At 72.3% G+C, this 114,732-nt stretch carries 96 protein-coding genes, 1 tRNA gene and 3 rRNA genes (2 of these 100 cut by a window edge); 35 read left to right on the top strand and 65 right to left on the bottom strand.

Translation table 11 applies throughout. The annotated features are described in order from the left end of the window. A protein-coding gene (locus tag ACUYMY_RS07505; protein WP_481702970.1) for a polyprenyl synthetase family protein crosses the window boundary here: on the top strand, positions 1-6 show its final stretch. It extends 1,098 nt beyond the left edge of the window; 6 of the gene's 1,104 nt are visible here — the last part of the coding sequence; the start codon falls outside the window, past its left edge; it ends in the stop codon at positions 4-6. A 16-nt stretch (positions 7-22) separates the two neighbouring features. Here the strand turns inward: ACUYMY_RS07505 and ACUYMY_RS07500 are convergent, their stop codons facing one another. Next, positions 23-376, bottom strand: a complete 354-nt coding sequence (locus tag ACUYMY_RS07500; protein ID WP_481702969.1) for an Rv2175c family DNA-binding protein — start codon at positions 374-376, stop codon at positions 23-25. A gap of 314 nt (positions 377-690) precedes the next feature. Between ACUYMY_RS07500 and ACUYMY_RS07495 the strand changes: the two genes are divergently transcribed. Both ACUYMY_RS07495 and ACUYMY_RS07490 read left to right on the top strand, forming a co-directional pair. Then, positions 691-2,076, top strand: a complete 1,386-nt coding sequence (locus ACUYMY_RS07495; protein WP_481702968.1) for a lytic transglycosylase — start codon at positions 691-693, stop codon at positions 2,074-2,076. A gap of 67 nt (positions 2,077-2,143) precedes the next feature. Next, a complete protein-coding gene (locus tag ACUYMY_RS07490) occupies positions 2,144-4,195 on the top strand; it encodes a Stk1 family PASTA domain-containing Ser/Thr kinase (protein ID WP_481704998.1) in 2,052 nt (683 codons plus the stop codon). Positions 4,196-4,219: 24 nt separating this feature from the next. Here ACUYMY_RS07490 and ACUYMY_RS07485 read toward each other — a convergent pair whose 3' ends face one another. Together ACUYMY_RS07485 and ACUYMY_RS07480 are read right to left on the bottom strand one after the other, a co-directional pair. Then, positions 4,220-5,617 (bottom strand): class II 3-deoxy-7-phosphoheptulonate synthase, encoded by a 1,398-nt coding sequence (locus ACUYMY_RS07485; protein WP_481702967.1) that lies wholly within the window; start codon positions 5,615-5,617, stop codon positions 4,220-4,222. Positions 5,618-5,648: 31 nt separating this feature from the next. Next, complete coding sequence (locus ACUYMY_RS07480) at positions 5,649-6,407, bottom strand: lysophospholipid acyltransferase family protein (protein ID WP_481704997.1); 759 nt, start codon at positions 6,405-6,407, stop codon at positions 5,649-5,651. 111 nt (positions 6,408-6,518) lie between these two features. Between ACUYMY_RS07480 and ACUYMY_RS07475 the strand changes: the two genes are divergently transcribed. Genes ACUYMY_RS07475 through ACUYMY_RS07465 form a run of 3 tightly spaced genes read left to right on the top strand, consistent with a single transcriptional unit; the run spans position 6,519 to position 8,628 of the window. Continuing rightward, positions 6,519-7,280, top strand: coding sequence for an alpha/beta hydrolase (locus ACUYMY_RS07475; RefSeq protein ID WP_481702966.1), 762 nt, complete (start codon positions 6,519-6,521; stop codon positions 7,278-7,280). An 8-nt stretch (positions 7,281-7,288) separates the two neighbouring features. Further along, entirely contained in the window at positions 7,289-8,041 is a 753-nt protein-coding gene (locus ACUYMY_RS07470; RefSeq protein WP_481702965.1) for an alpha/beta hydrolase, read from the top strand. Next, positions 8,038-8,628 (top strand): hypothetical protein, encoded by a 591-nt coding sequence (locus ACUYMY_RS07465; protein ID WP_481702964.1) that lies wholly within the window; start codon positions 8,038-8,040, stop codon positions 8,626-8,628. The genes ACUYMY_RS07470 and ACUYMY_RS07465 overlap by 4 nt, the downstream gene beginning before the upstream one ends. Positions 8,629-8,689: 61 nt before the next feature. On the opposite strand, the gene ACUYMY_RS07460 is transcribed toward ACUYMY_RS07465, so the two are convergent. Then, complete coding sequence (locus ACUYMY_RS07460; RefSeq protein WP_481702963.1) at positions 8,690-9,715, bottom strand: ROK family glucokinase; 1,026 nt, start codon at positions 9,713-9,715, stop codon at positions 8,690-8,692. Between the two features lie 147 nt (positions 9,716-9,862). Here ACUYMY_RS07460 and ACUYMY_RS07455 point away from each other — a divergent pair, with 147 nt between their 5' ends. After that, positions 9,863-11,701 carry an AMP-dependent synthetase/ligase gene (locus ACUYMY_RS07455; RefSeq protein WP_481702962.1) on the top strand — a complete coding sequence of 613 codons (1,839 nt, stop codon included), beginning with the start codon at positions 9,863-9,865 and terminating at the stop codon, positions 11,699-11,701. A gap of 97 nt (positions 11,702-11,798) precedes the next feature. Here the strand turns inward: ACUYMY_RS07455 and ACUYMY_RS07450 are convergent, their stop codons facing one another. Both ACUYMY_RS07450 and ACUYMY_RS07445 read right to left on the bottom strand, forming a co-directional pair. Then, complete coding sequence (locus ACUYMY_RS07450) at positions 11,799-13,349, bottom strand: MinD/ParA family ATP-binding protein (protein WP_481702961.1); 1,551 nt, start codon at positions 13,347-13,349, stop codon at positions 11,799-11,801. Between the two features lie 118 nt (positions 13,350-13,467). Next, positions 13,468-16,869, bottom strand: a complete 3,402-nt coding sequence (locus ACUYMY_RS07445) for a pyruvate carboxylase (RefSeq protein WP_481702960.1) — start codon at positions 16,867-16,869, stop codon at positions 13,468-13,470. A 218-nt stretch (positions 16,870-17,087) separates the two neighbouring features. Here ACUYMY_RS07445 and ACUYMY_RS07440 point away from each other — a divergent pair, with 218 nt between their 5' ends. Continuing rightward, positions 17,088-17,915, top strand: a complete 828-nt coding sequence (locus tag ACUYMY_RS07440) for a ParA family protein (protein WP_481702959.1) — start codon at positions 17,088-17,090, stop codon at positions 17,913-17,915. Between the two features lie 88 nt (positions 17,916-18,003). Here ACUYMY_RS07440 and ACUYMY_RS07435 read toward each other — a convergent pair whose 3' ends face one another. From ACUYMY_RS07435 to gcvH, 5 genes are all read right to left on the bottom strand, one after another. Next, positions 18,004-18,597 (bottom strand): MerR family transcriptional regulator, encoded by a 594-nt coding sequence (locus ACUYMY_RS07435; RefSeq protein ID WP_481702958.1) that lies wholly within the window; start codon positions 18,595-18,597, stop codon positions 18,004-18,006. A 236-nt stretch (positions 18,598-18,833) separates the two neighbouring features. Next, on the bottom strand, positions 18,834-19,337 hold the full coding sequence (locus ACUYMY_RS07430) for a bifunctional nuclease family protein (protein ID WP_481702957.1): 504 nt from the start codon (positions 19,335-19,337) through the stop codon (positions 18,834-18,836). Next, positions 19,337-20,062 (bottom strand): transcriptional regulator FtsR, encoded by a 726-nt coding sequence (gene ftsR / locus ACUYMY_RS07425; RefSeq protein ID WP_481702956.1) that lies wholly within the window; start codon positions 20,060-20,062, stop codon positions 19,337-19,339. The genes ACUYMY_RS07430 and ftsR overlap by 1 nt, the downstream gene beginning before the upstream one ends. A gap of 9 nt (positions 20,063-20,071) precedes the next feature. Continuing rightward, the gene (locus ACUYMY_RS07420) at positions 20,072-20,545 is read right to left on the bottom strand and encodes an FHA domain-containing protein (protein WP_481702955.1); all 474 of its coding nucleotides are present in this window, start codon (positions 20,543-20,545) and stop codon (positions 20,072-20,074) included. Between the two features lie 34 nt (positions 20,546-20,579). Beyond that, entirely contained in the window at positions 20,580-20,966 is a 387-nt protein-coding gene (gene gcvH, locus ACUYMY_RS07415) for a glycine cleavage system protein GcvH (protein ID WP_481702954.1), read from the bottom strand. 153 nt (positions 20,967-21,119) lie between these two features. Between gcvH and ACUYMY_RS07410 the strand changes: the two genes are divergently transcribed. After that, entirely contained in the window at positions 21,120-22,034 is a 915-nt protein-coding gene (locus ACUYMY_RS07410; protein ID WP_481702953.1) for an Fpg/Nei family DNA glycosylase, read from the top strand. A 57-nt stretch (positions 22,035-22,091) separates the two neighbouring features. Here ACUYMY_RS07410 and ACUYMY_RS07405 read toward each other — a convergent pair whose 3' ends face one another. Continuing rightward, entirely contained in the window at positions 22,092-23,141 is a 1,050-nt protein-coding gene (locus ACUYMY_RS07405) for an LLM class flavin-dependent oxidoreductase (protein WP_481702952.1), read from the bottom strand. 103 nt (positions 23,142-23,244) lie between these two features. On the opposite strand from ACUYMY_RS07405, the gene ACUYMY_RS07400 reads away from it, so the two are divergent. The 6 genes from ACUYMY_RS07400 to ACUYMY_RS07375 are packed head-to-tail and all read left to right on the top strand — an operon-like array spanning position 23,245 to position 31,735. Next, positions 23,245-24,564, top strand: a complete 1,320-nt coding sequence (locus ACUYMY_RS07400; RefSeq protein ID WP_481702951.1) for an SWIM zinc finger family protein — start codon at positions 23,245-23,247, stop codon at positions 24,562-24,564. Continuing rightward, the gene (locus tag ACUYMY_RS07395; protein ID WP_481702950.1) at positions 24,561-26,069 is read left to right on the top strand and encodes a DUF5691 domain-containing protein; all 1,509 of its coding nucleotides are present in this window, start codon (positions 24,561-24,563) and stop codon (positions 26,067-26,069) included. The genes ACUYMY_RS07400 and ACUYMY_RS07395 overlap by 4 nt, the downstream gene beginning before the upstream one ends. After that, on the top strand, positions 26,066-27,196 hold the full coding sequence (locus tag ACUYMY_RS07390) for an ATP-binding protein (RefSeq protein ID WP_481702949.1): 1,131 nt from the start codon (positions 26,066-26,068) through the stop codon (positions 27,194-27,196). The genes ACUYMY_RS07395 and ACUYMY_RS07390 overlap by 4 nt, the downstream gene beginning before the upstream one ends. A gap of 3 nt (positions 27,197-27,199) precedes the next feature. Continuing rightward, the gene (locus tag ACUYMY_RS07385; protein ID WP_481702948.1) at positions 27,200-29,530 is read left to right on the top strand and encodes a DUF5682 family protein; all 2,331 of its coding nucleotides are present in this window, start codon (positions 27,200-27,202) and stop codon (positions 29,528-29,530) included. After that, positions 29,527-30,750 (top strand): VWA domain-containing protein, encoded by a 1,224-nt coding sequence (locus tag ACUYMY_RS07380; RefSeq protein ID WP_481702947.1) that lies wholly within the window; start codon positions 29,527-29,529, stop codon positions 30,748-30,750. The genes ACUYMY_RS07385 and ACUYMY_RS07380 overlap by 4 nt, the downstream gene beginning before the upstream one ends. Before the next feature lie 31 nt (positions 30,751-30,781). Then, complete coding sequence (locus tag ACUYMY_RS07375; protein WP_481702946.1) at positions 30,782-31,735, top strand: NAD(P)-dependent alcohol dehydrogenase; 954 nt, start codon at positions 30,782-30,784, stop codon at positions 31,733-31,735. A 143-nt stretch (positions 31,736-31,878) separates the two neighbouring features. Here the strand turns inward: ACUYMY_RS07375 and ACUYMY_RS07370 are convergent. The 9 genes from ACUYMY_RS07370 to ACUYMY_RS07330 form a co-directional block, all read right to left on the bottom strand. After that, positions 31,879-31,952, bottom strand: a tRNA-Pro gene (locus ACUYMY_RS07370). Between the two features lie 111 nt (positions 31,953-32,063). After that, the gene (gene der / locus ACUYMY_RS07365) at positions 32,064-33,611 is read right to left on the bottom strand and encodes a ribosome biogenesis GTPase Der (protein WP_481702945.1); all 1,548 of its coding nucleotides are present in this window, start codon (positions 33,609-33,611) and stop codon (positions 32,064-32,066) included. 38 nt (positions 33,612-33,649) lie between these two features. Continuing rightward, complete coding sequence (gene cmk, locus ACUYMY_RS07360) at positions 33,650-34,360, bottom strand: (d)CMP kinase (RefSeq protein WP_481704996.1); 711 nt, start codon at positions 34,358-34,360, stop codon at positions 33,650-33,652. 65 nt (positions 34,361-34,425) lie between these two features. Further along, positions 34,426-35,526: a prephenate dehydrogenase gene (locus ACUYMY_RS07355; protein ID WP_481702944.1), complete on the bottom strand. Its 1,101-nt coding sequence runs from the start codon at positions 35,524-35,526 to the stop codon at positions 34,426-34,428. 14 nt (positions 35,527-35,540) lie between these two features. Further along, positions 35,541-36,527 carry a pseudouridine synthase gene (locus ACUYMY_RS07350; RefSeq protein ID WP_481702943.1) on the bottom strand — a complete coding sequence of 329 codons (987 nt, stop codon included), beginning with the start codon at positions 36,525-36,527 and terminating at the stop codon, positions 35,541-35,543. A gap of 103 nt (positions 36,528-36,630) precedes the next feature. Next, on the bottom strand, positions 36,631-37,197 hold the full coding sequence (scpB, locus tag ACUYMY_RS07345; protein ID WP_481702942.1) for an SMC-Scp complex subunit ScpB: 567 nt from the start codon (positions 37,195-37,197) through the stop codon (positions 36,631-36,633). Beyond that, on the bottom strand, positions 37,187-38,056 hold the full coding sequence (locus tag ACUYMY_RS07340; RefSeq protein ID WP_481702941.1) for a segregation and condensation protein A: 870 nt from the start codon (positions 38,054-38,056) through the stop codon (positions 37,187-37,189). Before ACUYMY_RS07340 ends, scpB begins: the two co-directional genes overlap by 11 nt. Next, the gene (locus ACUYMY_RS07335; RefSeq protein ID WP_481704995.1) at positions 38,043-38,921 is read right to left on the bottom strand and encodes a ParA family protein; all 879 of its coding nucleotides are present in this window, start codon (positions 38,919-38,921) and stop codon (positions 38,043-38,045) included. The genes ACUYMY_RS07340 and ACUYMY_RS07335 overlap by 14 nt, the downstream gene beginning before the upstream one ends. Before the next feature lie 278 nt (positions 38,922-39,199). Continuing rightward, the gene (locus tag ACUYMY_RS07330; RefSeq protein ID WP_481704994.1) at positions 39,200-40,591 is read right to left on the bottom strand and encodes a cation:dicarboxylate symporter family transporter; all 1,392 of its coding nucleotides are present in this window, start codon (positions 40,589-40,591) and stop codon (positions 39,200-39,202) included. A 190-nt stretch (positions 40,592-40,781) separates the two neighbouring features. On the opposite strand from ACUYMY_RS07330, the gene ACUYMY_RS07325 reads away from it, so the two are divergent. The 8 genes from ACUYMY_RS07325 (at position 40,782) to aztD (ending at position 47,718) form a co-directional block, all read left to right on the top strand. Then, positions 40,782-42,404 (top strand): sensor histidine kinase, encoded by a 1,623-nt coding sequence (locus ACUYMY_RS07325; RefSeq protein WP_481702940.1) that lies wholly within the window; start codon positions 40,782-40,784, stop codon positions 42,402-42,404. Next, on the top strand, positions 42,405-43,100 hold the full coding sequence (locus ACUYMY_RS07320) for a response regulator (RefSeq protein ID WP_481702939.1): 696 nt from the start codon (positions 42,405-42,407) through the stop codon (positions 43,098-43,100). It abuts the gene before it with no gap. A 123-nt stretch (positions 43,101-43,223) separates the two neighbouring features. Then, positions 43,224-43,361 carry a hypothetical protein gene (locus ACUYMY_RS07315; RefSeq protein ID WP_481702938.1) on the top strand — a complete coding sequence of 46 codons (138 nt, stop codon included), beginning with the start codon at positions 43,224-43,226 and terminating at the stop codon, positions 43,359-43,361. A 69-nt stretch (positions 43,362-43,430) separates the two neighbouring features. Continuing rightward, positions 43,431-43,667: a hypothetical protein gene (locus ACUYMY_RS07310; RefSeq protein ID WP_481702937.1), complete on the top strand. Its 237-nt coding sequence runs from the start codon at positions 43,431-43,433 to the stop codon at positions 43,665-43,667. 510 nt (positions 43,668-44,177) lie between these two features. Further along, a complete protein-coding gene (locus ACUYMY_RS07305; protein ID WP_481702936.1) occupies positions 44,178-45,272 on the top strand; it encodes a hypothetical protein in 1,095 nt (364 codons plus the stop codon). Between the two features lie 197 nt (positions 45,273-45,469). After that, positions 45,470-45,673 (top strand): cold-shock protein, encoded by a 204-nt coding sequence (locus tag ACUYMY_RS07300; RefSeq protein WP_481702935.1) that lies wholly within the window; start codon positions 45,470-45,472, stop codon positions 45,671-45,673. Positions 45,674-45,703: 30 nt separating this feature from the next. Continuing rightward, positions 45,704-46,384: a nucleotidyltransferase family protein gene (locus ACUYMY_RS07295; RefSeq protein WP_481702934.1), complete on the top strand. Its 681-nt coding sequence runs from the start codon at positions 45,704-45,706 to the stop codon at positions 46,382-46,384. A 35-nt stretch (positions 46,385-46,419) separates the two neighbouring features. Then, positions 46,420-47,718, top strand: a complete 1,299-nt coding sequence (gene aztD, locus ACUYMY_RS07290; RefSeq protein ID WP_481702933.1) for a zinc metallochaperone AztD — start codon at positions 46,420-46,422, stop codon at positions 47,716-47,718. Positions 47,719-47,802: 84 nt separating this feature from the next. Here aztD and ACUYMY_RS07285 read toward each other — a convergent pair whose 3' ends face one another. The 9 genes from ACUYMY_RS07285 to ACUYMY_RS07245 form a co-directional block, all read right to left on the bottom strand. Next, entirely contained in the window at positions 47,803-48,528 is a 726-nt protein-coding gene (locus ACUYMY_RS07285; RefSeq protein ID WP_481702932.1) for a maleate cis-trans isomerase family protein, read from the bottom strand. After that, on the bottom strand, positions 48,522-50,057 hold the full coding sequence (locus tag ACUYMY_RS07280; RefSeq protein ID WP_481702931.1) for an amidohydrolase family protein: 1,536 nt from the start codon (positions 50,055-50,057) through the stop codon (positions 48,522-48,524). The genes ACUYMY_RS07285 and ACUYMY_RS07280 overlap by 7 nt, the downstream gene beginning before the upstream one ends. Beyond that, positions 50,054-50,890 (bottom strand): aspartate/glutamate racemase family protein, encoded by an 837-nt coding sequence (locus ACUYMY_RS07275; RefSeq protein WP_481702930.1) that lies wholly within the window; start codon positions 50,888-50,890, stop codon positions 50,054-50,056. Before ACUYMY_RS07275 ends, ACUYMY_RS07280 begins: the two co-directional genes overlap by 4 nt. Before the next feature lie 51 nt (positions 50,891-50,941). Next, complete coding sequence (locus tag ACUYMY_RS07270) at positions 50,942-51,589, bottom strand: GntR family transcriptional regulator (protein ID WP_481702929.1); 648 nt, start codon at positions 51,587-51,589, stop codon at positions 50,942-50,944. A 107-nt stretch (positions 51,590-51,696) separates the two neighbouring features. After that, positions 51,697-53,037: an MFS transporter gene (locus ACUYMY_RS07265; protein ID WP_481702928.1), complete on the bottom strand. Its 1,341-nt coding sequence runs from the start codon at positions 53,035-53,037 to the stop codon at positions 51,697-51,699. Positions 53,038-53,319: 282 nt separating this feature from the next. Continuing rightward, positions 53,320-54,057 (bottom strand): aspartate/glutamate racemase family protein, encoded by a 738-nt coding sequence (locus tag ACUYMY_RS07260; RefSeq protein WP_481702927.1) that lies wholly within the window; start codon positions 54,055-54,057, stop codon positions 53,320-53,322. Further along, entirely contained in the window at positions 54,047-55,531 is a 1,485-nt protein-coding gene (locus ACUYMY_RS07255) for an MFS transporter (protein WP_481702926.1), read from the bottom strand. Before ACUYMY_RS07255 ends, ACUYMY_RS07260 begins: the two co-directional genes overlap by 11 nt. A gap of 139 nt (positions 55,532-55,670) precedes the next feature. Then, positions 55,671-56,516: an NAD-dependent epimerase/dehydratase family protein gene (locus tag ACUYMY_RS07250; protein ID WP_481702925.1), complete on the bottom strand. Its 846-nt coding sequence runs from the start codon at positions 56,514-56,516 to the stop codon at positions 55,671-55,673. Between the two features lie 113 nt (positions 56,517-56,629). Beyond that, positions 56,630-57,205 (bottom strand): NADPH-dependent FMN reductase, encoded by a 576-nt coding sequence (locus ACUYMY_RS07245; protein WP_481702924.1) that lies wholly within the window; start codon positions 57,203-57,205, stop codon positions 56,630-56,632. Positions 57,206-57,306: 101 nt separating this feature from the next. Here ACUYMY_RS07245 and ACUYMY_RS07240 point away from each other — a divergent pair, with 101 nt between their 5' ends. Together ACUYMY_RS07240 and ACUYMY_RS07235 are read left to right on the top strand one after the other, a co-directional pair. Further along, positions 57,307-57,840 carry a MarR family winged helix-turn-helix transcriptional regulator gene (locus ACUYMY_RS07240; RefSeq protein ID WP_481702923.1) on the top strand — a complete coding sequence of 178 codons (534 nt, stop codon included), beginning with the start codon at positions 57,307-57,309 and terminating at the stop codon, positions 57,838-57,840. Between the two features lie 93 nt (positions 57,841-57,933). Next, positions 57,934-59,343 carry a DUF1731 domain-containing protein gene (locus ACUYMY_RS07235; protein WP_481702922.1) on the top strand — a complete coding sequence of 470 codons (1,410 nt, stop codon included), beginning with the start codon at positions 57,934-57,936 and terminating at the stop codon, positions 59,341-59,343. Positions 59,344-59,387: 44 nt separating this feature from the next. Here ACUYMY_RS07235 and ACUYMY_RS07230 read toward each other — a convergent pair whose 3' ends face one another. Beyond that, entirely contained in the window at positions 59,388-59,930 is a 543-nt protein-coding gene (locus ACUYMY_RS07230; protein ID WP_481702921.1) for a thioesterase family protein, read from the bottom strand. A gap of 134 nt (positions 59,931-60,064) precedes the next feature. On the opposite strand from ACUYMY_RS07230, the gene ACUYMY_RS07225 reads away from it, so the two are divergent. From ACUYMY_RS07225 to ACUYMY_RS07210, 4 genes are all read left to right on the top strand, one after another. Next, positions 60,065-60,736, top strand: a complete 672-nt coding sequence (locus ACUYMY_RS07225) for a GntR family transcriptional regulator (protein ID WP_481702920.1) — start codon at positions 60,065-60,067, stop codon at positions 60,734-60,736. Beyond that, complete coding sequence (locus ACUYMY_RS07220) at positions 60,729-62,249, top strand: MmgE/PrpD family protein (RefSeq protein WP_481702919.1); 1,521 nt, start codon at positions 60,729-60,731, stop codon at positions 62,247-62,249. Before ACUYMY_RS07225 ends, ACUYMY_RS07220 begins: the two co-directional genes overlap by 8 nt. A gap of 3 nt (positions 62,250-62,252) precedes the next feature. After that, a complete protein-coding gene (gene prpB / locus ACUYMY_RS07215; protein ID WP_481702918.1) occupies positions 62,253-63,170 on the top strand; it encodes a methylisocitrate lyase in 918 nt (305 codons plus the stop codon). 66 nt (positions 63,171-63,236) lie between these two features. Continuing rightward, positions 63,237-64,388 carry a bifunctional 2-methylcitrate synthase/citrate synthase gene (locus ACUYMY_RS07210; protein ID WP_481702917.1) on the top strand — a complete coding sequence of 384 codons (1,152 nt, stop codon included), beginning with the start codon at positions 63,237-63,239 and terminating at the stop codon, positions 64,386-64,388. Positions 64,389-64,421: 33 nt separating this feature from the next. Here ACUYMY_RS07210 and ACUYMY_RS07205 read toward each other — a convergent pair whose 3' ends face one another. The 10 genes from ACUYMY_RS07205 to ACUYMY_RS07160 all read right to left on the bottom strand — a co-directional run bounded on the left by ACUYMY_RS07205 (position 64,422) and on the right by ACUYMY_RS07160 (position 74,270). Then, positions 64,422-64,910 carry an 8-oxo-dGTP diphosphatase gene (locus tag ACUYMY_RS07205; RefSeq protein WP_481702916.1) on the bottom strand — a complete coding sequence of 163 codons (489 nt, stop codon included), beginning with the start codon at positions 64,908-64,910 and terminating at the stop codon, positions 64,422-64,424. After that, on the bottom strand, positions 64,910-65,908 hold the full coding sequence (gene xerD / locus ACUYMY_RS07200; protein ID WP_481702915.1) for a site-specific tyrosine recombinase XerD: 999 nt from the start codon (positions 65,906-65,908) through the stop codon (positions 64,910-64,912). Before xerD ends, ACUYMY_RS07205 begins: the two co-directional genes overlap by 1 nt. Positions 65,909-65,922: 14 nt before the next feature. Then, complete coding sequence (locus tag ACUYMY_RS07195) at positions 65,923-66,588, bottom strand: NUDIX domain-containing protein (RefSeq protein ID WP_481702914.1); 666 nt, start codon at positions 66,586-66,588, stop codon at positions 65,923-65,925. 8 nt (positions 66,589-66,596) lie between these two features. Beyond that, entirely contained in the window at positions 66,597-68,408 is a 1,812-nt protein-coding gene (locus ACUYMY_RS07190) for a CTP synthase (RefSeq protein WP_481702913.1), read from the bottom strand. Between the two features lie 82 nt (positions 68,409-68,490). Beyond that, positions 68,491-70,236 (bottom strand): DNA repair protein RecN, encoded by a 1,746-nt coding sequence (gene recN / locus ACUYMY_RS07185; RefSeq protein WP_481702912.1) that lies wholly within the window; start codon positions 70,234-70,236, stop codon positions 68,491-68,493. A gap of 14 nt (positions 70,237-70,250) precedes the next feature. Next, positions 70,251-71,243, bottom strand: coding sequence for an NAD kinase (locus ACUYMY_RS07180; RefSeq protein WP_481702911.1), 993 nt, complete (start codon positions 71,241-71,243; stop codon positions 70,251-70,253). Continuing rightward, entirely contained in the window at positions 71,240-72,097 is an 858-nt protein-coding gene (locus ACUYMY_RS07175) for a TlyA family RNA methyltransferase (protein ID WP_481702910.1), read from the bottom strand. The genes ACUYMY_RS07180 and ACUYMY_RS07175 overlap by 4 nt, the downstream gene beginning before the upstream one ends. A gap of 2 nt (positions 72,098-72,099) precedes the next feature. Further along, on the bottom strand, positions 72,100-72,324 hold the full coding sequence (locus tag ACUYMY_RS07170; protein WP_481702909.1) for a hypothetical protein: 225 nt from the start codon (positions 72,322-72,324) through the stop codon (positions 72,100-72,102). Positions 72,325-72,367: 43 nt separating this feature from the next. Next, entirely contained in the window at positions 72,368-73,348 is a 981-nt protein-coding gene (locus ACUYMY_RS07165; RefSeq protein ID WP_481702908.1) for an HAD-IIA family hydrolase, read from the bottom strand. 1 nt (position 73,349) lies between these two features. Next, complete coding sequence (locus tag ACUYMY_RS07160; RefSeq protein WP_481702907.1) at positions 73,350-74,270, bottom strand: hypothetical protein; 921 nt, start codon at positions 74,268-74,270, stop codon at positions 73,350-73,352. Positions 74,271-74,336: 66 nt separating this feature from the next. On the opposite strand from ACUYMY_RS07160, the gene ACUYMY_RS07155 reads away from it, so the two are divergent. After that, complete coding sequence (locus tag ACUYMY_RS07155) at positions 74,337-75,761, top strand: hypothetical protein (protein WP_481702906.1); 1,425 nt, start codon at positions 74,337-74,339, stop codon at positions 75,759-75,761. A 30-nt stretch (positions 75,762-75,791) separates the two neighbouring features. Here the strand turns inward: ACUYMY_RS07155 and rrf are convergent. The 7 genes from rrf to ACUYMY_RS07120 form a co-directional block, all read right to left on the bottom strand. Continuing rightward, positions 75,792-75,908, bottom strand: a 5S ribosomal RNA gene (rrf, locus tag ACUYMY_RS07150). Positions 75,909-76,084: 176 nt separating this feature from the next. After that, a 23S ribosomal RNA gene (locus ACUYMY_RS07145) occupies positions 76,085-79,213 on the bottom strand. Positions 79,214-79,694: 481 nt separating this feature from the next. Next, positions 79,695-81,217 (bottom strand): 16S ribosomal RNA (locus ACUYMY_RS07140). Together the 16S, 23S and 5S rRNA genes form the textbook arrangement of a ribosomal RNA operon. A gap of 538 nt (positions 81,218-81,755) precedes the next feature. Continuing rightward, positions 81,756-83,063 carry a tyrosine--tRNA ligase gene (gene tyrS, locus ACUYMY_RS07135; RefSeq protein WP_481702905.1) on the bottom strand — a complete coding sequence of 436 codons (1,308 nt, stop codon included), beginning with the start codon at positions 83,061-83,063 and terminating at the stop codon, positions 81,756-81,758. 24 nt (positions 83,064-83,087) lie between these two features. Continuing rightward, a complete protein-coding gene (locus ACUYMY_RS07130; RefSeq protein ID WP_481702904.1) occupies positions 83,088-85,328 on the bottom strand; it encodes a HelD family protein in 2,241 nt (746 codons plus the stop codon). A gap of 98 nt (positions 85,329-85,426) precedes the next feature. Continuing rightward, positions 85,427-86,110, bottom strand: a complete 684-nt coding sequence (locus ACUYMY_RS07125) for a DNA-3-methyladenine glycosylase (protein WP_481702903.1) — start codon at positions 86,108-86,110, stop codon at positions 85,427-85,429. 8 nt (positions 86,111-86,118) lie between these two features. Beyond that, a complete protein-coding gene (locus tag ACUYMY_RS07120; RefSeq protein WP_481702902.1) occupies positions 86,119-86,859 on the bottom strand; it encodes a maleylpyruvate isomerase family mycothiol-dependent enzyme in 741 nt (246 codons plus the stop codon). A gap of 57 nt (positions 86,860-86,916) precedes the next feature. Between ACUYMY_RS07120 and ACUYMY_RS07115 the strand changes: the two genes are divergently transcribed. Then, on the top strand, positions 86,917-89,709 hold the full coding sequence (locus ACUYMY_RS07115; RefSeq protein ID WP_481702901.1) for a PEP/pyruvate-binding domain-containing protein: 2,793 nt from the start codon (positions 86,917-86,919) through the stop codon (positions 89,707-89,709). On the opposite strand, the gene ACUYMY_RS07110 is transcribed toward ACUYMY_RS07115, so the two are convergent. From ACUYMY_RS07110 to ACUYMY_RS07080, 7 genes are all read right to left on the bottom strand, one after another. Then, entirely contained in the window at positions 89,706-90,494 is a 789-nt protein-coding gene (locus tag ACUYMY_RS07110; RefSeq protein ID WP_481702900.1) for a PIG-L deacetylase family protein, read from the bottom strand. The two genes, ACUYMY_RS07115 and ACUYMY_RS07110, sit on opposite strands and share 4 nt — an antisense overlap. Before the next feature lie 23 nt (positions 90,495-90,517). Next, positions 90,518-91,954 (bottom strand): argininosuccinate lyase, encoded by a 1,437-nt coding sequence (gene argH, locus ACUYMY_RS07105; RefSeq protein ID WP_481702899.1) that lies wholly within the window; start codon positions 91,952-91,954, stop codon positions 90,518-90,520. Between the two features lie 6 nt (positions 91,955-91,960). Beyond that, complete coding sequence (locus ACUYMY_RS07100; RefSeq protein ID WP_481702898.1) at positions 91,961-93,166, bottom strand: argininosuccinate synthase; 1,206 nt, start codon at positions 93,164-93,166, stop codon at positions 91,961-91,963. A 78-nt stretch (positions 93,167-93,244) separates the two neighbouring features. Further along, positions 93,245-93,895 carry a maleylpyruvate isomerase N-terminal domain-containing protein gene (locus ACUYMY_RS07095; RefSeq protein ID WP_481702897.1) on the bottom strand — a complete coding sequence of 217 codons (651 nt, stop codon included), beginning with the start codon at positions 93,893-93,895 and terminating at the stop codon, positions 93,245-93,247. 102 nt (positions 93,896-93,997) lie between these two features. Further along, positions 93,998-94,291 (bottom strand): hypothetical protein, encoded by a 294-nt coding sequence (locus ACUYMY_RS07090; RefSeq protein WP_481702896.1) that lies wholly within the window; start codon positions 94,289-94,291, stop codon positions 93,998-94,000. Positions 94,292-94,321: 30 nt separating this feature from the next. Then, a complete protein-coding gene (locus ACUYMY_RS07085; protein WP_481702895.1) occupies positions 94,322-94,747 on the bottom strand; it encodes a RidA family protein in 426 nt (141 codons plus the stop codon). 130 nt (positions 94,748-94,877) lie between these two features. Then, entirely contained in the window at positions 94,878-95,219 is a 342-nt protein-coding gene (locus ACUYMY_RS07080; protein WP_481702894.1) for a DUF8129 domain-containing protein, read from the bottom strand. 406 nt (positions 95,220-95,625) lie between these two features. Here ACUYMY_RS07080 and ACUYMY_RS07075 point away from each other — a divergent pair, with 406 nt between their 5' ends. Continuing rightward, positions 95,626-97,080, top strand: a complete 1,455-nt coding sequence (locus ACUYMY_RS07075) for an HNH endonuclease signature motif containing protein (RefSeq protein ID WP_481702893.1) — start codon at positions 95,626-95,628, stop codon at positions 97,078-97,080. A 103-nt stretch (positions 97,081-97,183) separates the two neighbouring features. Here the strand turns inward: ACUYMY_RS07075 and ACUYMY_RS07070 are convergent, their stop codons facing one another. The 6 genes from ACUYMY_RS07070 to argC are packed head-to-tail and all read right to left on the bottom strand — an operon-like array spanning position 97,184 to position 103,180. After that, a complete protein-coding gene (locus ACUYMY_RS07070; RefSeq protein WP_481702892.1) occupies positions 97,184-97,705 on the bottom strand; it encodes an arginine repressor in 522 nt (173 codons plus the stop codon). A gap of 10 nt (positions 97,706-97,715) precedes the next feature. After that, complete coding sequence (gene argF, locus ACUYMY_RS07065; RefSeq protein ID WP_481702891.1) at positions 97,716-98,699, bottom strand: ornithine carbamoyltransferase; 984 nt, start codon at positions 98,697-98,699, stop codon at positions 97,716-97,718. Beyond that, positions 98,696-100,006 carry an acetylornithine transaminase gene (locus ACUYMY_RS07060; protein WP_481702890.1) on the bottom strand — a complete coding sequence of 437 codons (1,311 nt, stop codon included), beginning with the start codon at positions 100,004-100,006 and terminating at the stop codon, positions 98,696-98,698. The genes argF and ACUYMY_RS07060 overlap by 4 nt, the downstream gene beginning before the upstream one ends. Next, a complete protein-coding gene (argB, locus tag ACUYMY_RS07055; RefSeq protein WP_481702889.1) occupies positions 100,003-100,962 on the bottom strand; it encodes an acetylglutamate kinase in 960 nt (319 codons plus the stop codon). The genes ACUYMY_RS07060 and argB overlap by 4 nt, the downstream gene beginning before the upstream one ends. 8 nt (positions 100,963-100,970) lie before the next feature. Further along, entirely contained in the window at positions 100,971-102,137 is a 1,167-nt protein-coding gene (argJ, locus tag ACUYMY_RS07050; protein WP_481702888.1) for a bifunctional glutamate N-acetyltransferase/amino-acid acetyltransferase ArgJ, read from the bottom strand. Then, on the bottom strand, positions 102,134-103,180 hold the full coding sequence (argC, locus tag ACUYMY_RS07045) for an N-acetyl-gamma-glutamyl-phosphate reductase (RefSeq protein WP_481702887.1): 1,047 nt from the start codon (positions 103,178-103,180) through the stop codon (positions 102,134-102,136). The genes argJ and argC overlap by 4 nt, the downstream gene beginning before the upstream one ends. Before the next feature lie 114 nt (positions 103,181-103,294). Between argC and ACUYMY_RS07040 the strand changes: the two genes are divergently transcribed. From ACUYMY_RS07040 to ACUYMY_RS07030, 3 genes are all read left to right on the top strand, one after another. Then, positions 103,295-104,266, top strand: coding sequence for a quinone oxidoreductase family protein (locus ACUYMY_RS07040; RefSeq protein ID WP_481702886.1), 972 nt, complete (start codon positions 103,295-103,297; stop codon positions 104,264-104,266). Between the two features lie 62 nt (positions 104,267-104,328). Further along, the gene (locus tag ACUYMY_RS07035) at positions 104,329-108,303 is read left to right on the top strand and encodes a Pls/PosA family non-ribosomal peptide synthetase (RefSeq protein ID WP_481702885.1); all 3,975 of its coding nucleotides are present in this window, start codon (positions 104,329-104,331) and stop codon (positions 108,301-108,303) included. Then, positions 108,300-109,673: a M1 family metallopeptidase gene (locus ACUYMY_RS07030; RefSeq protein ID WP_481702884.1), complete on the top strand. Its 1,374-nt coding sequence runs from the start codon at positions 108,300-108,302 to the stop codon at positions 109,671-109,673. The genes ACUYMY_RS07035 and ACUYMY_RS07030 overlap by 4 nt, the downstream gene beginning before the upstream one ends. A gap of 114 nt (positions 109,674-109,787) precedes the next feature. Here ACUYMY_RS07030 and ACUYMY_RS07025 read toward each other — a convergent pair whose 3' ends face one another. The 4 genes in view from ACUYMY_RS07025 to pheS are tightly spaced (at most 5 nt apart) and all read right to left on the bottom strand, a layout consistent with a single transcriptional unit that may run on beyond the window. After that, on the bottom strand, positions 109,788-110,996 hold the full coding sequence (locus ACUYMY_RS07025) for an IS30 family transposase (protein ID WP_481702883.1): 1,209 nt from the start codon (positions 110,994-110,996) through the stop codon (positions 109,788-109,790). Next, entirely contained in the window at positions 110,939-111,817 is an 879-nt protein-coding gene (locus ACUYMY_RS07020) for a 4'-phosphopantetheinyl transferase family protein (RefSeq protein ID WP_481702882.1), read from the bottom strand. Before ACUYMY_RS07020 ends, ACUYMY_RS07025 begins: the two co-directional genes overlap by 58 nt. A 5-nt stretch (positions 111,818-111,822) precedes the next feature. Continuing rightward, on the bottom strand, positions 111,823-114,369 hold the full coding sequence (gene pheT, locus ACUYMY_RS07015; RefSeq protein ID WP_481702881.1) for a phenylalanine--tRNA ligase subunit beta: 2,547 nt from the start codon (positions 114,367-114,369) through the stop codon (positions 111,823-111,825). A gap of 5 nt (positions 114,370-114,374) precedes the next feature. Further along, positions 114,375-114,732, bottom strand: the final stretch of a protein-coding gene (gene pheS, locus ACUYMY_RS07010; protein ID WP_481702880.1) for a phenylalanine--tRNA ligase subunit alpha. Its footprint extends 692 nt past the window's final position; 358 of the gene's 1,050 nt are visible here — the last part of the coding sequence; the start codon falls outside the window, past its right edge; its stop codon occupies positions 114,375-114,377.

Here is a 114,732-nt window from a genome sequence, read left to right as displayed (position 1 = left end):
GCCTGAGCCCCAGGGCAGGGCCCTACCAGGCCAGGATCTGCGCGCGCCGGCGGATCTCCGTCTTGCGCCCCTCGTGCAGGGCGTCAATGGGGCGGCCTCGGAGCGAGTCGTCCGGCGTGAAGAGCCACGCCACGATCTCCTCATCGCTGAAGCCTGCGTCGCCGAGCACCGCGATGGTGCCCTTGAGGCTGTCCAGGACGTGGTCCCCGTGGAGGAAGAGGGCGGGGACGCTCCGGATCTTGCGCTCCCCGAGGCGCACCGCCACGAGGGCGCGCTCGTCGAGGAGTCCGTGCACCTTGGTGATCGGGCAGCCGAGCCGCTCCGCGACGTCCGGAAGAGGAAGCCACTCTGACACCAGGTTCTCGATATCGCTCACACGACAAGCCTGCCACGCGGACGGCGCAGCCTCCTAGTCGGCGCAGAGGGTCGAGTCCTCCATGCTGCCGCGGCAATTCGGCGTCAATGCTTTTCAGCCTCCTCGCGTGACCAGCCGCACTCGGCACGTCCCGATCCGATCCGGAGCCGCCTCGCGTCCCGTCTCCGCCTTGTGTGCTCCGCCAATCCGTGAGAGATTCACATTTGTCACTCAAGTAACAGTGATAAAACAATTTCCCGGGGGCCTCATGAATAACACTGGTCCCTTCCGTCACGGGAGTGGGAGCCACTTTCGTCATTCAAGGAGGTTGACCGATGAGCTCGTCCGGCACCACAGGGTCCGCTGCCGCCGCCAAGGCCAGCCTTCCCCTCGTCGCCGCCACCACTGCCGTGCTGCCCGCCGTCGCGCTCTCGTCGCTGGCCCTCGCAGCGCCGGCCGAGGCAGCTCCCACTGCGCCCCGGCAGGTCCCCGGGACGCTCGCGGCCGCCATCGAGCGGACGGGGCATCAGGCTGCGGTCGTGCCGGCCTCGGAGATCGCCTCGCTGGTGCCGAGCCGTCTGGCTCCGCTCGAGAGCAACGCTCCGAGCGAGTACACGATCGTCGCTGGGGACACGGTCTGGGCCATCGCCCATCGCTTCGGCCTCCGCGTCTCGGAGGTGCTCCGGCTCAACGACCTCCGGGACGACTCACTCATCTTCCCGGGCAAGAAGCTGCGCCTGACGGGCGACGGCGCCACCGCGCCTGCGCCGGCCCCAGCCTCGCCTGCGGCCCCGGCGCCGTCGTCCGGCGGGGAGTACGCGATCAAGGCCGGCGACACCCTCTACGGCATCAGCGCCAAGCTCGGTGTGCCGATCGGCGACCTGCTCTCGGCGAACGGGCTTCGCCTCGACAGCGTGATCTACGCAGGCCGCACCCTCAAGGTGCCCGGGGCCCCGGCACCCGCATCAGCCCCTGCCCCGGCGCTCGCGTCCACCTCCGCCCCGGCCCAGGCCCCCTCGAATCCGGGCGGCACCTACGCGATCAAGCCGGGCGACACGCTCTACGGCATCAGCGCCAAGCTCAACGTGCCCCTCGGCGACCTGCTCTCCGCGAATGGGCTCAGCCTCACGAGCGTCATCTATGCAGGCCGCACCCTCAAGCTCCCCGGCGCCCCGGCCCCCGCTCCGGCGCCCGCCTCGGCAGTCGCGCCCGCGACCTCTGCCCCAGTGCAGCCGCTCGTCCCGGACACGTTCCTCGGCTACACGTACCCGGAGGCGGTCGTGGCCTCGGCGAACGAGAACAAGCAGCGGCTCAACGCCTCCCCGGTGCCGAGCCGGGCGGAGATGAAGCAGATCGTCGCGGACACTGCGCGCAGCATGGGGGTCGACCCCTCGCTCGCCCTCGCGGTCGCCTACCAGGAGTCGGGCTTCAGCCAGCGTGCCGTCTCGCCCGCGAACGCGATCGGGACGATGCAGGTCATCCCCACCTCGGCGCAGTGGGCCTCGGACCTCGTGGGCCGGAAGCTCAACGTCCTGGACCCCTACGACAACGCCACGGCCGGCATCGCCATCCTCCGGGCGCTCCTGCGCACGAGCAAGGACGAGGACCACGCGATCGCCGGGTACTACCAGGGCCAGTACTCCGTGGAAAAGAACGGCATGTACGACGACACCAAGGACTACGTCGCGGCCATCAACGCCCACCGGGCCACATTCCGCTGACGGGCGGCTGGGGCTGCCCTTCCGGGGAGGCCCCAGCCTCAGCCCTTAGGATCGAGTGGTGAACAGCATGCAGGGCGACGCGCTGGTCGGCTCGCTCGTCGACGGGCGCTACCTCGTGCGGTCGCGCCTCGCGAGCGGCGGGATGGCGACCGTCTACGTCGCCACCGACACCAAGCTCGAGCGGGACGTGGCCCTCAAGGTCCTGCACCCGCATCTGAGCCTCGACCCGACCTTCACGGAGCGGTTCGAGCGGGAGGCGAAGGCCGCAGCCCGGCTCTCGCATCCGCACGTCGTCTCGGTCCTGGACCGCGGGCACGACGGCTCCTTGTTCTACCTCGTCATGGAGCACGTCCCGGGCCGCAGCCTGCGCCGCCTGCTCGAGGAGCATGGGGCGCTCGCCCCACGGCAGGCCCTCGCCCTCACGGACGCGATCGTCGACGGGCTCGCCGCCGCGCACGCGGCAGGCCTCATCCACCGGGACGTCAAGCCGGAGAACGTCCTGCTCGGCGACGCCGGGCAGATCAAGGTCGCGGACTTCGGGCTCGCCCGGGCGGTCACGGCGGCGACGAGTACCGGCGCGCTCATCGGGACGGTCGCCTACATCGCCCCCGAGCTCGTGGAGGGGCGCGGGGCCGATGCCCGCAGCGACCTCTACTCGGTGGGCATCATGCTGTACGAGCTGCTCACGGGCGTCCAGCCCTTCCGCGGGGACACCCCGATCCAGGTCGCATACAGGCACGTGACCGCCGACGTCCCCGCCCCCTCGGAGGCCGTCCCGGGCCTCTCCCCCGAGCTCGACGAGCTCGTCCAGTGGGCCTGCGCCCGGGATCCGGAGGCCCGCCCCGTGGACGCCGCGGCCTTCCTCGACGAGCTCCGGCACGTCCGCACGCACCTCACCGACGCCCAGCTCGACCACAGTCCCAGCCCCCTGCCGGCTGCCCATGAGCAGGGCGCGCCGCACGGCCAGACCCCTGCCGGGCCCGACGCCACCACGGAAGCGCTCCCTGTGCGCGGCTGGGCACTCGTCGGGCAGGCGGAGCCGGGCCCGACGCCGCCCGCTCCCACCGAGGTGATCGGCGCCGGCATGGCCCACACGTCCGTCATGCCCCGCCACGACCACGGCGTCCGGCCCCCCTCAGCCCGGGAGCTCCGCCGCCGCGAGCGGGAGGCGGCGCGTGCTGCCGCCACGGCGGCGGCGACGCCCACACGCTCGCTCACCGGCGGACGGCGGCGGCTGCGCGGCGCCGTCTGGATCGCCGTCATCGCGCTGCTCGCCCTCGTCGCGGCCGGCGCGGGCTGGTTCTTCGGCGTCGGCCCCGGGGCGGCTGCGACCGTCCCGGACGTCAAGAACCTCACGGTCGCCCAGGCCACGCCGCTCTTCGAGGAGGCCGGCCTCGCGTTCTCGACGCAGGACGTCTTCGACGACGCCGTCGCGCAGGGGCTCATCGTGGGCAGCACCCCTGCAGGGGGGACCCAGATCCGGCGCTTCCAAGGCGTCGACGTGCTCGTCTCCAAGGGCCCACAGCTCTTCCCCCTCCCGGACGTCCGGACCAAGCCGCTCGAGGCGGCGAAGTCCGAGCTCACGGGGGCGGAGATGGCCGTCGGGGCCGTCACGGAGGCGTTCCACGACGATGCCCCGGCGGGCACGGTGCTGGCCCAGGACCCTGGGCCGGGCACCCCCCTGCGCCGGGGCAGCGCGGTGGCCCTCACGGTCTCGAAGGGCCCGCAGCCGATCCCGGTTCCCTCGGTCGTGGGGCGCACCCAGTCGGAGGCCCTCTCGGCGCTGCGCGCCGCCGGCCTGAACCCCGTCGTCAGCTCGGAGGAGGTCAACGACCGCAGCGTGCCCAAGGGCTCGGTCGCGGCCCAGTCGCCCGCCCCCGGCACGGCGCTGACGAAGGGCGGAGAGGTCACGCTGACGATCTCGAAGGGCCCGCGCCTCGTCAAGGTCCCGGACTTCGTGGGCAAGCAGGCGCGCGAGGCCGAGGAGAAGCTGCGCGAGCTCGGCTTCGAGGTGCGCATCGAGAAAGTCCTCGGGGGGTTCTTCGGCACAGTGCGCGCCCAGGACCCCGTGGACAAGGAGGTCCCCGAGGGCAGCGTCGTGACCCTCACTGTGGTCTGACGCCGTCCCCCGGGGACCAGCCTGTCAGTGGTGCTTCGAGAGCGCCCCCGCGACGAGGAACGCCATCTCGAGCGACTGCATGTGGTTGAGGCGGGGGTCGCACACGGACTCGTAGCGGTCCGCGAACGCCGCCTCGTCGATCGGGTCGGAGCCTCCGAGGCACTCGGCCACGTCGTCGCCCGTCATCTCCATGTGCAGGCCGCCGGGCACCGTGCCGAGGGCGTCGTGGACCTCGAAGAAGCCGCGGACCTCGTCCACGACGTCGTCGAAGCGGCGCGTCTTGTAGCCGTTCTGGCTCGTGACCGTGTTCCCGTGCATGGGGTCAGTGACCCACAGGACCTGGGCGCCGGAGGCCGTGACCTTCTCGATGACCGGCGGGAGCTTCTCCCTGATGTTGCGAGCACCCATGCGCGTGATGAAGGTCAGGCGGCCGGGCTCGCGCTCGGGGTCGAGGCGGTCGATGAGCCGCAGCGCGTCGTCGCCCGTCGTGCTGGGGCCGAGCTTGACGCCGATGGGGTTGCGCACCCGGGCGAGGAAGTCGACGTGCGCGTGGTCGATCTCCCGCGTGCGCTCCCCGATCCAGAGGAAGTGAGCCGAGGTGTCGTACGGGAGGCCCGTGCGGGAGTCGATGCGGGTCAGGGCGCGCTCGTAGTCGAGCAGGAGCGCCTCATGGCTCGCGAAGAACTCGACGCGCTTGAGCGCCTCGAAGTCCGCCCCGCACGAGTGCATGAACTGGATCGCGCGGTCGATCTCGCGCGCGAGGGACTCGTAGCGGGCGTGGGCAGGGTTCTCGGTGAAGCCCTTGTTCCACATGTGCACGAGCCGCAGGTCGGCGAACCCGCCCTGGGTGAAGGCGCGGATGAGGTTCAGGGTCGACGCCGACGTGTGGTACGCGCGCAGCATGCGGCGCGCGTCGTGGGCGCGGGACTCGGGGGTGAAGTCGTAGCCGTTGACGATGTCCCCCCGGTAGGCCGGGAGCGTCACGCCATCGCGCGTCTCGTCGTTCGACGAGCGCGGCTTGGCGAACTGGCCTGCCATGCGCCCCATCTTGATGACCGGCAGCTGGGCGCCGTAGGTGAGCACGACGGCCATCTGGAGGATCGTGCGCACGCGGGCGCTGATGCGGTCCGCCGTGGCGGCCTCGAAGGTCTCGGCGCAGTCGCCGCCCTGGAGCAGGAACGCCTTGCCCTGGGCGGCGGCGGCGAGCCGCTCGCGCAGCAGGTCAACCTCGCCGGCGAAGACGAGCGGCGGGAGGATCGACAGCTCGGAGATCGCGCTCCGGAAGGCGTCCTGGTCAGCCCACGTGGGCTGCTGCGAGGCCGGCAGGGAGCGCCAGTTGTCGAGCCCCGGGTAGTCCGCGGCGCCGCTCTGGGCGGTGCTCGTGAAGGGGGCCGCTGGCGATACGGAGAGTTGAGTCACCATCCAAGGCTAAGCCCTGACGCGGGGCGCGCGCTCATGCGTCGCTGCGGGGCCCCTCCTCGCCGGGCGCGGGGGCATCGCTTCCCGGCCGCGCGGGCGGATTCGGCGCCACCGCTCCCGCCTGCTGCGCCTTGACGAGTGCCGCGTACGCGTCGACGTACTCCTGCCCGGAGAGCAGCTGGATCTGGCGCATGACGGCGTTGGTCACCTCGCGCTGGACATCGCGGTCCTCGGCGCGGTCGTAGTACTCCGAGAAGTCGAGCGGGCGGCCGATGATCATGCCCACGCGGCGGATTGTGGGGATGCGCTTGCCGATCGGCTGGACCTTGTCCGTGCCGATCATGGCGACGGGCAGGATCGGCACGCGCGCCTCGAGGGCCAGCCGGGCGACGCCGACCTTGCCGCGGTACAGGCGGCCGTCGGGGCTGCGCGTGCCCTCGGGGTAGATGCCGAGGAGCCCGCCGTGGTGGAGGATCTGAGTCCCGGCGCCGAGGGACGCCGCGGAGGCCTCCCCGCCCGAGCGGTCCATGGGCAGCTGGTTGGTGTAGCGGAAGAACGCGGCAGTGAGCCGGCCCTTGAGGCCCCTGCCCGTGAAGTACTCCTGCTTGGCCAGGAACACGACGGGCCTGCGGAGCATGACCGGCATGAAGATCGAGTCGGAGAAGGAGAGGTGGTTCGAGGCGAGGATTGCCGCCCCGGACTCGGGGACGTGGGCCCGGCCCTTGACCCACGGCCTGAAGAGGAGCTTGACAATGGGACCGATGAAGATCCGCTTGAGGATCCAGTAGACCACGGCAGCGCCTTCCGCTGAGCGAGCGTGCATGCACGCCCCACTCTAATGAGGGGGCGCTCCCCGCGGGCGAGTGCGCGTGCGCCCGGTGCGTCGCGGTGCCACGATAGTCGCATGGACCGGCAGGCTCCCGCGGACGGCATGCGCCTCGGCGTCGCCGTGTGCCACGGCTTCTCCGGCACACGGTCCTCGGTCCTGCCGTGGGCCGAGGGGCTCGCCGCGGCGGGCTTCGACGTCGAGGTCCCCCTCCTGCCCGGCCACGGGACCGACTGGCAGGACCTCGAGGGCCGGCGCTGGCGCGAGTGGGCCGGCGCGTACGAGGACGCGTGCCGGCGCCTCGCGGCCCGGACCGACATGCTCTTCGTGGCGGGACTGTCGATGGGAGGGGCCATCGCCCTGTGGACCGCCGCCCGCCTGCCCGTGGCGGGGGTCGCCGTCGTCAACCCCGGCCTCGGGTTCTACGACTGGCGCGTGCGGTACATCGGGGCGCTCCGGCTCGTGCAGCGCACGGCGAGCCCGATCGAGGAGGCGGGCGCCCCCGATCCGGTCGGCGACGAGGGCGACTACTCGCTGACCCCGCTCGCGGCGGTCCACGAGCTCAAGCGGCTCTTCCGCACCGTGGACAGGTCCCTGCCCCGGGTCACCGCCCCGCTGCTCGCGTTCCGCTCCGACGGCGACCCGGTGGTGCCGCCGTCGTCCCTCGAGCGGATCCTCAGGCGCGTGCAGAGCTCGGACATCGAGGTGGTCCACCTGCGCCGCAGCGCCCATGTCGCGACGCGCGGCCCCGAATGCCCCCTCATCGTCGAGCGCACCGCGGCCTTCTTCGCCCGCTGCGCTCGGGATCCGTCGGCCCGACGCAACGCCGTCGGGGCATAATGCATGCCATGGACACCCCATCGCCGGGCATCGGTGTTGTGCTCAGCCACGGATTCACGGGATCGCCGACGGCCGTGGAGCCGTGGGCCGAGGCCCTGCGCGCCGAGGGATTCACGGTCGTCACGCCCCTGCTCCCGGGCCACGGGACGAGCTGGGAGGACCTTGCGACCCGCTCGTGGCACGAGTGGTACGACGCGTACGAGGAGGCCTACCACGGGCTCGCGAGGGAGTGCAGCTCGATCGTGGCCGCGGGCCTGTCGATGGGCGGGACCCTCGCGCTGCGGCTCGCCTCCCGTCAGCCCGTGGCAGGCGTGACCGTCGTCAACCCCGCGCTCGTCGTGGACGACCCCCGGTCGCACGTCTCCGGCGTCCTCCGCCGTGCCCTGCGGACGGTGCCCGGCATCCTCAACGACATCAAGCGGCCGGGCCAGGACGAGAACGCGTACCTGCGCGTCCCGGTCGCCGCCGGGCACGAGCTCAAGCTCCTCACGCGGGACGCCTTCCTCTCGCTGCCGCGGGCCACCGCGCCCCTGCAGGTGTTCCGCTCGACGGTCGACCACGTCGTGACGAGCGGCCGGAGCCTCGCCGCGATCGTCCGGCTCTACGGCGGCACGGACATCCGCATCGTGCGGCTCCCCAACAGCTACCACGTTGCGACCCTGGACTACGACGCCGGCACGATCTTCGCAGAGTCGGCCGCCTTCATCCGCGGGCTCGGGCAGGGCGCCCCGGGACGCGCCGACGCGAGGAGCGAGGCATGAACGCCCGGCCCGACCCGGACCGCCCCGACCACGCGGCCGAGGACGACGCCTGGCGCGACCTCGTCGCACGCCTCCGCGGCGCTGCCGCGGGGCCCGGGGAGGACGGCCCCGCGCCCGCCGAGCCCTCTGCGGCAGAGCGCGCCGAGCGCGCGGCGGGAACCCCGCGCGGCCCGGCCAGGGACGACGGCGCCGCACCCGCCTCCCCCTTCGACGCCTTCGACCCGCTCGGGGTCTCGCGCCGGGAGCCCGAAGCAGATCCGGGCGATCCAGGGGACCGAGGGAACACCGCGCACTCTCGCCGGGGCCGGGAGGCTGACGGTGCCGAGGAGGCCGACGAGATGCTGCCGGGCGACTTCGTGCCCGAGGAGCCCGCGCCCGTCCTCGCGGGCGCGGACCCCGCCGTCGTGCTCGCATGGTGCGGCGCGATCGGCGGGCCCGTCGCGCTCCTGCTGTGCGCCCTCCTGTGGCGGGGCGTGCCCGGGTACGTCGTCGCGCTGCTCATCGCGGCCTTCCTGGCCGGTGTCGGGGCGCTCATCATGCGTTTGCCACGCCACAAGGACGACGGCGACGACGGCGCCCGCGTCTAAGAGGCGCGACGGCGACGACGGCGCGCGCGTCTGGCAACCTACTGAATCACTGCTGAGGGGATCAGCGCACGGCGCCGTGCGCGCGCAGGCTCACGCGCGAGAGGTCCGCGGCGCCGATGAGCCCGGCCTCGGGACCGAGGTGGGCACGCTCGATCCCGGCCAGGGGGCGGAAGCCGCGGCCCGTGAGGTTGCGCGCGAAGGCCCGGCGGGCCGGCTCGAGCAGGAGCTCGCCCGCGTCGCAGAGGCCCCCGCCGATCACGAAGGTGCCGGGGTCGAGGGCCGCGGCGAGGTTGGCGAGCCCGAGGCCGAGCCATTCGCCGACGTCCTCGAGCAGCTCGCGCGAGGCGGCGTCGCCCTCGCGCGCGAGCTCGGTCACGATGGCGCCGGTGATCGCCTCCGGGTCCCCGCCCACGGCGCGCAGGAGCTCCTGGGCGACCGGGGAGTTGGCGCGGGCCAGCTCGCGGGCCTCGCGGCCGAGGGCATTCCCTGAGGCGTACTGCTCCCAGCAGCCCCGGTTGCCGCACTCGCAGCGGTGCCCGCCGGGCACGATCACCTGATGGCCGAACTCGCCGGCGACGCCGTAGCGGCCGCGCTCGAGCCGGCCCGAGAGGACCATGGCCCCGCCGATCCCCGTGCCGAGGGTGATGCACACGAGGCGCGGCTCGCTGCGACCCGCACCGAAGCGCCATTCGGCCCATGCGGCAGCGTCGGCGTCGTTGGTGAGGTGGACGCGCCGGCGCAGGAGCCGCTCGAGGTTCTCGCGGAGGGGCTCGTTGCGCCACGCGAGGTGCGGGCTGAAGAGCACGGTGCCGCCGTCGAGGTCCATCCAGCCCGCGGCCCCGATGCCCACGGAGGAGATGCGGTGGTCCTCGCTGAGCTCGCCGACGAGCTCGGCGATGACCCGCTCGACCTCGCGGGGTTCCGTGCCCGGCGTCGCGCGGCGGGCACGCCGGAGCACGTGGCCCTCGGCGTCCACGACGCCCGCGGCCACCTTGGTGCCGCCGATGTCGATGCCGATGGCGAGCCCGCGGCGTCGCAGGCGGGGTCCGTCGGCACGGAAGGTCGGGGCGAAGCGCGGTCTCGGCACGCAGGCCAGTCTATGGCGCGAACGTGGCCCGGACTGTAAAGTTACCGGCCAGTAGATACTCGCCGTGACGTGCAGCACAGTGCGCGCGGCTGCTTGGATATGGTTAAGCCATCTCCCGCGCACCCGGGAGATTTCGAAGGAGATGCTGTGCGCGAAATCGTTGTCCCTCCCCTCGTCCCTCAGCCCGTCGCCAGGAACATCACCGACTTCGTCATCGAGCAGGCTGAGAAGCCCTCGAATCCGCCCCTCTTCGCCACCCGCGACGCCGCGGGCCAGTGGCAGGATGTCTCCGCGAAGGACTTCCTCGCCGACGTCCACGACATCGCCAAGGGCCTCATCGCCGAGGGGATCTCCCTGGGCGACCGGATCGGCATCATGGCCCGCACCTGCTACGAGTGGACCCTCGTCGACTTTGCGATCTGGTTCGCGGGCGGGGTCAGCGTCCCGATCTACGAGACCTCCTCCCCGTCGCAGATCGCGTGGAACCTCGGCGACTCGGGCGCAGTGGCCGCCTTCGGCGAGGCCGCGCACCACGAGGACGCCATCCGCCAGGCCGTCGACGCCGAGGGCCTCGACGCCGTGCGCCACGTCTGGCAGCTTACCCCCGCCGGCCTGTCGGCGCTCCGGGCCGCCGGGGCCCGCGTGACCGACGAGGAGCTCGAGGCCCGTCGCTCGGCCGCGACCCTCGAGACCCTCGCGACGATCATCTACACATCCGGCACGCTGGGCCGCCCCAAGGGCTGCGAGCTTACCCACGGGAACTTCGTGGCCCTGTCCGAGAACGCGACGGCGGCCCTCTCCGAGGTCGTCCAGCACGGTGCCAAGACCATCATGTTCCTGCCCCTGGCCCACGTCTTCGCGCGCTTCATCTCCGTCCTCGCCGTCGCCGCGGGCTGCCAGGTCGCGCACACCCCGGACGTGAAGAACCTGCTGGCCGACCTCCAGAGCTTCTCGCCGACGTTCATCCTCGCCGTCCCGCGCGTTTTCGAGAAGGTCTACAACTCGGCGCTTACCAAGGCCGAGGACTCCGGCAAGGGCAAGATCTTCCTCGCGGCCGCGGACACGGCCATCGCGTGGTCGAGGGCCCACGACGACGGCGGCTCGCCCTCGCTGGGCCTGCGCCTCAGGCACGCCCTCTTCGACCTCCTCGTGTACAAGAAGCTGCGCCACGCGATGGGCGGCCGGGTCCGCTACGCGGTCTCGGGCGGAGGCCCGCTCGGCACCCGCCTCGGGCACTTCTTCCACGGGATCGGCCTGACGGTGCTCGAGGGCTACGGCCTGACCGAGACCACGGCGCCGGTCTCGGTCAACACGCCGTCGCTCATCAAGATCGGCACCGTGGGCGCCCCGCTCCCCGGCAACGGGGTGCGGATCGCGGACGACGGCGAGATCCTCGCCAAAGGCTCGTGCGTCATGCGCGGCTACTACAACCTCCCTGAACTCCAGGCCGAGACCTTCACGGACGGCTGGTTCCACACGGGCGACATCGGCGAGCTCGACCCGGACGGCTACCTGCGCATCACCGGCCGCAAGAAGGATCTCATCGTGACGGCGAGCGGCAAGAACGTCGCCCCGGCCCAGCTCGAGGACCAGATCCGCTCGGACGCCCTCGTCTCCCAGGTCGTCGTCGTGGGCGACAACCGCCCGTTCATCGCCGCGCTCGTGACGCTCGACGAGGAGGCCCTCCCGGGCTGGCTCGAGCGGCACGGCCTCAGCCCCGCGCTCACCCCGGCGCAGGCCGCCGAAGAGCCGGCCGTGACGGCTCACGTCCAGAGCGTGATCGACCGGGCCAACACGAGCGTGTCCAAGGCCGAGTCGATCCGGGCGTTCCGGATCGTGCCGACCGACTTCACGGAGGCCTCGGGGCATCTCACCCCGTCGATGAAGGTCAAGCGCTCCCAGGTGATCGCGGACTTCGGCTCATACGTCGAGGACATCTACGCCCGGAGGCAGGACGCCGCGAAGAAGGACGCCGCGCCCGCCTGATGCACGCGCGGACCTGATCCACGCGCGCCAGCCGCCCCCGCCCGATCCGGGCGGGGGCGGCTCTGCGCTGAGGTTCGCGCTCTGCCAGCTGCCGGCGCTACTCCGCCGCGAGCTGGTCCACGACGAGGGCCGCGAGCTCGATGGCCGCCTCGCGGGTGGCGGGGCGCAGCTTCCGGAAGTCGATCTGCGAGCCCTCGGCGAGATGCCGGTCGTGCGGAATGCGGACCACGTGCTGCACGCGCGTCCGGAAGTGGTCCTCGATTGCGTCCACATCCACACGGGTCCCCCCGCCCGCGGACATATTGATGACGACGATCGCCTTCTTCACGAGGTCCCCCCGGTCGTGGGCCTCGAGCCACGAGAGCGTCTCGGAGGCGAGCCGCGCCTCGTCGACGCTCCCGCCGGAGACCAGCACCACGGCGTCGGCCTTCTCGAGGGTGCCCTGCATGACCGAGTGGACCATGCCCGTCCCCGAGTCGGTGAGCACGATCGAGTAGTAGCGGCCCAGGACGTCGGTCACCGCACGGTAGTCGGCGTCGTTGAAGGCATGCGCCACCATCGGATCGGCATCGGAGGCGAGCACGTCGAGCCGCGAGCCCTCGCGGGCCGTGTAGCTCGAGAGCTGCGCGAAGGAGGTGACGTCGAACCTGTCCTTGACCAGCTGCCGCGCGGTGTGGGTGGCGCGGCCGGGGTTGCGGTCCGAGAGGGTCCCCCGGTCCGGGTTCGCGTCCATGGCGATGACCCGGTCCTCGCGGAGGTCGGCGAGGGCCATGCCCAGGAGGGTCGTGACCGTGGTCTTCCCGACCCCGCCCTTGCGCGAGAGGACCGGCACGTACCGGGTCCGCTCGCCGAGACGCATCGCGATGCGGTGCTCGAGTGCGCGCTGGAACCGCACGGCGTCCGAGTCTCCGAGGTTCACATAGCCGAGGGTCGCGTAGTACACGAGGCGGCGCCATCCGCCGACGGGCGGGGCCGACGTCATCGCGACGAGCCGGTCAGAGGTGAGCGAGGCCGGGAGCTCCGGCCCCTCGGAACGGGAGCGCCGCTCGCTCGCGGGAGGCTGGGCGGACCCCGTGCGTTCTTCAGGTTCCGCAGGTCCCGCGGCAGGAACGTCCTGGCCGGCCGCCGACGCCGACACCGCGTCCGTCGGGTCGGGGCGCAGCGACTCGGGCCCGGACGTCACGAGCGGGTGCGAGGCGAGCCATTCCGCCGACGGCTGCGGGACGGTCTGCGGGCCGAGCTGCGGCACGGCCCCGGGTCCCGGAGGCGAGGGGGGCTGCGACGGCACGGGAGGAATCGCGGCCGGCGCGATGGGTCCCGTGGACAGTGCAGCAAGCGACTCTGCGCTCGTGTGGTCCTGGGCATCGGTGAAGCTCACGACGCCGATCGAGGCCGCCGGCGCGGCGGGCGCCCCAGTCTCGCTCGGCTCCCCTTCGGCCGCCTCCCCCTCGGGAGCCTCGGCAGCCTCGGCGTCGTCCTGGCCCTCCTCAGGCGCATCCGCCTCTGGGGCGTCTGCGTTGGCCTCCGCGGTGGCCTCGGCGTCGTCTGTCCCTTCGGCGCCGCCGGCAGCCTCGGCGTCGTCCTTCGGCTCGGCGCTGGCCGTGGGCTCCGCGTCGTCCTTCGGCTCGGGCGTCGTGTGCTGGCTCATGGGCTCCCGTCCATCGAGTGTCCAGTCGCGACCGGTGGCGGCGTCCTGAGCCGCCGCCACCGGTCCCTGGTCGGGCCCCAGTCTAGTCGCGCGCCGGGGCCCGACGGAGATCGCAGGGCTACTCGGCGCCCACGACGAGCAGGAGGTCGCCGCCCTGAACCTGCTCGACGCCGCTCACGACGATGCGCCCGACCTTGCCGGAGACAGGGCTCGTGATCGAGGCCTCCATCTTCATGGCCTCGATCGTCGCGACGGAGTCGCCGGCCTGGATGACATCGCCCTCCTTGGCCGTGACGGTGACGGCGCCCGCGAACGGCGCGGCGATGTGCCCCGGGTTCGTCGCGTCGGCCTTCTCGGCCTGCTTGACGTTGCTCTGGACCGAGCGGTCGCGCACCGCGACGGGACGGGACTGGCCGTTGAGCGTCGCGATGACCGTGCGCATGCCCTTCTCGTCCGGCTCCGAGACCGCCTCGAGCTGGGCGATGAGGCGGACGCCCTTCTCGAGCTCGATGACGTGCTCCTGGCCACGCTGGAGGCCGTAGAGGTAGTCGCGCGTGTCGAGGACGGCGAGGTTGCCGTACGTGTCGCGGCTCGTCTGGTAGTCCTTGGTCGGGCCGGGGAAGAGCAGCCGGTTGAGCGTGGCACGGCGGGTCGCGGAGTCGCCGCGCAGGGCCGCGGAGTCCTCCGCGCTCAGGGTCTCCTCGCGCACCTTGACGGTGCGGCCCTGGAGGGCCTTCGTACGGAAGGGCTCGGGCCAGCCGCCGGGCGGGTCGCCGAGCTCGCCGCCCAGGAAGCCGATGACGGAATCCGGGATGTCGTACTTCTGCGGGTTCTCCTGGAAGTCCGCGGGGTCCGCGTTGAGGCCCACGAGGTGCAGGGCCAGGTCGCCGACGACCTTGGAGGACGGCGTGACCTTGACGAGGCGCCCGAGGATCCGGTCCGCGGCGGCGTACATGTCCTCGATGGCCTCGAAGCGCTCCGCGAGGCCGAGGGCCGTGGCCTGCTGGCGCAGGTTGGACAGCTGCCCGCCCGGGATCTCGTGCAGGTAGACCCGGCCCGTCGGGCCCGGGAGCCCGGACTCGAACGGCGCGTAGACGCGGCGCACGGCCTCCCAGTAGGGCTCGAGGGCGCCGACGTTGGCGAGCGAGATGCCCGTGTCGCGTGGCGTGTGGGCGAGGGCCGCGACGAGCGCGGAGGCGCTCGGCTGGCTCGTCGTGCCGGCGAGGGCCGCCGAGGCGACGTCCACGGCGTCGACCCCGGCCTCGACCGCAGCGAGGAGCGTCGCGAGCTGGCCGCCAGCCGTATCGTGCGTGTGCAGGTGGACCGGCAGGTCGAACCGCTCGCGCAGGGCGGAGACGAGCTTGGCGGCCGCGGCCGGGCGCAGGAGCCCGGCCATGTCCTTGATCGCGAGGATGTGGGCGCCGGCGTCGACGATCTTCTGGGCGAGCTCGAGGTAGTAGTCGAGCGTGTAGAGGTCCTCGTTCGGGTCGAGGAGGTCGCCCGTGTAGCACAGGGCCACCTCGGCCACGGCGGTGCCGGTCTCGCGCACGGCGCGGATGGCCGGGGCCATCTGGTTCACGTCGTTGAGCGCGTCGAAGATGCGGAAGATGTCGATGCCCGTCGCGGCTGCCTCGCGGACGAACGCGTCGGTGACCTCCTCGGGGTACGGCGTGTAGCCGACCGTGTTCCGCCCGCGCAGGAGCATCTGGAGGCACACGTTGGGGATCGCGGCGCGCAGCGACGCGAGGCGCTGCCACGGGTCCTCGCCGAGGAAGCGCAGCGCGACGTCGTACGTCGCCCCGCCCCACGCCTCGACCGAGAGCAGCTGCGGGGTCAGGACCGAGACGGCCGGGCCCGCGGCCACGAGGTCGCGTGTGCGCACGCGGGTCGCCAGGAGGGACTGGTGCGCGTCGCGGAAGGTCGTGTCCGTCACCGCGACGGGGTTCTGCTCGCGCAGGGCCTTCGCGAAGCCCTCGGGCCCGAGCTCGAGGAGCCGCTGCCGGGAGCCGGCGGGGGCGTCCGCGAGGTCGACGGCGGGGAGCTTGGCGCGCGGGTCCGTGTGGACCCTGGGCTCGCCGTTGGGCTTGTTGACCGTGACGTCGGCAAGCCAGGTGAGCAGCTTCGTGCCGCGGTCAGCGGACGAGCGGGCCTTCAGCAGCTCGGGGCGCTCGTCGATGAACGACGTCGCGACATTGCCGGCCACGAAGTCCTCGTCGTCGAGCACGGCCTGCAGGAACGGGATGTTGGTGGAGACGCCGCGGATGCGGAACTCGGCCAGGGCGCGCCGGGCGCGCTTGACGGCCGTCCCGTAGTCGCGGCCGCGGCACGTGAGCTTGACGAGCATCGAGTCGAAGTGGGGGCTGATCTCGGCACCCTGGTAGACCGTGCCGCCGTCGAGGCGCACGCCGGCGCCGCCCGCGGAGCGGTAGCCGGTGATCTTGCCGACGTCGGGGCGGAAGCCGTTGGCCGGGTCCTCGGTCGTGATGCGGCACTGCAGGGCCGCGCCCCTGAGGCGGATCGACTCCTGCGTGAGGCCGAGGTCCGCGAGCGTCTCGCCCGAGGCAATGCGCAGCTGCGCCTGGACGAGGTCGACGTCCGTGACCTCCTCGGTCACGGTGTGCTCGACCTGGATGCGCGGGTTCATCTCGATGAAGACGTGCTGGCCGGCGCGCTCGCCCACGGTGTCGACGAGGAACTCGACCGTGCCTGCGTTGACGTAGCCGAGGGCCTTGGCGAACTTGATGGCGTCGGCGTAGAGCGCCTGCCGGATGGACTCGTCCAGCTGCGGCGCCGGCGCGATCTCGATGACCTTCTGGTGGCGGCGCTGGAGGGAGCAGTCGCGCTCGAAGAGGTGCACGACGTTGCCCTCGGCGTCGGCGAGCACCTGGACCTCGATGTGGCGCGGGCGCAGGACGGCCTGCTCGAGGAAGACGGTCGGGTCGCCGAACGCGGCGTCGGCCTCGCGCATCGCCGCGCTGAGGGCCTCGGGCAGGGCCTCCCGCGTGTCGACGCGGCGCATGCCGCGCCCGCCGCCGCCCGCGACGGCCTTGACGAAGATCGGGAAGCCGATCTCGTCGGCCTCTTTCAGGAGAGCGTCGACGTCGGCGCTCGGCGCGCTCGACTTCAGGGTGGGGATGCCCGCCTTCTTCGCGGCCGCGAGGGCGTGCACCTTGTGGCCGGCGAGTTCGAGGACCTCCGCGGGCGGGCCGACGAAGGTGATTCCGGCCGAGGCAGCGGCGCGCGCGAGCTCGGGGTTCTCCGAGAGGAAGCCGTAGCCGGGGTAGATCGCGTCGGCGCCGGCCTCCTTGGCGACGCGCACGATCTCGTCGACATCCAGGTAGGCGCGGACAGGGTGGCCCTCCTCGCCGATGAGGTAGGCCTCGTCCGCCTTCTGGCGGTGGATCGAGTTGCGATCCTCGTGAGGGAAGACGGCAACGGTCTTGGCGCCGAGCTCGTAGCCGGCGCGGAACGCGCGGATTGCGATCTCTCCGCGGTTTGCGACCAGAATCTTGGAAAACATGGGGCTCCTGTTTCACGCAACGCAGGATGACTAGGTGGTGCCTAGTGTGTATGGCAGCAAAGTATCAGGACAATCACCTGTGGTCTGAATCACGAGACATGCCGTCCACATGACGGGATATGGAGGGTCCGCGGGCTCGGTCGCGCCGCGCCCGGAGCGGGCTCCAGCTCCCACTAAGATGGTCGGAGTCGGCCAGCGGATAGGTAGTGGATTCTCCAGTGCAAACAGTCAGCATCAGCAGCCTCAAGGGCGGAGTCGGGAAGACCTCGGTGACCACGGGACTCGCCTCGGCGGCCCTCGCGGCCGGCATCCCGACCCTCGTGGTCGACCTGGACCCGCATGCTGACGCCTCGACCGCGCTCGGCGTGTCCCCCGACCGCCAGCTCGAGGTGGGACGCATGCTCAAGTCCCCGCGGCGCGCCTTCCTCGAGGACAACGTCGTGCCGAGCTCGTGGGTGCGCCGGGCGGCGGCCCTCAACGGGCACCAGAACCGCGTCCTCGACGTCGCGTACGGCGGCTCGCTCAGCAGCATCTACGACCGCCCGGACCTCGGCCGCCGCGACCTGCGCCGGCTCTCGGCCGTCCTCGACGGGATCGACGGCTATGGCCTCGTGCTCATCGACTGCCCGCCCTCGCTCAACGGCCTCACCCGCATGGCGTGGGCCGCGAGCAGCGGCGTGCTGCTCGTCGCCGAGCCGGGACTCTTCTCGGTGGCCGGCACCGAGCGCACGATGCGCGCGATCAAGCTCTTCAAGGAGGAGTACGCCCCGCGGCTCGCCCCTGCGGGCATCGTCGCCAACCGTGTGCGCCCCTCGTCGGCCGAGCACGGCTACCGGCTCGAGGAGATGCGGCAGATGTTCGGCCCGCTCCTGCTCTCCCCCCACCTGCCCGAGCTTGCCAACTGGCAGCAGATCCAGGGCGCCGCGCACGCCGTGCACCACTGGCCGGGCGAGGCCGCCCGCGGCACCGCCGCGCTCTACGACGAGCTGCTCGGCTCCGTCCTGCGCCAGGGCCGCGAGGTCCGGCCCCGCGCCGGCGTGCGCTGAGCGGCCGCGCGCCCGTCGCACACGACGACGAAGGGGAGCCTCCCGCGGGAGGCTCCCCTTCGTCGTCGTGCGCTCTGTGCGCTGCTGGTCAGCCGATCTTTCGAGCCGCGCGGCGCTTGCTCAGCTCGTCGCCCGGCATCGCCTGATCCGGGGCGTGCTCGCTCGGGAGCTCGGCGAGGCTGCCCTCGACCTCGCGCCACACGCGGCCGACGGCGATGCCGAAGACACCCTGGCCGCCCTGGACGAGGTCGATGACCTCGTCCGCCGAGGTGCACTCATAGACCGACGCGCCGTCGCTCATGAGGGTGATCTGGGCGAGGTCCTCGACGCCGCGCTCGCGCAGGTGGCCGACGGCGATGCGGATCTGCTGAAGGGAGACACCCGTGTCCAGGAGACGCTTGACGACCTTGAGGACGAGGATGTCGCGGAAGCCGTAGAGGCGCTGTGAGCCGCTGCCCGCCGCGCCGCGCACCGTGGGCTCGACGAGGCCGGTGCGCGCCCAGTAGTCGAGCTGGCGGTAGGTGATGCCGGCTGCCTTGCACGCCGTCGGGCCGCGGTAGCCCGCCTCGTCGTCGAGAGCTGGGAGGTCGTCGCTGAACAGGAGGCCCTGCGCGCCGACGGGAACCTCGGTTCCCCGGCCCGCGATGTGCCTGAGATCTCCGGAATCTCCCTTGGGACTCACAAAACCCTCCTTCGCCGCTCCCCTAGGGGGTTGCTTCACCGAGGGGGGCGATCAGAAACGCAGCACTGTAATTACACAGCCGCACACACGTCCAGTGTCGCCTGTTGCCTTCGGGGATGCAATGGGAGCTTTCTGTACTGACGTTAGGGGTGCGGCCCGCCGATTTCAAAGACCCACGCCGGGCAAGGGGATCGTGTCTGAACCGTGACCTGCGGCACGCGCCGGCCGCAGGGACGTCATTCGTCGAAGTCCTCGGGCTCGACGTCGTTCAGGAACTCGCGGAACCGGCGCAGCTCGCTCTCCTCCTCGACGCTCGGCGAGGCCTCCTCCGTGCCCTCCTCGCTGCCCTCGGCGAGCTGGACTCCGGCCTCCTCGAGCACCGCGTCGGCGCACCAGATCCGGCAGTTCACGCGCAGGGCCACCGCGAGGGCATCCGACGCGCGGGACTCGACGGTCGTGCCGTCGTCGAAGCCGAGCTGGGCGTAGAACACGCTGTCCTCGACGGCAACGATCGTCGCGGACACGACCTGCCGGCCGAGACCGTGGACCACGTTCACGAGCAGGTCGTGCGTGAGCGGGCGCGGCGGAACGACGTGCTGCTGGGCGAGGGCGATGGCACTCGCCTCCGCGGTGCCGATCCAGATCGGCAGGTGCCGCTCGCCGTGGGCCTCCTTGAGGAGCACGAGGGGCTGGTTGGACGGCAGCTCGATCCGCACACCGACGACTTCTACCTCGATCATCAGCCATCCATCCTCGAGATGAGCCCGTGGACCAGGGCCCGGTGCAGGGTCAGGAATACCTCGCTGAGCTCACGCGCCTCCTCCGCCGCGCGGGCCCGGGACGCCTCCCCGCGGCGCGAGGCCGTGGGCGCGACGACGCGCTCGATCAGGCCCACCTCCCGCTCGGCCGAGGCCTGGAACGGGCGGAGGTGCCGCGGCTCGAGGCCGTGCGCCTCGAGCTGGACGCACGCGCGGGCAACCTGCAGGGCATGCTCGTCGAACCGGCCGTCGACACGCTCGATGAGTCCGTAGCCGAGCATCGCCTCGACGAGCCGGGCACTCGCGCCGGACTCGGCGCGCAGCTGCTCGTCGCTGAGCGAGCGGGGCCGGGTCGTGGCGAGATGGGCCGAGAGCTCCTCCGAGACGGCGCGCGGAGCGATGCTTGCCCCGCCCGGCAGGCTCTCGGGACGCTCGCCGCGGTCCACCGCGTCGAGGTAGTCCTTGATGACCTTGAGCGGGAGGTACTGGTCGCGCTGGAGGGCCAGGACGAAGCGCAGCCGCTCGACGTCGCCCTCGCTGTACTGGCGGTAGCCCGCGGGCGTTCGCTGGGGGCAGATGAGGCCCTTCTCCTCGAGGAAGCGGATCTTCGAGGCCGTCATCGAGGGGAAGTCCTCGGCCAGCGTGGCCAGGACCTCTCCGATGTTCAGGACGCCGGTTCCCCTCCGCTCGGACTGCGCAGCTGCCATGAGCGGCCCCTACGAGGGCTGTCGTGCGGGGCTGAGATAGAACGTGAGCCGGAACTTGCCGATCTGGACCTCCGCGCCCGTGCGCAGAGCGACCTGGTCCACGCGGTCGTGGTTGACGTAGGTGCCGTTGAGGCTGCCAGCGTCCACGACCTCGAAGCCGGTCCCGGCCCGGCGGAACTCGGCGTGCCGGCGCGAGACCGTCACGTCGTCGAGGAAGATGTCGGCGTCCGGGTGACGGCCCGCCGTCGTGACATCGGAGTCCAGCAGGAACCGGGCGCCCGCGTTGGGGCCGCTGTGGGCGATGAGGAGGGCGGAGCCGAACGGCAGGGCCCGGACGGCCTCGCGTTCCTCAGGGCTCAGGGCAGGGGGCATCGGCGTTTCGGCGCCCACCGGGGGAAGGTGGATCGACGTCGTCTCCGATGCTGATTCCTGACGCTTCGTGACCTCCTCGGCGCCGAGATCCCGGCGCTGGTCGCTCACCATCTGTTCCTCCTCAAACGTCCCTGGCTCCAGAAAACTACCCTACCTGCTGTTCGTACTGGGCGGCACTGAGCAGGCCGTCGGTGTCGGCGCCCTCCGCGAGCTGGACCTCGATGAGCCAGCCCTCGCCGTACGGGTCGGAGTTGACGAGGGCGGGATCGGTGTCGAGGGCCTCGTTGCGCGCCACGACCTTGCCCGAGACGGGGGCGTAGATGTCGCTCACGCTCTTGGTGGACTCGACCTCGCCCACGACCGCGTCCGCCGTCACCTCCGTGCCGACCTCGGGCATCTGGACGTAGACGACGTCGCCGAGCGCGTCCTGGGCGAAGTCAGTGATCCCGATCCGCACGACGCCGTCGCCCGGCTCCGTCGAGACCCACTCGTGCTCGGCGGTGTAGGACAGATCCGCGGGGACGTTGCTCATGCTGCTCGCCTTTCGTCGAAGGAGCTGGAGTGACCGCCACGCATGAGATGAACCCCGAACGGGCCGTGGGGCCGTGTCGCTGAAAGTATAGGCACACAATTTCCCCTGTTCAGGGCCTCATTCCCTGCCCTTTCCTCTGGCACGATGGACGCTATGCCCGAACTTCCGGAGGTCACGGCGCTGACGGCGTTCCTCGACCGGCGCCTCGCCGGGTCGCGGGTCGAGAGCGTCTCCTTCGGCTCTGTGAGCGCGCTCAAGACCGCCGATCCGCCCTACACAGCGCTCGTGGGGCGCACCGTGGCGTCGGTGGGCCGGCGCGGCAAGTTCGTCGTCATCGACACAGTGCCGGGCCAGGGCGGCGGCGAGGACGACGGCGTGCCCCGGCTCGCCGTCGTCGTCCACCTCGCGCTCGGCGGCTGGGTACGTCTCCTCGACGAGCTTCCGACGCCCGCCTCCGCCCGCGGCAAGGGGTACATCGCGGCGCGCTTCGGGTTTGTGCGCGGCGACGGCGAGGAGCGTGAGGAGACGGGCCTGGACCTCACGGAATCGGGGACGTGGAAGCGGCTCTCGGTGCACGTCGTGCGCTCTCCCGAGGACGTCCCGGGCATCGCGGCCCTCGGGCCCGAGCCCCTCGCCGAGGGCTTCACGCTCGAGGACTTCCGCGCGCTCCTGCGCCCCCGGCAGCAGATCAAGGGTCTCCTGCGGGACCAGAAGACGATCGCGGGGATCGGCAACGCCTACAGCGACGAGATCCTGCACGCGGCCAAGATCTCGCCGTTCGCCATCGCGGCGACGCTCGGTGACGACGCGGTGGCCCGCCTGTACGCGGCGATGCGCGAGGTGCTCGCGGCGGCCGTCGAGCACGCGGTGGGCCTGCCGCCCGAGGAGCTCAAGGACGAGAAGCGCGCCACGATGCGCGTCCACCGGCGCACGGGAGAGCCCTGCCCGGTGTGCGGGGACACGATCCTCGAGGTCTCCTTCGCGGACAGCGCCCTGCAGTATTGCCCCACGTGCCAGACCGGCGGGAAGCCGCTCGCGGACCGCCGCACCTCGAAGTTCCTCAAGTAGCCGCGCCACCTCCTGCCCCGGCGGTGGGCCGCCGACACGCGCTCCTCACTGACTGGTTCAGGCGATCGGATCGCCCTGGACCGGGCCCTCGGTGTTGGGCTTCCAGCCCAGCTCCGGGGCGACGTGCTTCGCGAAGCTTTCGAGGATGTGCAGGTTGTACTCGACGCCGAGCTGGTTCGGGATGGTCAGCATGAGAGTGTCCGCGGCCATGACGGCCGTGTCGGCCTTGAGCTGCTCGACGAGGTCGTCGGGCTCGGCCGCGTAGGTCTTGCCGAAGGTGGACTGGAAGCCGTCGATGACGCCGATCTGGTCCGCGTCCGTGCGCATCCCGAAGTACATGGCGTCCCGGCTCGTGGTGATCGGGAAGATGCTGCGGCTCACCGACACGCGCGGCGGCCTGGTGTGGCCCGCGGCCCGGTAGGCCTCGCGGTAGAGGTCGATCTGCTCGCGCTGGAGCTCGTGGAACGGCACGCCCGTCGCCTCGGTGAGGAGCGTCGAGCTCATCATGTTCAGGCCCATCCGGCCAGTCCATTCGGCCGTGGGGCGCGAGCCGCTCCCCCACCAGATCCGCTCGCGCAGGCCGGGCGAGTGCGGCTCGACGCGCAGGAGCGTCCCGGCGGGCGCCTGCCGGGGGTCGGCGGGCGCGATGCCCTCGCCGTCGATCGCCCTGAGGAAGGTCTCGAAGTGCTTGTGCGCGAGGTCGGCGCCGCGGGGATCGGTCGAGCCCGTGTAGCCGAAGGCCTCGTAGCCGCGCAGGGCTGGCTCCGGCGAGCCGCGGCTCACGCCTATGGCGATGCGGCCGGCACTGATGATGTCGAGGGCCGCGAGCTCCTCGGCGAGGTAGAGCGGATTCTCGTACCGCATGTCGATCACGCCGGTGCCCACCTCGATGTGGCTGGTCCGGGCCGCGATCGCGGACAGGAGCGGCACCGGAGAGGCCTGCTGCTTGGCGAAGTGGTGGACGCGGAAGTATGCGCCGTTCACGCCGAGCTCGTCGGCGCCGACGCCGAGCTCGACGGCCTGGCGGATCATGTCCGCCGCGCCGTGCGCCTCCGATCCGTGGGAGGCGCCGTAGTGGCCGAAGGAGAGGAATCCGAACGCTTTCACGTCAGGGATCAACTCGCTCCGGGTCGCGGGAATTCCAGCGGACCCTCCAGGCGGACCCCATAGCGCGCCGCCGGGAAGGGGCGCATGGGGCACAATGTGCAGCATGGGGCGGTGGACCGAGGAACGGGTGCTCCAGGCCGCGCCCGACCAGGCCTCCATCGCGGCCGCCCAGAGGCTCGCCCGCCCCGGCCCCTGGTCCGAGACGGGCAGCAACGACGTGCTCGTGTGGGGCAGGTGCCAGGGCAGCGGGAAGACCCCCTACCAGGTGAGCATCGACCTCGCCGCCCCCGCCTACCGGTGCTCGTGCCCGAGTCGCAAGTTCCCGTGCAAGCACGCCCTTGCCCTGCTGCTCCTCTGGGCCCGAGGGGAGGCCGCCGAGGCGGGAGCGCAGGCGGCCGAGTTCGCCGAGGAATGGGCCGCGGCGCGGGCCGACCGCGCCGAGCGCACGGCCGCCCGCGGCCTGCGCGAGCCCGGGCAGCAGGCCGACCCGGCAGCCCAGGCCAAGCGCTTGGCCGCCCGGACCGAGCTCATGGACGCGGGAATGGACGACTTCGCCCGCTGGCTCACCGACCTCGCCCGGACCGGCCTCGCTGCTGCCCGCACCCAGCCCTACGCGTGGTGGGACGCGACGGCTGCTCGGCTCGTCGACGCCCAGCTGCCCGGCCTCGCGGACCAGGTGCGCGCGATGGGCTCGGCGGTGCACGGCAGGGCCGACTGGGCCGACCACCTCCTCCTGCGCGCGGGCCGCTGGTGGGCCCTGACCCACGCGTGGGCGATGCGCGAGGACCTCTCCCCCGAGGAGCTCGCCGACCTCCGCGCCGTCCTCGGCTGGGGCACGGCCTCGGCGGACGTCCAGGCCACCGAGGCCCTCCCCGGTCCGTGGCTCGTCCTCGGCGCGCACCGCAGCGAGGAGGGCCGGCTCCTCGAGCAGCGCACGTGGCTGCGCGGCCCGGACGGGACGGTCGTCGTCGTGCTCGACGTCGCGCCGCAGGGCCAGGCGCTCGCCGTGCCGCAGCTCGCGGGCGCGCTCCTCGACGTCGACGTCGCGCGCTACCCGGGGAGCGCCCCGCGTCGGGCCCTCCTCGCCGGGGAGGCCAGGCCCCTCGGGATGGCCCCGGACCTCGGCCCCGGCACGAGCATCGCGGGGGCGCTCGCGGACGAGGCCGAGGCGGTCGCCCGCTCGCCATGGCGCGACCGCCACCCCGTGCTGCTGGCCGGCGTCCGCGTGGTGCCGGCGGCCGAGGGCGGGCGCGGGGGCTGGGTGGCCGATGCCTCCGGGGACGCCCTCCCCCTCGCCGACGCGCCGCTCGCGTCCCTGCTCGCCCTCAGCGGCGGCCACCCGGTGGACGTGTTCGGCGAGCTCGAGGAGGGCCGCGTGCGCCCCCTCACGCTCGCCGTCGACGGTGAGGTGGTGACGCCGTGACGTGGCGCGAGGACCTGCGCACGACGGCGCTCGTCGGCACGGCGCGCGCCGCGCCTCCCGCCGTGCCCACCGGACTCGCCGCGCTGGGCGTGCAGCCGCCGGGCGGCCCGGGCCCCGAGGAGCTGCTCCTCGGCCAGGCCGCCCTCGCCGATGCGGCGGACCGTGCCTCGCGCCGGCCAGGCGCCGCGGGCCAGCCCCCGGAGCCGGCCGCCCAGGACGACGTGCCGCAGGCCGCCGGGGAGGCGGCCCGCCTGCTCGACCTCCTGCTCTCCCAGCCGCCCGTCGGCCAGGCGCTCCGGGCCCGGCTCGTGGCTGACTGGCTGCGGCTCGCAGGGCAGGCGGACCGCCGCGTGCCGCACCGCCTGCTCCCCGCGCTCCTGGACCTCGCGGGAACCTCCGAGACCGTCACCGGGCAGCTGAGCCCCGCCCTCGGCACGCGCGGCCGCTGGCTCCAGACGGTCCTCGGCCTCGGGGCGCGCACCATGGAGCCCGTCCCGGCCGCCCGAGAGGACTGGAGCGAGCTCTCCCCCGCCGCCGCGACGGCCGAGCTCGAGCGGCTCCGGGCCTCCGACCCGGGCGCCGCGCGCGAGCTCCTTCGAGCGCACTGGGACGGCCTCGGGGCGCGGGAGCGGGCCGCCCATCTGGCCGCCTTCGCCGTGAACACGTCCCCCGAGGACGAGCCCCTCCTCGAAGCCGCCCTCGACGACGGCGCCAAGAGCGTCCGCTCGACGGCGGCCCAGCTGCTCGACCGTCTCCCCGGCAGCGCCCGCGCCGCCCGCATGGCGCGGCGCCTCGAGCCCCTCCTCGCCGTCCGGGGCCTGGTGCGGCGGCGCTTCGAGATCGCCCTCCCGCCCCCGCCCGACGCCGCGGCCCTCCGGGACGGCATCCCGGCGGACCCGCGCTCGGGAGAGCCCGACCGGCTGGCCCGCCTCGACGCGATCATCCGCGGGGCTCCCCTGGAGGTGTGGACCGCGGCCGCGGGCGGCGGCCCCGCAGCGGCCCTCGCGCTGCTCAAGGACGAGGGCAGGGCCGTCGACGCGATCCTCGCCACGGCGCTCGCGCGCAGGGACCCCGAGTGGGCCCACGCCCTGCTCGAGGTCCGTCCGGACTCGCGCCTGCTCGGCATCCTCCGGGACCGCGAGCGCGAGGCGCACGTCCTCGCCCGGCTCAAGGCCGCGGCGAAGCCCTTCGACCTCGTCGCCCCTCTGCGCGCCCTGCCCGTCCCCTGGGCCCCGCCCGTGGCCGACGCCGTCCTCGGCCTCGTCGCGACCGAGAAGGGCGCCCCGCTCGCGGCGATGCTCGCGGACGTCCTGCCCGCCGCCCTGCCGCCGGACGCCGTCGACCGCTGCCGCCGCCTGCTCGAGAAGCACGACGGCGACGCCGCCCGCCGCCGGGTGCTGCGCGACGTCGTCCAGTACCACGCCTTCAGGCAGTCGCTCGAGGAATCGTTCAGACAGTCGCTCCGAGAACCGCCCGAACAATCACTGACGGAGGCCTCCCGATGACCGACGCCCAGACCGAGTCCGCGGCCAGCGACCTCGGCGCCCCAGGGATCCTGCGGGCGCACGCCGAGGACGAGTACGCGCACGAGCTCGCGGCGCTCGCCGCCGTGGACGACCGCCCGCGGCCGCCGAGCTGGCGGCTGTCCCCCTGGGCGGTTGCGACGTACATCCTCGGCGGCGAGCTTCCCGACGGGACGCCCATCAGCCCCAAGTACTTCGGCTCCGCGCGGCTCGTCGAGGTCGCCGTCGCGTCCCTCGCGACGGACCGGGCCCTGCTCCTGCTGGGCGTGCCCGGGACGGCGAAGACCTGGGTGGGCGAGCACCTCGCCGCGGCAATCTCCGGCTCCTCGACCCTCGTGGTCCAGGGCACCGCGGGAACGCCCGAGGAGGCGCTGCGGTACGGCTGGAACTACGCGCGCCTGCTCGCCGAGGGGCCCTCCCGCGCCGCGCTCGTCGCGGGGCCGGTCATGCGGGCGATGGAAACCGGCAGCCTCGTGCGGATCGAGGAGCTGACCCGCATCCCCTCGGACGTGCAGGACTCCCTCATCACGGTCCTGAGCGAGAAGACCCTGCCGATCCCCGAGCTCAACGCGGAGGTGCAGGCGCGCCGGGGCTTCAACGTCATCGCGACGGCGAACAGCCACGACAAGGGGGTCAACGAGCTCTCCTCGGCGCTGCGCCGCCGGTTCAACACGGTCGTCCTGCCGCTCCCCGACACGCTCGAGCAGGAGGTCGAGATCGTCCAGACCCGCGTGCGGAGCCTCGGCGCGGCGCTCGAGCTGCCGGCCGAGCTCGCGGCCCTGACGGAGATCCGGCGGGTCGTGACGGTCATGCGCGAGCTGCGGGCGGGCGTGACGCAGGATGCCCGCACGACCATCAAGTCGCCGTCGGCCACCCTCTCCACGGCGGAGGCCATCTCGGTCATGACGAACGGGCTCGCCCTCGCGGCGCACTTCGGCGACGGGCGGGTCCGCGCGGAGGACGTCGCCGCCGGCCTCGTCGGGGCCGTGGTCAAGGACCCTGTGCAGGACCGGGTGGTCTGGCAGGAGTACCTCGAGACGGTGGTCCGGAACCGGCCCGAGTGGAAGGACCTCTACCGGGCCTGCCGCGACCTCGAGGGACCGCGCTGAGCCATGGCACCGGTGTCCGGCGTCGACGCCGTCCACGTTCTGGGGGTCCGGCACCACGGGCCCGGCTCGGCGCGCTCGGTGGCCGAGGCGCTCGCGGCGCTCCGGCCCGGGCTCGTGCTCGTCGAGGGTCCGCCCGAGCTCGACGCCGTGCTCCCTCTCGTGGGCGAGGCGGACATGGTCCCGCCCGTCGCGGCGCTCATCTACGCCCCCGACGAGCCGCGACTCGCCTCGTTCTACCCGCTCGCGGCCTTCTCGCCCGAGTGGGTCGCGATCCGGTGGGCGTGCTCGACTGGGACCCCCGTGCGCATGCTCGACCTGCCCGCGGCGCACAGCATCGCGCTGCGGCGCGCTGTACAGGAAGCCGGCACGGGCGATGGAGACGGCGACGTCGAGGGGCCCAGCCCCGGCGAGCCCCAGGAGGCCGGGCCGCCCGCCTCGCTCGACTATCGGCCCGACGCGATCGGGATGCTCGCCGCGGCCGCCGGCTACGACGACGCCGAGCGCTGGTGGGAGGACGCCGTGGAGCACCGCGTCGCCGACCCGCTCGAGCGCTTCGCGGCCATCGCGGAGGCGATCGCGGAGATCCGCGACGCCGACCCCCGCCCCGCGGACCACCCGGACGTCGTCGAGAACGCCCGGCGCGAGGCGGCGATGCGCCGGGCCCTGCGCGCGGCGGCCCGCGAGGGGCACGCGGGCATCGCCGTCGTCTGCGGCGCCTACCACGCGCCGGCGCTCGTGCCGTCGGCCGCCCGCCGCCACTCGGCGTCAGCCGACAACGCCCTGCTCGCGGGCCTGCCCAAGGCGAAGGTCGCCGTCACGTGGGTGCCGTGGACCGCGGACCGGCTGAGCCTCGCGAGCGGCTACGGGGCGGGCGTCGCGGCGCCCGGCTGGTACCAGCACCTCTTCGCCCACTGGACCGAGCGGGGCACGACGGCGGACGTCGCCACGAGCTGGCTCGCGCGGGTCGCGCACGCGCTGCGGGGGCAGGGGCTCGAGGCGCCGACGGCGTCCCTCGTCGAGGCGGCCCGCATGGCAGAGGCGCTCGCCGCGGTCCGCGGCCGCCCGAGCCCGGGCCTCGGCGAGCTCGACGACGCCGCCCAGGCCGTGCTGTGCGGCGGCTCGCGCGTCCCGCTCGAGCTCGTGCATCGGGAGCTCGTCGTCGGCCACGCGCTCGGCGCCGTCCCCGACGCCACCCCGACCGTCCCGCTCGCCGCCGACCTCGCCGCAGAGCAGCGGCGGCTCCGGCTGCGGCCCAGCGCGCTCGAGGAGGTCCTCACGCTGGACCTGCGCCGGCCCAACCAGCTGGCCCGGTCGGTGCTCCTGCACCGGCTCGCGCTGCTCGGCGTCCCGTGGGGGACTCCGGCCGAGGCCGGCCGCACGACCGGGACGTTCAAGGAGGCCTGGATCCTGCGCTGGGAGCCGGGCCTCGCCGTCGCGATCGTGGACGCGAGCCGCTATGGGACGACCCTCGTCTCGGCAGCCGCTGCCCGTGTCGCCGAGGCCGCGCAGGCCGCGGACGGACTCGCCGAGCTCGGCGAGCTGCTCTCGGCCTGCCTCCTCGCCGACCTTCCGGAGGGGATCGGGCGGGTCGTGGCCGTGCTCGCCGAGCGGGCGGCCCTCGCGCAGGACATCCCCGACCTGCTCGCCTCGATCGCTCCGCTGGCCCGGACCTGCCGGTACGGCAACGTGCGCGGCGTCGACGTGGCCCAGGTCCGGCGGATCCTCGAGGCGACGGTCGTGCGCGCGTGCGTGGGCCTGCCGACGGCGTGCGCCGGGCTCGACGACGAGGCCGCGGCGGCGATGCGCCGCGCCGTCGACTCGGCCCAGCACGGCCTCGCCCTCCTGCCGGACCTCCCGCTCGATGACTGGCACCGCGCCCTCGCCGCCGTCGCCGGCTCGGACAGGATCCACGGCGCCGTGGCCGGGCGCGCGACGCGGCTCCTGCTCGACGCTGGCCTCGTGGACTGGGACGACGTCGCGGACCGGCTCTCCCGGAGGCTCTCCGTCGCCTCGCCCGCGCCGGACGCCGCCGCGTGGCTCGACGGGCTCGTCTCCGGCGACGCGACGCTGCTCATCCATGACCGGCGGCTGCTGCAGGTCGTGGACGGGTGGGTGGCCGGTGTCGGCGACGAGGTGTTCGACGACGTCCTGCCGCTTGTGCGCCGGACGTTCTCCGCATTCTCGCGCCCCGAGCGGCGGGAGATCGGCGAGCAGCTGAGCCGGCTGGGCGGCCCCGACCAGGAGCGCGGCGAGCCCGAGCCGCTCGACCTCGCCGGCGCGGGCCCCGCGATCCGCACGATGGCCCGCTACCTCGGCTGGGAGGCGAGAGCATGAACGGAACCGGGAACGACGACGCCGGGGAGACGGGCGCCCGGGAGGGCCGGGACCGGCTCGGGCGGTGGCGGCTCGTGCTCGGCGGGCACGAGGCCGACGGCGTCACGAGGGGCGACGGGACCGCCGTCGTGCTCTCCGCCGAGGACGCGCAGCGGGACAAGGCGCTCGAGGAGCTGTACGACCCGGGCCCGAAGGGGCAGGGAGGGCTCGGCTCCTCGAGCCCCCGCGTGGCGCGCTGGCTCGGGGACATCCGCGGCTACTTCCCCTCGAGCGTCGTCCAGGTCATGCAGGCCGATGCCATGGACCGGCTCGGCCTGCGGCAGATGCTCCTCGAGCCGGAGATGCTGCGCACCGTCCAGCCTGATATCGGGCTCGTGAGCACGCTCGTCGGGCTGGGGCGCGTCATCCCGGCGCACTCGCGCGAGGCCGCGCGCGCCGTCGTGCGCCAGGTGACGCGCGAGCTCGAGGAGCGCCTGCGCGCCCGCACGGTGCAAGCCGTGACGGGGGCGCTCAACCGCGCCGCGCGGACCCGCCGGCCGCGGCACCGCGACATCGACTGGAACCGGACCATCGCGGCGAACCTCAGGCACTACCAGCCCGAGTACCGCACGGTCGTGCCCGAGCGGCTCGTGGGGTACGCGCGCCGGACCACCGAGGTGCAGCGGGAGATCATCCTGTGCATCGACCAGTCGGGCTCGATGGCCGAGTCGATCGTGTACTCGAGCGTGTTCGGGGCCGTGCTCAGCTCGCTGCGCTCGGTGCGGACGCGGCTCGTCGTGTTCGACACCGAGGTCGTCGACCTGACAGAGGAGATGGACGACCCCGTCGACGTGCTCTTCGGGGTCCAGCTCGGCGGCGGGACGGATATCAACCGGGCGCTGGGCTACTGCCAGGAGCGCATCACGAGGCCCACAGAGACCGTCATGGTGCTCATCAGCGACCTCTACGAGGGCGGGATCGCCGAGGAGATGCTGCGCCGCGCGGCGTCGATCGTCGGCTCCGGGGCCACGCTCATCGCGCTCCTCGCGCTGAGCGACAGCGGGCACCCGTCCTTCGACGCGGACCACGCCGCGGCCCTCGCAGGCATCGGCGTCCCCTCGTTCGCGTGCACGCCGGACCTCTTCCCCGAGCTCATGGCCGCGGCGATCGAGCAGCGCGACGTCGGCGAGTGGGCGGCCGCGCGCGGGATCCCCACGGCCCACGGCGAGGGCGGCGGCTAGGCCGGACCGTCAGGCACGTCAGGGAGGCACCATGAAGGCAGCAGTCGTCGAGAGATATGGCCCGCCGGACGTCGTCCGGATCACCGAGGTGCCGCGCCCGGAGCCCGGGCGGGGCGAGGTCCTGGTCCGGGTCCTCGCCACCGCGGTGACCGCGGGGGACGCGCGCATCCGCGCGGCACGGTTCCCGCGGGGCTTCGCCCCTCTCGCGCGGCTCGCCCTGGGCCTGCGGAGGCCGCGGCGGTCGATCCTCGGCGTCGTGCTCTCCGGCGTCGTCGAGGCCGTGGGTCCAGGGGCCGCCGGACTCGCCGTCGGGGACGAGGTGTGCGGGATGACCGGGACCAGGCTCGGGGCGCATGCCGAGTATGCCGCCGTCGCGGCCCGGCTCCTCGTCCCCAAGCCGCCCGCGGTCTCGCACGCCGAGGCCGCCGGGGTGCTGTTCGGCGGGACGACGGCGCTGCACTACCTGCGCGACCGCGCCCGGCTGGCGCCCGGGGCCTCCGTCCTGGTCAACGGGGCCTCTGGAGCGGTGGGGACGAGCGCCGTCCAGCTCGCGAAGCACCTGGGCGCTCACGTGATTGCGGTGACGAGCGCACGGAACGTGGAGCTCGTCGTCGGGCTGGGGGCGGACAGGGTCGTCGACTACACGGCCACGCCGCTCGACCGCCTTGGCGAGCGGTTCGACGTCGTCTTCGACGCCGTCGGGAACGTGTCCCGGGCTGCGGGGAAGCGGCTCCTCACCGAGCGGGGCGTCCTGCTCCTGGCCGTGGCGGACCTGTGGGACACGCTGCGCGCGGTCGGCCGGGTCAAGGCCGGGCCCGCCCCCGAACGGCCGGAGGACTTCCGCTATCTCCTGCAGCTCGTCGCCGAGGGGCGGTTCCGGCCCGTGGTCCGGGAGCTCGGCGGGCTCGAGGCGATCGTGGACGCCTACCGGCTGGTGGACTCGGGGCACAAGGTCGGCAACATCGTGCTGAGCCCAATGCGTTGAGGCGCGCGCCCCGCCCGATGCAGCCACTCGGCACTCTGATTGGGCCTCTTCTGGGGCTTGCCCCGAGGACGGGCCCTCTCACTGAGAGGGCCCGAAGAGACGAGGAAGCCCCGGTGGGATACCGTCCCACCGGGGCTTGTTCGTCGGGCTGACAGGATTTGAACCTGCGACCCCTTGACCCCCAGTCAAGTGCGCTACCAAGCTGCGCTACAGCCCGAACATGCTCGCCCGTTCTCGCTTTCGCGCCCGTTCAAGCAACCGCTTCAGCTTATCCGAACAGGCGGATCTGCGCCAATCGAGTGGGCCCCGGCGCGGCGCCTTGACGGGGCTACTTCTTCTTGCCCCGGCGCTCGCGCACGCGCATGCCGATCTCGATCGGCGTGCCCTCGAAGCCGAAGGTCTCGCGCAGGCGGCGGGTGATGAAGCGGCGGTAGCCCGGGTCCAGGAACCCGGTCGTGAAGAGCACGAACTTCGGCGGCCGGCTCTGGGCCTGGGTGCCGAAGAGGATGCGCGGCTGCTTGCCGCCGCGCACCGGGTGCGGGTGGGCCGCGACGAGCTCGCCGAGGAACGCGTTGAGCCGCCCGGTCGGGATGCGGGTGTCCCAGCCCTCGAGCGCCTTGTCGAGCGCCGGGACGAGGCGGTCCTTGTGCCAGCCCGTCTTGGCGGAGATATTCACCCGCGGGGCCCAGTCGACGTGGGCAAGGTCCTTCTCGACCTCGCGCTCGAGCCAGCGGCGCCGCTCGTCGTCCATGAGGTCCCACTTGTTGAACGCGAGCACTAGCGCGCGCCCGGACTCGATCGCGAGGTTGAGGATGCGCACGTCCTGCTCGGAGAGCACCTCGTCCGCGCCGAGGAGCACGACGGCGACCTCCGCCTTCTCGAGCGCGGCCTGCGTGCGCAGGGACGCGTAGTACTCTGCGCCCTGGGCCATGTGCTGGCGGCGGCGGATGCCGGCGGTGTCCACGAACCTCCACGTGCGCCCGCCGAGCTCGATGTACTCGTCGACCGGGTCGCGGGTCGTGCCCGCGAGCTCGTTCACGACCGCGCGCTCGGAGCCGGCGAGCCGGTTCAGGAGCGAGGACTTGCCCACGTTCGGGCGGCCGATGAGCGCGACGCGGCGGGGACCGCCGGAGCGCTCGACGCCGGCGATCGCCGAGAACTCGGGCAGCACCTCGAGCGCCGCGTCGAGCAGGTCCGCGACGCCGCGGCCGTGGAGGGCAGAGACGGGCCAGGGCTGGCCGAAGCCGAGGCCCCAGAGCATCGCGGCGTCCGCCTCCTGGGCGAAGTCGTCGACCTTGTTGGCCACGAGCAGGACGGGCTTCTTGGCCTTGCGGAGCATGCGCATGACGGCCTCGTCTGTCGCCGTCGCGCCGACGGCGGAGTCGACGACGAACAGGACGGCGTCCGCCATGCTCACCGCGATCTCGGCCTGCTCGGCGACCATCGCGTGGAGGCCCTTGGCGTCCCGCTCCCAGCCGCCCGTGTCGACGAGCGTGAACCTCCGCCCGTTCCACTCGGCCGGGTACGAGACGCGGTCGCGGGTGACGCCCGGGACGTCCTCGACGACGGCCTCGCGGCGGCCGAGGATGCGGTTCACGAGCGTGGACTTGCCCACGTTCGGCCGGCCGATGATCGCCAGGACCGGGTCCATGCGCGTGGGCGCGTCGGGGTCCCAGTCCTCGTCGAGGCCCTCGAGGAGCCGGGTGTCCTCGTCGTCGAGCTCGTAGTCCTCGAGCCCGGCCCGGAGGGCGGCGGCACGCTGCTCCGCCTCCTCGTCGTCCATCGCGGCGAGGTGCTCGGCGACCTGGTCGCTGCCCTCGGGCGTGTACTCCTCGTTCCCGGCAGCCGTCGTCCCGGTGTCCAGGGAATCGGTCATGTTCTTCTCCTTGAGTAAAGTCTGTGCGACGCGCCGGCTCAGGCCTTGCGCGGGTTCACGACGGCGTCGACCACGGCGAGGACGGCCTCGACGGTCTCCTCGAAGTCCAGGTTCGAGGAGTCCACGGTGAACACGCCGTCGGCGGCCTGGGTGAAGCTCGCAACGGCGGAGTCCTTCGCGTCCCGGCCGACGACCTGGGCCTGGAGCTCCTCGGCGCTCTGCGTCCCGCCGAGCTGCTCGCCGCGGCGGCGCATACGCGCCTCCTCGGAGGCCGTGAGCAGGAGCCGCACCTCGGCGTCGCGCGCCACGACCGTCGTGATGTCGCGGCCCTCGACGACCATGCGGCGCCCGTGCGCGGCGATGAGCGCACGCTGGCGGCGGATGAGCTCGTCCCGCACGCCCAGATTGGTTGCGACAGCACTCACGGAGCCAGAGATCCGCGGCTCGCGGATGGCCTCCGTGACGTCGTGCCCCCGCACGAGGACGCGCTCACCGTGGGCGCTCGTGCTCAGCTCGAGGTCCAGGACGCGCGCGGCGGCCTCGACGAGGGCGCCGTCGTTGAGGTCCACCCCGCGCTCGAGGCAGTCCCACGTGACGGCCCGGTACATCGCGCCCGTGTCCAGGTACGCGAGTCGCAGACGGCGGGCGACCTCCTTGGAGACGCTCGACTTGCCCGAGCCCGACGGGCCGTCGATCGCGACGACGAGCGGGCGGCCGAGCCGCAGCGGCTCGCCCGTGGGCGAGCCCATCCGCACCGTGGTGCCGCGCTCGGTGCTCTCGGACCAGTTCCCCGGTCGGCTCTCCTCCGACATCGTCATTGCAGAACCCGCCATCCGCGCCCCTCCAGTTCCTCAACCAGTGAATCGTGCTTGCTCGGGAGCACGGAGATCTCCACCATGCCCACGTTGCGCCCCGACGAGTGGTCGAGCCGCAGGTCTTCGAGGTTGACGCCGATCTCGCCGATCTCCGTGAGCAGCCGCGCGATCTGACCCGGACGGTCGTCGACGAGCACCGTGAGCCACGCGAACGCCTGCGGCGGGCCGCCGTGCTTGCCCGGGATGCGGGCCTGGCCGGCGTTGCCCTCGCTCATGAGCTGGGCGAGGTCGAGCCTCGCCCCGGGCGCCTCGGGCGCCTCGAGCGTCGCGATGAGCCGTTCGACGTCCTCGCGCACGCCGTACAGGTGCTCGACGAGCTTGGACGCGTTCGCGCCGAGGATCTGGACCCACAGCCCGGGATCGGACGCGGCGATGCGCGTCGTGTCCCGGAGCCCGTTCCCGGCGAGGGCGAGCAGGCGCAGGTCGGTGCCCTGCAGCCGGCTCGCGAGCAGCGAGGACATGACCTGGGGCAGGTGGCTCACGAGGGCGACCGCCTCGTCGTGCTCCTCGGCGTCGAACTCGAGGACCATGGCCCCGAGGTCCGCGCCGAGCGCCTTGGCGGTGCGCACGGCCTCCGGGGTCGCCTCGGGGTGCGCGCACACGACCCAGGGCATCGACGTGAACAGCTCGCCCCGGGCCGCGACCGGGCCGGACTTCTCCCGCCCGGCCATCGGGTGCGTGCCCACATAGCGGGACAGGTCGGCGCCGTTCTCGGAGAGCCGGGACAGGATCCCTGCCTTGACGCTCGCGATGTCGACGACGACGGCGCGCGGCCACCGCTTGAGCGAGCGCGCGACGACGTCGGCCGTCACGTCCGGCGGGGCGGCGACCACGACGAGCTCGGGCTGGACGCCGGGGTCCGACTCCATTTCGGCGATGGGCCGGCCGGCCCCGATATCGACCGCGACGGCTTGGTTGGTCGGCGAGGGGTCCTCGAGGAAGACGGGCACGCCGCGGTGCTCGAGCCCGAGCCCGATGCTCGTCCCGAGCAGGCCCGTCCCGATGACGACGACGGGGCCGTGCAGGTGCGTGATGGACATGCGCTGCTCCCGGCCTAGAGGCCGACGGCCGCCAGGAGGTGGCCGACCTCCTGCTTGCCGAGCTTGCGGATCGTGCCCTGCCTCTGGTCCCCGAGGCCGATCGGGCCGACCTTCGCGCGCACGAGCCGCTGGACGGGGAAGCCCACCGCGTCGAACATGCGCCGCACGATCCGGTTCTTGCCCGAGTGCAGCACGACCTCGACGAGCACAAAGCCCGGGGTCGAGTCGACGAGCCGGAACGAGTCGACCTTCGCGAGGCCGTCCTCGAGCTCGACGCCGCGGCGCAGCTGGTTGCCGATGCCCTGCGGCATGGGCCCGCGGACCTGGACCACGTAGGTCTTGGGCACCTCGTAGGAGGGGTGCGTGAGGCGGTTGGCGAGCTCGCCGTCGTTCGTGAGTAGGAGCAGGCCCTCGGTGTTGGTGTCGAGGCGGCCGACGTGGAAGAGCCGCTCGGGCGAGCCGGGGCGCAGGTAGTCCGAGATGCAGGGGCGGCCCTCGGGGTCGTCCATGGTCGAGACGACGCCGCGGGGCTTGTTGAACGCCATGTAGACGAGGTGCTCGTCGGTCTGGACCCGCACGCCGTCGACATGGATGACGTCAGTCTCGGGGTTCACCCGGGTGCCGAGCTCGGTCACGATCTGGCCGTTGACCTCGACGCGGCCCTCGACGATGAGCTCCTCGCACACCCGGCGGGAAGCGACGCCCGCGTTCGCCATGGCCTTCTGCAGGCGGACGCCCTCCTCGTTCAGCTCGGCGCGCGTGCGCGGCTGGTGCTTCGGGAGGGGGGCCGGGGACTTGCGGGGCGTGTCCTTGCGGACCGGGCCAAGGTTCTTGCCGAAGCGCTCTCCCGCGAACGGCGCCGCCCCGGTGCCCTTGGGCTGGGGCCGCTCGCCGCGCTTGCGCGCGGGCTGCTTCGGAGCGCCCTTCGCGCCGCCGCGGGCGGCGTTCCCGCGCCGTCCGTTGTTGTTGCGTGGTGAACCCTGGCGTCCCGCCTGTGTCATGACCCGGCCTTTTCGATCTCTTCGCAATGCACCGTTCTTGGCCGAACGGTATTTCTGAGAATGTGTCTGGAAAGGGGCGAATGCCCCGAACAAGGATACCGGATCAGCCCGTGGGGCCCCCGTAGGCCCCCTCGATGTCCGCGATCGCCTCGAGGCCCGGCAGGTGCGGCGAGATCCGCGGCAGCTCCGCGACGGAGCCGATCCCGAGCCGTTCAAGGAAGTACGACGTCGTCCGGTACAGGATCGCTCCGGACTCCGGGTCGGTGCCGGCCTCCTCGATGAGGCCGCGGGTCACGAGCGTCTTGACCACGGAGTCCACGTTGACGCCGCGGATGGCCGCGATGCGAGCGCGGCCCACGGGCTGGCGGTACGCGATCACCGCGAGGGTCTCGAGCGCAGCCTGGGTCAGGCGCGCCGTCTGCCCCTCGAGCACGTGCCGCGAGACGATGTCCGCGAACTCCGGCCGCGAGTAGAACCTCCAGCCGCCGGCGACGCTGCGCAGCTCGAACCCCCGCCCGCCGGCGTCGTACTCCGCGGCGAGCGAGCGCAGGAGGCCCTCGACCTCGGGCTCGGGGAGCTCGAGCGTCGCGGCGAGCTCCGCCGTGCCGATCGGCTCGTCGACGACCATGAGCACCGCCTCGAGCGCCGCCGCCCTGCGGTCATCCTGCATGCTGCCCCTCCTCGACAGGTTCCTGAAGATCCTCGTACTCCTCGCTCAGCCGCTCGGGCGTCCAGCCCTCCCCCGCTGTCCAGCGCACGCTCAGCTCCCCGAGAGGGCCGGCCTGCTCGAACGCGACGGCCCGGTCCCGGAAGAGCTCGAGCAGCGCGAGGAAGCGGGCCACGACCACGAGCCGCGAGTCGGCGTCCGAGGTCAGGGCGCGGAAGCTGAGCGGGCCGGAGGCGCGCAGCCGCGCCCCGAGGAGCTCCGCCTGCTCGCGCACACTCACTGGAGGAGCGTGCAGGTGCTCGGTGCCGACCTCCGACGGCGGGGCGTCCTTGGGCGCGAACGCGCCGGCCGCGAGCGCGGCGAACTGCTCGGGCGTGTGCCGCCACACCAGCTCGGGCAGGAGCGCCGCGAAGGCCGGCTCGAGGCTCACCGACCGCGGGTAGCGGCGGCCCTCCGCCTCGAGGGTCCCGGCGAAGATCCCGGCGATCTCCTTGAACGCCTTGTACTGCAGGAGCCGCGCGAAGAGCAGGTCCCGGGCCTCGAGGCGGGCCACGTCCTCCTCGTCCTCGACCTCCCCGGCGGGCAGGAGCCGGGCGGCCTTGAGGTCCAGGAGGGTCGCCGCGATGACGAGGAACTCGCTCGCCTCGTCCAGCGCCCAGTCCTCCCCCTTTTCCTGGAGGGCGCGGATGTAGGCGATGAAGTCGTCCGTGACGGTCGCGAGCGCCACCTCGGTGACGTCGAGGCGGCGCTTGGCGATGAGGCCGAGCAGCAGGTCGAAGGGGCCCGTGAAGTTCTCGAGGCGGACCTCGAACCCCGGCCGGCCCGGGGCCGGCTCCGGGAGCTCCTCGCTAGGGAGCGCCACCGCGGGCCACGAGCTCGCGCGCGAGCCGGCGGTAGGCCTCGGCGCCGGAGTGGTTCGACGCGTACTGGGTGATCGGCTCGGCGGCGACCGTCGCGTCGGCGAACTTGATGGTGCGCTTGATGACCGTCTCGAACACCTTGTCGCCGAAGGCCTCGACGAGGCGGGCGAGGACCTCGCGGCTGTGGAGGGTCCGCGCGTCGTACATCGTGGCGAGCACCCCGTCCACGACGAGGCGCGGGTTGAGCCGGTCCTGGACCTTCTCGATCGTCTCGACGAGCAGGGCCACGGCGCGCAGGGCGAAGAACTCGCAGATGAGCGGGATGATGACGCCGTGCGCCGCGGTGAGCGCGTTGACGGTCAGGAGGCCGAGGGAGGGCTGGCAGTCGATCAGGATGAGGTCGTACTCGTCCTCGACCTTGCGCAGCGCACCCGCGAGGACCTGCTCGCGGGCCACCTCGGTGACGAGCTGGACCTCCGCGGCGGAGAGGTCGATGTTGGCCGGCAGGAGGTCCAGGCCCTCGACGTTGGTGCTGCGGATCGCCTCGTGGACGTCGGTGTGCCGGTCCATCATGACGTTGTAGACAGTGGTCTCGAGCTCGTGGGGGTTGATGCCCAGGCCCGCGGAGAGCGCGCCCTGCGGGTCGAAGTCCACAAGGAGGATGCGGCGGCCGTACTCGGCCAGCGCTGCGGCGAGGTTGATGGTCGAGGTCGTCTTGCCGACCCCGCCCTTCTGGTTGACCATCGCGATGATGCGGGCCGGGCCGTGCGAGCCCAGCGGGACGGGCTCGGGGAACTCGCGCAACGGACGGCCCGTCGGGCCGAGGGCCGCGTCCCCGAGCTCCTCCGAGATGCCCTCGAGAGTCATTGACCCCTGATCGTTGCTCACGTATCCATCCACACTTTCGGTATCGCCAGCCTGCGGTTCCTTCATGCCAGCGTACACACGCGCGAGAGGCAATCCGCCGAACCTTGACAGAACGGCCTGCGGCGAGCCTTACCCTCAACCTGAGCCTCAAGGTTCCCCCGGCGACGGGACTGACACGCCCAAGGGCCGCCCCCGAGGAGCCACACTGTGCAGAGTGTGGCTCCAAGGAGGCGGCCCGGGCTACGGCGGCGGAGGCCGCCGCAGGCTCAGTGGCCGGCTCAGGCGCGGGCGTAGTCCCGACCCGTGGTCAGCTGGGCGTCGGCCGGCTGGCCGGGGATGTCCTCGACCTCGGGCTCGGCGCCGTGGCCGTGCCCGGCGAGCATCGTGGTCTCGTCGAAGGGCCGGGCGCCGGAGAGCACCTCGCCGACCCGGTCGCGGTCGATCTCCTTGGTCCACGTGCCCATGAGGACGGTCGCGACGGCGTTGCCCGTGAAGTTGGTCAGGGCGCGGGCCTCCGACATGAACCGGTCGATGCCGACGATGAAGGACACGCCGCCCACGAGCTGCGGGGCGTGGGCCTGGAGGCCGCCCGCGAGGGTCGCGAGGCCGGCGCCGGTGACGCCCGCCGCGCCCTTCGACGCGATGACCATGAAGACCAGGAGGCCGATCTGCTCGCCGAGGGACAGCGGGGTCCCCATCGCGGTGGCGATGAACAGCGAAGCCATCGTGAGGTAGATCGCCGTGCCGTCGAGGTTGAACGAGTAGCCCGTCGGGACGGTGACGCCGACGACCGGCTTCGAGACGCCGAGGTGCTCCATCTTGGCGATCAGCCGCGGCAGGGCGGCCTCGGAGGACGAGGTCGAGACGATGAGGAGGTACTCGCGGCCGAGGTACTTCATGAGCTTGAAGATGTTCACGCCGCTGACGACCTTCAGGAGCGTTCCCAGGACCACCACGATGAAGACGGCGCAGGTGATGTAGAAGGCGAGCATGAGCGTGCCGAGGCTCAGCACGGCCTGCCATCCGGTCGCGCCGACGACGGCGGCGATCGCGCCGAACGCGCCGATCGGGGCCAGCCACATGATCACGATGAGGATCCGGAAGACGAGGACCTGGGCCTGGCGGATGAACTCGAGCAGCATCGAACCGGTCTTGCCCATGCGCTGGAGGGCGAAGCCGACGAGGAGGGCGATGAAGAGCGTCTGGAGGATCTCGCCCGAGGTCAGGGACGAGAGCATCGTCTTGGGGATGATTCCCAGCAGGAAGTCGGTCGTGTCCTTGGACTCGCCGGCCTGGTAGGTCGCGTTGGCGAGGTTGAGGCCCTCGCCCGGGTGGATGAGGTTCCCGACGACGAGGCCGATCCCGAGAGCGAACGTGCTCATGGCCAGGAAGTACGCGAGGGCGAGGCCTCCGACCTTGCCGACGGTCGCGGCCTTGGCGATCGAGCCGATGCCGAGGACGATCGTGCAGAAGATGACCGGGGCGATCATCATCTTGATGAGGCTAACGAACGCGTCGCCCACGGGCTTGAGGCTCGCGGCGAAGCCCTCCTTGCCCGGGAACAGGAGGCCGACCGCAACGCCGAGCACGACGGCGACGATGACGGCGATGTAGAGGAAGTGCGTGCGGTCGACCGGCTTCTTGGCCGGTGCCGACGCCGCTGGCGACATTGCCACGGTGATCTCCTTGATAGTGTCGGGTGGCCCAGCTGGGCCTGTGTCCATCACCACTGTGCGGCAGGCTGTGACACGGGTCACCGTTACGGTCATATTGGTCGCAGGGGTGTGTGCGGTAGATGCAACAGGGCCGTAGCATCCGCGGAACACGATGGTGAGCGCTGGACAGGCGTTAGGAGGGTCGATGAAGAAGCTGAGCCTCGCGAACAGGCTCCTGGCGATCCTCGTCCTCGCCGTCGCCGCGCTCACGGCATTCATCGGCATGGCCATGGTCCTCGATGCGAGGGACCAGTCCCATGAGCAGGCGGGCAAGCGCACCCTCGCCGTCGCCGAGGCCCTCGCGGACAGCCCGTTCGTCATCGACGCCGCCGCCCGCTCCGGGACGCAGGATCCGACCCCCACGCTCCAGCCCTACGCAGCCCAGCTCACAGCGGACGCGGACCTGGACTTCATCACGATCATGGCCCCCGACCGGACGCGCTGGACCCACGCCAACCCGGAACAGATCGGCGGCAAGTACCTTGGCAGCGTCGACGAGGCGCTCGCGGGGCGCACCCTCACCGAGACGTTCGAGGGCACGCTCGGGCTCTCGGTGCGCTCGGTCGCCCCCATCCTCGCCGCCGACGGGACCGTCCTGGGCATGGTGTCTGCGGGCGTGCGGGTGAGCGCCCTCGACGTCGCGCTGGCAGGCCGCCTCCCCGCCGTCCTCGGTGTGGCTGCCGCGGTGCTCGCGCTCGGCGTCCTCGGCTCCGTCGGCCTCGGCCGCTACCTCGCCAGGGTGACCCGCGGCTACGGCCCCGAGCAGCTCGGCCAGCTCTTCGCCTACTACGAGTCGGTGCTGCATTCGGTGCGCGAGGGGGTGATCCTCGTGGACCCGGCAGGGCGCGTCGTCATCCGCAACGACCAGGCCTCGCGCCTCCTCGGGCTCCCGGAGGCGGACGACGCCGTCCCCTCCTCCGCGGCACCGGCCGCCGCGCGCCTCGACGAGCTCGGACTCCCTGAGAGCCTCAGGGAGCTGCTCGCGAGCGGCCGGACGGCGCGGGACGAGATCCACGTGACGGCGGACAGGGTCCTCGTGGTCAACCAGGAGCCCGCGCTGAGCCATGAGGGGCGGAGGACGAGGGTGCTGGGCGCCGTCGCGACCCTGCGGGACCGGACGGAGATCGAGGCCCTCGGCTCCGAGCTCGAGACCATGCGAACGCTCTCGGACGCCCTGCGGAGCCAGACGCACGAGCACGCCAACCGGCTGCACACCATCGTGTCCCTGCTCGAGCTGGGCCGGACCGACCAGGCCCTCGCGTTCGCGACCGAGGACCTCCACCTGAGCCAGTCCCTCGCCGACGAGCTAGTCGTCTCGCTCGACGAGCCCGTGCTCGCCGCGCTCGTCATGGGCAAGGCGGCGCAGGCCAACGAGCGCGGCGTCCGGTTCGACGCCGAGGCCGGCGACTCCCTCGCCGGGACGGGGATCGCGGCGCAGGACCTCGTGACCGTCGTCGGGAATCTCGTGGACAACGCGATCGACGCCGCAGCGTCCGGCGAGGCGCCCCGCTGGGTCTCGCTCGAGATCGCGGTGGAGGAGGCCGGCGTCGTCATCGAGGTGGCGGACAGCGGGCCGGGCGTGCCCGAGGGGGAAGCAGAGGCCGTGCTGCGCTTCGGGTACTCGACCAAGCCGCACACCGGGCAGGGCCGCGGCCTGGGCCTCGCGCTCGTCTCGCGCACGGTGCACCGGCTGGGCGGGACGCTCACCGTCGCGCGGCGCCAGGGCGCGGTCTTCACGGTCGTCCTGCCGCGGAAGGAGGCAACGTAAGTGAGGGAGCTGCGCGTGCTCGTCGTGGAGGACGAGCCGATCGCCGCGGACGCCCATGCCGCCTACGTGGGCCGCGTCGACGGGTTCGTGCACGCGGGCACGGCGCATGACGGCGCGTCCGCCCTCCGGCTGGCCGGCGAGCTCGCGGCGGCGGGGACCCCGGTGGACCTCGTGCTGCTGGACATGAACCTGCCCGACCTCCACGGACTCGACGTGGGGCGGCGGCTGCGGGCGGCGGGCCACGCCGTCGACATCATCGCGATCACGGCCGTGCGCGAGCTGCCGATCGTGCGCCGGGCCATCTCAGTGGGGGTCGTGCAGTACCTCATCAAGCCGTTCACGTTCACGGCGTTCGCGGAGCGGCTCGAGCACTACCGCCGCTACCACGAGACCCTCAACGCGGCCGGGGGCACCGCCTCCCAGACCTCGGTGGACGAGGCCTTCGCGGCGTTGCGGGCGCCCGTCGCGCAGCCGCTCCCGAAGGGGCTGTCCCAGGACACCCTCGAGTCGATCCGCCAGTACCTGCGCTCGAGGGGGACGGCCGTCTCCGCGGCCGAGCTGACGGAGGCCGTGGGCGTCTCCCGCGTCACCGCCCGGCGCTATCTCGAGCACCTCGCCGATGCGGGGGAGCTCATCCGCTCGGCCCGCTACGGCACGCCCGGCCGTCCCGAGAAGGAGTACCGCTGGGCCGGGTGACCTCACGTCCCTGGGTGCAGCAGCGGAGGGCTCGCACGACTACTGCCAAAGCGGGCCACCCGGGCCTACCGTTGAAGCAGGAGGCCGCCGCCCCGGCGGCCCCGTCACCGGGAAGGAGCCGCCATGAGCCAGGACACCGAAGGCGCCATCGCCGAAGAGGAGCCGGAGCGCACCACACGGGACGTCTCCACGATCCCCGACGGCTCGGGCAACGACCGCGATGCGGACGAGTCCGACGACGAGCGCTTCGACGCAGGCTGACGGCGGCCCGCGGGGCAGCCGTCACGCCCTCACGGTCAACGACAGGGGGGCACACAGAGAGGACGAGCCATGACCCACAGCCTCGACTACGGCGACACCGAGGACGACGACCTCACCGAGCCCCTCGACGGCCGGAACAGCCAGGCGCCCGAGGGGTCGAGCGACAATCCCGAGACGATGGAAGAGATCGACCCGCTGCACGCACCGCGGCGGCTCATCGAGCTCGACGCCGAGGAGGGCGAGGAGCCCGAGGCGGAGCTCGACGTCGAGGAGGAGAATCCGGACATCGAGCTCGGCATCGACTGACACACTGCATCACACACGGCACAGGGCCGCCGGGGCATTCGACCCCGGCGGCCCTTTCCTGTCCGGCCAGGGGGAACCAGGGGGAATACGTGTCCCCGCTGTCGGGAATTGCCCCCCAACCAAGTAGTCCGCGGGGAAAAGACGGGTACTCGGAAGGTACGGCCAAGTGGTGCCTTAGGTAGCCATCTCAAATACATTGCAATTGCAGGAGATTTTCTCCTCGCCAAGCACGCACCTATCCGCACAGACGATCCACGAATTGCTTTTCTGGGGGAGCCGCCAGTGAACCACACCCTATCTCGCCCGTCCGGGGCCGCCGCCGGCTGATGCCGGCCCGCTCCCCCCGCCGCCGGGCCAGCACACACAGAGCCTGCGCAGCCGGAATGCAACCGCGCTGCGGCGATGCCCCGCACCCCGGTGCGCCTTCGCTTTCCTCTTTCTTCTTTTCTTTCCTTTTCCTCGTCCTTCCTTTCCTCCTTTTGTCATATCCTCAATTCTCAGGAGCATTCAATGAACCGACAACTGCGGGGGGCAGTCCTCGGCCTCCCCCTCCTCGTAAGCCTCATCACCGTCAACGGCCCCGCGGCCAGCGCAGCGGAGGGCGACGTGCCCGCCAGCGGCGGGGCCGGTGTCGTCACTGCGGCAGATTCCGGCGGCGCGGGACAGGGGACTCCACCCTCTGACCCTGGGAACGTCACCGTGGATCCCCAAAGCGGGCCGGTCAACGACACCGGCAATGGCGGCGGAGGCGGCGGCTGGGCCGCCGCGCCCACCGACCCGGGCACCGCCGGCGGCGGCGGGGGCGGCGGCTGGGGCGCCGCCCCGACGGACCCGGGCAGCGCCGGCGGCGGAAGCTGGGCCGCCGCCGCGCCCACCGACCCGGGCACCGCCGGCGGCGGAGGCGGGGGCGCCCCGACGGACCCGGGCAGCAACGGCGGCGGCAACGCACCCAGCGACCCCGGCAGCGGCGGCGAGGACAACGGCACGCCGCCCACCGACCCGGGCAGCAACGGCGGCGGGAACGGCGGTGGGAACGGCAACGCACCCACCGATCCCGGCAGCAATGGCGGCGGCGGGAACGGCGGTGGGAACGGCAACGCACCCACCGATCCCGGCAGCAACGGCGGCGGCGGGAACGGCGGTGGGAACGGCAACGCACCCACCGATCCCGGCAGCAACGGCAACGGCGGCAACAATGGCAATGCCGGCGGGAACGGCAACGGCAACCATCATGGCCACAACCCCGGCGACACGCCCCCGGATCCCGTCGACGAGCCGAGCACCGGCGGAGACACGGAGACGCCCAGCCCGGACCCGACCGACACGGAGGGCACCGGCACTGAGAACACCAGCACGGAGACCACCGAGACCGGCACGGACAACACCCAGGGAACCCTCGAGGAGCAGGACGGGACCGAGACTCCGGTGCTGCTCGGGGACGAGTCCGCCGTCGTGACCACGCAGGACTCGCATGACATCGACGAGCTTCCCGAGACCGGCATCGACCTCGTGTGGCAGCTGGGGGCCGCGACCGGGCTCCTCCTGGGCGGCTCGGCGATGACCCTGCGGCCGAAGCCCCGCCGGCAGCCCCGCCACCGGGCGTAGGGCTGGGCCCGCCACTACTGGCCCAACCGTGGCGGCTCCTGTAACGTGATGGACGTAGTCGTTGTGTTTCGCATTAAGTCTGTACGCAAGGCCAGCCTCCGCCGGAGGCCGGGTGTGTGTCTGCTGGGCGGTACTGGACACCGCTGCAAGCAGTCCCGAAATACGGGATCCTGCACCCGTCCGAAGGAGGACAAAAAATGGCAACTGGCACCGTGAAGTGGTTCAACAGCGAGAAGGGCTTCGGCTTCATCGCTCCGGACGACAACTCTGCCGACATCTTCGTGCACTTCTCCGCCATCGAGTCCACGGGCTACCGTGAGCTCCAGGAGGGCCAGAAGGTGGAGTTCGAGGCCCAGCAGGGTCCGAAGGGCCTCCAGGCCGCGAAGGTCCGCGCTCTCTGAGCCGTTCTTCATAGGCTGACTGACGTCCCTGTGACCGATGTCGATCCCCGCAAGGGCCGGCAGCCTCAGGCTGCCGGCCCTTCGGCGTCTCCAGGGTCCGCTCCCCCGGCCTCCGATCTCGTCGGCATCGTGCTCGCGGCTGGCGCCGGCCGGCGCATGGGCCAGCCCAAGGCGCTGGTCGCGGACGACGCCGGCCCCTGGCTCGAGCGCGCCGCGCGCCACCTGCTCAAGGCGGGCTGCCGGCGGGTCCTCGTCGTCCTGGGCGCCTCCGCGGTCGAGGCCGCGCTCCTCCTCCCCGACGATCCGCGTGTGAGCGCGGTGGTCGCCCCGGAGTGGACGGAGGGCGTGGGCGCGTCGCTGCGCGCAGGGCTCGAGGCCGCCGCGCTCGTCACGGACGGCGCCGGGAACCCGCCGTCGGCCGCCCTCGTGACCCTCGTCGACCTGCCGTGGATCGAGGCCGAGGCCTTCGCCCGGGTGGCCGGAGCCGGCGCGGCGCCGACGGAGCTGCGCCGGGCGGTGTACGCCGGCAGGCCCGGCCACCCCGTGCTGATCGGGCGCGAGCACTGGGCGCCCCTGCGCGAGTCGCTGGTTGGCGACACGGGCGCGGGCCCCTACCTCGCCGCGCATGGCGCCGTCGGCGTCGACTGCTCGGGGCTCGGCGGCGACCGCGATCAGGACGAGCCCCTTGGAGGGGAGCACGCCCTTCACTGAACGCTAACCATTCTCATTTGTGTTAGCGTACGGGCATGCTCACACCTTTCCCAGGGCGATCCGCCCTGCCCACAGCCACGACCCGCGCGGCCGTCCTGGCCGCCGCCCTCACCGCCGTCCTCGCCCTGAGCGCGTGCGGCGGGCCCTCTCCCGCGTCCACGGCCGAGACCGCGTCGCCTGCCGCCTCCCCCGGTGCGAAGCCGGCCGAGCGCTCCCGCGCGATGCCGCGGCTCGTCCTCACGACGGACGGCGGGCTCGTGACCCTCAATGCCGCGACGCTCGAGCCCATCGGGGACCCAGTCCCGCTCGACGGCTTCCTCCGGATCAACCCCGCCGGGGACGGCCGCCACGTGCTCGTGTCCACGGAGCGCGGCTTCGAGGTCTTCGACGCGGGCACGTGGGCCGAGCCGCACGGGGACCACGATCACTTCTACACGTGGGACCCCCGCATGACCGGCACCGTGTTCGACGCCGACCACCCGGGGCACGCCGTCCATCACGCCGGCAGCACGGCGCTCTTCGCCGACGGCACGGGCGAGGTCACGGTGTTCGACCCTGCGGGGCTCGCCGACGGCATGCCGGAGACGAAGGTCTCGCGTACCCCCGAGGCCCATCACGGCGTCGCCGTCCCGCTGCCTGAGGGCGGCCTGCTCACGACCCGCAGCCAGGGCAAGGACCGGGTCGGCATCACGGTCCTCGCCGCGGACGGCACCGAGACGGCGTCCTCCCAGGAGTGCCCCGGGACCCACGGCGAGGCTACCGCGGCGGGCGGCGCCGTCGTCGTCGGCTGCACCGACGGGGCGCTCGTCTACAGCGGCGGGGACAGCGGTCAGCAGATAAGGAAGGTCCAGGCCCCGGACGCGTACGGCCGGATCGGGAACCAGGCCGGCAGCGAGCATTCCCCGATCGTGCTCGGCGACTACAAGGTCGACAAGGATGCGACGCTCGAGCGGCCCACCCGGATCAGCCTCATCGACACCCGCACGGCGTCGCTGCGGCACGTCGAGCTCGGCACGAGCTACTCGTTCCGCTCGCTCGGCCGCGGCCCGGCGGGCGAGGCGCTCGTCCTCGGGACCGACGGCGGCCTGCGGGTCATCGACCCCGAGACGGGCGCGGTGACGCGCACGATCCCGGTCGTCGCGCCGTGGACCGAGTCCGAGACGTGGCAGGACCCGCGCCCCACGCTGTTCGTGCAGGGCTCGACGGCGTACGTCACCGAGCCCGCGTCGCAGCGGCTGCACGCCGTCGACCTCGCCTCGGGCGAGGTCGTCAAGAGCGCCGAGCTGCCCGCGGTGCCGAACGAGATCACGGGCGTGACGGGCAAGGCCGCCTGAGGGCCCATGCCGGCCGGCAGGGCCGGTGATGCACGAGCGGCCCGGGCCGGCACTGCCGGTCCCGGGCCGCTCCCGTGCGAAGTTCTAGGCCAGCAGCTTCCCCCAGCGCGGGTCGAGCAGCGGCGCGCCCGCGAGCTGCAGGCAGCGCCAGAGCGTGACGGCCACCGAATCGAGCACGGCCACGCCGGTGCGCTCCTCGAGCGCGGCCGCGACGGGGGCGCCGTAGAGGTTCGTGCACAGGAACACGAGCGCGTCCGGCCGCTCCGCGGCGAGCTCGAGCGAGCCCGGGATGAGCTCCGCCGGGGCCACCCGCGCGAAGGACTCGTTGTCGCTCAGGCCGAGGAAGCGGTGGCCGCTCGTGCGGATGCCCTCCCCGGCCCAGCGGGCGATCACCTGCAGGTTCACGTCCGCCGTGTACGGCGTGATGAGGCCGACCGATTCCGTGCCGAACTCGGCGAACGCGTCGACGTAGGCGAGGGTCGACGTCGTGGCCGCGATGCCGGTCGCGGCGGTGATCTCGGCCGCGATCTCGCGGTCGTGGTCCGCTCCGAGCCAGGACCCCGAAGTGCCGTTCCACGCGATGACGTCGACGTCCGCGGTCCCGAGGAGCTCGGCCGCGGCGCGCATGCCCTCGACGTCGAACTGCCGGTCGGATCCGGCGTCGAGGGCGATGCGCGTGACTGGGATCCGGGTGGAGTGGACCGTGACGTCCTCGCGGGCGCCGAGGATCCGGTAGCTCTGCGGCTCGAGGCACGTGTTCGACGACGGGACGATCATCCCGATGCGGGTGGGGCGGGCGGCGGTCACCATGGTCGGGCCTCCTGGGCTGTGGTCTCGGCCAAGACGGGGGCTAGCTCTGGGACGGGGCCCGGCGCCGCGGCATTCTGGGCCTCGCGGTAGCCGACGCGGGCCACGTAGCGGCCCACGGGGCCCGGATCGTGGAACCCCTCGTGGTCGAGCACGACGCGCCCGCCGGCGACGACTACCTGCGGCCAGCCGCGCAGCGCCCGTCCGTGGAAGGGCGAGAAGTTGGTTCCCATGTGCAGCGCCGCCGCGTCGACGGTGCGGACCTCGTCCGGGTCGAACACGACGAGGTCTGCGTCGAGTCCCGGCGCGATGACCCCCTTGCCCGGAAGCGCGTTGATCCTGGCCGGGGCCGCCGCGAAGAGGTCCACGAAGCGCTCGAGGAGGCGCGTGCCGTCGTCCGCTCCCCCGCCGCCGCCCGCACCGGCCGTGCCGGCCGGCGCCGAGGCAGCGGCCACGGCCTCGGCGAGCGCCGTGAAGGCGACGGGCATCCGCGTCTCGACGCCCGGAAGGCCGTGCGGCATCTGCCGGACGTCCTCGGAGCGCTCGCGCTTCTGCGACAGGTCGTAGCTCGAGTGGTCGCTCGAGACGGTGTGCACCGAGCCGTCGGCGAACCGCGAGCGCAGGGCCGCGACCGTCTCGGGCGAGCGCATGGGCGGGCAGCACGCGTACCACTCCGGGAAGCGCGAGGAGTAGACGCCGTCGTCGAGGACGAGGTAGTGCGGGCACGTCTCCGAGTGGGCGGCGAGGCCGCGGGCGCGGGCCTGGGCGACAAGGTCCACCGCGCCGGGCGTCGACTGGTGGACGAAGTACACGGGGGCTCCCGTGTACTCGGCCATCGCGAGGACCTCCCGCACGGAGGCCTCCTCCGCGAGCTCGGGCCGGGTCTCGTGCAGGTGCTCGATCCCGATCCGGCCCGCCTCCGCGTGCGCCTCTGTGCAGTCCACGACCATGGCGTCGTGCTCGGCGTGCACGTAGGTGAGCCCGTCGAGGCGCACCATCTCGCGCATGACCTTCAGGACCGTGTCGTTCTCGGCCATCGTCGAGCCGCGGTTGGTCATGTAGAGCTTCACCGAGCGGATGCCGAGGGCCGCGAGCTCCTCGAGCTGGGTCGGGACGGTCTCGTCCCAGTCGATGACGGAGCCGTGGAGGGCGACGTCGCAGCGCGCCTCGCGGGCGAGGGCGAGCTTGGCCTTCGCGGCCTCGAGCGGGGTCTCCATGGAGTCCCGAGGGATGCCGAAGTCGAGGATCGTGGTCGTGCCGCCCCAGAGCGCCGCCATCGAGGCGGTCGCATAGTCGTCGAGCGTGCGCCACCGGCCGGTGACCTGGGCGACGTGGCAGTGGCCGTCGATGCCGCCGGGGACGACGGCGCGGCCGGCGGCGTCGAGGGTGCGCGCCGCGGCAGGGACCGGCTCGGCCGCGTCGACGACGGCGGCGATCCGCCCGCCGTCGACGACGACGTGCGCGCGCCGGCTGCCGCCGGCGTTGACGACGAGCCCGTGGGCGATGACGAGGTCGGGCAGGGCGGGGCTCATCGGGCACCCGCCGGGGCTGCGTGGGAGGCCGGTGAGGCCGCCGACGCCGGGGCTGCCGCCGCGGGGGCGGCAGGCTGGCCTGCAGCGAGCCGGCCGGCGTCGAGCGCCGCGTCGAGGGCCGGGCTGAGGCCCGCGCGCCGCTTCGCCGGCGGGGCGGCGAAGGAGCCGGCGCGGTGCGGGCCCGAGGCGAGCCCGACGACGGCCTCGGCGAGGCGGACGCCCGCGCCGATCCCGTCGACGACCGGGACGGGGATCTCGTCCGCGACGTCCCGGGCGAGCCCGGCGAGCGGGGCGCCCGCGAGGATGACGACGTCGGCGCCGTCCTCCGCGACCGCGAGCCGGGCGAGCTCGACCAGCGTGGGCCGGAAGTCGTCCTGGACCGTCCCGATGCCGCGCAGGGCCTGCTTGATCGAGCGGATCGACGCGAGCCGGTCCGCGAGCCCGAAGCGTTCCACGCACTCGCGGTACCACGCGGTGATCCGGTCGGAGATCGCGACGATGGCGAAGCGCTGCCCCTGGAGCGCGGCCGCGCACAGGGCGGCCTCGGTGATCCCGATGACCGGCACATCCACGAGCTCCTTGAGCGCCGGCAGGCCAGGATCGCCGAAGGCGGCGACGACGACGCCGTCGACCTCTCCCGCGTGCTCGGCGATGAGCTCGGCCACGGCGCCCGCGGCGATGAGCGACTCGAGGCGGGTCTCGATGTACTCGACGCCGTGCCCGGCCGTGCGGACGACGAGCTCGGTGCCCGGGCTGGCCGAGCGCTCCGCCTCGGCCCGGATGAGGTCCGTGACATCGTCGCTGATGTTCGGATTGATGACCAGAAGTCTCATGCTGTTCCTTGCTTCCCTCCCGGGCGGCGTGGGCCGCGCTGGGCGCGCGGCTCATTCCGTCCCGGGGAACTGTTCTCTGTACTTCTCGATGTGGTGCACGGACTGCTCTGCTGCCCGGTCCGGGTCCTTCGAGGCGATGGCCTCATAGAGCTCGCGGTGCTCCCTGACGAGCTCGGGCAGGTCGGAGACGTGCCGGAAGAGCCAGTGCATGCGGCCCTGGAGCGGCTCGAGGGCGCTGCGCAGGAAGCCGTTGTCCGCGATCCGGGTGACCTCGTCGTGGAACCCGCTGTTGGCGCGATGCGCCTCGGCGACGGCTCCGCGCGCGAGGGCATCCTCGGCGTCGTCGAGGAGCCGGGCGAGGCGCGCGAGGTCCTCGTCGGTGGCCCGCTGGGCCGCGAGCCGGCACGCGAGGACTTCGAGCGAGATGCGCACGTCGAAGAGGTCCTCGACCTCCTTCTCGCTCAGGCTCGCCACGACCATGCCGCGCGAGGCGCGCTCGGCGACGATCCCCTCCTGCCGCAGCATCCGCAGGGCCTCGCGGACGGGCAGGCGGGAGACGTTGAACTCGGCCGCGAGGTCCCGCTCGATGAGCCTGGTCCCCGGCGGGTAGTAGCCCTCGAAGATGCGGCCCCGGAGGGTGTCGCGGATGTCTTCGCGCAGGGGCCGCTCCCGCTGCGTCTCCTCGGCCGGCTGGGCCATCGTGCGCTCCTCGCTCGCTCGTGGCGGGGCGGTGCCCCGCTGCCTTCGTCCATTCGACCACGCGGCCCGCGGGGGCGCGGCGGGCGCCGCACCCCCGCGGGCGGCGGTCACACCGGCAGTCGCTTGCTGTAGTCGAGCGTCAGCACAGCCGCGGCCATGACGATCGCGGAGCCGACGAAGTACAGCAGGGCCCATGTGTAGCCGCCCGTCGCGCCGACGATGAAGCCGACGACGATCGGGGTGACGAAGCCGGCGATGTTGCCGCTGAAGTTCATCGCCCCGCCCAGGACGCCGGCGTTGGTGCGCCCGCCCAGGGTCGCGGGGACGGACCAGAACAGGCCCACCCAGCGGAGGAAGAACAGGACGACGGAGAGCAGCACGACGGCGGCGATCGGGTCTGCGACGACGGTCACTCCGACGAGGCCGCCCGCGACGATGACGCTTGAGGCGCCGAGCAGGGAGCGCATGACGACGTTGGCGCCGTAGCCCTTCTCGCGGAGCCTGTCCGCGAGGAGCCCGCCGAGGATCTCGCCGACGAAGCCGGCACCGAAGATCACGAACGTGGACCAGCCGATGGTCTTGAGGTCGAACCCCTTGGCCTGGGACAGGTAGAGCGGGCCCCAGGTGAGCAGGCCGTAGAAGACGCCGTTGAAGCCGAGCCAGCCGAAGCACATGGCCCAGAAGGAGCGGAACTTCAGGTACGGCAGGAGCGCGCGGCGTGCCTCGCCCTTGGTGAGGCCCGCGGCCTCGTCCTCGGCGCGGTGCGAGTCCTCGATGTACTCGGCCTCGGCGTCGTTGACGCCCCGGTGCTCGCGGGGGCTGTCCCGGACGTACCACCACACGAGGGCGCCGAGCACGACGGTCGCGATGCCCGCGATGATGAAGGCCATGCGCCAGCCGCCCGCGGCGGCGATGAGCCACGTGATGATGATGCCGCCGAGGCCCGCGCCGAGGGGGGCGCCGGCGTCGAGGATCGTGGCGCCCCGGCCGCGCTCCTTCGAGTGCATCCAGATGGCGTTGAGCTTGCCGCCTGCGGGCATGACGCCGGCCTCGGTCACGCCGATGCCCAGGCGGGCGATGAACATGCTCAGGAAGCCGCCGGCCATGCCGGACGCCGCGGTCGCGGCGCCCCAGCCGACGCACGACGCCGTGACGACCTTGCGGGGGCCGAAGCGGTCGATGAGCCAGCCGACGGGGACCTGCATGAGGGCGTAGGTCCAGAAGAAGGCCGAGAGCAGCAGGCCGACGAGCTCGGGGCCGAGGTTGAACTCCTTCTGGATGATGGGCAGGGCCACCGAGATGGAGCCGCGGTCGATGTAGTTGACGGCGACGAGGACGAGGAGCAGGAGGAAGAGCTTCCAGCGCACGTTGGTGCGCCGACCTGCAATCTTCCCCACGACGTCCTCGGCAAGGGGTTTGGTCGAAGAGGTTTCTTCTTGAAGGGACACGAGTCCTCCTTCACGACGGGTGGAGACGGTTGGCCTCGCAGGGAGGCCGTGCCCGGATGGGCGTGCGCAACGTGAGGGACCTCTTTTGGGATCCCATTTTGGGATCCCAAAAAGAACCTTAGGCAGTGAGGGCTGCCACAGTCAAGAGTTTGGGATCCCAAAATGGGATCCCGTCTAGGCACGTTGCGGGGTCACCTCCCAGCGATGCGGGGCCATATCCCACGCGTCGGAGGGGCCGGGCCCCCTCGGCCCGGCCCCAGCGCGGAGACTACGCCTCAGGACTCACGCCCTGATGACCGCCGCCTCGCGGATGCGCGCGAGGACGAGCGCGCACGCGCTCGGGACCGGCTCGACGATCTCGGCGATCCCCTCCCCCGCGAGCCGCCGGGCGGTCGCGCTCAGCGGCCCTCCGGCGATCACCACGGCCTCGGCGCCGGCGGCTGCACACCTGCGGACCGCATCCGTTAGCTCCTCGAACTGCCGCTCGGGGTCGGCGGCGAGCTCGAGCGGCGGCGACGCCGTGAGGTGCACGCCCGCGAACAGGGCCCTCCCCCGGTGCTCGTCGGCCAGGCCGGCCAGCGAGCGGGCGAGGAGAGGGGTGCTCGTCGCCATGCCGAACGGCCTGCCGCCGCGCCCCGCCGCGAGCACCGAGGCCTGGCCGATCCCGACGACGGGGATTCCGAGCGGCGCCAGCTCGGCCTCGAGCTCGGCGCGGCCTGGGTCCCCGATCGCGGCGACGACGACGGCGGCGACCTCGCCCGCGCCGGTGGCCACCCGCCGTCGTACGGCCTCCACGACGTGCGGAACGGAAGCGGCGAGGGCCTCCGGGTCCACGATCATGGCCGGCCCGGCGACGGCGGTGAGCCCCTCCACGGCGAGGCCAGACGGCGCGAGCTCGGCCTCGGCGAGGGAGCACATCATCTCGGTGGTCCGCTCGTTGGTGTTGGGGTTGACGAGCAGGACGGTGCGGCGCGCGCCCCGCCGGGCTCCCCGAGCCTGGGTGGAGGCCTCAGTGCCCATAGATCGCCGCCTCCTCGGACTCCTCCATGGGTTTGCCGAACGTCTCGGGCGGGAACTGGACCACGATCGCCAGCACCAGGAAGAGCGCCGCGAGGGTCGCGAACATGCCCGGGATGCCAGCGACGTCGAAGATCGCGCCGGAGATGAGCGGGAACAGCCCGCCGGACAGGGAGCCGGCGGCGAGGATGATCGACGTGCCGAAGCCGCGCGTGTGCGTCGGGTAGTGCTCGGGCGCGAAGATCCAGATGGTCGTGTTGAGGATGATCACGGCGAAGTTGAAGAGGAAGCCGAAGACGACGATCCAGGCGATGTCCGTGGCGAGGAAGGCCATCGACAGGCCGGCCGCGAAACCGATGGCCGCAGCTGACGTGAGCACCTTCTTGCGCGGCAGGCGGCTGGCCAGGAACGCCGCCGTGGCGGCGCCGACGAGCGAGCCGGACTGCATGACGAGCGTGAACCACAGGCTCGTGTTCACGGCGTAGCCGCGGGAGACGAGGATCGTGGGCATGAGGGTCAGCATCGAGATCTGCGCTGCATAGGACATGCAGACCGCGACGCACAGGAGTGCCGTGCGCGACAGGTACTTCCCCCGCAGCGCGTCCATCCACGTGGCCTGGGGGCCGGTCGGCGCCGCCTCGAGGTGCGGGTGGTGCGTGAGGTACTGCTCGGGGTCCGGGATCGGCCCGGAGAGCTTGCCGCGCGCAAGCCGCGTGATGACGAGGTTGGCCTCGTCGATCCGGCCCTTCGAGGCCAGGAAGCGGGGCGTCTCGGGGACGTAGCGCCGGAACCACATGACGAGGATGGCTGGGATGAAGAGGAGCCCGAAGACCCAGCGCCAGCGGTCCTCGCCCGTGAAGAGCGTGAACACGAGGATGCCGAACGCGGGAGCGAGCATGTTGCCGAGGCCGGCGGCGGTGACGTTGATGAGGCCGACGGCGGTGCCGCGGTGCTTCGCGGCGAAGAACTCGGCCATCATGATGACCGCGACGGCGATCTCGCCGCCGAGGCCGAAGCCCACGATGAAGCGGCCGGCAGCGAGGATCGGGTAGTTCGGGGCGACGGCGCACAGGAGCGAGCCGGCCGCGAAGATGATGAGGTTGATGATGAGCATGTTGCGCCGGCCGAAGCGGTCGGCGACGAGCCCCGTCAGGATGCGTCCGAGGGCGGTCGCGGTGAACGTCATCGTGTTTAGGAGGCCGATCTCGAGGCCGCCGAGCCCCCATGCCTCGCGGAGCACGGGGCCCGTGATGCCGACGGCGTTCTGCTCGAGCGCGTCGAAGAAGACGCCGAGCAGGATCATGAGCCCGATGTGCCGGTGCGCGCCCGTGACGCCGATGCGCGAGTAGGCGCCCTCGATCTGGGCGGCCAGTGTACTTGGGGCCTCGTCGGGCTTGGCGCGGCCGTGCCCGTGGCCGCCGGCGACCGTGCCGGCGGGCCCCGAGGCGGACGGGGTGGAGGGAATCTGCTGGTCCATTGCTGCTCCTCGGAGCTCACAGGGATGGGTTTTCCGTGTAGCGGTAGCAAACTCCTGCCATACGGAATGCGATGCAGATTACCTTCATTTGGTATCCCATCAAGGGATACCAAATGGAAATCATCCCTTCGGATGAGAGTCAGGCGCGGGTTCGCCACGTGTATTCGGGCTCGTAGCCGAGCAGCCGGCGGGCTTTGTCGATCGACAGGAGCGTCTCGTGGTCCCCGAGTTTCCGGGTGAGACGCACCCCCGGGAAGACCTCGGCCGCGAGCGCCGCCGAAGTCCGGGACATGACCGTGTCCGCCGCGGCGATGATGTAGGCCTCGAAGCCGGGCCGGGCCGCCTCGAGGGCGCGGCGGACGGCCTGGGCGCCGTCCCGCGCGTCGATATACCCCCACAGGTTCCACTTGCGCCCCCGCGGGTCGGCGCCGAAGGAGGGGAACTCGGCGTAGTCCTCGGGCGCCATGACATTGGAGAAGCGCAGGGCGCTCACGCTCAGCTCTGGATCCCAGCGGCACAGCTGGATGGCCATCTGCTCCTCGAGGTGCTTCACGAGCGAGTACGTGCTCTCCGGCCGCGCCGCGTACTCCTCGTCGACGGGGATGTACGGCGGCGGCACGTCGAACGGCAGGCCGAGCAGGGTCTCGCTCGAGGCGTAGACGATCCGCCGGACGCCCGCGCGCCGCGCGGCCTGGAAGACGTTGTAGGTCGCGAGCATGTTGTTGCGGAACGTCGCCGCGTCCGGGGCGAGGCCGGGCGCCGGGATCGCCGCGAGGTGCACGACGGCGTCGACCCCGCCGTGGCGGTCATCGACCCCCGCGAGCGCGTCGGCCACCTGGCCGTAGTCCGTGAGGTCGACGCGGATGAATCCGTACCGCCGCTCCCCGACGGCGTCGAGGTTCCAGACCGTGTGGCCCTCCTCGCGCAGGTGCGCGAGCACCGCCCTGCCGAGCTTGCCGCTTCCGCCAGTGAGTGCGATCTCCATGCGACCCATGCTCTGCCACCCCGCCGCAGGTGTCACGCGGCGGCCCGGCGCGGCGGAGGCCGACGGCGGAGCCGTGCCGTCGGCCTCGCCCGCCGCGCGCAGCGCCTGGCGCGTCAGGCCGCGACGCTGACCGCCGCGCGGACCGGCTCGAGGGCCTTGGCCCAGGTCACGAGCTGGTCCAGCATCGGGTCGACGGACGCGGCCTGGCGCTCGGTCGGCGTGAACTCTGAGAAGTCCTTGAAGTCGGTGAAGAGGGAGAACATCCCCGTCTTCTGGACGTGGGCGACCTGGAGCTCGGAGAGGATGCCCCGCAGGTGCTCGGCGGCGCGGACGCCGAACGCCGAGCCGTAGGAGACGATGCCCGCGGCCTTGTTGGCGAATTCGGCGTTGAGGTAGGAGAGCGCGTTGGCGAGGGCCGGCGCGATGGAGTGGTTGTACTCGGGCGTGACGAAGACGAAGCCGTCGAACTCGTCGATGCGGGCCGAGAACTCCTTCGTGGCCTCGTGGCCGTAGGCCTGGTAGGCGGCCGGAACCGCCTCGTTCAGGAGCGGCAGGTTGAAGTCGGCGATGTCGACGAGCTCGAACTCGGCGTCCGTGCGCTCCTGCGCGCGCTCGAGGACCCACTCGGCGACCTGGCGGTTGTTGCGGCCGGGACGGGTGCTGCCGGTGACGATCGCGATCCTGGTCATGTCGGTCTCCTTAGTTGACGCATCAATCAAAACTTGATGTCTCAACTGAACCACGGGCATAATTGATGTGTCAAGCAATGTCGTGGAATGAAGGAGGAGCCGTGAGAAGGCCGGCGGAGACAGAGGCAGAGCCGCAGTGGCTGGACGAGCGCGAACGCGAGGTCTGGCTCGCGCTGCGCCGGCTCCTCTGGGGCCTGCCCCCGGCAATTGACCGGCAGCTCATGCGGGACTCGCACCTGTCCGGTCCTGAATACTCCGTCCTCGCGACACTCTCGGAGTGCCCCGACGGCGTCCTTCGCTCGGGCACTGCTGCCCAAGAGCTCGGCTGGGAGCGCAGCCGGCTGTCCCACATCCTGCGCAGGATGGAGGCGAAGGGGCTCATCTCGCGGACGTGCTCGGCGGACGACGCGCGCGGCCAGGACGTCCATCTCACCGAGGCGGGGCGCGCCGCGATCGTTGAGGCTGCTCCCGGGCACGTCGACTTCGTGCGCAGCACAGTCTTCGACCCGCTCTCCCCGGAGCAGCAGGCCCTGCTCCGCGATGCCTGTGGGCGGATCGTCGATGCGATCTGCGCGGCAGAAGCCGCGGCCGTCGCCGAGCACCCCACCGACCGGGAGATCCACGAGGAGGCCTGAGCCACACTGGGCGCCCTTGGACCCCACCTCGGCGTCACAGGACCCCACCTCGGCGTCACAGGACCCCACCTCGCGGCTGGCTAGACTGGCGGCGTGATCTGGCAGCGCAGCGCATCCCACTGGTTCCGCCTCCCCGCCGACCGCCTGTGGCCGGTCCTCTCGCGGCTCGAGCGCTGGCCAGAATGGAACCCCGCCATCGCCGCGGCGTCCATCGACGGAAGCCTCCGGACCGGCGCGCAGGGCCGCTACTCCCCCGCCCACCGGCTCATCGGGCCGCTGCACCGCCGCACGGCTCCCCCGTTCACCATCACGAGCGTGGAGCCCGGGCGGCAGCTCGCCCTCCACCAGGCCCAGCCCGGCGGCGGACAGGACATCGCTTGGACGCTCGACGAGCGCGACGGCGGAACCGTCCTCACCCAGCGCGTCACCCTCGAGGGGCCACTCGCCCAGCCGTTCGGCCTCACCGCCGGCGAGCCGCTCGTGCGTCACTTCGAGGCGCAGTGCGCCCGCCTCTACCGGCTCGCAGCCCCGTCGCCCCAGCCGGACGGGATGGACGACGGCGGGGCGCGGGGTCCGCTCGTCGCGATCGCCGGCGGGTCAGGGCTGCTAGGGACCCTGCTCGCGTCCCACCTCGTCTGCGACGGGCACCGGGTCGCCGTCCTGACACGTTCTCCTGCATCCTCGCCGTTCGAACAGATCCAGTGGGACGGCCGCAGCCAGGGCCCGTGGGCGGAGCGCCTCGGCGCAGAGCCGCGCCTCGCCGTCGTGAACCTCGCGGGCGTGAGCATGGACCGGCCCGGCACCGAGGAGAATCTGGCCCTGCTCACGGCGAGCCGGGTCGAGCCGACCAGGGCCCTCGTCGAGGCGAGCCGACGGTGGGAGCGCCCGGCGGAGCGCTGGCTCCAGCAGAGCGGCACGGGGATCTACGCCGCCACCGACGAGCCCGCCTCCGAGTCCGCGCCCATCCCGCCCGACGCACCGGGCCTCGCCGCCGTCGCCCGGGACTGGGAGGCCTCGGTCGACGGCGCGAACGCCGCGCGCGTGTTCATCGCGCGCACCGGCGTCGTGCTCCACCGCGACGCACCCACGATGGCACGCCTCACCGTCCCCGCGCGGCTGGGGGCCGGCGGCCACCTCGGCACGGGCGGCCAGTACATGAGCTGGATCCACGCGACCGACTGGGTGCGCGCCGCCCGGACGGTCCTCGGCCTCGCCCCGGCCCCCGGCGAGCCGCCCGTCGACGTCCCCGCCGGCGTCGTCAACGTGACGGCGCCCTTCCCGGTTCAGAACAGCGAGCTCATGGCCCGCCTGCGCGACCTCGTCGGCGTGCCGGTCGGCATCCCCGCACCGGAGCCGCTCCTGCGCGTGGCCGCCGCGGTGCTGCGGACGAACCCGAACCTCGTCCTCGAGGACATCCGGGCCATGCCGGCCGCGCTCCAGGCCGCCGGGTTCACCTTCGCCTACCCGCGCCTCGGCGACGCCCTCGCCGAGCTCGGCTCCTAGCGCGGAACCGCTCAGGGTCGGCCCGGCCGGCCCGGCCGGCGCCCCTACCAGGCGTGGGGCGCAGGGCGCCGCGTGCCCGGCAGCGCGTTCTCGGCCCGCCAGGCGTGCAGGAACTCGGGCAGGACGAGGTCCGCGGGCGGCTTGCCGACCTCGGCGAAGATCTCCTCGTTCGGCACGGGCCCCGACGCGGAGACGAGTCGCGTCGCGATGTAGGCGCGCGCGTAGACCTCCCCGCCCGAGACAATGCGCTGCTCGAAGAAGATCGCCTTCTCGTCCGTGCCGATGATGCGCGTCTCGATGCTGTAGCGCTGCCACAGCTGCAGGGACCGCCGGAAGGCGATTGTCTCGAGGCTCACAACAGGGCTCCAGCCCCGCGCCTTCATCCTGTCCCACGCCCCCGATCTGACCATGAGGTCGAAGCGGCCCAGGTCCATGAGCGAGAAGTACATCCCGTTGTTGACGTGCAGGGCGATGTCGATGTCGGTCGGGAGGACACGCAGCGGCAGCGAGGAGGCGTCCCAGAGACTCAGCGGCGGGCGCCGTCGGGACGTGACGAGCAGGCTGAGCGTGCGCAGGAGAAGATGCATGCCCCAATGCTACTCGCGGGTAACAGCAGAGCAACCGCGATCATTTGTATACATTTGATGCGGCAAAGGCCTTGAAGATCCGGGCCTAAGCGTGCAATGTATACAGACGGCAACAACAGCGAGACGGGAGGCGCATGAAGGCCAGCGACCGCGCCTACGCCGCCCTCCGCGACGACATCCTCGAATGGCGGCTGCCCCCGGGCAGCATGCTCGCGGAAGTGGAACAGTCCGAGCGGCTCGGAGTCTCGCGCACCCCCCTGCGGGAGGCGCTCGCGCGGCTCACGGCCGAAGGCCTCGCGTCCGCCCAGCGCGGCCGCGGCGTCGTCGTGAGCGAGATCTCGCTCGATCACCTCGACGAGCTCTTCGAGCTCCGCGAGGCCCTCGAGTCCAAGGCCGCCTCGCTCGCCGCGCAGCGCGGGGACCGGGAGCGGTTCGCCCGCCTGCGCGACGCCTTCGCGGCGGCGGGTGCCCTCGTCACCGACGAGGACCCCCAGCGGCGCGAGTACTACGCCCTCGCCGCCGAGCTCGACGCCGAAATCGACGCCGCGATCGCCAACTCCTACCTGTCCCAGGCCCTCGCGGGCCTGCGCGTGCACCTCGCGCGGGTGCGCCGCCTCGCGAAGGACGACGGCGCGCGGCTGCGGCAGGCCGCCGTCGAGCACGCGGCGATCGCCGGAGCGATCGCCGACGGCAACCCGCAGCTCGCCGCCGCCGCGACCGCGGTCCACCTCAGCAGCAGCCTGCACCACATCACGTCGACCTACCACCAGCCCGCCCCCGAGCCGAAAGAGCCTTCCCATGGTTGAGATGCACCACGTCCGCGTCTACAAGAGCGAAGAGAACCTGCCCCGCGAGGATCAGCTCGCGCACAAGATCGCCCGGGTCGCCGCCGACCCGGTCGAGGTCGCGCCCGAGGTGACGGAGATGGTCATCAACCGGATCATCGACAACGCCGCGGTCGCGATCGCCTCGCTCAACCGGGCCCCGATCGTCGCCGCGCGGGCGCAGGCGCTGGCCCACGCGCCGTCGTCCGGCGGCCGCGGGGCGCTCGTGTTCGGCATCGGGGACCGGGTCTCCCCCGAGTGGGCAGCCTGGGCCAACGGCGTGGCCGTGCGCGAGCTGGACTACCACGACACCTTCCTCGCCGCGGACTACTCTCACCCCGGGGACAACATCCCGCCGATCCTCGCCGTCGCGCAGCACGTCGGCTCGGGCGGGCGGGACCTCGTCCGGGGCCTGGCCACCGGGTACGAGATCCAGGTCGACCTCGTCAAGGCGATCTGCCTGCACAAGCACAAGATCGACCACGTCGCGCACCTGGGCCCCGCAGCCGCCGCCGGCATCGGCACCCTGCTCGGCCTGGACGTCGAGACCATCTTCCAGGCCGTGGGCCAGGCCCTGCACACGACGACGGCGACGCGCCAGTCCCGCAAAGGCGAGATCTCCACGTGGAAGGCCCACGCCCCCGCGTTCGCGGGCAAGATGGCCGTCGAGGCCGTCGACCGGGCCATGCGGGGCCAGACCTCCCCGGTGCCGATCTACGAGGGCGAGGACGGGGTCATCGCCTGGCTCCTCGACGGCCCGGACGCCTCCTACGAGGTGCCGCTGCCCGCGCCCGGGGAGGCCAAGCGCGCGATCCTGGACACCTACACCAAGGAGCACTCGGCCGAGTACCAGGCCCAGGCCTGGATCGACCTCGCCCGGAAGCTGCACGCCGCGCACCCCGAGGCCATCGACCCCGAGAAGGTCGCCAGCATCCTCATCCGCACGAGCCACCACACCCACTACGTCATCGGCTCGGGAGCGAACGATCCGCAGAAGTACGACCCGACCGCCTCGCGCGAGACTCTGGACCACTCGATCCCGTACATCTTCGCCGTCGCCCTCCAGGACGGCGGGTGGCACCACGTCGACTCCTACACCCCCGAGCGGGCTGCGCGGCCGGACACCGTGGCGCTGTGGCACAAGGTCACCACCGAGGAGGACCCGGAGTGGACCCGCCGGTACCACTCGCTCGACATCGCCGAGAAGGCGTTCGGCGGCTCCGTGGTCATCACCCTGACCGACGGGACCGTGATCGAGGACGAGATCGCCGTCGCCGACGCCCACCCGCTCGGCGCCCGCCCCTTCGGCCGCGAGCAGTACATCGCCAAGTTCCGCACCCTCGCCGCCGAGGCCGTGGCGCCCGAGGAGATCGAGCGGTTCCTCGACGCCGTCCAGCGCCTTCCCGAGCTCGGCCCCGGCGAGCTCGATGCGCTCAACATCCTGGCCAAGGACGGCGTCATCGACCTCGCCGCCGGACCGAAGGGGCTGTTCTAGACCATGCTGTATTCGACGAGCACCCCGGAGCAGAAGCGCCTCCGGCTGCGCGAGGCCCTCGCCTCGGGCGTCATCCAGCAGTTCCCCGGCGCGTTCAGCCCGCTCTCCGCGAGGCTCATCGAGGAGAAGGGCTTCCCCGGCGTCTACATCTCGGGGGCGGTCCTGGCCAACGACCTCGGCCTGCCCGACATCGGCCTCACGACCCTCACCGAGGTCGCGACCCGGGCCGGGCAGATCGCCCGGATGACCGAGCTGCCCGCGATCGTCGACGCCGATACCGGCTTCGGCGAGCCGATGAACGTCGCCCGGACCGTCCAGGAGCTCGAGAACGCGGGCCTGGCCGGCTGCCACATCGAGGACCAGGTCAACCCGAAGCGGTGCGGCCACCTCGACGGGAAGGCCGTCGTCGACCTCGGCACCGCGCTCAAGCGCGTCCGCGCCGCCGCCGATGCCCGCCGGGACCCGAACTTCCTCATCATGGCCCGCACCGACATCCGGGCGACGGAGGACGGCGAGGCGGGGCTCCGCGCCGCCGTCGACCGCGCCAAGGCGCTCGTCGACGCCGGCGCCGACGCCATCTTCCCCGAGGCGATGGGCACGCTCGAGGAGTTCGCCGCCATCCGGGCGGCCGTGGACGTGCCGATCCTGGCCAACATGACCGAGTTCGGCAAGAGCCGCCTGTTCACCGTCGCCGAGCTCGCCGGCGTCGGGATCAACCTCGTGATCTACCCCGTCACGCTCCTGCGCATTGCCATGGGCGCTGCAGAACGTACTCTGGAGTCAATCGCCGACGACGGCACGCAGGAGGCCCAGGTCGAGAACATGCTCACGCGCTCGAGGCTCTACGAGCTGGTGGACTATGAGGCGTACAACCGCTTCGACACCGGCGTCTTCAACTTCCAGGTCCCCGGCCGATTCTGAAACGGCCGCGACCCCCCAAGGACGGCCAGTCACGCCGACGACCTGACCCGACAAAGGAGTCCTCCCATGACACAGGTGCCCAACACCGACGAGATCAAGAAGGGCCTCGCCGGCGTGGTGGTGGACTACACCGCCATCTCCAAGGTCAACCCTGAGACCAACTCGCTCCTCTACCGCGGCTACCCCGTGCAGGAGCTCGCCGCCAGGTGCAGCTTCGAGGAGGTGGCCTACCTCGTCTGGCACGGCGAGCTGCCCACCCCCGAGCAGCTTGTCGACTTCGAGCGGCGCGAGCGGGCGGGCCGCTCGCTCGACCCGCTGCTCAAGCAGGTCGTCGACGAGCTCCCCGTCGGGGCCCACCCGATGGACGTGTGCCGCACGGCGGCGAGCGTCCACGGCGCCCGCCACCCGAAGGCCGACGACTCCTCGCGCGAGGCCAATCTCGCCAAGGCCCTCGAGCTCTTCGCCGCCATGCCCGCCGTCATCGCCTATGACCAGCGCCGCCGCCGCGGCCAGGAGCAGGTCGAGCCCCGCGAGGACCTCGGCTACGCCGCGAACTTCCTCTGGATGGCCTTCGGCGAGGAGGCCGCCCCCGAGGTCGTGCGCGCCTTCGAGGTGTCGATGATCCTCTACGCCGAGCACTCCTTCAACGCCTCGACCTTCACCGCCCGCGTCGTGACCTCGACCCTCTCGGACCTGCATTCCGCCGTCACGGCCGCGATCGGCGCGCTCAAGGGCCCGCTGCACGGCGGCGCGAACGAGGCCGTCATGGAGACCTTCGAGGAGATCGGGATCCGGACTGACGAGACCCACGAGCAGGCCAAGATCCGGGCCAAGGCCTGGATGGACGCCGCGCTGTCCCAGAAGAAGAAGGTCATGGGCTTCGGGCACCGCGTCTACAAGCACGGCGACTCCCGCGTGCCCACGATGAAGGCTGCCCTCGACGACCTCATCGCCTTCTACGGCCGGCCCGAGATCCTCGGCCTCTACGACGGGCTCGAGCAGGCCATGGACGAGGCCAAGGGCATCAAGCCCAACCTCGACTACCCCACCGGCCCCGCCTACCACCTCATGGGCTTCGACATCCCCACGTTCACGCCGCTCTTCGTCGCGAGCCGGATCGTCGGGTGGACGGCGCACGTGATCGAGCAGCTCGAGAACAACTCGCTCATCCGCCCGCTCAGCGCCTACAACGGGCCGGACGAGCGCCACCTCGACTGAGGGCCCGTCTGGCCGCTGACATCAGGACCAGGTTCAGGGGCCGAGCACGGCGAAGCGGGCGACCGTCTCGTTGTCCTCGGCCATCACGACGAGGAAGTCCGGCGGGCTCCCCGTGGCTCCGGCCAGGACGATCGGGAGCCAGTGGTCGGCGTCCTGCCACATGTGCGCGACGGGCAGGGCGTCGACGGGGTACCAGCGCGGCTCGATCTCCTCGGTCTCGCACACCTCCCCCGACCAGCGCCTGCACGTGAACATCGTGCACTGCATGTCCCAGTCGGGACGGGCGGGGAAGCGGAAGTCGACCGTCCCGGCAGGGAGCACGTGCGCGGCATCGAGCTCGACGCACGCCTCCTCGGCGAGCTCGCGGCGCGCGGCCTCCGCCGCGGACTCCCCCGGCTCGACATGGCCGCCGAGGCCCACGACCTTGCCGCGGCCGAACCCCCGCTTCTTCCGGCCCAGGAGCACCTCACGGCCCGCGGGCCCCTCGCGCAGGAGGAAGCACAGGGCGACAGCGGCGCCCATCAGCCCCTCGCCCTCGGGTGGGCAGCGGCGTAGACCTCGCGGAGGGTGTCCGCCGTGACGAGCGTGTAGACCTGCGTGGTCGTGACCGAGGCGTGGCCGAGGAGCTCCTGCACGACGCGCACGTCGGCGCCGCCCTCGAGCAGGTGCGTCGCGAAGGAGTGCCGCAGGGTGTGCGGGGAGACGTCGCGCCCGATCATGGCCTTCTCGGCGACGTCCTTGAGGATGGTCCACGCGCTCTGCCGGCTGATCCGCCCGCCGCGGGCGTTGAGGAAGAGGGCGGGCGTCCCCCGCCCCTTGGCGACGAGGGCCGGGCGGCCGCGCACGAGATACGCCTCGAGCGCGCGGGCGGCGTAGGAGCCCAGCGGCACGAGCCGCTCCTTCGAGCCCTTGCCGAAGAGCCGCACGATGGGTGGTCCCGCGTCGCCGCTGTCGAGCCGCAGGTCGTCGACGTCGAGCCCCACGGCCTCGCTGATGCGGGCGCCGGTCGCGTAGAGGAACTCGAGCAGGGCCCGGTCGCGGAGCCCGGACGGCGTGTCCGCGGCCGCCGCGTCGAGGATGCGGCTGACCTCGTCGACGCTGATCGCCTTGGGCAGGCGCTGCCCCGCGAGCGGCGGGTGGACGTCGGCGGCGGGGTCGGCCGCCGTCGTGCCCTCGAGTGCCCAGAACCGGTGCAGGCCGCGCACGGCGACCACGGTCCGCGCCGCCGAGCGCGCCGTGAGCGGGCTCCCGCCGTCGGCCCCGTCCCGGAGCGCCTCGGCGAACCGGCGGACGTGGCCGCGGTCGACGCCGGACGGCGCGCCGACGCCCTCGCGCATGAGGTACGCCGCGTAGCGGGCGAGGTCGCGGCGGTAGGCGGCCAGGGTGTTGGGGGCAAGCCCCCGCTCGACGGCGAGGTGGCGCAGGTAGTCCTCGACAGCACGCAGGAGCGCGGGCGCGGGCACGGCCTCGGTCCGTGCGGCGTCCGTCCGTGCGCCGTCCGTCGATGCGAGTGCCTCCATGGGGCGGGGCCCGCTCAGCGCTGGCCCGGGTGGGCCGGCCACGGGCTGTCGCCGGGGCGCAGGGAGGTGTAGCCGTCCCGGCGGGCGGCGTCCGCGGCGAGGACGGCCACGACTGCGCTTGGGTTGTGCAGCCGGCCGCCGAGCACGGCCTGCACGGCCTCGTCGAGGTCGACCCACGCGAACTCGATCTCGGACTCCTCGTCGGTGCGCTCGTGGCGCTCGTGGTGCGGGATCTCGCGCAGGCCCCGGGCCAGGTAGATCCGGATCGCCTCGCTCGAGGAGCCGGGCGAGTTGAAGAAGTCCGCGAGGACGTACCAGTGGTCTGCGGCGAGGTCCGCCTCCTCAGCGAGCTCGCGCGCGGCGGCGTCGAGGTTGGACTCGCCCTCGACGTCGAGGAGGCCGGCGGGGATCTCCCACAGGTCCATCCCGACGGGGTGCCGGTACTGGCGCAGCAGGAGCACCCTGCCGTCCCCGTCCATGGGCAGGACTGCGACGGCCCCTGGGTGGTCGATGTAGTCGCGGTGGAGCGTGCCCGCGCCCTCCGAGAGCTCGAAGGAGTCGCTGCGGACGTCCCAGATCCGGCCCGTGTAGACCTTCTCCGAGGACAGCACGCGCCGCGGGCTCAGGGCATCCTCGACGTGCGTCGAGCTGCCGTCCGGCCGCGGCGCGTGCGTCGTCATCCCCGGTCCTACTTGCCCTTGCCGGCGGCGGCCGGGGCGGGCGCCTCGGATGCGGTGGCGCCCTCGGACGCAGCCGCGCCCTCGGATGCGGACGACGACGGGGCCTCCGCCGCGGTGCCGGCACCGGCCGCCTTGGCCGTCTGGTGCTCGAGGGCGGCCTTGACGAGGCCCACGAACAGCGGGTGCGGGCGGGTCGGGCGCGAGCCGAGCTCGGGGTGCGCCTGCGTGGCCACGTAGTAGGGGTGCTGCTCGCGCGGGAGCTCGACGAACTCGACGAGCTGGCCGTCGGGCGAGGTGCCCGAGAAGACGAGGCCCTTGGCGGCGATCTGCTCGCGGTAGGCGTTGTTCACCTCGTAGCGGTGGCGGTGCCGCTCGGCGACCTTGGTCGTGCCGTAGGTCTCGGCCACGACCGAGCCAGGCGTGAGCGCGGCGTCGTAGAGGCCCAGGCGCATCGTGCCGCCCATGTCGCCCTTGCCCTCGACGATGTCGAGCTGCTCGGCCATGGTCGCGATGACGGGGTGCTTCGAGTCAGGCTCGAACTCGCTCGAGGAGGCGTCCTCGAGGCCGACGACGTTGCGCGCGTACTCGATGACCATGCACTGGAGCCCGAGGCACAGGCCGAGGGTCGGCAGGCCGCTCTCGCGCGCCAGCGTGAGGGCTCCGAGCTTGCCCTCGAGGCCGCGGATGCCGAAGCCGCCGGGCACGAGGATCGCGTCGACGCCGTCGAGCGCCTTCTCGGCCCCGGCCGGGGTCTGGCACTCGTCGGAGGCGACCCAGCGGATCTTGACCTTCGTGTCGTTCGCGAAGCCGCCGGCGCGCATCGCCTCGGTGACGGACAGGTACGCGTCCGGGAGGTCGATGTACTTCCCGACGAGGGCGATCTCGACCTCGTGCGCGGGCTGGTGGACGGCCTGGAGCAGGCGGTCCCACTTGGTCCAGTCGACGTCCTTGAACGGCAGGTCGAGGGCGCGGACGATGTACGAGTCGAGGCCCTGGGAGTGGATGACCTTGGGGATGTCGTAGATGCTCGGCGCGTCGGGGCAGTTGACCACGGCGTCCGTGTCGACGTCGCACATCCGCCCGATCTTCTCGCGCATCGCCTCGGGGATCTGGCGGTCCGAGCGGATCACGATCGCCTCGGGCTGGATGCCGATCGAGCGCAGGGCCGCGACCGAGTGCTGCGTCGGCTTGGTCTTGAGCTCCTGCGACGGGCCGATGTAGGGCACGAGCGAGACGTGCAGGAAGAACACGTTCCCGCGGCCCACGTCCTGGCGGACCTGGCGGGCCGCCTCGAGGAACGGCTGGGACTCGATGTCGCCGACCGTGCCGCCGATCTCGGTGATGATCACGTCCGGGGCGCTCTCGCCCTCGGCGGGCAGGCGCATCCGGCGCTTGATCTCGTCGGTGATGTGGGGGATGACCTGGACGGTGTCGCCGAGGTACTCGCCGCGGCGCTCCTTGGCGATGACGGTCGAGTAGACCTGGCCCGTCGTCACGTTCGCGGAGCCGTCGAGCGACTCGTCGAGGAAGCGCTCGTAGTGCCCGATGTCCAGGTCGGTCTCGGCGCCGTCCTCGGTGACGAAGACTTCGCCGTGCTGGAACGGGTTCATGGTTCCTGGATCCACGTTGAGGTAGGGATCCAGCTTCTGCATGGTCACCGAGAGGCCGCGGGCCCGCAGCAGGTGGCCGAGGCTGGACGCCGTCAGGCCTTTCCCGAGCGAGGACGCCACGCCGCCGGTGACGAAGATCTGCTTGGTCGTCTGGGCGGAGTCTGAGAAACGGGAATGAGTTCGCTGCACCACGGAATTCGAGCATATCACCGATCGGCCGTCCACCTCTGCCGGCGCGTCGTGTCGGCTGCCACTCGGCCCGGCCCAGCCGGCCAGGCTCAGCCGGCCAGGCTCAGCCAGCGGCGGCCGCCCTCGAGGACGCGGCGTCCTCGAGCAGCTCGAGGGCGTGCGCCTGGGCGCTCGTGGAGTCCTCCTGCCCGGCGAGCATGCGGGCGAGCTCGACGACCCGCTCCTGGTCCTCGAGGAGGCGGACGTCGCTCGAGGTCACGCCCTCGACCCCGGTGGCGCTGCGCGAGGACGCGACCGAGTTCTTGATCACCGTGATGTGGTGGTCCGCGAACGCGGCGACCTGCGGCAGGTGGGTCACGACGAGCACCTGGACGTGGCGGGCCAGCATCGCGAGGCGCCGGCCGATCTCGACGGCGGCGCGCCCGCCCACCCCCGAGTCGACCTCGTCGAAGACGAACGTCGGAACAGGGTCGACGGCCGCGAGCACGACCTCGATGGCGAGCATGACGCGCGAGAGCTCGCCGCCCGAGGCGCCCTTGCCGAGCGGCCGGGCCGGCGCGCCTGCGTGCGGCTGGAGCTGGATCGAGACCGTGTCCGCCCCGTCCGGCCCGAGCTCCCCCGTGGGCTCGACCGTGACGTGCAGGGTCGCGTCCGGCATCGCGAGGGCCGTGAGCTCCGCGCTCACGCGCTCGGCAAGCTCGAGGGCGGCCGTCTGGCGCAGGGCGGTCATCTCGGCGGCCAGCTCCGTGAGCTCGGCCTCGTCGCGCACGAGCTGCTCCGTGAGCGTCTCGATCCGGCCGTCGTCGTCCTGGAGCTCGAAGAGGCGCTTCTGCCCCGCCTCGGCCCAGGCGAGGACCTCGTCGAGCGTCGGGGCGTACTTGCGCGTCAGGCCATTGAGTGCCGCGCGCCGCTCCTCGACCTCCGCGAGCCGGCCGGGGTCCGCGTCGAGGGCCGAGCCGTAGCTCGCGAGCGAGGAGGCGACGTCCGCGAGCAGGAAGCCCGCCTCGGCGAGCCGCTCGGCGGCCGCGGCGAGCTCGGGATCGTGCTCCGAGACCTGGTCGAGGACCCGCTTGGCGCCGTCCACGAGTGTCGTCGCGTCGGAGGCCTCGCCGAAGTCCTCGGCAACGAGCGCCTCGTGCGCCTGCTGGGCCGCCGCACGGAGGGCCTCGGCGTGCGAGAGGCGCAGCGACTCGGCGCGCAGGGCCTCGTCCTCCCCCGGCTCCGGACCGATCTCGCGGATCTCCGCGAGGGCGGCCTCGAGGGACTCGGCCTCGCGGATGCGCTCGCGCGCATTCGACGTGAGCTCGTCGAGCTCCCGGCGCGCGGCGACCCACCCGCCGTAGCGCTTGGCGTAGGCCGCCTGCTTGGCCGCGAAGGCCTCGCCGGCGAACTTGTCGAGGGCCTCGCGCTGGGCGGCCGGGCTCTTGAGCCGCAGCTGCTCGGACTGGCCGTGGATGACGACGAGGCGGCTGCCGACGTCGGCCAGCGTCCCGACGGGGGCGCTGCGGCCGCCGACGTGCGCACGGCTGCGTCCGTCCGCGCCGACGGTGCGAGCGAGCAGGAGCTCGGCCGCGCCGTCGTGCTCCTCGACCTCGGCGCCGGCCTCCTCTGCGCGCACGACGGCGGCGTGGCCGGGCTCGAGCCGGATGCTCGCCTCCGCGAGGGCGGACTTCGCGCCGGTTCGGACGGCGCCGGCGTCGGACCGTCCGCCGAGCAGGAGTCCGAGGGCGGTGACGACCATGGTCTTGCCCGCGCCCGTCTCGCCGGTCACGACGCTCAGCCCGGGGCCGAGCGGGAGGGACGCCTCGGTGATGACGCCGAGGTCGCGGATCCTGAGTTCCTCGATCATGGGTGCTCCTCGTCTCAGGTCTCGTCGCTGGCGGCGGGCCGGCCTCCCCACGGGATGGGGGGCACCTCGGGGACCACCGGCTCGGGGCCGTTCGGCGCGGGGGCCGGGACCGGGCCGCGCCAGCCGTGGATGGGGAGTTCGAACTTGCGCACGAGGCGCGCGGAGAACGGCGTCGCGCTGATCCGCGCGAGCCGCACGGGCAGGGGTGACTTCGTGACCTCGACGCGAGCCCCCGGCGGGAGGGCGATCGAGCGGCGGCCGTCGCACCACAGGACGCCGTGGGCGTCGGTGCGGCCGAGGATCTCGACGGCCAGGCGCGAGTGCGGCGAGACGACGAGCGGCTTGGCGAAGAGCGCGTGCGCGCTGATCGGGGCGATGACGAGGGCCTCGACCTCGGGCCACACGATGGGCCCGCCGGCCGAGAACGCGTAGGCGGTGCTCCCGGTGGGGGTCGCGAGGACCACCCCGTCGCAGCCGAACGAGGTCAGCGGCTTGCCGTCGACCTCGGTCACGACCTCGATCATCCGCTCGCGGCTCGCCTTCTCCACGGCAGCCTCGTTGAGGGCCCATGTGTGCGCGACCTTGCGGCCCTGGTGCCACACCGTCACGTCGATCGTCATGCGCTCCTCGACGGAGTAGCTGCGCGAGGCGACCCACTCGACCGTCTGGGCGAGGTCGGCGCGCTCGCTCTCGGCGAGGAACCCGACGTGGCCGAGGTTCACGCCCAGCAGGGGGACGTCGACGTCGCGGACGAGCTCGGAGGCGCGCAGGATCGTCCCGTCCCCGCCCAGGACCATGACGAGCTCGACCTCGTCGAGGCCGATGTCCTGCCCCAGGATCTCCGTGGGGTGGTCGAGCCCGTCGAAGCGCTTCTCGAGGTCCGCGCGCTGGGCCTCCTGCATGACCGGCACGAGGCCGGAGCCGTAGAGCTGGGCGCAGGCCTCGCGGGCCGCCACCATGGAGTCCTCCCTGCCGGTGTGGGCGAGGACGAGGATGCGGCGGGTCATGCCTGGGCCTCCCGGGGGTCGGTGGTGGGCCAGTGGGCCGCGACCCAGGCGGTCGCGTCGGTGGCCGCTGCCTCGCCCGCGGCGGACGACGGCGCGGGGCCCGGCCCGAGCTCGTCCCCGCCGGGGCGGGACAGCCAGAGGAAGTACTCGAGGTTGCCGTCCTGGCCGGGCAGCGGGCTCTGGGCGAGGCCGCGGAGGGCGAGGCCAGCCGCAGCCGCCGCCTCCACGACGGAGGCGACAGCGCGGCGTCGTTCGCTGTCCGAGCCGACGACGCCGGTGCGGGCCAGGCGCTCCCGGCCCACCTCGAACTGGGGCTTGACCATGACGACGAGATCCCCGCCGGGCTCGGTGCAGGCGGCCAGCGGCGCGAGGACGAGCGTGAGCGAGATGAAGGACAGGTCGGCGACCGTCACGCGGGCGGGGCCGCCGATCATGCCGGGCTCGAGGTCCCGCACGTTGAGGCCCTCGTGGACCCGCACGCGGGGGTCCACGCGGAGGGAGTCGACGAGCTGGCCGTGGCCCACGTCGACGGCGACGACCTCGGCCGCGCCCGCCTGCAGGAGGACGTCCGTGAACCCGCCCGTCGAGGCCCCGGCGTCGAGGCAGCGGGCGCCGGACGGGTCCACGGCGGGGAAGCGCTCGAGGGCGCCGGCGAGCTTGTGCCCGGCCCGGCTCACGAAGCGCTCGTGCTCGGTGGCCGCGACGGCGATGGGGGTCGACTCGTCGACGGCGTGGGAGGCGCGGGTGACGGCGCCGTCGGCGACGGTCACGGCGCCGTCCGCGATGAGCTTCGCGGCGTGCGTGCGGGAGCGCGCGAGGCCGCGGCGGACGAGCTCGAGGTCGAGTCGGGCCACGGCTACTCCCCCGCCTCCGGGTCCGTCTCCAGCACGGCCGTGAGCGCCTCGTGGAACTCCTCGAAGGCGGCCGCGCGGTCGGCGAGCGGGAGCCCCTCGGCCGCGGCGAGGGCCTCGAGGGCCTCCTCGACGCCCGTTCCCGCCGCGGGCACGGACGCGGCCGGGCCCACGGCGCCGCGGAGGTCGGCGGGGGTGGGGGCCTGTTCCGGCTGTGGATCCTGGCTCATGGCCCCCAGCTTATCGATCCCCGCCGACAGTTCCCGACCCGTCCTACCGTTCCCAGCGCAGCTCGGGGGAGGTCGGCGCTCCGGCGTCCGGGCAGGCCTCCCACCAGGCGGCGCACGCCGCGCGCCACGCGTCGAGGTCGTCGGGCGTTCCTGAGACCTCGACGGCGCCGTCCACGGCCCGTGCGGCCGCGCCGCCGACCCGCCACGCGCCGTCGTCCGCCACCGCGTCCGGGTAGGGGCGGTAGAAGTCGGCGAGCGTGGCGAGGATGAATCCTGGCCGCTCGGCGGTGCGGGCGGCGAGGATCGTCTCGGGCGTGTCGACGCCGGTCAGGACGGCCGCGGTCGCGAACCCCGCGCGGTTGCCGCCGAGGATGTCGGTGTCGAGCCGGTCGCCGACCACGACGGGGCGGCGGGCGCCGAGTCGCTCGGCCGCGGCGAGGAACAGCGGGGCCTCCGGCTTGCCTGCCACGAGCGGCTCGCGCCCCGTCGCCGCCCTGACCGCTGCCACAAGCGTCCCGTTGCCGGGCGCCGTCCCGCGGGCCTGCGGAATGGACATGTCCGTGTTCGTCGCGACCCACACCGCGCCGGCGGCGACGGCGTAGGCCGCCTCGGCGAGCTGCCGCCAGCCGAGGTCGGGGCTGAAGCCCTGGATCACGGCGTGGGGGGCGTCCTCGGCCGAGGCGACGGGGACCAGCCCTCGCTGCTGGACCTCGTGGGCAAGGAACTGGCTGCCCGTGACGAGGACGCGCGCTCCCGTGGGGACCTGGCGCGCGAGCAGCTCGGCGCCGGCCTGCGCCGAGCTCACGACGTCGTCGTCCGCCGCGGGTGCCCCGAGCTCGCGCAGGTGCGCGGCCACCTCGGCGGGGCTCCGCGAGGCGTTGTTGGTCACGTAGCCGAGCCGCACGCCCCGGCCATCGAGGGCCTGCAGGGCCTCGACGGCGCCGGGGATCGCGTGCGGTCCCGCGTAGACGACGCCGTCGAGGTCCGAGAGGACCGCGTCGAACGCGTCGATGAAGTCGGCCATGCTAGGCGTTCTCGTCCCGCTCGCCGCCCTGCTGGCCTGCCGCGCCGGCGTCGCCCCCGGCATCACCGAGCCCGTCGGACTCCAGCGGGCCGTCCTCGTCGCCAGCGGCCTCCGCCTCGGCGTCCAGGTCCGAGGCGTCGACTTCGTGCAGGCCGATCTCGTCCTCGGCCAGCCCAGGCTCCGGGGCATTCGGAGCCTCGACGCCTTCCTCGACGCCCTGAGGGTTCTCCCGGTTCTCGCCGCCGGCCTCGCGCGCCTCGGCGGACTCCTCGTCCTCGTCCCAGCCGAGGTCGACGATCTCCGGCTCGGCGAACTCGCCAACGCCGAGGGCGCTCTCGGCCACGCCGATCTGGCGGTACCAGCGGGCGGCCTCCTGGGCGCGGCCGGCGGCGGAGAGCGCGTCGGCGTAGGCCTCGAAGAGGCGCGGGCTGAAGGAGAAGGCCCGGTTGATGTCGAGCTGCGGGATCTCGAGCTCGCGCACCGCGCCGGCGAGGTCGCCCATGTCGGCGCGGGCGCCGGAGGCCACGATCGCGAGCTCGGCCTTGCCGGCGTTGTCGAGCATGTTGCGCTCGTCGGAGGCAGCCAGCTCGAGGGCCTTCTCGGGCCTGCCAAGGCCACGCTCGCAGTCTGCCATGTGCGCCAGGTGGATGCTCGAGCCGGTGATCCGGCGGAACGTGCGGAACTCGCGCAGGGCGTCGTCGTAGCGGCCCGCCGCGTACGCGGTCATCCCGACGGCCTCGCGGACGGCGCCGATGCGCCCGCCGCGGCGGCTCGCCGCGAGGGCGTGCTGATAGGCCATCTCGGGGTCGATGTCGATGAGCCGGCCGGCCATGACGAGGTGCTTGGAGACCCACTCGCCGTTGTTGCCCTCGAGCGTGCGCAGCTGGGCGGCCGTCCCGCGGTCGAGCTCCTTGCCCGTCACGTCCGGGTCGATCTCCGGAGACTTCTCGCGGTCAGGGCGGTTGGAGACGCGCAGGTCGGCCGGGTTGTGCTCACGGGGCCGCTCCTGCCGGTCGTAGCCGCGCTCCTCGTAGCGCCCCGGGCGGTCGCCGCGCTCCGTGCGCGGGCGGTCGGCCCCGTACGGGCGGGGCCCGCGGGCCTCGCGTCCTTCCGGGCGCCCTGCGCCCTCGTCGCGCCGGAACGGACGGCGCTCACCGCGGTCACGCTCGCCGAACGGACGACGCTCACCGCGATCGCCACGGTCGAAGGAGCGGCGCTCTCCCTGCTCCCGGTCACCGAACGGACGGCGGTCGCCACGGTCGAAGGAGCGGCGCTCTCCCTGCTCCCGGTCACCGAACGGACGGCGGTCGCCACGGTCCTCGCGCCCGAACTGCCGCGGGGCGCGGTCACCACGATCCCGATCGCCGAACGGACGGCGCTCCCCACGATCACCGCGGTCGAAGGAGCGGCGCTCTCCCTGCTCCCGATCGCCGAACGGACGACGCTCACCGCGGTCCTCACGCTCGAACTGGCGCGGACCCCGATCACCACGATCGCGGTCACCGAATGGACGGCGCTCGCCACCCTCACGGTCGAAGGAGCGAGGAGCACGGTCGCGGTCACCGAAACGGCGCTCACCGCGGTCCCGGTCACCGAATGGACGGCGCTCGCCACCCTCACGGTTGAAGGGACGACGCTCCCCCCGGTCACGATCGCCAAACGGACGGCGCTCGCCACCCTCACGGTTGAAGGGACGACGCTCCCCCCGGTCACGATCGCCAAACGGACGGCGCTCGCCACCCTCACGGTTGAAGGGACGACGCTCCCCCCGGTCACGATCGCCAAACGGACGGCGCTCGCCACCCTCACGGTCAGAGGAGCGTGGAGCACGGTCCCGGTCGCCGAAGCGGCGCTCACCGCCCTCATCCCGGCGGAACGGACGACGCTCGCCACGATCGGAGCCGCCGTAGCGGCGCTCGCCGCCCTCGCGGTCGAACGGACGACGCTCAGCGCCCTCACCGTCGCGGCCCCCGAAGCGGCGCTCGCCTCCCTCGCGGTCGAACGGACGACGCTCAGCGCCCTCACTGTCGCGGCCCCCGAAGCGGCGCTCGCCTCCCTCCGACGAGCGCCCCTGGAAACCCTCACGGTCACGGTCCCGGAAGCCCCGGGGCCTGCCCCCCGAGTTGCTCGTGCCGCGGAAGGCGCCGCCGAAGCGATCGGAGCCCCGGCCGCTGTCACCGCCCCGTCGGGGGCCGTCGAAGCCCCGTCCGCCTCGGCCGCGTCCGCTGTCCTCTGCCATCTGGCTCCTCTTTCCCACGGCGTGGCACGTCACCACACGCGCATTTCACTATCGGTTTTTCGTCGGAGGTCTCTGCTCCGGCACAACTGGCATCAAGTCTACGTGCTGGGGCCCTCCCCGGACCCGGGGGCCTGTGCGCCCCGCTTAAATGCCGGAGGGCCCCGGCGACGGTGATGTCGCGGGGCCCTCTACGGTGTAATGGTTGTCCGGCGGTGTCCTACTCTCCCACACCCTGTCGGGTGCAGTACCATCGGCGCTGTGGGTCTTAGCTTCCGGGTTCGGGATGGGACCGGGCGTTTCCCCCACGCTATGACCGCCGTAACCCGTTGTCCCGGCCCCCGGGGTGGGGGTGGGAAGCCTGGTCACGGTGTTCCGTGAGTGTGTTCGGTTGTGTGGTGGTGCCCTGCCGCCGCTTTTTTGGTGGCGGGGGTTTGTTGTCTGGGGACCGTAGAGTGGACGCGAGCAGTGTGTTCCTGCCACCCCGGGTGGGGTGGGTGTGTGTGAAGTTGTCGGCCTATTAGTACCGGTCGGCTTCGCAAGTCTTCAGTCCTTGCTTCCACGTCCGGCCTATCAACCCAGTGGTCTGCTGGGGGCCTCCCGGACACGAGGTCCGTGGAAATCTCATCTTGAAGCGGGCTTCCCGCTTAGATGCTTTCAGCGGTTATCCCATCCGAACGTAGCCAACCAGCCGTGCACCTGGCGGTACAACTGGCACACCAGAGGTTCGTCCGTCCCGGTCCTCTCGTACTGAGGACAGCCCTTCTCAGATTTCCTGCGCGCGCAGCGGATAGGGACCGAACTGTCTCACGACGTTCTAAACCCAGCTCGCGTACCGCTTTAATGGGCGAACAGCCCAACCCTTGGGACCTACTCCAGCCCCAGGATGCGACGAGCCGACATCGAGGTGCCAAACCATGCCGTCGATATGGACTCTTGGGCAAGATCAGCCTGTTATCCCCGAGGTACCTTTTATCCGTTGAGCGACGGCCCTTCCACGAGGAGCCGCCGGATCACTAGTCCCGACTTTCGTCCCTGCTCGAGATGCCTCTCTCACAGTCAAGCCCCCTTGTGCACTTGCACTCGACACCTGGTTGCCGACCAGGCTGAGGGGACCTTTGGGCGCCTCCGTTACCCTTTGGGAGGCAACCGCCCCAGTTAAACTACCCATCAGGCACTGTCCCTGACCCGGATCACGGGCCGAGGTTAGATGTCCAAAGCGACCAGAGTGGTATTTCAACGATGACTCCACCGGCACTGGCGTGCCCGCTTCACAGTCTCCCACCTATCCTACACAAGCCGCTCCGAACACCAATACCAAACTATAGTGAAGGTCTCGGGGTCTTTCCGTCCTGCTGCGCGTAACGAGCATCTTTACTCGTAGTGCAATTTCGCCGAGTTCACGGTCGAGACAGCGGGGAAGTCGTTACTCCATTCGTGCAGGTCGGAACTTACCCGACAAGGAATTTCGCTACCTTAGGATGGTTATAGTTACCACCGCCGTTTACTGGGGCTTGAATTCTCCGCTTCGCCATTGCTGGCTGACGGGTCCTCTTAACCTTCCAGCACCGGGCAGGAGTCAGTCCGTATACATCGTCTTGCGACTTCGCACGGACCTGTGTTTTTAGTAAACAGTCGCTTCCCCCTGGTCTCTGCGACCCTTGCCCGCTCGGGCCGGCATGCGGCCTCCACGGTCGGGGTCCCCCTTCTCCCGAAGTTACGGGGGCATTTTGCCGAGTTCCTTGACCGTGATTCTCTCGATCGCCTTGGTATTCTCTACCTGATCACCTGTGTCGGTTTGGGGTACGGGCGGCTGGGACCTCGCGTCGATGCTTTTCTCGGCAGCATAGGATCACCCGATCCCCCCGTGAGGGGGTCCCGTCGGATCTCAGGCTTCGTGCGCGGCGGATTTGCCTGCCGCGCGCCCTACGTCCTTGGACCAGGTCAACCATCGCCTGGCCGGGCTGCCTTCCTGCGTCACACCTGTTAATACGCTTGCCTCGCAGCTCTGGGTCCCGCGCGCGCCCCACGGTGCCGGTCCCGAAGGACTGGCGGTGCGGGGGTTGGGCGGTCAGCATCGGCTGTCCGGCATGGGCGGTCCTTCGCCGGTACGGGAATATCGACCCGTTGTCCATCGACTACGCCTGTCGGCCTCGCCTTAGGTCCCGACTTACCCAGGGCAGATGAGCTTGACCCTGGAACCCTTGATCATCCGGCGGACGGGTTTCCCACCCGTCTTTCGCTACTCATGCCTGCATTCTCACTCGTGCGGCCTCCACCCCTAGGTCACCCTGGAGCTTCACTGCCCGCACGACGCTCCCCTACCCAGCAACACCCCTGGAACCGCAAGGTCCTGGGTTCGTGTGTCACTGCCACGGCTTCGGCGGTGTGCTTGAGCCCCGCTACATTGTCGGCGCGGAATCACTTGACCAGTGAGCTATTACGCACTCTTTCAAGGGTGGCTGCTTCTAAGCCAACCTCCTGGTTGTCTGGGCAACTCCACATCCTTTCCCACTTAGCACACGCTTGGGGGCCTTAGCCGGTGGTCTGGGCTGTTTCCCTCTCGACTGCGAAGCTTATCCCCCGCAGTCTCACTGCTGCGCTCTCACTTGCCGGCATTCGGAGTTTGGCTGACGTCAGTAACCTGGTGGGGCCCATCGGCCATCCAGTAGCTCTACCTCCGGCAAGAAACACGCAACGCTGCACCTAAATGCATTTCGGGGAGAACCAGCTATCACGGAGTTTGATTGGCCTTTCACCCCTACCCACAGCTCATCCCCTCCATTTTCAACTGAAGTGGGTTCGGTCCTCCACGACGTCTTACCGTCGCTTCAACCTGGCCATGGGTAGATCACCCCGCTTCGGGTCTAGACCACGCCACTGAACGCCCTGTTCAGACTCGCTTTCGCTACGGCTCCCCCACACGGGTTAACCTCGCGACATGGCACTAACTCGCAGGCTCATTCTTCAAAAGGCACGCCATCACCCCACCCGGAGGCTCTGACGGCTTGTAGGCGCACGGTTTCAGGTACTGTTTCACTCCCCTCCCGGGGTACTTTTCACCTTTCCCTCACGGTACTGGTCCGCTATCGGTCATCGGGTAGTATTCAGGCTTATCAGGTGGTCCTGACAGATTCGCACGGGATTCCTCGGGCCCCGTGCTACTTGGGGACATCCGCAAGGGCGGCAGACAAGCGTTCCGGCTACGGGACTCACACCCTCTCCGGCCGGCCCTTCAAGACCGTTCGCCTACACTCCTGCACTCACCCCCGGCCACCGGCAGATGACCGAAGCAGAGCCCCACAACCCCCGACGCGCAACCCCTGCCGGGTATCACACACGCCGGGTTTGGCCCCATCCGCGTTCGCTCGCCACTACTGACGGAATCACTCTTGTTTTCTCTTCCTGCGGGTACTGAGATGTTTCACTTCCCCGCGTTCCCCCCACACCGTCTATGCGTTCAACGGCGGGTCACCACATCACCTCGCGGCGCATGGCGGGGTTTCCCCATTCGGACACCCTGGGATCACAGTCCGGTTATCGACTCCCCCAGGCTTATCGCAGATTCCCACGTCCTTCATCGGCTCCCGATGCCAAGGCATCCACCGTGCGCCCTTGGAAACTTCACACAGAAGAAACCAAGGACACGCACACAATGCATGTCCTACAAAACACAGCTATCGAATCACGGCGACATTCGAAGACATCGCCAGAGACAAAATTGCTAGATGCTCGCGTCCACTATACAGTTCTCAAACAACAACCCCCTCAACCCACACCACACGCACACACAACGGCGTGCGCGGGCGCCGGGAAGGAGGGCACCAATCCAGGGACTGTTGCCCCAGGACCCAACAGCGTGCCAAGGACCCCACCCCCACAGCAACCGACCCCACGCTTTCCCACCGCACCCCCACACTCTGCAAAGAGAGCACCAGGTTGCGGCGTACTCGCCGGGGCCGGCCCCACAGGGCACGGGCCACGAATCCGTTCATGTTCCACCCACGAGCACCCACCGGACCACGAACGGGTCCGCAATGGGCTGCATCAATCCCGGCAACCACCACCACGGCCAGGGGCCGCGGGGCGTCTTCCGGTGCTGCTCCTTAGAAAGGAGGTGATCCAGCCGCACCTTCCGGTACGGCTACCTTGTTACGACTTAGTCCCAATCGCCAGTCCCACCTTCGACGGCTCCCTCCCACAGGGGGTTGGGCCACCGGCTTCGGGTGTTACCGACTTTCGTGACTTGACGGGCGGTGTGTACAAGGCCCGGGAACGTATTCACCGCAGCGTTGCTGATCTGCGATTACTAGCGACTCCGACTTCATGGGGTCGAGTTGCAGACCCCAATCCGAACTGAGACCGGCTTTCTGGGATTGGCTCCACCTCACAGTATCGCAACCCTTTGTACCGGCCATTGTAGCATGCGTGAAGCCCAAGACATAAGGGGCATGATGATTTGACGTCGTCCCCACCTTCCTCCGAGTTGACCCCGGCAGTCTCCCATGAGTCCCCACCTTCAAGTGCTGGCAACATGGAACGAGGGTTGCGCTCGTTGCGGGACTTAACCCAACATCTCACGACACGAGCTGACGACAACCATGCACCACCTGTGAACCGGCCCCGAAGGGAAGCCCCATCTCTGGGACGGTCCGGCACATGTCAAGCCTTGGTAAGGTTCTTCGCGTTGCATCGAATTAATCCGCATGCTCCGCCGCTTGTGCGGGCCCCCGTCAATTCCTTTGAGTTTTAGCCTTGCGGCCGTACTCCCCAGGCGGGGCACTTAATGCGTTAGCTGCGGCGCGGAAACCGTGGAATGGCCCCCACACCTAGTGCCCAACGTTTACGGCATGGACTACCAGGGTATCTAATCCTGTTCGCTCCCCATGCTTTCGCTCCTCAGCGTCAGTTACAGCCCAGAGACCTGCCTTCGCCATCGGTGTTCCTCCTGATATCTGCGCATTTCACCGCTACACCAGGAATTCCAGTCTCCCCTACTGCACTCCAGCCTGCCCGTACCCACTGCAGACCCGGGGTTGAGCCCCGGGCTTTCACAGCAGACGCGACAAGCCGCCTACGAGCTCTTTACGCCCAATAATTCCGGATAACGCTCGCGCCCTACGTATTACCGCGGCTGCTGGCACGTAGTTAGCCGGCGCTTCTTCTGCAGGTACCGTCACTTCCGCTTCTTCCCTGCTGAAAGGGGTTTACAACCCGAAGGCCGTCATCCCCCACGCGGCGTCGCTGCATCAGGCTTCCGCCCATTGTGCAATATTCCCCACTGCTGCCTCCCGTAGGAGTCTGGGCCGTGTCTCAGTCCCAGTGTGGCCGGTCACCCTCTCAGGCCGGCTACCCGTCGTCGCCTTGGTAGGCCATCACCCCACCAACAAGCTGATAGGCCGCGAGCCCATCCAAGACCGCACAAGGCTTTCCACCCCCCACCATGCGATGAGGAGTCCTATCCGGTATTAGACCCAGTTTCCCAGGCTTATCCCAGAGTCAAGGGCAGGTTGCTCACGTGTTACTCACCCGTTCGCCACTAATCCACCCCCGAAAGGGCTTCATCGTTCGACTTGCATGTGTTAAGCACGCCGCCAGCGTTCATCCTGAGCCAGGATCAAACTCTCCGTCAAAAAACGAGAAAACCAGCCGGCAGGACGGGAAAACGCCCACACCAGCCAGCAAATCCAAAACTGGCAAAAACAAGACAGCCACACCCACGGGGGTGGGCAGGCCGCCCAATGTATCAACCAAAAAAATGGCATCAACGAACTTGGCACACTATTGAGTTCTCAAACAACAGTCGCGATCCGGGTGTTTCGCCGATGTTTACCGGTTATTTCCCCGCCGCTTCGGTCGTCTACATTATCCGACCTCTGTTCCGGAATCAAATCCGGGTTTTTCCCTCGTCCTCCGGTCCGTTTCCCGGATGCTCGGGCAAGCCGAGCAGTCCGAGGAATTCTCGAACTGGATTCAGGGGTTTGTCGCCTCCGTTCTCCTTCGGCGACTCGGACTACAGTACTCCTGCCCCGCCCTTCACGCAAGTGGCCTTGACGCCCGGGCGTGTCGCGCCCCGAGCCCCGCGCAGGCCCTACAGGAGAGGCCCCGCATCCGAGAGAGGATGCGGGACCTGTCATGTACGGGGCCGTAGGGCTCAGTCCGTCGAGGGGCTCAGTCCGTGAGGATGGCCGTGGCGAGGCTCTTCTTCCCACGGCGCACGAGGAAGTACTTCCCGTGCAGCGCATCTTCCGCGGCCACGGTGGCGTCCGGGTCGGTGATCTTGGCGTTGTTCACGTAGGCGCCGCCCTCCCCCACGGTCCGGCGGGCGGCAGACTTGCTCTCCGCGAGGCCCGTGGCGACCAGCAGCTCGACGATGCCGAGCTGCTCCGGCGTGACCGCCGCCGTCGTGAGCTGCGCGGTCGCAGCCGAGAGCGTTCCCTCGTCGAGGACGTCGAGGTCGCCGTTGCCGAAGAGCGCGGCCGAGGCGGCGATGACCCTCTCCGTCGCCGGGACGCCGTGCACGAGCGAGGTCACCTCGAAGGCGAGCCGGCGCTGGGCCTCGCGAGCGAAGGGCCGCTCTGCCACGGCCGCGGCGAGCTCCTCGATCTCCGCCCGGGTCAGGAAGGTGAACACCTTGAGCCGGTCGACGACGTCGGCGTCCTGGGTGTTGAGCCAGAACTGGTAGAAGGCGTACGGCGAGCACATCGAGGCGTCGAGCCAGATGGCGTTGCCCTCGCTCTTGCCGAACTTGGTCCCGTCCGCGTTGGTGATGAGGGGAGTGCCGAGGGCGTGCACGGTCTTGCCCTCGACCTTGCGGATGAGCTCCGTCCCGCTCGTCAGGTTGCCCCACTGGTCCGAGCCGCCCGTCTGGAGCACGCAGTCGTACTGGCGGTAGAGCTCGAGGTAGTCCATGCCCTGCAGGATCTGGTAGCTGAACTCGGTGTAGGAGATGCCCTCCTCCGAGTTCAGGCGTGACGCGACCGCGTCCTTGCGCATCATCGTGCCGACGCGGAAGTGCTTGCCGATCTCGCGGAGGAAGTCGATCGCCGTCAGCGGCGCGGTCCAGTCGAGGTTGTTGACCATGCGCGCGGCGTTCTCCCCCTCGAAGGAGAGGAAGCGGCGCACCTGGGCCTGCAGGTAGCCGACCCACTCGGCCACGGTGTCCTTCGTGTTGAGGGTGCGCTCCGCCGTCGGGCGCGGGTCGCCGATGAGGCCGGTCGAGCCGCCGACGAGGCCGAGCGGCCTGTGCCCCGCGAGCTGGAGCCGGCGCAGGACGAGGAGCTGGACGAGGTTGCCCAGATGCAGGCTCGGCGCCGTCGGGTCGAAGCCGCAGTAGTACGTGATCGGATCGCCGGCCAGGAGCTTCTCGAGCTCCGCCTCGTCAGTGGAGACGTGGACGAGGCCACGCCACTTGAGCTCCTGCCAGACGTTGGCGAAGCTCGGGTCGTTCTTCTGCGATGCGAGTACTGTCTGCGGCACGGCTTCTACGGTATCAGCCAGACCTCAGGCCTCGATCCCGGCGGGGATGCCGCGGGAGGCGATGAGCCGCAGCCGCTGCGTGGGGCGCGTCATCGCCACGTAGAGGTCGCCGACCTTGCCGTGCACGTCGTCGAGGAGTGCCGCCGGCTCGAGGACCACGACGGAGTCGAACTCGAGGCCCTTCGCCTCGCGCGGGTCGATCACGACGATGTCCTGCTCGAAGCTGCCCGCGCCGCCGCCCACGCGGCTGCCGTACCGGGCCCGGAGGGCGTCCCGAGCCTGGTCGAGCAGCCCGTCCGCCGCGATGACGGCGAGCAGCCCGCCGTCGGCCGCCGCGAGCTCCTCGGGGAGCACCTCGGCGAGCCTGTCGACGACGGCGCCCTCGGCAACATTGTCGATGATCGGCTCCCAGCGGCCCTCCCGGACGGCCTTCGGGGCGGACACGACGAGCCCGGCCGCCGCGGCCATGCGCGCGGCCGCTTCGGCGATCTGGCTCGGGGTGCGGTAGTTGACCGTGAGCTCCTCGAGTGTCCAGCGCTCACCGAAGAACGGATCCAGGGCGCGGTGCCACGACGAGGCCCCGGCCGAGGCCGACGTCTGGGCGATGTCGCCGACGATCGTGAAGGACTTGAGCGGGCACCGGCGCACGAGGAGGCGCCACTGCATGTGCGAGAGCTCCTGGGCCTCGTCGACGATGATGTGGCCGTAGGCCCACGTGCGGTCCCCGACGGCGCGCTCGGCCGCCGTGAGCCGGGTCTCCCCGCCCTGCTGGAAGGCCGCGAGGTCCTCGGCCTGGACGACGCCGTCGAGCCCCTGCTCCCGGAGGGCGCTGTCGACGTTCCTCAGGGCCTGCTGGGCGTTCTCGAGGTCGCGCCGCCGCTCGGCCTCGCGGCGGGCGGCCTCGTGGCCCGTCGTCGCGTCGAGCTCGCCGAGGAGCTCGGCCGCTTCGTCGAGCAGGGGCACGTCGGCCTCCGTCCAGGGGGCGTCGGCGGGGCGGTGGAGCAGCCCGCGCTCGGCCTCGGTGAGGTCCGCGGCGACGGCGTCGAGGATGCTGCGCTTGCTGAACAGCTCGGAGATGAGCTTCTCCGGCGTCATGGGCATCCAGCAGAGGTTGACGGCGACGCGCACGTCCCGAGACTGGCGCACGTCTTCAGCGAGGTAGGAGCGGTCCGCGTTGTTGCCCACGCTGCTCGACTCGACCTTGGACTGGAGCTGCTCGGTGAGCTCGCGCAGGAGGATCTTGACGAAGGTGTTGCGGGCCTCGTTGTACGGCTTGCCCGTCGCGCGCGCCTTGTCCCGCGCCCGGCGGACCTGCCGGGGCGTGAGCAGGAGCTTGTAGCCCTCGACCTCGAGGATCCTGTCCCCCGCGGGCACCCGCTGGCGGTTCGCGACGGCGGCCGCGACGACGTCGACCATCCTCGCCGAGCCCTTGAGCGCCGCCGTGCGCGCGTCCGCCTCCGGGACGGCCGCGATGCCGGGCATGAGCCTGCCCAGGCTCGACATGACCACGCCGGTCTCGCCGAGCGAGGGCAGGACGCGCTCGATGTACTTCATGAACGACGACGAGGGGCCGACCAGGAGCACGCCCGCGGACTTGAGCCGGTCCCGGTGGGAGTACAGGAGGTAGGCCGCGCGGTGCAGTGCTACCGCCGTCTTGCCAGTCCCCGGCCCGCCCTGGACGACGAGGGCGCCCGGCATGGGGGCGCGGATGATGCGGTCCTGCTCGGCCTGGATCGTGCTGACGATGTCCGCCATGCGGCCCGTGCGCTTCGAGTTCAGGGCGGCAAGCAAGGCGCCCTCGCCCTCGTGGTGCGTCGAGCCGTCGAGCAGCTCGGGGTCCAGCACGTCGTCCTCGATGGCCTTGACGTCGCGGCCCTGCAGGATGAGGTGGCGGCGCCGGCGCACGCCCTGTCGGTCGAAGGCCGTGGCCTGGTAGAAGTGGCTGGCCTCGGGGGCGCGCCAGTCGACCATGAGGCGGCGGAGGTCGTCGGTGCTCAGGCCGATCCTGCCGATGTACTGCTCGTCGCCGCCGTCGAGGTCGAGGCGGCCGAACACGAGGCGGTCCTCGACGGCGTCGAGCTGGGCGAGGCGGTCCTCGTACATCGCGGCGAAGGCGTCCCGCTCGGAGACGTTCTGCATCGACCCGATCGCGCCCGCCCTGCGCACCGCGTCCAGCTGGCGGCGCTTCTCCTCGCGCAGCTCGTCGAGGCGGGTGTAGAGGCCCCGGACGTAGTCCCGTTCGTGGGCCAGATCGGCGTCGAGCATCGGTGCGTTCCCCTCAATGAAAAGCTGGACCGTCCATTTTACAGCGATCCTGGTGAACTCGTGTGAAACGCGAGCTCGGGGCGCGTCCAGTGAGGGCTTCAGCGGTCGATCGTGCCCCTCGCACCCCTCGCACCGCGGGCGCGGGGAACGGCTGCGCGGTACGGCGAGACGGTGGGTTCGCCCGGGAGCCAGAACCGCCACGGATAGTCGTGCGTCCCGCCCTCGCCGGCCACGCCGACGCGCGGCCCGCTCAGCACCCCGGCGGCGGGGCGGGCCGGGCGCTCGAGCCGGAAGTCCCCTCCGTCGAGCGCCGCCCCGTTGTGCTCGCGGCCGATCCCGAGCGCCTGGGCGAGCCGCGCCGGCCCGCGGGCCAGCTCGACGTCGCGGCGCGCCGACGGCCGCCGCCTGCGGGCGAGCTCGACGCCGCCGATGATCTCGCCGGCCCGCAGCAGGCACCCCGAGGAGGTGCCGGCCGGGCCGCACACGATGTTCGCGCAGAAGTGCATCCCGTACGTGAAGTAGACGTACAGGTGGCCCGCTGGCCCCCACATGACCTCGTTGCGCGGCGTGCGCCCGTTGTAGGAGTGCGATCCAGGATCCGGGTGCTCGGAGTCGCGGTGCCCGCGGTACGCCTCGACTTCGGTGAGCCGGACGGAGACGGCGCCCTCCGCCGTCGTGTGCGTGAGCACGGCGCCCAGCAGGTCCGGGGCGACGGCGACGGGGTCGCGCAGGAGCCACCGGGCGAGTCCCGCGGCTCCGCTGGCGCCTGCGCCGCCGCCCACAGTGCTCCCTACTTGGCCACGGCGGGCGAGGGCCAGGGGCCGATCTCGGGCAGCGGCACGGCCTCCCCGCGGCGCTCGGCGCGGACGGCCGCATGGTCGACGGGACGCCCGGCGAGCCACGCGGCGAGGTCCCCGAGCCGGCCGTAGACGTCCACGGTCTCGTCCCCGCCGCCGAGGACGACGGCGTCGCGGTCCCCCGGGTGCAGCCGGAACGCCAGGCCCTCGGGCACGCGGGGGGCGAGGAAGCCGAGGACGTGCTCGCAGAAGCCCTCGTCCCAGCCGTGCTGCGTCGCGCCCGTGCCGAGGTCGGAGCGGTGGATCACGAGCTCGCGCCACAGCGCCAGAGCGCCGTCGCGCACGACGCCGTCACGGTAGGAGATCGGGCGCTCCCACGCGTCGCCCTTGAGCGCGCGGAAGGCCGCGAGGGCGCGGTCCAGGGCGGCCCCCACTCGGGCGCGGTGCTCCTCGGCGCTCGCCCCGGCGCCCTCCTCGATGGCCCGGTTGCGGCCCTCCTGGCCGCCGTCGTAGAGCTCGATCCGCTCGCCGCGCTCGGCGTACTCGAGCTGGCGTGCCATCCCGTTGCACACGCCGGCGACGTGCGCGAGCACGTGCCCGCGGGTCCAGTCCGGCAGGAGCGAGCTGCGGCCCACGGAGGCGTCGGTGAGGCCCTCGAGCTCCTCGCGGAACCCGGCGGCGGCGCTCTCGATCCCGGCCAGGATGCGGTCGTTGTCAGGGGTCGTGGTGTCCATGGGGCCAGCGTACCGCCGCCCCACGACACCGCCGGGCACCGGGTCTATCCTGAGGCCGTGCATGGCGAGGCTCCCCCGCACCCGGTGGTCGTCCCCCTCGAGGCGCTGCGGGCCGGCATGGTGGACGAGGCCGGCGGCAAGGCCGCGAACCTCGGCGAGATGCTCGCGGCCGGCTTCGACGTTCCGGGCGGCTTCTGCGTCCTGGCCTCCGCCTACCGGGAGGCGTTGGACCTCGCGGACGCGCGCGGCCTCGCCGAGGCGGTGGATGCGGAGGACGACGACGGGCGGCGACGGGAGCTTGCGGCCCGCCTCCGCGAGCGGCTCGCCGCCGCCGATCTCGCCCCCGCGACGGAATCCGCGGTCCGCGCCGCGTACGACCGTCTCTCGCAGGGTCCCTCCGCGGACGGCCCCGGCGCAGCCGTCGCCGTGCGCTCGTCGGCGACGGCCGAGGACCTTCCCGGGGCGAGCTTCGCGGGGCAGCAGGAGACCTTCCTCAACGTCGTCGGCGCCGACGCGGTCCTCGATGCCGTGCGGCGCTGCTGGGCCTCGCTGTGGACCGACCGGGCCGTGGCCTATCGGCGCGCGGCCGGCTTCCCCGGGGCGGAGGCGGCGCTCGCCGTCGTCGTCCAGCCGCTCGTGGACGCCGCGGTGGCCGGGGTCCTGTTCACGGCGGACCCCGTCTCCGGCAGCCGGACCCGCATGGTGGTCGACGCGAGCCCCGGCCTCGGCGAGGCGGTCGTCTCGGGCGCCGTGGACCCGGACCGGTTCGTCGCCGAGGCCGCGACGGGACGGCTCCTCGAGAGCCGGGCCGGCGCGAAGGGCGTTGCAGTGCGCCCGGTCGCGGGAGGGGGCACAGAGCGCGTCGCCCCGCCCGGGGATCCCCGCGCGCTGAGCCTCGGCCCCGGGGAGGTCGCGGCCCTCGCCGCGCTCGGCCGGCGGCTCGAGGCGCACTTCGGCTCCCCCCAGGACGCCGAGTGGGCCCTCGCCCCGGACGGGACGCTGTGGCTCACCCAGACGAGGCCCATCACGACCCTGCACCCGGTGCCCGCCCGCCCGGCAGGATCCGCGGCCGGCGGCGTGCGGGCGTGGTTCTGCTTCTCCCTCGCCCAGGGGCTCACCCGGCCGCTGACGCCGATGGGGATCGCGTGCCTCAGGGTCCTCGCGGGGAGCATCGCCGCCCAGGCCGGCTTCCCGCCGTCGGACGCCGAGGCGGGGCCGCCCGTCGTCCAGACGGCGGGCGGGCGGCTCTTCATCGACGTGACCACCGTGCTGCGCAGCCGCGTGGGCCGGCGGCTGTTTCCGCGCGTCCTCGACGTCATGGAGACCCGGTCCGCCGGCATCCTGCGCCGCCTCTCCGCTGACCCGCGCTTCCCGCTCGAGATCCGCACTCCCCTGCCCCTCCTGCGCCGGATCGTGCCCGTGGCCGTGCGGCACCGCGTCCCCGAGACGCTCGTGCGCGCGCTCGCCCGGCCCGGCGCGGGCCTCGCGGGCGTGCGCCGCTTCGGCACGGCCCTCGAGCGGCGCCTCGCCCCTGGGACAGGCGGCCCGCGCACAGGCGGACCCGAGGCGCGCCTGGACCGCGCGCGGGAGCTGCTCGCGCGCGAGGCGTTCCCGATCGTCCCCGCGACCCTTCCCGTCGCGGCGGCCGGGTTCATCTGCGCCGGCCTCGCATCCCTCCTGCTCCGGGGGATCGCGCGGCCGGGCGAGCTCCAGGAGGTGCTGCGCGGGCTGCCGAACAACCCCACGACCCAGATGGACGAGGAACTGCACGCCCTCGCCGGCCGCGTGCGGCGCGAGGATCCCGAGGCCGCCGCCAGGCTCGCGGGCCGCGACGGAACGGACCTCGCTGCGCTGCGGGCGGACGGGACGCTTCCGGCGGTCCTGGCCGAGGGGCTCGAGGGGTTCCTGGGGCGGTACGGGCACCGCGCCGTGGCAGAGATCGACGTCGGGATGCCCCGCTGGCGCGAGGACCCCGCGCCGGTCCTGTCGATGGTCTCGGCCATGCTCCGCGCCGATCCCGGCGCCGGATCGTTCGCAGCGGCCGCCCGCGCGGGCGAGGATGCCGCCCGCTCGCTCGCCGCGCGGGCGAGGGACCGGGGCAGGGTCCGTGGGGCGGCCGTCGCGGCCCTCCTCGCGCGGACGCGGGCACTTGCCGGGCTGAGGGAGCAGCCCAAGTTCTTCCTCGTGCGGGTCTTCGACGCCACCCGCGCGGAGGTGCTCGCCGTCGGCCGGCACCTCGCCGAGGCAGGGGTCCTCGACGACGCCGGCGACGTCTTCTTCCTGGACTTCGCCGAGGCCCGCTCGGCCCTCGCGCTCGCCTCGCGAACGGCGGACGACGACTGCGCGCGGCTGCGCGGCGTCGTCGCCACCCGGCGGGCGGACTACGCGCGCGAGCTGCGGCGGAGGCACATCCCGCGCGTCCTGCTCTCCGACGGGACCGAGCCCGAGGCGGCGGCCGCCCCGCCCGCGCCGGGCGGGGACACCACGCCGGGCGGGGACGCTGGCGCGCTCCGGGGAGTGCCGGCGTCCGCGGGGAGCGTGACGGCCGCGGCACGCGTGGTCCTGGACCCGACGTCGGCCTCGCTTGCGCCAGGCGAGGTGCTCGTCGCGCCGTCGACCGACCCCGGCTGGACGCCGCTCTTCGTCACGGCGGGCGCGCTCGTCATGGAGATGGGCGGTGCCAACTCCCACGGCGCCGTCGTCGCGCGCGAGTACGGAATCCCCGCCGTCGTGGGCGTGCCGGGGGCGACCGAGCGGATCAGGACCGGTGACCGCGTCGAGGTCGACGGCGGGGCGGGGACCGTGCGGATCGTGGGCGGGACCGGCGGCACGGATCGGGGGGACAGCTAGAGGCCCTCGAAGATGTCGGCGAGCCTCGGCTGGCCGGGCGGCCTGGGCGGCCACGCCTGGACGAAGTGCTCGCGCGAGGCGGCCGAGCGCCACGTGAGCCGGGTCGCGGGGTGCTCGAAGAGCGAGAGCCGCTGGCTGCGGTGCTCCGCGATGCCGTCGACGACGCGGTCGGCGACCAGGTGCGTGTCGACGCGGATGTCCACGAGCTCGTCCGGGACGCCGCGCCAGTGGTAGATCTGCGTCGGGTCCCACGGCGGCAGCCCGTCGCGGACCCTGGCCTTGTTGAGGACGCCCCAGGTGGACTGCTTCATGACGGCATGCAGGAGCCTGTGCAGGCCGGGCCCGCCGTCGCCCACGAGGGAGAGGAAGGCCTCGTCCGTCGCCCTGCCGATCGTGATGTGGTCCGGGTGCCCCGTGACGCCGTCGGGCCCGAACGTGCACACGACGTCGGGCCGCTCCTCCGCCATGAGGGCCCGGATCTGCGCGGTGAGGGCCTCGAAGTCAGCCTCGGCGAGGAACCCGTCGTCGTACCCGAGCCACTCGTGGCGGTCGGGGACCCGCCCGTGCGCGCGCCACGCGCGATCGTCCTCGCCGCGGCGGACCTCGCCCAGGGTCGCGGGCGTGGCCTCCACCTCGGGGGCGATCTGGCCGGCCGCGCCGTCGGTCGCGTGGACCAGCACGAAGCGGAACGCCGGCTCGTCGCCATGGAGGGCGATCGAGCCGGCGATCCCGAAGGCATCGTCGTCGGGGTGCGCGACGACGAGCATGAGTCTGCGCGACCCCACGCATCGATGATGCGACGGACGGGTTACCCCGCGAAAGACCGCGCTTCCTCGAGCTGCTCCTTGAGCGCCGCGAGCTGGCGGGCCACGGCCTCGGGGGCCGTGCCTCCCTGCGCGCTGCGGCTCGCGAGGGAGCCCTCGGTGCTGAGCACCGAGCGGACCTCGGGCGTCAGCGCCGGGCTGATCGCCGCGTACTCCTCGTCTGTGAGGTCCCACAGCTCGACGCCGCGGGACTCGGCCTGCTTCACGGCGGCGCCGGAGAGCTCATGCGCCTCGCGGAACGGCACGCCCTGGCGGACGAGCCACTCGGCGACGTCGGTCGCGAGGGCGAAGCCCTGGGGCGCGAGGGCGGCCATGCGCTCCGTGTTGAACGTGAGCGTCGCGACCATGCCCGAGACCGCGGGGAGCAGGAGCTCGAGGGTGTCCGCGGCGTCGAACACGGGCTCCTTGTCCTCCTGCAGGTCGCGGTTGTACGCGAGGGGCAGGCCCTTGAGCGTCGCGAGCAGGCCCGCGAGGTCGCCGATGAGGCGCCCGGCCTTGCCGCGCGCGAGCTCGGCGACGTCCGGGTTCTTCTTCTGCGGCATGATGCTCGACCCGGTGGAGTACGCGTCGTCGAGCGTGACGAAGGAGAACTCCTTCGTGGCCCAGAGGATGACCTCCTCAGAGATCCGCGAGAGGTCGACGCCGATCATCGCCGCAACCCACGCGAACTCGGCGAAGACGTCCCGCGAGGCGGTGCCGTCAATCGAGTTGTGCACCGCCGAGTCGAAGCCGAGGTCCGCCGCGACGGCCTCGGGGTCGAGGCCGAGGGACGAGCCCGCGAGCGCTCCCGAGCCGTACGGGGACACGGCCGCGCGCTTGTCCCAGTCCGCAAGGCGCTGGACGTCGCGGAGCAGGGCCCACGCGTGGGCGAGGAGGTGGTGGCTGAGCAGGACGGGCTGGGCGTGCTGGAGGTGAGTCCGTCCGGGCATGGCCGCGCCCGGGTGCGCCTCGGCCTGCGCGACGAGCGCGTCGACCGTGTCGAGGACGCCGCGGGCGATGAGCCGCGCGTGGTCACGCAGGAACATGCGCCCGAGGGTCGCGACCTGGTCGTTGCGCGACCGCCCGGCGCGGAGCTTGCCGCCGAGGTGGGTGCCCGCGCGTTCGATGAGGCCGCGCTCGAGCGAGCCGTGCACGTCCTCGTCGGACTCCGCCGCGGTGTACGCGCCGGAGGCGACGTCCGCGTCGAGGCGGTCGAGCGCGTCGAGCATCCCGGCGAGCTCGCCGTCGTCGAGCAGGCCCGCGCGGTGCAAGACGCGCGCGTGGGCCCGCGAGCCCGCGATGTCGTACCGCGCGAGCCGCCAGTCGAAGTGCGTGGACTTGCTCAGCGCGGCGAGCGCGTCCGCCGGGCCGCCGGCGAAGCGCCCGCCCCAGAGCGCGCCCTCGTTTGTCGCTGACTGCTGGGAGGCGTTCTGCTCAGCCACCCGGGCTCACTCCCCCGCGACGCGCTGGTCGCGGCTCGAGGCGACCTTCGAGGACATGCCCCAGAGGTCGATGAAGCCCTTCGCGCTGGACTGGTCGAACGTGTCGCCCGTGTCGTAGGTCGCGAGGTTGAAGTCGTACAGCGACGAGTCCGAGCGGCGGCCGGTGACGGTGGCCTGGCCGCCATGGAGGACCATGCGGATGTCGCCCGAGACGTACTTCTGGGAGTCGTCGATGAAGACGTCGAGGGCGCGCTTGAGCGGGGAGAACCACTGGCCGTCGTACACCAGCTCGCTCCAGCGCTGGCCGACGGTGGCCTTGAAGCGGGCGTGCTCGCGCTCGATCGTGACGTCCTCGAGGTGCTTGTGCGCCGTGATGAGCGCCATCGCGCCGGGGGCCTCATAGATCTCGCGGCTCTTGATGCCGACGAGGCGGTCCTCGACGACGTCGATGCGGCCCACGCCCTGTGCGCCGGCCCGGCGGTTGAGCTCCTGGATGACGCGCAGCGGCGACATCTCGACGCCGTCGAGCGCCGTCGGAACGCCCTGGACGAAGGTGATGATGACCTCGTCCGGCGCCGGCGGGAACTCCGGCGTCTGCGTGTAGTCGTAGATGTCCTTGGTCGGGGCGTTCCAGATGTCCTCGAGGTAGCCGGTCTCGACGGCGCGGCCCCACACGTTCTGGTCGATCGAGCAGGGGTTCTTCTTCGTCGTGACAATCGGGAGGTGCTTCTCCTCCGCGTACGCGATGGCCTTGTCGCGGGTCAGGGCGAGGTCGCGGACCGGGGCGATGCACTTGAGGTCCGGGCCAAGCGTCTGGATGCCGACCTCGAAGCGGACCTGGTCGTTGCCCTTGCCCGTGCAGCCGTGGGCGACCGTCGAGGCGCCGAACTCGCGGGCGGCCTTGACGAGGTGCTTGACGATGACCGGGCGGGAGATCGCCGAGACGAGCGGGTAGTGCCCCTGGTAGAGGCCGTTGGCCTTGAGGGTGGGCATGCAGTACTCGTTCGCGAACTCGTCGCGGGCGTCGGCGACGTAGGCCTCGACCGCGCCGCAGCCGAGGGCGCGCTGGCGGATCGTCTCCATGTCCTCGCCGCCCTGCCCGACGTCGACGGCGACGGCGACGACCTCGGCGCCGGTCGCGTCCGCGATCCAGCCGATCGCGACGGAGGTGTCCAGACCGCCCGAGTAGGCGAGGACGATGCGTTCCTTCACAGTGTTCTCCTTATGCAGGGCTGCAACGAATTGTTATGCATCAGTCTACATAGATATACATCGGGCGCAATCTGCGCCCTACAGTGAGACGGGAAACCCCGCCGGAAGCGCGGCGTCGGAGGGGGTGCGGCCGAGGCCGGCCAGGACGGCCTCGCGGTCCGCCAGCTCTGGCGGGAGGCGGGCGCCGGCGATGGCCTCGACGGTCCGCCGGGCGAAGGGCAGGCCCGCTCCCGCGCCCGCCTCGATGGCCAAGTCGAGCTGGTGGATGGCGAGCTCGGCGACCCACGTCCCGAGGAAGTCCCCCGTGGTCATCGACTTGCCCTGGAAGAGGACGACGCCGTCCGCGCCAGCCGCGGCGATGCGGGCCGCGCGGTCGGCGGCGTCGTGGAGACGCCTGATCGCGCCGGACGGCCGAGCGTAGGCGGACGCCGTGCGCCGGAGCCACATGATGTGGGGGACGGCGTCGTCGTCCCTGTCGTCGGGATGGCTGTCCCAGTACGACGGGGCGTCGTGGTCCGGCGCCCGGTCGCTGGGCACCGCCGCCGTCGCGGACATCTCGTCGAGGCCGGTGCGGACGTGCTCGATCAGTTCGAGGCGGCTCCAACCGCGGCACCGTGACGGGGCGAGCAGGTCGATCTCGGCGATCGCCTCGCACTCGCGGATGAAGTCGTCCAGCTGGGCGGCGAAGAGGGAGCGTGCCTCGTCCGTCTGGAGGCTCAGCGGTTCCACCCCACGGAGTCTAGGCTCCCGCGCCCCGCAGGGGCAGCCCCTCCCGCCACGGGTGACGCCACGCCGTCGTGCGAACCTCAGCCAACATCGACCAATTCAGCGTCAGCCGAGACCGCGATGGCCTGCCCACAGCTCGCTCGCACGGCTCGCTGCCTCCGCGATGATCCTCGCGAGGTCGGGACGGTCCGGGACGCGGAAGGAGACGTATGCACCCCGGCCGCCCGCCGTCGGGCGCCCGTACGCCTTCGCGGCGAGATGGCCGTCCGGCAGGAGGCGGATGTTCAGGGTCGTGAGGATGAACTCCTCGCCGCGGCGCGTGTCGGTCCAGCGGAGCGCCTCGGGGATCGTCACGTTGATCGCGAGTGCGCTGACCTCGGGCGCTTCGTCGCCGTCCATGGACGCATGGTCTCATGCGGTGGCGGCGGGCTACCCCTGGGTGGATTCCCCCTGGGCGGAGGTCGACGGGGCGGGGATCGATGCGACCGCGTCAATCTCGACGAGCGCACCCGGCCTGGCCGGCGCGATGGCCAGGACGGTGACCGCGGTGCGCCGATTGCCCCACACGCCGAGGGAGGCCGCGTACGCCTCGCCGGGATCGACGTCCGGCGCGAGGTAGATGGTGAGCTTCGCGACGTGCTCGGGGTCGGTCCCCGCCGCGGCCAGCACCGCGAACACGTTGCGCATGGCCTGCTCGGCCTGCGCCCCGAGACCCTCAAGCAGGTTCCCCTCGGCGTCCGTGCCGTTCTGCCCGCCGACGTACAGCGTCGGCCCCGCGGGCAGGATCATCCCCTGGGCCAAGGCCGGGCTCGTGTGCAGGTCGGGCGGGTCGACCGGCGTGGGCAGGGTGGTCATGGCGGGCCCCTTTCGGCGTCGTATGCCACCACTGTCCCACCGGAAGCGGACGGATCCTGACCGCAGGGGCCGGATTCTTCAGAAGGCGCCGGGGTCACGCTCCGCCCGCGCTCAAGCCGACTGCCCGCCGTCACTGACGAGGCTGCGACGGGTTGGTGGGCACCCCATGGGCTGGTGGGTTGACCTTCGGTCCGCTGGTCTCTGGCGAGACGGGCGATCCACCGGGCTGGGAGGTCATCTCCGGCACGTCCTCGGGGACGCCGCCGCTCGGGGTCGCACCCTCGCGGAGCTGCGCGAGCCGGCCCTCAAGGACCTGTGTGACCGGGAGGCGGTCCCCGTGCGAACGCTCGAAGGCCAGCAGCTCCTCGAGCGCCTGCGCATCCAGACCATGGATCCGAGAGGGCAGCGAGGCCAGTGGGATGTGGTCGAAGTCGGGCAACGGGAGGTCCTTGTGCTCTGGTGTTTCAGCCATGGTGCCGTGTTACCCCCGGCACATGGGCCGAATCATGATCCGCGCCGCGACGGTCGTGCAGCCCTGGCTGGTTTCGCGTAAGGAAGCGGGCTGAAGCACGCTCCTGCTCTCCTTCGAGAATTGTCGGAGGTGCATGCGATGGTTGGTCCATGGCAGGGGAACAGGGATTCGAGGAGGCGGCTGCCCTTGGCGTGCCCCTCCCTGGGTCGCCTGGGCCGGACTGGGACCCGGACCTGGACGTGGCCGAGCCCGAGGGCTGGGATGACCTGAGCCCGGAGGAGCTCGGGGTCGTGGACCCGATGAGCCCGGAGGATTTCGCCGCAATCTGCTCCGGGAAGGTGCGCTGGATCGAGGCCCCGCGGTTCGACCCTGACCTGTTCGACCCGCTCCCGGGGACGAAGGACGTGTGCCGGTGCGCCTGGGCCACACCCACCAGCCGCTCCCGGCCGGCCAGGAGCCGCCTGCCGGCCAGGAACCGCCGGCCGAAGGCGAGGCCCCGGCCGAGGCCGAGGGTTCGACCGGTGACCAGGGAGCCGGGGCCGTGGGAGGTCCGTCGGACCCATCCGGCGAGCTGCCCTCGCCGGGGGCGGCGATGGCGCAGATCCGGCTCGAGCGCGCCGCGGAGGTCCTGGACGCCCTCGAGGCGAACGAGGCCGACCAGGCCCGCCTCGACGCCGACAGGGTCCTCCTCCTCGCCGCGCTCACCCGCGCCGAGGGCTCCTCCAGCGAGGTCCCCGTGGACCGGCTCGACGCCCCCGCCGTGGCCGCCTCCGAGGCCGCCGCGGTCCTCAAGCTCGCCCAGCGCACCACCCGCGCCATGGTCGAGGAGGCCCTCGCCCTCACCCACCCGAGCATGGCCCCCGTCCTGGCCGCCATGCGCGCCGGCAGAATGACCCGGCGCCGGGCCGCGGTCATCCTCGACGCCGCCATCCCCATCCCCAGGTCGAAGCTGGCCAAGTTCGCGGCCGCGGCCGCGGCCATCGCCGCGCCCGAGGACCCCGACCTGGTCCCCACCCCCGGCGCCCTCGGGAGGAGGCTGCGCCGCCTCGCCGAGGGCTACGCCGACACGCCCCTCGCCCAGCGCAAGGCCAAGGCCCTGGCCGACCGGCGCGTGGACATCACCCCGTGCGGGGACGGCATGGCCCACCTCACCGCCCTGATCCCGCTCGAGACCGGGGCCCTGATCGACACCCGCCTGACGGCGATCGCCCGCTCCCTCCAGGCCCCCGACGAGGCCCGCACGATCAACCAGCTGCGCGCCGACGCCCTCACCGACCTCCTCCTCACCACCGGGACCGGCTCGGCCAGCGGCCCGGCCGGGGGCGTGCGGACCGAGCTCGTCATCACCGTCCCCGCCGCCACCCTGGCCGGCACCTCAGAGACGCCCGGGGAGATCCTCGGCTACGGGCCCATCGACCCCGAGGCCGCCCGCCGCCTCGCCGCGGAGATCAAGACCTGGACGAAGCTCGTCGTCGCCCCGGACACCGGCGCCCCGCTGGCCATCGGCCGTGTGAAGTATGCCCCCACCGCCGCGATGCGCCGCTTCCTCACCCTCTGCGACGCGACCTGCACCTTCCCCGCCTGCGACAAGCCCGGCCCCGCCTGCGAGGCCGACCACACCCACGCATGGTCCCAAGGCGGGGAGACCGACGTCGGGAACCTCGCCCTCCTCTGCCGAGAACACCACCGCCAGAAGACCCTCGGCTACTGGAAAGTCCGCCACATCGGCGCCCAGCAGACAGCCGGGCAGGAGACCGACCAGGAGAGCCCACCACTGCCGCCCGGGACCCTCGAATGGACCGGCCCCTCCGGCCGGAAGCACAGGACCTACCCCCACAGCGACCCACCCCCACCCTTCTGACCATGAGGAAGCAGCCCTGCCAGGACCCCCACGACACGACAGGGCCCCTCGCCACGCCACTGCACGCGGGGAGAGGCCCGTCGTACGGAAATCCGGGTTGTCGCTACGCCCCCTGTGAGGCGAGCTCGAGGAAGCGGGCCGCGACGGCCTCGCCGCCCGCCGGATCGCGGGTGATGATCATGACCGTGTCGTCCCCGGCGATCGTGCCGAGGATGGAGGGGATGACCGAGTGGTCGATCGCGAGGGCGAGGAAGTTCGCCGCGCCGGGCGGGGTCCGCAGCACGACGATGTTCGCGCTCGCCTCGGCCGTCACGAGGAGCTCGGCGCACAGCTTCGCGAGCCGCGCGTCGAGCACCTCCTGGTCGAGCCCCGTCCGCGGGCTCCGGTCGCCGCCCTCGCCGCGCACGGCGTAGACGAGGCCCCCATCGGTGCCGCGCACGCGCACGGCCCCGATCTCGACGAGGTCCCGCGAGAGGGTCGCCTGGGTGACCAGCACGCCGTCGTCCGCGAGCAGCGTCGCGAGCTCGGCCTGCGAGCGCACGGACTGGCCGGCGAGGATCGCGCGGATCCGCGCCTGGCGCGCCGCCTTGGTCTGCGGGGCGGACGACGGCGTCTGGCTGCTCATGCGCTCGGCCTCACGGGGCGGCCGGGAGGCCATCCACGACGGCCTGGCCCGAGCGGTGCAGGAGCCACGCCAGCAGCGCCTTCTGGGCGTGCAGGCGGTTCTCCGCCTCGTCCCACACCACAGACTGCGGGCCGTCGATCACCTCGGCGGCGACCTCGTACCCGCGGTAGGCCGGGAGGCAGTGGAGGAACACGGCGTCGGCCGCGGCCTTGGCCATCGCGCGGGCATCGACGGAGTAGTCGCGGAAGAGCTGCATCCGCGCCTCCTTCTCCGCCTCCTGGCCCATCGAGACCCACGTGTCCGTCGCGACGACGTCGGCGCCCGCGAGCGCCGCCGCGGCGTCGCTCGTGACGACCACCGAGCCGCCGGTCTGGGCCGCGACGGCCTCGGCCTCGGCAACGATGTTGGCAGCGGGGAGGTAGCCCTCGGGACCGGCGATGCGCACGTGCATGCCCGCGGTGACGCCCGCGAGCAGGTACGAGTTGGCCATGTTGTTCGCCGCGTCGCCGAGGTAGGCCATGGTGAGGCCTGCGAGGTCGCCCTTGTGCTCCTTGACCGTGAGCAGGTCCGCGAGGAGCTGGCACGGGTGGTAGTCGTCGCACAGGGCGTTGACCACGGGCACCCGCGAGTTCGCGGCCATGTCCACGAGCCCCTGGTGCGCGCCAGTGCGCCACACGATCGCGGCGACCATCCGCTCGAGCACCTTGGCGGTGTCCTCGACCGACTCCTTGTGCCCGATCTGCGCCTCACCCGGGTTGATGATGAGCGGCGTGCCGCCCATGTCCGTCACGCCGGCGGAGAAGGAGACGCGCGTGCGAGTCGAGGTCTTGTCGAAGATCACCGCGACGGTCTTGCGCGCGGAGCCCTCGGCCGCGAGCGGCTGGATGGAGTAGGGCGCGGCCTTCATGCGGACGGCGAGGTCCAGAACCTCAGCCTGCTCGGCCGGGCTGAGGTCGGTGTCCTTGAGGAAGTGCCGGACGGTCGTGGGCGTCATGGGGTCTCCTTGGGGATGAGCGTCGCGGCCGCGGCGGCCACGAGCCCGGGCAGGGCGTCGACGAACGTGTCGGCCTGCTCGGCGGTCAGAATGAGCGGGGGCGCGAGGCGGATCGTGCGCGGGCCGGGCGCGTTGATGATGAAGCCCGCCTCGAGCGCGGCGTTGACGACGGCGGCGGCGAGGTTCGCGCCGTCGGGCACCCCGGCCGGCAGGGCGAGGTCGAAGCCGACCAGCAGCCCCCGGCCGCGCGCCTCGGAAACCTCGGGCAGCGCGGCGAGGCGCTCCCGCAGCCGCTCGCCCACCATGGCGACGTTCGTCAGGATGCCCTGGCTCTCGATCGCATGCACCGTCGCGAGCGCGGCCGCCGTAGCGACCGGGTTGCCGCCGAAGGTCGTGCCGTGCTGGCCAGCCGACAGGAGCGCGCTCGCTTCCCCGCCGAAGGTGACGACCGCGCCGATCGGGAAGCCGCCGCCGAGGCCCTTGGCGAGGGTCACGGCGTCGGGCACAACGCCCGAGCCGTCGATCGCGAGCCAGCTCCCGGTCCGGCCGATCCCGGTCTGGACCTCGTCGACGATGAGGAGGGCCCCGGCGTCGTGTGTGATGCGGCGCGCCTCGGCGAGGTAGCCCTCGGGCAGGGGCACGACGCCGGCCTCGCCCTGGATGGGCTCGAGGAAGACGGCCTGGGTCGTCGTGTCGACCTCGGCGCGCAGGGCCTCGATGTCGCCGAAGGGGACGTGGACGACGCCGCCGGGCAGCGGCTCGAACGGCTCGCGGTAGGCCTTCTTGGCCGTGAGCGCGAGGGCGCCCATCGTCCGGCCGTGGAAGGCGCCCTCGAGCGCGACGACCTTGGTCCGCCGTCCGCCCGCGGCGTTCTCGGCGTTCCGCCGGGCGAGCTTGAACGCGGCCTCGTTGGCCTCGGTGCCGGAGTTCGCGAAGAACACCCTCGAGCCCGCCGGCGCCCCGGTGATGGCCAGGAGCTTCTCGGCGAGCGCGACCTGGGTGGGGCTCGTGAAGAAGTTCGAGACGTGCCCGAGGGTCGCGAGCTGGCTCGAGATCACGCTCGTCACGAACGGGTGCGCGTGGCCGAGGGCGTTGACCGCGATCCCGCCGAGCAGGTCGAGGTACTGGTTGCCGTCCGCGTCCCACACGTAGCAGCCCTGCCCACGCACGAGGACGCGCTGGGGCGTGCCGAAGACGCCCATGAGCGAGTCGGTGTAGCGCGCGAGCCATTCTGCCCCCGACGACGCCCCGGCGAGCTCGGAGGCCTTGGCGGTCTCGACCGCCTCGGTCGGATTCTGCTGGCTCATGCGGGGCTTCCTTCCTCGTCCGGCACGACCTGCGTGCCGACGCCGGCGTTCGTGAACACTTCCAGGAGCATCGTGTGGGGGCTGCGGCCGTCGACGATCGCGGCGCGGTCCACACCCTCCGTCACGGCCTTGAGGCAGGCACCCATCTTCGGGATCATGCCGGACTCGAGCGAGGGCAGCATGTCCTTGAGCTCCGAGGCGGAGATCTGCGAGATGAGCGAGTCCCGGTCCGGCCAGTTGCGGTAGAGGCCCTCGACATCGGTCAGGACGACGAGGCGGGACGCCTTGAGCGCGACGGCTACTGCCGCGGCCGCGGTGTCCGCGTTGACGTTGAGCACTTGGCCCGTGGGCACATGGCGCTCGGTCCCGTCGGGGCCGTGCTCGACTGTGACCTCCGGGGCGACGGTCGAGACGACGGGGATGCGCCCGGCCTCGAGGATGTCGTGCACCGCGGCGGGCTCGACGCCGACGACCTCGCCGACCAGCCCGAGGTCGACCTCCTCGCCGTCGACCACGGCGCCGGTGCGCACGGCGCGCAGGAGCCCTGCGTCCTCGCCCGAGAGGCCGACGGCGTAGGGGCCGTGGGAGTTGATCAGGCCCACGAGCTCGCGCCCCACCTGGCCCGTGAGGACCATGCGGACGACGTCCATGGCCTCCGGGGTCGTGACGCGCAGGCCGCCCTTGAACTCGCTCTCGATGCCCACGCGCTTGAGCATGGCGTTGATCTGCGGCCCGCCGCCGTGCACGACGACGGGGTGGATGCCCACGTGGTGGAGGAAGACGATGTCCTCGGCGAACGCGCGGCGCAGCTCGTCGTTGACCATCGCGTTGCCGCCGTACTTGATGACCATCGTGGTTCCGGCGAAGCGCTGGATCCATGGGAGGGCCTCGACGAGCGTCTCGGCCTTGTCCATCGCGAGGCGAATGTTGGCGGGTTCGGTCCCTGCATCAGTCATGGGGGTCCTCAGCTCGAGTAGGCGCTGTTCTCGTGCACGTAGTCGTGCGTGAGGTCGTTGGTCCAGATCGTGGCCTCGGCGTCGCCCGCGGCGAGGTCGATCTCGACGTGGACCTCGCGGGGCTCGAGGTCCACGAGCGAGCGGTCCTGCCCGATCCCGCCGTTCTGGCAGATCTGGATGCCGTTGATCGAGACGTTGAGCGAGTCCGGCTCGAAGACGGCGTCGGTCGTGCCGACGGCGGAGAGCACGCGGCCCCAGTTGGGGTCCTTGCCGAAGATCGCGGTCTTGAAGAGGTTCGACCGGGCGACCGCCCGGGAGACGACCTCCGCGTCGCGCTCGCTCGCGGCGTTGTAGGTGCGGATCGCGATGTCGTGGGCCGCGCCCTCGGCGTCGCCGATGAGCTTGCGCGCAAGCTCGGCGCAGACCTGGGTGAGGCCGGCGGTGAACGAGGCCGTGTCCGGAACGGCCCCGGAGGCTCCAGAGGCCAGGAGCACGACCGTGTCGTTCGTGGACATGCACCCGTCCGAGTCGGCGCGGTCGAACGTCACGCGGGCCGCGTCCCGCAGGGCGGCGTCGAGCATCTCCGGCTGCGCGTCGGCGTCGGTCGTGAGGACCACGAGCATCGTGGCCAGGCCCGGGGCGAGCATGCCGGCGCCCTTGGCGATCCCGCCGATCGTGAACTCGATGCCCTGCGCATCGGTGCCGGTGAACACGGCCTCCTTCGGGACGGTGTCCGTCGTCATGATCGCGACGGCGGCGTCGTGCCCCCCGTCCGCGGAGAGTGCCCCGGCGAGCGCGTCGACGCCCGGGAGGATCTTGTCCATCGGCAGCTGCTCGCCGATGAGGCCCGTCGAGCAGACGACGACGTCGGCCGCGGAGATGCCGAGCACGTCGGCGGTCTTCTCCGCCGTCGTGTGCGTGTTCTGGAAGCCCTGCGGCCCCGTGCACGCGTTCGCGCCGCCGGAGTTGAGGACGACGGCGTCGGCCCGCCCGTCGCTGATGGCCTGGCGGGACCAGTGCACGGGCGCGGCGGCGACGCGGTTGGAGGTGAATACGGCGGCGGCGTGCTTCTCGGGCCCGTCGTTGACCACGAGGGCCATGTCCGGCCTGCCCGAGGCCTTGATGCCCGCGGTGACGCCGGCGGCCCGGAAGCCCTTGGGTGCGGTGACGGTCACGGTGCGACTCCCAGCTGTGCGAGGCCGGCGCCCTCGTCGAGGCCCAGCGCGATGTTCATGGACTGGACCGCTCCCCCGGCGGTCCCCTTGGTCAGGTTGTCGATCACCGAGCTCACGATCACGCGCCCGGCGTGCTCGTCGAAGGCAAGCTGGAGCGCGACGTTGTTCGAGCCGATGACCATCTGCGTCGCGGGCCACTGGCCGGTCGGCAGGAGGTGGACGAAGCGCTCGGGGCCATAGGCGGCCTCCCACGCGTCCCGCAGCGCTGCCCCGTCGACGCCGTCCTTGACCTTCGCCGTCGCGGTCGTGAGGATGCCGCGGCTCATGGGCGCGAGCGTCGGGGTGAAGGACACGGTGACGGGCACGCCCGCCGCGTTCGAGAGGCCCTGCTCGATCTCGGGCGTGTGCCGGTGGCCGCCGCCCACGCCGTACGGGCTCATCGAGCCCATGACCTCCGAGCCGAGCAGGTGCGGCTTGGCAGACTTGCCCGCGCCCGAGGTGCCGGACGCGGAGACGATCACGACGTCGTCGGGCTCGAGCAGGCCCGCGGCGAAGCCTGGCGTGAGGGCGAGCAGGGCCGAGGTCGGGTAGCAGCCGGGCACGGCGATGCGGCGCGCGCCCACGAGGCGCTCGCGCTGGGTGCGGCCCCCGCCCAAGGGCAGCTCGGGCAGGCCGTAGGGCCACGTCCCGGCGTGCTCCGAGCGGTAGAACCGGAACCACGCCTCGGGATCCTCGAGCCGGTGGTCGGCGCCGGCGTCGATCACGAGGGTGCCCTCGGGCAGGGCAGCGGCGACCTCGGCCGAGGCCCCGTGCGGCAGGGCGAGGAAGACGACGTCGTGCCCCGCGAGGTTCTCGGGCGTGGTCTCGGCGATGACTCGGTCCGCGAGGCTCAGCAGGTGCGGCTGGAGCTCGCCGAGGCGGCTGCCGGCGCTCGAGTGGGCCGTGATCGCACCGATCTCGACCTCGGGATGGTTGGCGAGGAGGCGGAGGACCTCGCCTCCGGCGTAGCCGCTGGCTCCGGAGACTGCTGCGGTAATAGTCACCCGCCCACTCTAGGCAAAGTTATGCATAGGGGTCAATATTTATGCACCCTCGGCAGAGGCACCACTCTTTAGGATGGTCAGGCGAGCCGAACGGAACGAGAAATCAGGAGACCCATGATCAACGCCATCGTCGCCACGCAGCCCGGAGGACCCGAGGTCCTCGTCCCCGGCGAGCTCGAGATGCCGCACCCCGGCCCGGGCCAGCTGCTCGTACGCGTGGCGGCCGCGGGCGTGAACTTCATCGAGACGTACCAGCGCGCCGGCGTGTACAAGATCGACTTCCCCTTCACCCCGGGCGACGAGGCTTCGGGCACGGTCTCCGCGGTGGGCGAGGGCGCCGAGGCCGCGGGCTTCGTCAAGGGCGACCGGATCGCAACGGCCGAGGGCCAGCGCACGTACGCCGAGTACATGCTCGTCGACGCCGACAAGGCCCTCCCGATCCCCGAGGGCGTCGACCTGCTCACCGCGGCCGCGCTCCCCCTGCAGGGCATGACCGCCCACTACCTCGTGACCTCGAGCTTCCGGGTCGAGCCGGGCCAGACCGCGCTCGTCCATGCCGGCGCCGGCGGTGTGGGCCTGCTGCTCATCCAGCTGCTCAAGGCCCGCGGCGCCCGGGTCATCACGACCGTCTCGACGGACGCCAAGGCCGAGCTCGCGGTCCAGGCCGGCGCGGACCATGTCATCAACTACCACGACTTCCCGGATCACGTCCGCGAGCTCACCGGCGGTGCCGGCGTCGACGTCGTGTACGACGGCGTGGGGCGGGACACGTTCGACGGCTCGCTCGCGAGCCTGCGCATCCGCGGCATGCTCGTCCTCTTCGGCGCGGCCTCGGGCCAGGTGCCGCCGTTCGACCTCCAGCGGCTCAACGCGGGCGGCTCGCTCTTCGTCACGCGCCCGACGCTCAAGCACCACCTCCTCAACGCGGCCGAGCGGCGCTGGCGCTCCTCGGAGCTCTTCGCGGCCGTGCTCGACGGGAGCCTCTCGGTGCGGATCGGCGCGCAGTTCCCCCTGCGCGAGGCCGCCGCGGCGCACGCCGCGCTCGAGGGCCGCGAGACCACTGGCAAGGTGCTCCTGGTCCCGTAGCGGCCGCCCACTCGCGGCCCGCCTCCCGCGGATGCGGAGGCGCTGGTGGAAGAATGGCGGCGATGACTTCCCCGGAGCGAGCCGAAGGCACCGTCGTGAGCGACATCCCCCCAGACACTCTCGAGGCCGCGGCCCAGCCGTATGCGCCGCAGCTCCCGGGCTCAGGCCGGACCCCGCCCCCTCGCACCCTTATCGACGTCCTCACCGCGAGCGCGGAGGCCTTCCCCGAGGCGCCCGCGCTCGACGACGGGACCCGCTCCCTGAGCTACGCCGAGCTCCTCGTGGAGGTCCGCGCCCGGGCCCGGAAGCTGCACGCGGCGGGGCTCGGCGCGGGCGACCGGATCGGGGTGCGGATCCCCTCCGGAACGGCGGAGCTGTACATCTCGATCCTCGCCGTCCTGCTCGTCGGCGCGGCCTACGTGCCCGTCGACGCCGACGACCCCGACGAGCGGGCCAAGCTCGTCTTCGGCGAGGCGGACGTGGCCGGGATCCTCCGCGGCGGCGGCTCGATGACAGTGGACCGGCGCCGGCCCAAGCCCTTCCCGCGCCCGCGCCCGCCGGTCCCCGAGGACGACTGCTGGATCATCTTCACCTCCGGATCGACCGGCACGCCCAAGGGCGTCGCCGTGTCCCACCGCTCGGCGGCGGCGTTCGTCGACGCCGAGGCCCGCCTCTTCCTCCCCGACGAGCCCCTGGGCCCCGAGGACCGCGTCCTGGCCGGGCTCTCGGTCGCGTTCGACGCCTCGTGCGAGGAGATGTGGCTCGCGTGGCGGCACGGCGCATGCCTCGTCCCCGCCCCGCGCGCGCTCGTGCGCACGGGCATGGACTTGGGGCCATGGCTCGTCCAGCGGCGCATCACGGTCGTCTCGACCGTGCCGACGCTCGCCGCCCTGTGGCCCGCCGAGGCGCTCGAGAACGTCCGCCTCCTCATCTTCGGCGGCGAGGCCTGCCCGCCCGAGCTCGCCGCGCGCCTCGCCGTCGAGGGCCGCGAAGTGTGGAACACCTACGGGCCGACCGAGGCGACGGTCGTCGCATGCGCCGCCCGCATGGACGGGACGGGTCCCGTGCGGATCGGCCTCCCGCTCGACGGCTGGGACCTCGCCGTCGTCGATTCCTCCGGCACCCCCGTCCCCGAGGGCGGGGTGGGCGAGCTCATCATCGGCGGCGTCGGCCTCGCGCGCTACCTCGACCCGGCCAAGGACGCCGAGAAGTTCGCGCCCCTGCCGAGCCTCGGCTGGGAGCGCGCGTACCGCTCGGGCGACCTCGTGACGTACGAGCCCGAGGGCCTGCTCTTCCAGGGCCGCGCCGACGAGCAGGTCAAGCTCGGCGGGCGGCGGATCGAGCTCGGCGAGGTCGACGCGGCGCTCCAGGCGCTGCGGGGGGTCGCCGGCGCCGCGGCCGCGGTGCGCACGACGGCGGCCGGGAACCAGATCCTCGTCGGCTACCTCGCGCCGTCGGACGGCATGGAGCCCGATCTCGCCGCGGCACGGAAGCGCCTCGAGCGCTCGCTGCCGGCCGCGCTCGTGCCGGTGCTCGCCGTCGTCGGCTCCCTGCCGACCAAGACGAGCGGCAAGGTGGACCGCAGCGCACTCCCGTGGCCGCTGCCCGGTGCTGACGACGGCGGCGGGGCGGAGCTCGAGCTGTCCGAGGACGCCGTGTGGATCGTCGAGCAGTGGGGCGCCGTGCTCGGCACGCAGGCCCCGGGCCTCGACGCGGACTTCTTCGCCCAGGGCGGGGGCTCGCTCGCCGCGGCCCAGCTCGTCTCCGCCCTGCGCCGCCGGTACCCGACCGTGACGGTCGCCGACGTCTACGCGCACCCGCGCGTCGGCGCCCTCGTCGAGGCGGTGCTCGGAGCGGCGCCCGACGGCGGGGGCCCGGCCCGCGAGCGCACCGTGCGCCCGACGGCGCGGCGGACCCAGCTCGCGCAGACGCTCATGGGCGTGCCGCTGTTCATCCTCGTGGGCATGCGCTGGCTCACGTACCTCGCGGCGGCGAACAACGTGCTGTCGGCAAGCACAGCCGTGGCCGGCTTCGCCGCGGCGCCGACCGTCTCGTGGTGGTGGATCGCCGCCTCGTGGCTCGTCTTCGTGAGCCCGTGGGGGCGCATGGCCCTCTCCGTCGCCGCCGCGCGCGTCCTGCTGCGCGGCGTGAAGCCCGGGCGGTACCCGCGCGCGGGGCGCGTGCACCTGAGGCTGTGGCTCGCCGAGCAGATCGCGGACCTCGCCCAGGCCGTGAGCCTCGCGAGCGCGCCGTGGGTCCCGTGGTACGCGCGCGCCCTCGGGGCGACGGTCGGCCCCGACGCCGTCCTGCACTCCGTCCCGCCCGTGACGGGCATGCTGACGCTCGGCGCCGGCGCGTCGGTCGAGCCGGAGGTGGACCTCTCGGGCTGGTGGGTCGACGGCGACTGGGTCCACATCGGGGGGATCAGCGTGGGTGCGGGGGCGACGATCGGCTCGCGCAGCACGCTCCTGCCCGGTGCCAGGATCGGGGCGGGGGCGATCGTGGACCCAGGCTCCTCAGTGTCCGGCCGGGTCAAGGCCGGGCTCCGCGTCTCCGGCTCCCCCGCGGCCCGCGTGGGCAAGGCCAAGCCGGACTGGCCCGAGCCCGCCCGCCGCCGCTCGCGGCTGCGCGAGGGCGCGTGGATCGCCGCCTTCGCCGCCGGCTCCTCCCTTTTGGCACTCATCCCGTTCACCTCGGCCGCCGCGGCCGGGGCCGTGCTCGTCTGGGCGGCGCTCGGCCACAGCTCGCTCCACGAGGCCGCCGGGGCGCTCCTGGCCGCCTCGCCGCTGGCCGCCGCCGTGTGGTTCGGGCTCAACCTCGGGCTCGTCGCCGGCACGACGCGCCTGCTCGGCGTCGGCCTCACCCCCGGGCACCACCGGATCCGCAGCCGCATGGGCTGGCAGGTGTGGGCCACCGAGCGGGTGCTCGACATGGCCCGGGATCTCCTCTTCCCCCTCTATGCGAGCCTCCTCACGCCCGCGTGGCTGCGCCTGCTCGGCGCGAGCGTCGGGCGGGACGTCGAGGCCTCGACCGTGCTGCTCGTGCCGAAGATGACCACGGTGGGCGACGGGGCGTTCCTCGCCGACGACACGATGATCGCGAGCTACGAGCTCGGCGGCGGGTGGATGCGGATCGCCCCCGCGAAGGTCGGCAAGCGGGCGTTCCTCGGCAACTCGGGCATGACGGCAGCCGGGCGGTCGGTGCCGAAGGGCGGCCTCGTCGCCGTGCTCTCGGCCGCCCCGAAGAAGGCCAAGTCCGGATCCTCATGGCTCGGGAGCCCGCCCGTGCGCCTGCGCCGCACCGCCGTGGAGGCCGACGCCGAGCGGACCTTCCGCCCGCCGACGAGGCTCAAGGTCGCGCGCGCGGCGTGGGAGCTGTGCCGCGCGGTGCCGGTCATGCTCACGGTGGCGATCGCCGTCGTCGTCCTCGTGGCCCTCGACTGGATCGCCGCCGCCTGGGGCTACGTCCCCGCGGCGCTGCTGTGCGGCGCCGTCCTCCTCGCCGCGGGCGGCCTGGCGGCCAGCACCGCGACCGCCGCGAAGTGGCTCCTCGTGGGCCGGATCCGTGCGGGCGAGCACCCGCTGTGGAGCCCGTTCGTATGGCGCAACGAGGTCGTGGACTCGTTCGTGGAGATGGTCGCGGCCCCGTGGTTCGCGCGCGCCGCAGCCGGGACGCCAGCGCTCGTGTGGTGGCTGCGCTCCCTCGGCGCGAAGATCGGGCCCGGCGCGTGGTGCGAGAGCTACTGGCTGCCGGAGGCGGACCTCGTGGACCTCGGGCATGGCTCGACCGTGAACCGGGGCTGCGTCGTCCAGACCCACCTGTTCCACGACCGGATCATGAGCATCGACTCCGTCGTGCTCGGCGAGGGCGCGACGCTCGGGCCGCACGGCGTCGTCCTGCCCGGCGCCGAGATCGGCGCGGGCGCGACCGTCGGGCCGGCGTCGCTCGTCATGCGCGGCGAGCATGTGCCGGCCGGCTCGTACTGGCGCGGCAACCCGGTCGCCCCCTGGAAGGAGCCGGAGGCACCCCGTCGGTGAGCCCCTCCAACCACCTGAGCAACACCAGGAAGACCCGCAACGGCAGCCTCCCCGACCCGTACACGCCCGGCCACGGGAGCGACGCCTACAGGGTCCGGCACTACGACCTCGAGCTCGAGGTGCGGCTCGCGAGCAACCGGCTCGCCGGCCGGGCCCGCATCCGGGCCACGGCAGCGGACCGGCTCGAGGCGTTCACGCTGAGCCTGGCCGGGCTGCGGGCCGTCAAGGTCCAGGTCGACGGCGCCCGCCCGGCCAAGGTCGTGCAGCGCGGGGACGAGCTGCGCATCACCCCCGCCGCCGCCGTGGCCAAGGGCAAGGACTTCCACGTCGAGGTCCGCTACGAGGGCAGCCCCGCACCCGCCGACGGGCAGTGGGGCGCCGTGGGGTGGGAGGAGCTCGCCGACGGCGTGCTCGTCGCGGGGCAGCCCATCGGCGCACCGACATGGTTCCCGTGCAACGACCACCCGAGCCAGAAGGCAACCTTCCGGATCAGCACGACGGCGGACGCGGGGTACCGCGTCATCTCCAACGGCCTGCTCGTGGGCCACCGGCGCAAGGCGAGCCGCGAGACCTGGGTGTACGAGGTGCACGAGCCCATGGCGCCCTACCTCGCGACCGTGCTCATCGGCCGATACCAGCTCCTCGAGCTCGGGCGGGTCCGGCACCGGGGCGGGCCGCCGGTGGGCGTGTTCGCAGCCGTGCCCCCCGGCCTGCGGCAGGAGGCCGTCGAGGGGCTGCGGGACCAGGCCGGCATGGTCGGGCTGTTCGGCGAGCTGTTCGGGCCCTACCCGTTCCTGGACTACACCGTCGTCGTGACCGAGGACGAGCTCGAGATCCCACTCGAGGCCCAGACGCTCTCGATCGTGGGCAGCAACCACATCACCCGCTCGTGGGAGTCCCAGCGGCTCCTGGCGCACGAGCTCGCCCACCAGTGGTTCGGGAACTCGGTCACCGTGCGGCGATGGGAAGACATCTGGCTGCACGAGGGCTTCGCGTGCTACGCCGAGTGGCTCTGGAGCGAGCACGCGGGCCTCGACACTGTGGACTCCCGGGCCGCCGCGGCCTGGAGGCTCCTTGCGGGGCAGCGTTCTGACCTCGCAATCGGCGCGCCCGGGCCCGAGCGCATGTTCGACGACCGGGTCTACAAGCGCGGCGCCCTGGCCCTGCACGCCGTGCGGCGGGCCATCGGGGACGACAGGTTCTTCCGCGCGCTCCGGGCCCTCGGCGAGGAGCACCGCCACGGCAACGCCACGACGTCGGACGTCGTCGAGCTCCTCGGCCGCGTCGGCGCGGGGGCGCGGGGCTTCAATGCCGAGGCGGTGCTGCGCCCGTGGCTCGCCGCGGGAGCTCTCCCACCCCTGCCGGCCTAGCCGCCCACCTCAGGCCCCGGGGTCACCTCCCAACGATCCGGGGTCACCTCCCTGCGTTGCGAGGTCACCTCCCTGCGTTGCGAGGTTGCGAAGTCAAGGGAACGGTGCAACGCCTCAGGCTGCGGTGAGGAGTTCCTTCATGCGTTGGTGTGGGGTGTGGAGGTCCAGCGTGGGGCGGGGGCGGTTGTTGAGGCTGTCCTGGATGCGCTTGAGGTCGTCGGCGGTGTGCACGGAGAGGTCGGAGGCCTTCTTGAACCAGTGGCGCAGGAGCCGGTTGGTGTTCTCGTTGGTCCCGCGCTGCCAGGGCGAGTGCGGGTCGCAGAAGTAGACCTGCAGGTCCAGGGCCATCTCGATCTGCCGGTAGCGGGCCATCTCGGAGCCGCGGTCGTAGGTCAGGGTCCGCCGCAGGTCCGCCGGCAGCTCGCGCATCGCGGCCACGATGGCGTTCTCGACGTGTTCCGAGGTGTGCCCGTCGGGCAGGTGCAGCAGGATCGTGTAGCGGCTCGAGCGCTCCACGAGGGTTCCGATCGCGGCGTTCGAGCCGCCCCCGGAGAGGATCAGGTCGGCCTCCCAGTGCCCGGCCACGGCCCGGTCCTGGGCCTCGGCCGGGCGTTCGGAGATCTTCAGCGCGTCCTTGTACGGGGAGGCGTTCCGCCCGCCCTGCCCGCGCCCGTCGGTGACCCGGCGGGCCCGGCCCGTGCTCAGGCACTGGTAGAGGTCCTGGCGCAGGTGCCCCCTGCCCTGGACGTAGACCGCCTCGAACACGTGCCGGTAGACGGTCTCGTGGCTGATGCGCATCCTCCCATCGTCGGGGAAGAAGACCGGTAGGACCAGCGAGATCAGCATCGGCGACCAGCCCTCGTCCATCGCCTCCTCGACGAACTCCCGCAGCGGCTCATGCTCCAGCTTCGAGGGCTTGGGCCGGGCCAGGCCCTGGCAGGCGCGGATGTGCGCCGCGTCGGCCTGATACACCTCCCTGCCCCCGTTGCGCTTCACCTCCCGCCACACCGTCGTCCTGTCCCGCCCCAACTCCCGTCCGATCTCGGCGCAGCCGCGCCCGTCGCGCAGGCGCAGCATGATCACCACCCGATCCTCGAACCTCAGCCGGCCCTTCCCCGCACCCTCATCGGCGAACGGCGCACCGACCGGGCCAGTATCCGATCCCTTGACGATCTCCATGGGGCCAAAGACTCGCACCCACCTGTTCACCGTCGTGCGAGGACGCCCCACGACACGCGCAGCCTCGGAAATCGAAGCGCCCAGCCTCAGCGCCGCGAAGAACCCATCAATCTCCCACCGCTCCACAACCCGACCACCCGGCACCGGCAACCCCTCTCAGACGAAGAACGTTGCACCGACCGTATGAATCCGCCGGTCACCTCCCTGCGATGCGGGGTCACCTCCCTGCGTTGCGGGGTCACGCGGGCGACGGCGGCGACGTACCCGGGCGGGAGGCCGAGCGACTCACTATCGAGGTCGATGATGCGCGGATCGGCCAGGGCGTCGACAGAAGTCGGATCCGTGCGGAGCCCTGTGCCGAGGGCCTTGACCAGGGCTTCCTTGCGCGCCCACAGCCTGGCGGCCTCCCCCACCGGATCCGCGGCCGTCGAAACACGACAGCGCTCGGCCGGTGAGAAGGCCGCGTCGGGGATGGCTCGGCGGATATCTGCGACGAGAGCGAGGTCGACACCCACGCCTGAAGCCCCCACCTCGACGCCACAGGCCCCCACCTCGGCGTTCGAGGACCCCACCTCGACGCCACAGGACCCCACCTCGGTGGCCAGGAGGGCCCAGCCGCCCGCCCGGGACATGCTCGCGGCGACGTGAACGCCCGGGCACGCCTGGCCGTCGCCCGCCCGGCCCGGCAGCCCGCCGTCGTCGGGCTCCCCGCCACACAACGTGAAGCCAGGCGCGCCGTGCTCCCCCGGGCCGCACTCGGGGCACGCGTAGGCCGGGCGCAGGCGCGCGGGGTCCACGCCGAGCGCCTCCGCGACGAGGGCACGCAGCGCGAGGCGGCCGGCCAGGAAGGCGTGCCGCCGGGCCGGGTCGAGGATCGCGCGGGCGCGCTCGAGCTCGCCGGGGGTGCAGACGCCAGCGGGCAGCGCCGACCCGGGGTCACCGAGCGGCACTGCCCGCAGGATCACGGCTGCTAGCGCTGGACGGCGCCGAACCGCTCGGCCGCGAGCGCGACGGCACCGGCCCGGGCCTCGGAGGCCTCGTCGGCGGTCAGGGTGCGGTCCGCGGCGCGGAAGCGGAGGCCGAACGCGAGGGACTTCTTGCCCTCGTCGATGCCCGGGCCCGTGTAGACGTCGAAGAGGCTCACGTCCTCGAGGAGCTCGCCCGCGCCCTCGCGCAGGGCGTCCTTGACGGCGTCGGCGGGGACCCCGGCGTCGACCACGAGCGCGACGTCCTGGGTCGCGAGCGGGAAGGTCGAGATGTGCTTGGCGACGACGACATCGGCCGCCGCGGCGAACAGCGCGTCAGCGTCGAGCTCCACGGCCACCGACCGGGCCGGCATGTCCAGCTCGGCAAGCAGCTTTGGGTGCAGCTCGCCGGCGTAGCCGACCGTCTCGCCCGTGCGCAGGGACAGCTGCGCCGCGCGGCCCGGGTGGAAGGCCTGGTGCGCGCCCTGCGAGACCACGACCTCGACGCCGAGCACGTCCCCGGCGAGCCGGGCGATGTCGATAGCGTCGGCCCAGTCCCAGGCCCGCGGCGCGTGGTTCGGCGCCTCGGGCGAGTCCTTGCCCGTGAGCACCGCGCCGATATGCAGCGGCTGGTGCGGGAGGCCGTCGTAGAGCGCGTCGAGGACGTCCTCCTCGGGGCGCACCCCGAGAGGCGGGATCGAGGCAGTCCCGAGCGCGCCGTCCTGCGGGAGGAAGACGAGGCCGGCCTCGAAGAGGGCCAGGTCGCGGAAGCCGCGGCCATGGTTGCGCTTGGCGGTGTCGATGAGCCCCGGCAGGATCGACGTGCGCAGCCAGCCGTGCTCCTCGCTCAGCGGGTTCGCGAGCTTGACGGCGGGGCGCGGCGCCCCCGCCTCGGGCGTGCCGAAGGTCTCGTTCGCGGCCTTCGAGACGAACGGGTACGCGAGCACCTCGGTCAGCCCCGCGTCGGCGAGGGCCTGGACGAGCCGGCGGCGCTGCTGCTGGGCGCGCGTGTAGCCGCGGCCCGGGGGCGCGACAGGGAGGGTCGCGGGGATCTTGTCGTAGCCGACGAGCCGGGCGACCTCCTCCGAGAGGTCCTCCTTGGTCTCGAGGTCGTTGCGCCACGTCGGGGCCGTGACGAGGAGGCCGCCCTCCTCCGGCTGCACGTCCGCGCCGAGCTCGCCGAGCGTGCGGACGATGAGCTCCTCGCTGAACTCCATGCCGATGCGCTCCGCGATGAAGCCAGACGGAAGGTGGATGCGCACCGGCGCGGGCGCGGTGCCCACGTCGGTGCCGGCGCCGTCGGCCGTGCCGCCGCCGAGCTCGACGAGGAGGTCGACGACGCGCTGCGCCGCGACGGACGCGACGTGCCAGTCGACGCCGCGCTCGAAGCGCTTCGAGGCCTCGGACGGAAGCTTGTGGCGGCGGCGCGAGCGGGCGATCCCGACCGGGTCGAAATGCGCGGCCTCGACGAGGATGTCCGTTGTCGTGTCCGAGCACTCGGTCGAGGCCCCGCCCATGACGCCGGCGATGCCGATCGGTCCCGAGGCGTCGGTGATGAGCAGGTCCTCCGGGTCGAGGGTGCGGACCTTCCCGTCGAGGGTCTCGAGGGTCTCGCCCGCGGCCGCGCGGCGGACGACGATGTCGCCGTCGAGCTTCGCGAGGTCGTAGCAGTGCGTCGGCTGGCCGAGCTCGAACATGACGTAGTTCGAGATGTCCACCGGCAGCGAGATGGAGCGCACGCCGGCGAGGCGCAGGCGCGAGACCATCCACTGCGGCGTGGGCCGCGTGGGGTCGACGCCGCGCACCGTGCGCGCGACGAAGCGCGTGCAGCCGGGCACGCCGTAGATCGGTGCATCGTCCTGAAGCACGACGCCGTAGCCCCCCTCGAGCGTGGACGGCGCCGTCACGAGGGTGGCCGGGTCGGTGAACGGGGTCCCGGTCGAGAGCGAGTACTCGCGGGCGATCCCGCGGATGGAGAAGCAGTAGCTGCGGTCCGGGGTCACGTTGACCTCGGCGGCCTCGTCGTCCAGGCCGAAGAGGGCGAGGGCGTCCGTGCCGATCTCGGGGTCGAGGCCGAGGCGGGACAGGACGATGATGCCGTCGTGGTCCTCGCCGATGCCGAGCTCGCGGGCCGAGGCGATCATGCCGGCGGACACGTGCCCGTAGGTCTTGCGGGCGGCGATGTGGAAGTCGCCCGGGAGGGTCGCGCCGGGGAGGGTCACGACGACCTTGTCCCCCTCGACGAAGTTGTGCGCCCCGCACACGATGCCCTGGACGCCGGAGGGGTCGATGCCCTTGCCCGTGAGGGTCTGCTCCTGGCCCTCCGGGACGACGCGGACCTGGCACCAGTTGATGGTCTTGCCGTTGCTCTGCGGCTCCTTGACCAGGCTCAGGACCTGGCCGACGACGATCGGGCCCTTGATGGACTCGGCAGGGCGGTGAACGTCCTCCTCCTCGAGGCCCACCCTCACGAGGTCGGCCATGAGGTCCTCGGCGGTCGCGCCGGAGGGGAGCTGCGTGTACTCGCGCAGCCACGAAAGGGGGATTCGCATTGTGACTAGATCTCCATCCCGAAGTGCTCGCTGAAGCGGACGTCGCCCTCGATCATGTCGTGCATGTCGGCGACCTCGTTGCGGAACATGAGCGTGCGCTCGATGCCCATGCCGAACGCGAAGCCCGAGTACTCCTCGGGGTCGATGCCCGATGCGCGCAGGACGTTCGGGTTGACCATGCCGCAGCCGCCCCACTCGATCCAGCGCGGGCCGCCCTTGGCGCCCGGGTGCCAGATGTCGAGCTCGGCGCTCGGCTCCGTGAACGGGAAGTAGTTGGGGCGGAGGCGGATCTGGGCCTCCTCGCCGAACATCTGCCGCGCGAAGTGCTCCAGGGTGCCGCGCAGGTCCGCCATGGACAGGCCC

The sequence above is a fragment of the Sinomonas sp. T428B genome (genome assembly GCF_056780155.1).
Note: the sequence above shows the minus strand (reverse complement) of the source record. Positions and strands in the feature narration are given on the sequence as shown.

Excerpts from the sequence above, each read along its gene's own strand:
- ACUYMY_RS07280 (WP_481702931.1), bottom strand. The coding sequence starts at position 50,057 with ATGAGCCCCGCCCTGCCCGACCTCGTCATCGCCCACGGGCTCGTCGTC.
- ACUYMY_RS07330 (WP_481704994.1), bottom strand. The coding sequence starts at position 40,591 with ATGTCGCCAGCGGCGTCGGCACCGGCCAAGAAGCCGGTCGACCGCACG.
- ACUYMY_RS07130 (WP_481702904.1), bottom strand. The coding sequence starts at position 85,328 with ATGCTCGACGCCGATCTGGCCCACGAACGGGACTACGTCCGGGGCCTC.
- ACUYMY_RS07400 (WP_481702951.1), top strand. The coding sequence starts at position 23,245 with ATGGGGCGGTGGACCGAGGAACGGGTGCTCCAGGCCGCGCCCGACCAG.
- ACUYMY_RS07335 (WP_481704995.1), bottom strand. The coding sequence starts at position 38,921 with ATGACTCTCGAGGGCATCTCGGAGGAGCTCGGGGACGCGGCCCTCGGC.
- ACUYMY_RS07475 (WP_481702966.1), top strand. The coding sequence starts at position 6,519 with ATGGACCGGCAGGCTCCCGCGGACGGCATGCGCCTCGGCGTCGCCGTG.
- ACUYMY_RS07470 (WP_481702965.1), top strand. The coding sequence starts at position 7,289 with ATGGACACCCCATCGCCGGGCATCGGTGTTGTGCTCAGCCACGGATTC.
- ACUYMY_RS07255 (WP_481702926.1), bottom strand. The coding sequence starts at position 55,531 with ATGGACCAGCAGATTCCCTCCACCCCGTCCGCCTCGGGGCCCGCCGGC.
- ACUYMY_RS07120 (WP_481702902.1), bottom strand. The coding sequence starts at position 86,859 with ATGGACACCACGACCCCTGACAACGACCGCATCCTGGCCGGGATCGAG.
- ACUYMY_RS07090 (WP_481702896.1), bottom strand. The coding sequence starts at position 94,291 with ATGGACGGCGACGAAGCGCCCGAGGTCAGCGCACTCGCGATCAACGTG.
- xerD (WP_481702915.1), bottom strand. The coding sequence starts at position 65,908 with ATGGAGGCACTCGCATCGACGGACGGCGCACGGACGGACGCCGCACGG.
- ACUYMY_RS07380 (WP_481702947.1), top strand. The coding sequence starts at position 29,527 with ATGAACGGAACCGGGAACGACGACGCCGGGGAGACGGGCGCCCGGGAG.
- ACUYMY_RS07275 (WP_481702930.1), bottom strand. The coding sequence starts at position 50,890 with ATGAGACTTCTGGTCATCAATCCGAACATCAGCGACGATGTCACGGAC.
- ACUYMY_RS07430 (WP_481702957.1), bottom strand. The coding sequence starts at position 19,337 with ATGATCGAGGTAGAAGTCGTCGGTGTGCGGATCGAGCTGCCGTCCAAC.
- ACUYMY_RS07410 (WP_481702953.1), top strand. The coding sequence starts at position 21,120 with ATGCCCGAACTTCCGGAGGTCACGGCGCTGACGGCGTTCCTCGACCGG.
- ACUYMY_RS07355 (WP_481702944.1), bottom strand. The coding sequence starts at position 35,526 with ATGTCCATCACGCACCTGCACGGCCCCGTCGTCGTCATCGGGACGGGC.
- ACUYMY_RS07485 (WP_481702967.1), bottom strand. The coding sequence starts at position 5,617 with ATGGTGACTCAACTCTCCGTATCGCCAGCGGCCCCCTTCACGAGCACC.
- ACUYMY_RS07445 (WP_481702960.1), bottom strand. The coding sequence starts at position 16,869 with ATGTTTTCCAAGATTCTGGTCGCAAACCGCGGAGAGATCGCAATCCGC.
- argF (WP_481702891.1), bottom strand. The coding sequence starts at position 98,699 with ATGACGCCCACGACCGTCCGGCACTTCCTCAAGGACACCGACCTCAGC.
- ACUYMY_RS07245 (WP_481702924.1), bottom strand. The coding sequence starts at position 57,205 with ATGACCAGGATCGCGATCGTCACCGGCAGCACCCGTCCCGGCCGCAAC.
- ACUYMY_RS07450 (WP_481702961.1), bottom strand. The coding sequence starts at position 13,349 with ATGAGCCAGCACACGACGCCCGAGCCGAAGGACGACGCGGAGCCCACG.
- ACUYMY_RS07300 (WP_481702935.1), top strand. The coding sequence starts at position 45,470 with ATGGCAACTGGCACCGTGAAGTGGTTCAACAGCGAGAAGGGCTTCGGC.
- recN (WP_481702912.1), bottom strand. The coding sequence starts at position 70,236 with ATGATCGAGGAACTCAGGATCCGCGACCTCGGCGTCATCACCGAGGCG.
- pheT (WP_481702881.1), bottom strand. The coding sequence starts at position 114,369 with ATGCGAATCCCCCTTTCGTGGCTGCGCGAGTACACGCAGCTCCCCTCC.
- ACUYMY_RS07465 (WP_481702964.1), top strand. The coding sequence starts at position 8,038 with ATGAACGCCCGGCCCGACCCGGACCGCCCCGACCACGCGGCCGAGGAC.
- ACUYMY_RS07310 (WP_481702937.1), top strand. The coding sequence starts at position 43,431 with ATGACCCACAGCCTCGACTACGGCGACACCGAGGACGACGACCTCACC.
- ACUYMY_RS07220 (WP_481702919.1), top strand. The coding sequence starts at position 60,729 with ATGGTTGAGATGCACCACGTCCGCGTCTACAAGAGCGAAGAGAACCTG.
- ACUYMY_RS07305 (WP_481702936.1), top strand. The coding sequence starts at position 44,178 with ATGAACCGACAACTGCGGGGGGCAGTCCTCGGCCTCCCCCTCCTCGTA.
- ftsR (WP_481702956.1), bottom strand. The coding sequence starts at position 20,062 with ATGGCAGCTGCGCAGTCCGAGCGGAGGGGAACCGGCGTCCTGAACATC.
- ACUYMY_RS07040 (WP_481702886.1), top strand. The coding sequence starts at position 103,295 with ATGATCAACGCCATCGTCGCCACGCAGCCCGGAGGACCCGAGGTCCTC.
- ACUYMY_RS07180 (WP_481702911.1), bottom strand. The coding sequence starts at position 71,243 with ATGACCCGCCGCATCCTCGTCCTCGCCCACACCGGCAGGGAGGACTCC.
- ACUYMY_RS07060 (WP_481702890.1), bottom strand. The coding sequence starts at position 100,006 with ATGAGCCAGCAGAATCCGACCGAGGCGGTCGAGACCGCCAAGGCCTCC.
- ACUYMY_RS07495 (WP_481702968.1), top strand. The coding sequence starts at position 691 with ATGAGCTCGTCCGGCACCACAGGGTCCGCTGCCGCCGCCAAGGCCAGC.
- ACUYMY_RS07250 (WP_481702925.1), bottom strand. The coding sequence starts at position 56,516 with ATGGAGATCGCACTCACTGGCGGAAGCGGCAAGCTCGGCAGGGCGGTG.
- ACUYMY_RS07260 (WP_481702927.1), bottom strand. The coding sequence starts at position 54,057 with ATGGGCACTGAGGCCTCCACCCAGGCTCGGGGAGCCCGGCGGGGCGCG.
- argB (WP_481702889.1), bottom strand. The coding sequence starts at position 100,962 with ATGACTGATGCAGGGACCGAACCCGCCAACATTCGCCTCGCGATGGAC.
- ACUYMY_RS07390 (WP_481702949.1), top strand. The coding sequence starts at position 26,066 with ATGACCGACGCCCAGACCGAGTCCGCGGCCAGCGACCTCGGCGCCCCA.
- ACUYMY_RS07035 (WP_481702885.1), top strand. The coding sequence starts at position 104,329 with ATGACTTCCCCGGAGCGAGCCGAAGGCACCGTCGTGAGCGACATCCCC.
- ACUYMY_RS07375 (WP_481702946.1), top strand. The coding sequence starts at position 30,782 with ATGAAGGCAGCAGTCGTCGAGAGATATGGCCCGCCGGACGTCGTCCGG.
- ACUYMY_RS07195 (WP_481702914.1), bottom strand. The coding sequence starts at position 66,588 with ATGACGACGCACGCGCCGCGGCCGGACGGCAGCTCGACGCACGTCGAG.
- ACUYMY_RS07080 (WP_481702894.1), bottom strand. The coding sequence starts at position 95,219 with ATGGCTGAAACACCAGAGCACAAGGACCTCCCGTTGCCCGACTTCGAC.
- prpB (WP_481702918.1), top strand. The coding sequence starts at position 62,253 with ATGCTGTATTCGACGAGCACCCCGGAGCAGAAGCGCCTCCGGCTGCGC.
- ACUYMY_RS07170 (WP_481702909.1), bottom strand. The coding sequence starts at position 72,324 with ATGAGCCAGGATCCACAGCCGGAACAGGCCCCCACCCCCGCCGACCTC.
- ACUYMY_RS07420 (WP_481702955.1), bottom strand. The coding sequence starts at position 20,545 with ATGGTGAGCGACCAGCGCCGGGATCTCGGCGCCGAGGAGGTCACGAAG.
- ACUYMY_RS07230 (WP_481702921.1), bottom strand. The coding sequence starts at position 59,930 with ATGCATCTTCTCCTGCGCACGCTCAGCCTGCTCGTCACGTCCCGACGG.
- ACUYMY_RS07325 (WP_481702940.1), top strand. The coding sequence starts at position 40,782 with ATGAAGAAGCTGAGCCTCGCGAACAGGCTCCTGGCGATCCTCGTCCTC.
- ACUYMY_RS07165 (WP_481702908.1), bottom strand. The coding sequence starts at position 73,348 with ATGGCCGACTTCATCGACGCGTTCGACGCGGTCCTCTCGGACCTCGAC.
- scpB (WP_481702942.1), bottom strand. The coding sequence starts at position 37,197 with ATGCAGGATGACCGCAGGGCGGCGGCGCTCGAGGCGGTGCTCATGGTC.
- ACUYMY_RS07270 (WP_481702929.1), bottom strand. The coding sequence starts at position 51,589 with ATGGCCCAGCCGGCCGAGGAGACGCAGCGGGAGCGGCCCCTGCGCGAA.
- aztD (WP_481702933.1), top strand. The coding sequence starts at position 46,420 with ATGCTCACACCTTTCCCAGGGCGATCCGCCCTGCCCACAGCCACGACC.
- ACUYMY_RS07225 (WP_481702920.1), top strand. The coding sequence starts at position 60,065 with ATGAAGGCCAGCGACCGCGCCTACGCCGCCCTCCGCGACGACATCCTC.
- ACUYMY_RS07205 (WP_481702916.1), bottom strand. The coding sequence starts at position 64,910 with ATGGGCGCCGCTGTCGCCCTGTGCTTCCTCCTGCGCGAGGGGCCCGCG.
- ACUYMY_RS07385 (WP_481702948.1), top strand. The coding sequence starts at position 27,200 with ATGGCACCGGTGTCCGGCGTCGACGCCGTCCACGTTCTGGGGGTCCGG.
- ACUYMY_RS07285 (WP_481702932.1), bottom strand. The coding sequence starts at position 48,528 with ATGGTGACCGCCGCCCGCCCCACCCGCATCGGGATGATCGTCCCGTCG.
- ACUYMY_RS07070 (WP_481702892.1), bottom strand. The coding sequence starts at position 97,705 with ATGAGCAGCCAGACGCCGTCGTCCGCCCCGCAGACCAAGGCGGCGCGC.
- ACUYMY_RS07350 (WP_481702943.1), bottom strand. The coding sequence starts at position 36,527 with ATGACACAGGCGGGACGCCAGGGTTCACCACGCAACAACAACGGACGG.
- cmk (WP_481704996.1), bottom strand. The coding sequence starts at position 34,360 with ATGGGCTCGCCCACGGGCGAGCCGCTGCGGCTCGGCCGCCCGCTCGTC.
- ACUYMY_RS07490 (WP_481704998.1), top strand. The coding sequence starts at position 2,144 with ATGCAGGGCGACGCGCTGGTCGGCTCGCTCGTCGACGGGCGCTACCTC.
- ACUYMY_RS07315 (WP_481702938.1), top strand. The coding sequence starts at position 43,224 with ATGAGCCAGGACACCGAAGGCGCCATCGCCGAAGAGGAGCCGGAGCGC.
- ACUYMY_RS07210 (WP_481702917.1), top strand. The coding sequence starts at position 63,237 with ATGACACAGGTGCCCAACACCGACGAGATCAAGAAGGGCCTCGCCGGC.
- ACUYMY_RS07085 (WP_481702895.1), bottom strand. The coding sequence starts at position 94,747 with ATGACCACCCTGCCCACGCCGGTCGACCCGCCCGACCTGCACACGAGC.
- der (WP_481702945.1), bottom strand. The coding sequence starts at position 33,611 with ATGACCGATTCCCTGGACACCGGGACGACGGCTGCCGGGAACGAGGAG.
- gcvH (WP_481702954.1), bottom strand. The coding sequence starts at position 20,966 with ATGAGCAACGTCCCCGCGGATCTGTCCTACACCGCCGAGCACGAGTGG.